Source organism: Rhizobium sp. LjRoot98 (assembly GCF_964252935.1).
Classification (GTDB): Bacteria; Pseudomonadota; Alphaproteobacteria; order Rhizobiales; family Rhizobiaceae; genus Pararhizobium.
Map to the genome: position 1 here is coordinate 622106 of NZ_CAXUPW020000002.1, position 103084 is coordinate 725189.

72 protein-coding genes, 2 pseudogenes and 1 riboswitch (1 of these 75 only partly in view) are annotated in these 103084 nt (G+C 55.9%); of the genes and pseudogenes, 37 read left to right on the forward strand and 37 right to left on the reverse strand.

Annotated elements, in window-relative coordinates; all coding sequences use genetic code 11:
* From ACSQ3J_RS11575 to ACSQ3J_RS11590, 4 genes are all read right to left on the reverse strand, one after another.
* On the reverse strand, positions 1-1400 hold the 5' portion of the coding sequence (locus ACSQ3J_RS11575) for a DEAD/DEAH box helicase (protein WP_060505497.1). Its footprint begins 136 nt before the window's first position; only the first 1400 of its 1536 coding nucleotides appear in the window; its start codon is at positions 1398-1400; its stop codon lies off the left edge, out of view.
* A gap of 210 nt (positions 1401-1610) precedes the next feature.
* The gene (locus tag ACSQ3J_RS11580) at positions 1611-2927 is read right to left on the reverse strand and encodes a M23 family metallopeptidase (protein WP_060505496.1); all 1317 of its coding nucleotides are present in this window, start codon (positions 2925-2927) and stop codon (positions 1611-1613) included.
* Between the two features lie 98 nt (positions 2928-3025).
* On the reverse strand, positions 3026-3853 hold the full coding sequence (locus tag ACSQ3J_RS11585) for a ferritin-like domain-containing protein (RefSeq protein WP_060505495.1): 828 nt from the start codon (positions 3851-3853) through the stop codon (positions 3026-3028).
* Positions 3854-3855: 2 nt separating this feature from the next.
* Positions 3856-4338: a peroxiredoxin gene (locus ACSQ3J_RS11590; RefSeq protein ID WP_060505494.1), complete on the reverse strand. Its 483-nt coding sequence runs from the start codon at positions 4336-4338 to the stop codon at positions 3856-3858.
* A 364-nt stretch (positions 4339-4702) separates the two neighbouring features.
* On the opposite strand from ACSQ3J_RS11590, the gene ACSQ3J_RS11595 reads away from it, so the two are divergent.
* Complete coding sequence (locus tag ACSQ3J_RS11595; protein ID WP_436039128.1) at positions 4703-8101, forward strand: YhdP family protein; 3399 nt, start codon at positions 4703-4705, stop codon at positions 8099-8101.
* Between the two features lie 53 nt (positions 8102-8154).
* Here ACSQ3J_RS11595 and tyrS read toward each other — a convergent pair whose 3' ends face one another.
* Positions 8155-9408 (reverse strand): tyrosine--tRNA ligase, encoded by a 1254-nt coding sequence (gene tyrS, locus ACSQ3J_RS11600; protein WP_060505492.1) that lies wholly within the window; start codon positions 9406-9408, stop codon positions 8155-8157.
* A 131-nt stretch (positions 9409-9539) separates the two neighbouring features.
* Here tyrS and ACSQ3J_RS11605 point away from each other — a divergent pair, with 131 nt between their 5' ends.
* A complete protein-coding gene (locus ACSQ3J_RS11605) occupies positions 9540-10694 on the forward strand; it encodes an anhydro-N-acetylmuramic acid kinase (protein WP_060511020.1) in 1155 nt (384 codons plus the stop codon).
* Between the two features lie 105 nt (positions 10695-10799).
* Complete coding sequence (locus ACSQ3J_RS11610; RefSeq protein ID WP_060505490.1) at positions 10800-11993, forward strand: GGDEF domain-containing protein; 1194 nt, start codon at positions 10800-10802, stop codon at positions 11991-11993.
* Between the two features lie 60 nt (positions 11994-12053).
* Here ACSQ3J_RS11610 and ACSQ3J_RS11615 read toward each other — a convergent pair whose 3' ends face one another.
* Both ACSQ3J_RS11615 and ACSQ3J_RS11620 read right to left on the reverse strand, forming a co-directional pair.
* Entirely contained in the window at positions 12054-12767 is a 714-nt protein-coding gene (locus tag ACSQ3J_RS11615; protein ID WP_060505489.1) for a DNA helicase, read from the reverse strand.
* 301 nt (positions 12768-13068) lie between these two features.
* Complete coding sequence (locus ACSQ3J_RS11620; RefSeq protein WP_037130387.1) at positions 13069-13746, reverse strand: alpha/beta hydrolase; 678 nt, start codon at positions 13744-13746, stop codon at positions 13069-13071.
* Between the two features lie 224 nt (positions 13747-13970).
* On the opposite strand from ACSQ3J_RS11620, the gene ACSQ3J_RS11625 reads away from it, so the two are divergent.
* The 8 genes from ACSQ3J_RS11625 to ACSQ3J_RS11660 all read left to right on the forward strand — a co-directional run bounded on the left by ACSQ3J_RS11625 (position 13971) and on the right by ACSQ3J_RS11660 (position 22995).
* The gene (locus tag ACSQ3J_RS11625) at positions 13971-15137 is read left to right on the forward strand and encodes a cysteine desulfurase family protein (RefSeq protein ID WP_060505488.1); all 1167 of its coding nucleotides are present in this window, start codon (positions 13971-13973) and stop codon (positions 15135-15137) included.
* A 146-nt stretch (positions 15138-15283) separates the two neighbouring features.
* On the forward strand, positions 15284-16753 hold the full coding sequence (gene sufB / locus ACSQ3J_RS11630) for a Fe-S cluster assembly protein SufB (protein WP_060505487.1): 1470 nt from the start codon (positions 15284-15286) through the stop codon (positions 16751-16753).
* Between the two features lie 78 nt (positions 16754-16831).
* Positions 16832-17587 carry a Fe-S cluster assembly ATPase SufC gene (sufC, locus tag ACSQ3J_RS11635; protein WP_060505486.1) on the forward strand — a complete coding sequence of 252 codons (756 nt, stop codon included), beginning with the start codon at positions 16832-16834 and terminating at the stop codon, positions 17585-17587.
* A gap of 11 nt (positions 17588-17598) precedes the next feature.
* Entirely contained in the window at positions 17599-18873 is a 1275-nt protein-coding gene (gene sufD / locus ACSQ3J_RS11640; protein WP_060505485.1) for a Fe-S cluster assembly protein SufD, read from the forward strand.
* A 13-nt stretch (positions 18874-18886) separates the two neighbouring features.
* The gene (locus tag ACSQ3J_RS11645) at positions 18887-20128 is read left to right on the forward strand and encodes a cysteine desulfurase (RefSeq protein ID WP_060505643.1); all 1242 of its coding nucleotides are present in this window, start codon (positions 18887-18889) and stop codon (positions 20126-20128) included.
* Positions 20129-20140: 12 nt separating this feature from the next.
* Entirely contained in the window at positions 20141-20521 is a 381-nt protein-coding gene (locus ACSQ3J_RS11650) for an SUF system Fe-S cluster assembly protein (RefSeq protein ID WP_060505642.1), read from the forward strand.
* A gap of 90 nt (positions 20522-20611) precedes the next feature.
* Positions 20612-21004: a Fe-S cluster assembly scaffold SufA gene (sufA, locus tag ACSQ3J_RS11655; protein ID WP_060505484.1), complete on the forward strand. Its 393-nt coding sequence runs from the start codon at positions 20612-20614 to the stop codon at positions 21002-21004.
* Positions 21005-21120: 116 nt separating this feature from the next.
* On the forward strand, positions 21121-22995 hold the full coding sequence (locus ACSQ3J_RS11660) for a PAS domain S-box protein (RefSeq protein ID WP_060505483.1): 1875 nt from the start codon (positions 21121-21123) through the stop codon (positions 22993-22995).
* A 73-nt stretch (positions 22996-23068) separates the two neighbouring features.
* Here ACSQ3J_RS11660 and gcvP read toward each other — a convergent pair whose 3' ends face one another.
* Genes gcvP through gcvT form a run of 3 tightly spaced genes read right to left on the reverse strand, consistent with a single transcriptional unit; the run spans position 23069 to position 27451 of the window.
* Positions 23069-25933: an aminomethyl-transferring glycine dehydrogenase gene (gene gcvP / locus ACSQ3J_RS11665; RefSeq protein WP_060505482.1), complete on the reverse strand. Its 2865-nt coding sequence runs from the start codon at positions 25931-25933 to the stop codon at positions 23069-23071.
* Entirely contained in the window at positions 25933-26295 is a 363-nt protein-coding gene (gcvH, locus tag ACSQ3J_RS11670; protein WP_060505481.1) for a glycine cleavage system protein GcvH, read from the reverse strand. The genes gcvP and gcvH overlap by 1 nt, the downstream gene beginning before the upstream one ends.
* Before the next feature lie 16 nt (positions 26296-26311).
* Complete coding sequence (gene gcvT / locus ACSQ3J_RS11675) at positions 26312-27451, reverse strand: glycine cleavage system aminomethyltransferase GcvT (protein WP_436039134.1); 1140 nt, start codon at positions 27449-27451, stop codon at positions 26312-26314.
* Positions 27452-27593: 142 nt separating this feature from the next.
* Positions 27594-27681, reverse strand: a riboswitch (glycine riboswitch).
* A gap of 160 nt (positions 27682-27841) precedes the next feature.
* Here gcvT and ACSQ3J_RS11680 point away from each other — a divergent pair.
* Together ACSQ3J_RS11680 and ACSQ3J_RS11685 are read left to right on the forward strand one after the other, a co-directional pair.
* Positions 27842-28237, forward strand: coding sequence for a hypothetical protein (locus ACSQ3J_RS11680; protein ID WP_156393860.1), 396 nt, complete (start codon positions 27842-27844; stop codon positions 28235-28237).
* 102 nt (positions 28238-28339) lie between these two features.
* Complete coding sequence (locus tag ACSQ3J_RS11685) at positions 28340-29326, forward strand: DUF1775 domain-containing protein (protein ID WP_436039137.1); 987 nt, start codon at positions 28340-28342, stop codon at positions 29324-29326.
* A gap of 80 nt (positions 29327-29406) precedes the next feature.
* Here the strand turns inward: ACSQ3J_RS11685 and ACSQ3J_RS11690 are convergent, their stop codons facing one another.
* The 4 genes from ACSQ3J_RS11690 to ACSQ3J_RS11705 all read right to left on the reverse strand — a co-directional run bounded on the left by ACSQ3J_RS11690 (position 29407) and on the right by ACSQ3J_RS11705 (position 31931).
* Positions 29407-29742, reverse strand: coding sequence for a hypothetical protein (locus tag ACSQ3J_RS11690; protein WP_060505477.1), 336 nt, complete (start codon positions 29740-29742; stop codon positions 29407-29409).
* Between the two features lie 764 nt (positions 29743-30506).
* A complete protein-coding gene (locus ACSQ3J_RS11695; RefSeq protein ID WP_436039139.1) occupies positions 30507-31235 on the reverse strand; it encodes a dihydrodipicolinate synthase family protein in 729 nt (242 codons plus the stop codon).
* Positions 31232-31432 carry a dihydrodipicolinate synthase family protein gene (locus ACSQ3J_RS11700; protein WP_436039141.1) on the reverse strand — a complete coding sequence of 67 codons (201 nt, stop codon included), beginning with the start codon at positions 31430-31432 and terminating at the stop codon, positions 31232-31234. Before ACSQ3J_RS11700 ends, ACSQ3J_RS11695 begins: the two co-directional genes overlap by 4 nt.
* Positions 31425-31931 (reverse strand): hypothetical protein, encoded by a 507-nt coding sequence (locus tag ACSQ3J_RS11705; RefSeq protein ID WP_060505474.1) that lies wholly within the window; start codon positions 31929-31931, stop codon positions 31425-31427. The genes ACSQ3J_RS11700 and ACSQ3J_RS11705 overlap by 8 nt, the downstream gene beginning before the upstream one ends.
* A gap of 366 nt (positions 31932-32297) precedes the next feature.
* Between ACSQ3J_RS11705 and ACSQ3J_RS11710 the strand changes: the two genes are divergently transcribed.
* The gene (locus ACSQ3J_RS11710; protein ID WP_162246389.1) at positions 32298-32711 is read left to right on the forward strand and encodes a nuclear transport factor 2 family protein; all 414 of its coding nucleotides are present in this window, start codon (positions 32298-32300) and stop codon (positions 32709-32711) included.
* A gap of 142 nt (positions 32712-32853) precedes the next feature.
* Here the strand turns inward: ACSQ3J_RS11710 and ACSQ3J_RS11715 are convergent, their stop codons facing one another.
* Together ACSQ3J_RS11715 and ACSQ3J_RS11720 are read right to left on the reverse strand one after the other, a co-directional pair.
* Positions 32854-33834: an HAD family hydrolase gene (locus tag ACSQ3J_RS11715; protein WP_060505471.1), complete on the reverse strand. Its 981-nt coding sequence runs from the start codon at positions 33832-33834 to the stop codon at positions 32854-32856.
* A 14-nt stretch (positions 33835-33848) separates the two neighbouring features.
* The gene (locus tag ACSQ3J_RS11720; RefSeq protein ID WP_060505470.1) at positions 33849-34814 is read right to left on the reverse strand and encodes a formylglycine-generating enzyme family protein; all 966 of its coding nucleotides are present in this window, start codon (positions 34812-34814) and stop codon (positions 33849-33851) included.
* Positions 34815-35125: 311 nt separating this feature from the next.
* Between ACSQ3J_RS11720 and ACSQ3J_RS11725 the strand changes: the two genes are divergently transcribed.
* From ACSQ3J_RS11725 to ACSQ3J_RS11745, 5 genes are all read left to right on the forward strand, one after another.
* Positions 35126-35824 carry a L,D-transpeptidase gene (locus ACSQ3J_RS11725; protein ID WP_060505641.1) on the forward strand — a complete coding sequence of 233 codons (699 nt, stop codon included), beginning with the start codon at positions 35126-35128 and terminating at the stop codon, positions 35822-35824.
* A 165-nt stretch (positions 35825-35989) separates the two neighbouring features.
* The gene (locus tag ACSQ3J_RS11730; RefSeq protein ID WP_436039145.1) at positions 35990-37042 is read left to right on the forward strand and encodes a hypothetical protein; all 1053 of its coding nucleotides are present in this window, start codon (positions 35990-35992) and stop codon (positions 37040-37042) included.
* Between the two features lie 175 nt (positions 37043-37217).
* Entirely contained in the window at positions 37218-38123 is a 906-nt protein-coding gene (locus ACSQ3J_RS11735) for a DnaJ C-terminal domain-containing protein (RefSeq protein WP_060505469.1), read from the forward strand.
* Position 38124: 1 nt separating this feature from the next.
* Positions 38125-38442 carry a chaperone modulator CbpM gene (locus tag ACSQ3J_RS11740; protein WP_060505468.1) on the forward strand — a complete coding sequence of 106 codons (318 nt, stop codon included), beginning with the start codon at positions 38125-38127 and terminating at the stop codon, positions 38440-38442.
* Positions 38443-38518: 76 nt separating this feature from the next.
* Positions 38519-38965: a VOC family protein gene (locus ACSQ3J_RS11745; protein ID WP_082512231.1), complete on the forward strand. Its 447-nt coding sequence runs from the start codon at positions 38519-38521 to the stop codon at positions 38963-38965.
* Between the two features lie 560 nt (positions 38966-39525).
* Here ACSQ3J_RS11745 and ACSQ3J_RS11750 read toward each other — a convergent pair.
* Positions 39526-40335 (reverse strand): hypothetical protein, encoded by an 810-nt coding sequence (locus ACSQ3J_RS11750; RefSeq protein WP_436039147.1) that lies wholly within the window; start codon positions 40333-40335, stop codon positions 39526-39528.
* A 1-nt stretch (position 40336) separates the two neighbouring features.
* Between ACSQ3J_RS11750 and ACSQ3J_RS11755 the strand changes: the two genes are divergently transcribed.
* Both ACSQ3J_RS11755 and ACSQ3J_RS11760 read left to right on the forward strand, forming a co-directional pair.
* A protein-coding gene (locus ACSQ3J_RS11755; RefSeq protein ID WP_436039149.1) for an IS3 family transposase occupies positions 40337-41556 on the forward strand; the annotation gives its coding sequence in 2 pieces (ribosomal slippage) (positions 40337-40679 and positions 40679-41556; 1221 coding nt in all).
* Positions 41557-42682: 1126 nt separating this feature from the next.
* Entirely contained in the window at positions 42683-43420 is a 738-nt protein-coding gene (locus ACSQ3J_RS11760; RefSeq protein ID WP_436039151.1) for a hypothetical protein, read from the forward strand.
* A gap of 86 nt (positions 43421-43506) precedes the next feature.
* Here the strand turns inward: ACSQ3J_RS11760 and ACSQ3J_RS11765 are convergent, their stop codons facing one another.
* From ACSQ3J_RS11765 to ACSQ3J_RS11790, 6 genes are all read right to left on the reverse strand, one after another.
* Positions 43507-45402, reverse strand: a complete 1896-nt coding sequence (locus ACSQ3J_RS11765) for a TniQ family protein (protein ID WP_436039153.1) — start codon at positions 45400-45402, stop codon at positions 43507-43509.
* A gap of 9 nt (positions 45403-45411) precedes the next feature.
* On the reverse strand, positions 45412-46455 hold the full coding sequence (locus ACSQ3J_RS11770; RefSeq protein WP_436039155.1) for an ATP-binding protein: 1044 nt from the start codon (positions 46453-46455) through the stop codon (positions 45412-45414).
* 9 nt (positions 46456-46464) lie between these two features.
* Entirely contained in the window at positions 46465-48678 is a 2214-nt protein-coding gene (locus ACSQ3J_RS11775) for a hypothetical protein (protein ID WP_436039157.1), read from the reverse strand.
* Positions 48679-48684: 6 nt separating this feature from the next.
* The gene (locus ACSQ3J_RS11780) at positions 48685-49305 is read right to left on the reverse strand and encodes a hypothetical protein (protein ID WP_436039159.1); all 621 of its coding nucleotides are present in this window, start codon (positions 49303-49305) and stop codon (positions 48685-48687) included.
* A gap of 14 nt (positions 49306-49319) precedes the next feature.
* Positions 49320-49535 carry a hypothetical protein gene (locus ACSQ3J_RS11785; RefSeq protein ID WP_436039161.1) on the reverse strand — a complete coding sequence of 72 codons (216 nt, stop codon included), beginning with the start codon at positions 49533-49535 and terminating at the stop codon, positions 49320-49322.
* Positions 49536-50347: 812 nt separating this feature from the next.
* On the reverse strand, positions 50348-51088 hold the full coding sequence (locus ACSQ3J_RS11790) for a hypothetical protein (protein WP_436039163.1): 741 nt from the start codon (positions 51086-51088) through the stop codon (positions 50348-50350).
* A 21-nt stretch (positions 51089-51109) separates the two neighbouring features.
* On the opposite strand from ACSQ3J_RS11790, the gene ACSQ3J_RS11795 reads away from it, so the two are divergent.
* Entirely contained in the window at positions 51110-51301 is a 192-nt protein-coding gene (locus ACSQ3J_RS11795; protein WP_436039165.1) for a hypothetical protein, read from the forward strand.
* A 149-nt stretch (positions 51302-51450) separates the two neighbouring features.
* Here the strand turns inward: ACSQ3J_RS11795 and ACSQ3J_RS11800 are convergent, their stop codons facing one another.
* The 6 genes from ACSQ3J_RS11800 to ACSQ3J_RS11825 all read right to left on the reverse strand — a co-directional run bounded on the left by ACSQ3J_RS11800 (position 51451) and on the right by ACSQ3J_RS11825 (position 71790).
* A complete protein-coding gene (locus ACSQ3J_RS11800; RefSeq protein ID WP_436039167.1) occupies positions 51451-53610 on the reverse strand; it encodes a DEAD/DEAH box helicase in 2160 nt (719 codons plus the stop codon).
* On the reverse strand, positions 53600-55240 hold the full coding sequence (locus ACSQ3J_RS11805; protein ID WP_436039169.1) for a Hachiman antiphage defense system protein HamA: 1641 nt from the start codon (positions 55238-55240) through the stop codon (positions 53600-53602). The genes ACSQ3J_RS11800 and ACSQ3J_RS11805 overlap by 11 nt, the downstream gene beginning before the upstream one ends.
* 170 nt (positions 55241-55410) lie before the next feature.
* Positions 55411-56778: an AAA family ATPase gene (locus ACSQ3J_RS11810; RefSeq protein ID WP_436039171.1), complete on the reverse strand. Its 1368-nt coding sequence runs from the start codon at positions 56776-56778 to the stop codon at positions 55411-55413.
* A 245-nt stretch (positions 56779-57023) separates the two neighbouring features.
* The gene (locus ACSQ3J_RS11815) at positions 57024-67244 is read right to left on the reverse strand and encodes an RNaseH domain-containing protein (RefSeq protein ID WP_436039173.1); all 10221 of its coding nucleotides are present in this window, start codon (positions 67242-67244) and stop codon (positions 57024-57026) included.
* Positions 67244-70669: a hypothetical protein gene (locus tag ACSQ3J_RS11820; RefSeq protein WP_436039175.1), complete on the reverse strand. Its 3426-nt coding sequence runs from the start codon at positions 70667-70669 to the stop codon at positions 67244-67246. Before ACSQ3J_RS11820 ends, ACSQ3J_RS11815 begins: the two co-directional genes overlap by 1 nt.
* Positions 70666-71790: a hypothetical protein gene (locus ACSQ3J_RS11825; protein WP_436039177.1), complete on the reverse strand. Its 1125-nt coding sequence runs from the start codon at positions 71788-71790 to the stop codon at positions 70666-70668. Before ACSQ3J_RS11825 ends, ACSQ3J_RS11820 begins: the two co-directional genes overlap by 4 nt.
* A gap of 354 nt (positions 71791-72144) precedes the next feature.
* Here ACSQ3J_RS11825 and ACSQ3J_RS11830 point away from each other — a divergent pair, with 354 nt between their 5' ends.
* A complete protein-coding gene (locus tag ACSQ3J_RS11830; RefSeq protein ID WP_436039179.1) occupies positions 72145-72570 on the forward strand; it encodes a DUF2000 domain-containing protein in 426 nt (141 codons plus the stop codon).
* 8 nt (positions 72571-72578) lie between these two features.
* On the opposite strand, the gene ACSQ3J_RS11835 is transcribed toward ACSQ3J_RS11830, so the two are convergent.
* The 4 genes from ACSQ3J_RS11835 to ACSQ3J_RS11850 form a co-directional block, all read right to left on the reverse strand.
* The gene (locus ACSQ3J_RS11835; RefSeq protein ID WP_436039181.1) at positions 72579-73133 is read right to left on the reverse strand and encodes a helix-turn-helix domain-containing protein; all 555 of its coding nucleotides are present in this window, start codon (positions 73131-73133) and stop codon (positions 72579-72581) included.
* 361 nt (positions 73134-73494) lie between these two features.
* On the reverse strand, positions 73495-76059 hold the full coding sequence (locus tag ACSQ3J_RS11840; RefSeq protein ID WP_436039183.1) for a patatin-like phospholipase family protein: 2565 nt from the start codon (positions 76057-76059) through the stop codon (positions 73495-73497).
* 103 nt (positions 76060-76162) lie between these two features.
* On the reverse strand, positions 76163-77845 hold the full coding sequence (locus ACSQ3J_RS11845; protein WP_436039184.1) for a patatin-like phospholipase family protein: 1683 nt from the start codon (positions 77843-77845) through the stop codon (positions 76163-76165).
* Positions 77846-78068: 223 nt separating this feature from the next.
* Positions 78069-79841 carry a patatin-like phospholipase family protein gene (locus ACSQ3J_RS11850; RefSeq protein WP_436039186.1) on the reverse strand — a complete coding sequence of 591 codons (1773 nt, stop codon included), beginning with the start codon at positions 79839-79841 and terminating at the stop codon, positions 78069-78071.
* Between the two features lie 373 nt (positions 79842-80214).
* Between ACSQ3J_RS11850 and ACSQ3J_RS11855 the strand changes: the two are divergent.
* Positions 80215-80663: pseudogene (locus ACSQ3J_RS11855) on the forward strand (nuclear transport factor 2 family protein).
* A 38-nt stretch (positions 80664-80701) separates the two neighbouring features.
* Here the strand turns inward: ACSQ3J_RS11855 and ACSQ3J_RS11860 are convergent.
* Positions 80702-81100 carry a winged helix-turn-helix transcriptional regulator gene (locus ACSQ3J_RS11860; RefSeq protein WP_436039188.1) on the reverse strand — a complete coding sequence of 133 codons (399 nt, stop codon included), beginning with the start codon at positions 81098-81100 and terminating at the stop codon, positions 80702-80704.
* A 122-nt stretch (positions 81101-81222) separates the two neighbouring features.
* Between ACSQ3J_RS11860 and ACSQ3J_RS11865 the strand changes: the two are divergent.
* From ACSQ3J_RS11865 to ACSQ3J_RS11890, 6 genes and pseudogenes are all read left to right on the forward strand, one after another.
* A pseudogene (locus ACSQ3J_RS11865) lies at positions 81223-82247 on the forward strand (aldo/keto reductase).
* Positions 82248-82313: 66 nt separating this feature from the next.
* The gene (locus tag ACSQ3J_RS11870) at positions 82314-82928 is read left to right on the forward strand and encodes an NAD(P)-dependent oxidoreductase (RefSeq protein WP_436039247.1); all 615 of its coding nucleotides are present in this window, start codon (positions 82314-82316) and stop codon (positions 82926-82928) included.
* 352 nt (positions 82929-83280) lie between these two features.
* Positions 83281-84915: an AAA family ATPase gene (locus tag ACSQ3J_RS11875; RefSeq protein ID WP_436039190.1), complete on the forward strand. Its 1635-nt coding sequence runs from the start codon at positions 83281-83283 to the stop codon at positions 84913-84915.
* Entirely contained in the window at positions 84915-85799 is an 885-nt protein-coding gene (locus ACSQ3J_RS11880) for a hypothetical protein (protein ID WP_436039192.1), read from the forward strand. Before ACSQ3J_RS11875 ends, ACSQ3J_RS11880 begins: the two co-directional genes overlap by 1 nt.
* A 138-nt stretch (positions 85800-85937) precedes the next feature.
* Positions 85938-86825 (forward strand): deaminase, encoded by an 888-nt coding sequence (locus tag ACSQ3J_RS11885; protein WP_436039194.1) that lies wholly within the window; start codon positions 85938-85940, stop codon positions 86823-86825.
* Positions 86818-88164 (forward strand): phospholipase D-like domain-containing protein, encoded by a 1347-nt coding sequence (locus tag ACSQ3J_RS11890; RefSeq protein ID WP_436039196.1) that lies wholly within the window; start codon positions 86818-86820, stop codon positions 88162-88164. Before ACSQ3J_RS11885 ends, ACSQ3J_RS11890 begins: the two co-directional genes overlap by 8 nt.
* 11 nt (positions 88165-88175) lie before the next feature.
* Here ACSQ3J_RS11890 and ACSQ3J_RS11895 read toward each other — a convergent pair whose 3' ends face one another.
* A complete protein-coding gene (locus tag ACSQ3J_RS11895) occupies positions 88176-89093 on the reverse strand; it encodes a hypothetical protein (protein ID WP_436039198.1) in 918 nt (305 codons plus the stop codon).
* A gap of 81 nt (positions 89094-89174) precedes the next feature.
* Entirely contained in the window at positions 89175-89840 is a 666-nt protein-coding gene (locus ACSQ3J_RS11900; RefSeq protein ID WP_436039200.1) for a DsbA family protein, read from the reverse strand.
* Between the two features lie 92 nt (positions 89841-89932).
* On the opposite strand from ACSQ3J_RS11900, the gene ACSQ3J_RS11905 reads away from it, so the two are divergent.
* A complete protein-coding gene (locus tag ACSQ3J_RS11905) occupies positions 89933-90805 on the forward strand; it encodes a LysR family transcriptional regulator (RefSeq protein WP_436039202.1) in 873 nt (290 codons plus the stop codon).
* 536 nt (positions 90806-91341) lie between these two features.
* The gene (locus ACSQ3J_RS11910) at positions 91342-94941 is read left to right on the forward strand and encodes a hypothetical protein (protein WP_436039204.1); all 3600 of its coding nucleotides are present in this window, start codon (positions 91342-91344) and stop codon (positions 94939-94941) included.
* A gap of 100 nt (positions 94942-95041) precedes the next feature.
* On the opposite strand, the gene ACSQ3J_RS11915 is transcribed toward ACSQ3J_RS11910, so the two are convergent.
* A complete protein-coding gene (locus ACSQ3J_RS11915) occupies positions 95042-95806 on the reverse strand; it encodes a hypothetical protein (RefSeq protein WP_436039206.1) in 765 nt (254 codons plus the stop codon).
* 471 nt (positions 95807-96277) lie between these two features.
* Here ACSQ3J_RS11915 and ACSQ3J_RS11920 point away from each other — a divergent pair, with 471 nt between their 5' ends.
* The 5 genes from ACSQ3J_RS11920 to ACSQ3J_RS11940 all read left to right on the forward strand — a co-directional run.
* The gene (locus ACSQ3J_RS11920; protein WP_436039208.1) at positions 96278-96778 is read left to right on the forward strand and encodes a hypothetical protein; all 501 of its coding nucleotides are present in this window, start codon (positions 96278-96280) and stop codon (positions 96776-96778) included.
* Between the two features lie 163 nt (positions 96779-96941).
* The gene (locus ACSQ3J_RS11925; protein ID WP_436039210.1) at positions 96942-99443 is read left to right on the forward strand and encodes a hypothetical protein; all 2502 of its coding nucleotides are present in this window, start codon (positions 96942-96944) and stop codon (positions 99441-99443) included.
* Positions 99444-99980: 537 nt separating this feature from the next.
* Entirely contained in the window at positions 99981-100577 is a 597-nt protein-coding gene (locus ACSQ3J_RS11930; RefSeq protein ID WP_436039212.1) for a hypothetical protein, read from the forward strand.
* A 48-nt stretch (positions 100578-100625) separates the two neighbouring features.
* The gene (locus tag ACSQ3J_RS11935; protein WP_436039214.1) at positions 100626-102518 is read left to right on the forward strand and encodes an AAA family ATPase; all 1893 of its coding nucleotides are present in this window, start codon (positions 100626-100628) and stop codon (positions 102516-102518) included.
* Positions 102519-102617: 99 nt separating this feature from the next.
* A partial coding sequence (locus ACSQ3J_RS11940; RefSeq protein ID WP_436039216.1) for a metallophosphoesterase occupies positions 102618-103084 on the forward strand: 467 nt, incomplete at its 3' end.

Here is a 103084-nt window from a genome sequence, read left to right on the forward strand (position 1 = left end):
GCAGGACGGTTGCTGTTACGGCCGGCATTCTGCGGTTTCGTTTCTGCCTTGCGTTCTGATCTCACAGGTTCTGCCTTTGCTACTACCGGTTCGAGAGGGGCTGCTACGACTGCCGGACTATCGTCTGCTTTGATGTCCGATTTGTGACTGGCCACAGACCGGGGCGCGTGATCACGCTCCCTGTCATTGCGGCGTCCGCCGCGCTTGCCATCACGGCCGCCGCGCTCGGATTTTCCACTGTCGTGGCTTTCCATCGGTGCGGGCAGCGCGGAAAGGTCGCCGTTCAGCCACTCGATGTTCTTGTCGATCAGCTTTTCGATTGCATCGACGAATTTCGTGTCGCGCTTTGAAACCAGAGTGAACGCGGCACCCGAGCGGCCAGCGCGGCCGGTGCGGCCGATACGGTGGACATAGTCTTCCGCATGGATCGGCACGTCAAAATTGAACACGTGGCTGACATCCGGAATGTCGAGGCCGCGTGCAGCAACGTCGGACGCAACCAGCAGCGTGATTGCATTGTCCTTGAAACCCGCAAGCATTTTCGTGCGTGAACTCTGATCCATATCGCCGTGCAGAGCGCCGACCGAGAAGCCGTGACGCGAAAGCGAGCGGTACAGGTCGGCAACATCCAGCTTGCGATTACAGAAGATGATGGCGTTCTTCAGGTCTTCCTGCTTCTGGATCAGATCGCGCAGAACGGCGCGCTTTTCGTAATCCTTGCTGTGAGTCGCGACCAAGCGTTGTGTCACGGTCGATGCCGTCGAGGAAGGCTTGGCCACCTCAATGCGCTCCGGATTCTGCAGGAACCGGTCGGCCAGTTTCTGAATTTCCGGCGGCATGGTGGCCGAGAAGAACAGGGTCTGGCGCGTGAACGGGATCAGCTTGGCGATGCGCTCGATGTCGGGAATGAAGCCCATGTCGAGCATGCGGTCGGCTTCATCGATGACCAGGATCTCGACGCCGGTCATCAGAAGCTTGCCGCGTTCGCAATGGTCGAGCAAGCGGCCTGGCGTGCAGATCAGCACGTCGGCGCCACGCTCAAGCTTGCGGTCCTGTTCATCGAAGGACACGCCGCCGATCAGCAAGGCGACATTCAGCTTGTGGTTCTTACCGTATTTCTCAAAGTTTTCAGCGACCTGGGCTGCCAGTTCGCGCGTCGGCTCCAAAATGAGCGTGCGCGGCATACGAGCGCGGGCGCGGCCCTTTTCCAGAAGCGTCAGCATCGGCAGCACGAAGGATGCCGTCTTACCCGTGCCCGTCTGGGCGATACCCAGAATATCACGCCGCTGCAGGGCCGGCGGAATCGCGCCTGCCTGGATCGGTGTGGGGATGGTGTAGCCCGCGTCTGTTACTGCGGTAAGAACTTTTTGGCTTAGGCCAAGGTCTGAAAAAGTGGTCAAAGGGAAATCTGTTTCCGTTCCGGTTCGGTCGAACACTGGTCAATCGGCGCATGCTTTAACTGCCGTCGCTGGGGCTCATAGTCCCATAGCCAAGCAAAGTCAAGAAAACCGGTGGTTTGCGCGATGAAAGAGTCAAAAATGGACTACCAACAACAGGATAGCAGCAAATTGCATCCTGTTGCGTCAAGAGCAGCAGCGCAGCTGCCAAGTTCAATTGATGTAGTGGCTGAGCTTAATGCCTGCCGTCAGGAAGCGCATCGGATCGACGGCCTCGCCATTCAAACGTACCTCGTAATGCAGGTGCGGACCAGTGGAACGGCCGGTGCTGCCGGAACGGGCAATGGCCTCGCCGGTGGTAATCTTGTCGCCGGCATTGACCAAAATGGTCGACAGATGCGCATAGCGGGTGGTGATGCCGTTGCCATGGTCGATTTCAACCATATTGCCGTAACCGCCGGTCTTGCCCGCAGTGATCACCGTGCCGGGAGCCGTTGCAAGGATGCGAGTTCCCGTCGGAGCCCGAAAATCGATGCCGGCATGTAGCGCCAACCGGCCAAGGAAGGGGTCGGGCCGATTGCCAAAGCTGCTGGTAATGTCGCTTGCCGGCGACGGATTGTTGAAAGGTAGCTTCCGTGCCTGGCTGCGAACACTTTCGAGGCGGGCAAGTGCGGTATCGAGCCCGACAAGAGAATCATCGAAGGCTTCGGCCGTTTCCGGCTCGACGAACGGACCGCCGATGGCATCCGCGTCTTCCGTGATGGGCGCGGAAGCTGCAACCTCGTCTGCGGCCACCTTTACACCGGTACGCGCAAGGATGGTCATGATGGCATCGGTGGCTTCCGATGCGCCTGCCGTGAGGTTATCGATACGAGCTTTCTGTTGCTGCTCGATATCCTTGAGCGACAAGGTTACCTTCGAAAACAGACGGTCGGCCCGGTCGGACATGCCTTCCCGTCCTTTCGGGGCGGATTGCGGCGCATAGGCAAGCGCCGTCTTCTGTTCTGCTGCCTTGCCACCCAGGCCCATCAATCGTTCAATAGCCTTGACGCCACCGCTGGCATCGGCCCGCTTTTCGTAGGCGAGGGGTGTTATCTCTGGCGGCTGAACGTCCTTCTCCGCGATCCCGGATTCCTCGGCACGGTCGAGCAATGTTCCAAGGCGGCCGTGGCGCGATGACAGCGCCATTTGTTGCTGCAGCAGCTTTTCGACCTTGTCTTCGACGACTTGCTGATCGAGGAGCTGGCGGCTGGTGACGCGGTCGACCTGCGCCCGCAAGGCGGCGATCCTGTCTTCATATTCGTACTGCATACGCGCCTGGCGCGCCATCGTGCCGCCGATCAGATCATCGCGCAGTACCAGATAGGACGTCGCGGCAAGATAGCCGATCGAAAAAACCGAGATGGCGCAGACCGAAAGTGCGGCCATCCATGGCTGAAAGGTCATGTGGCGAACCTTATCGCCGCTTGCCAGAATGATGATGTGTTTTTGCGCGCGCTTGCCGAAAACCTGGCTTTCCGTAGACACCAACTCACCCCCAACGCGTGCGATTCTGCCTGTCCTGATAGGCGCGATTAGACACTGTTAAGGTTAATAAAGCCTTGCCTGAGGGGTTTTGTGGTGACGTCTCAGGTGTTTACGGAGGCCGTCATCGACCGGTAGAAAGATGGCGTCAGGCCGGCTTCAGCGCGAGCGATGTCGTTGAATGGTGCTTTTAGAGGACCGCGAAAGTTGGCCCTGACCAAAGCCTGAAACGCGGCGGCTGGGTCTTTCTTCTGCCGGGCGCAGAGGAAACGGAACCATTTGGCGCCGACAGCCACATGGCCTTTTTCGTCCTCGTAGATCACGTCGAGCACCGCGGCGCTTTCCAGATCGCCGGCCTCCCGCATCTTCGCCTGCAGGGCCGGTGTCACGTCGAGACCGCGCGCCTCGAGAATCAGCGGCACCACCGCCAGCCGTGCCGTGAGGTCGTTGCGGGTGTCATGGGCTGCCTGCCAGAGCCCGTCATGGGCGGGCAGGTCGCCATAATCGGCGCCGAGCTGGCGCAGACGATCGCGCACCATGCGGAAATGCTTAGCCTCCTCGAAGGCCACCTTCATCCAGCCGTCGAAAAACGAATTCGGAACGGGTTCCGTGGCAAAGCGGGCGACGATATCAAGCGCCAGATCGACGGCATTGAGTTCGATATGGGCGATGGCGTGGAGGAGGGCGATCCGGCCTCGGTCCGTGGTCAGCGCGCGCTTTGGCATTTGTCTTGGCGGTATCAATTCCGGCTTTTCAGGCCGTCCGGGCCGGTCAGGCACGGTCACATCGAGCGGTGAGCGCAGCGACAGGGTTCTCTCACTCCAGCGGCGTGCCGTTTCCTGGGTCAAAAGTGTCTTGATATCCAGATCTGCGGCGCGGATCGCGCGAACTGCCCCATCACGCAGACTTCGGATCGCCGGAAGGCTTGTCATTGTCATGCCGTTTCGTTGGCAAGGTTTTTGGCGGCGGCCAGCACCTCTTCGGCATGACCGGCGACCTTCACCTTCGGCCAGATGCGGCGGATGACCCCATCCGGACCAATCAGCAGGGTTGTCCGCTCAACTCCCATATATTTGCGGCCGTACATGCTTTTTTCGACCCAGACGCCATAGCTGTTCAAGACTGCCAGATCTTCATCCGAGGCGAGGATGACGGAAAGATCATATTTCTTCGCGAATTTGTCGTGCTTCTTCACCGAATCGGGAGACATGCCAATCACCACCGCTCCAGCTGCCGAAAATTCACCCAGAAGCCCGCTAAAGGCGATCGATTCGGTGGTGCAGCCGCTGGTGTCATCCTTCGGGTAGAAGAAAAGTACGACCGATTGTCCCTTGAAATCCTTTAGCGAAACGGTTCCGCCGCCGTCGCGGGGCAGGGTAAAGTCTGGTGCGATTGCGCCTTCGGTCAGGTTCGCCATGGTTATTCCTTTTTTCTGGGGCATGTGCCGCAAAAGTTTGTCGCATGAGGCATATCCAATTGGAGCCCGGCCCGTCCAGCGCCGCAGGGACGGATGGATGTTTCGCGCACAGGGAAGATGCTTGGAACGGCAGACATCGTTTGCCCCGGGATCGTTCTTTAACTACTGTGTCACGGATGCAAAATGCCCAAAGACGCTTCGATACGCCCTTGGCATTCTCGAGCGATAACATGAGATAAATCAACCACGTACGACGTGCGTACGGCGTCATGGCATGGAGTCGCCTAATGCCGCGCGATGGAATCGCAGCAGATGGGAAATACCGCATGATTCTTTTTCACACTTCCGGAGGCCGCCGGCGCTGATGAATGAAATCCGCGGCGAAAAAGTATCGTTTCGCAAGGAAGACATTGTCGTTCTGCATTCCCTGCCATCGGCGCAGGCCCATGACCCATGTATCGTTCACGCACCGAACAAACGTGGGATTTCCCATTTCGTCTTCACCGTAACGTCAGTCGTTGCCGCGATTATTCTTCTGCTTGGTGCAGCGCTTGTGGGGGCCATTGAAGGTGGGTTTCTTGACGAGCCGTTGAATGCGCGGGCGCAGACCGCACTGAACTCAGCGCTCGGCAGCGGTTATCATGCCGAGGTCGGCAGTACGGTGTTGCGGGTGACGTCGAATGGTGCGCTGGCGCTGAAGGCGCGGGACGTGACTCTGGTGGATAACGCCTCCAGCAAGCGCCTGGTCACCACCAATTCCGTCTTTATCGAACTCAACCCACTGGCTTTGGTGACCGGTCGGGTTGCCGTTTCGCGGCTTGAGGCTGAAGGCGCGGTGCTTGACCCGTCGCTGCTGCCGCAGGGCAAGCCGATCGATCTGACGACCATTCGCATTGCCGATGTTGCCGGAGGGCTGGAGGTCGCTTTCGACCAGATAGACCGGATCTCGCAACTGATCGGCCACAGCAATACCGAAACCGTGCGCATCGCTGATTTGCGATTGTCGTTTGCCGGTCCTCGCCAGCGTATCGTCCCCGTCGTGGTGGAGGCCGTGGATTTCAAGCGCACAGCCGATGGCTCGATGCAGATTGACGGCGCCTTCTCTATCGACGGACAGTTATCGGAACTGCATCTTCGCGCCGACCGGCAAAACGGGCGGATCACGACGCTCGACGGTTCCGCCGCCGGTTTGCCCCTGTCGGCCTTCCTGCATCGCAATGATTCTGCGACGGAACTTGCCTTCGGGATCAGCAGCAGCGCCGATTTGACCATCAAGGCAACGCGCGGTGGTGAAAACACAACACCGACACTGCAGTTGAACGGTCGTACCAACGGTGGCGCATTCGATGCAGGCGGGTTCACATCCGAACTCAAGCCTTCCGAACTCAATGTCAGCTATGATTTCGCCCGCGAAAGAATCGAAATTCTGCCCTCGATGGTGCGTGTTGGCCGGTCGACTTTCCCGTTTACCGGCGCGATTGCCGATCTTGATCCGGCAGTTCTTGCCGGGAAAAAGGGCTTTTCAGTCGATCTCCTGTTGCAGGCCGCCAGTTCGTCGCCGGTCGATGTGTCCGAGGCGCCTCTGATATTCGATGCCAAGGCGCAGGGACGTTACCTGTCGGAAAGTCATCAGCTGGTGTTCGACGAACTGACGGTCGCAAGCGGGCTCGGGACGGCTGCGGGTTCGCTATCCATGACCTTCGGGAATGCCTCGCCACAGATCAGCTTTGCCCTCCTGACCAGCAAGATACAGGCTGCGGCCGTGAAACAGCTCTGGCCCTGGTGGGTGGGCAAGACAGCGCGGCGCTGGGTGATCAACAATATCTTCGGCGGCACGGTGACGGACGGCAAGATCGAGGTGTTCCTGCCGATGGGACGCATTACACGTACCGTCGGGCCTATCGACCTGAACGCCGAGGAACTAAGCGTTCAATTCAACATCGCCGATACGCGGGTCAATCTGGCCGGCGATATCCCGCCATTGCGCGATGCTGCCGGTGCCTTCAAGCTGAAGGGCGAGCGTATGGATGTGGAGATCCAGCGCGGAACGGCCTATTTTCCTTCGGGGCGCTCTGCCACGGTGAATGGTGGCAATTTCGTCATCCCCAATACCTACGAAAAACCGCTGATTGCCGAAATGAAACTTGATGTCGGGGGGCAGGCAGATGCAATCGCTGAACTTGTCAGTTACCGGCCGATTCTCGCGCTGCAGCGAACCCCTTTCAAGCCGGAGGATTTTTCCGGCGAGATGACAGCCGAGGTCGGTGCGCGGTTCGGTCTCGTCACCGCCCAGAAACCACCGCCGCCACAATGGCAGGTGCAGATGCAGCTGGATGGCGTGACCGTCAACAAACCGTTTGCCGGACGCGCCATCTCCGACATCAAGGGGACAATGCGGATCGACCCCAACCAGGCGGTGCTGGAGGCAAAAGCCGATATCGATGGCGGAGAGATGGATATTTCCGTCGTCGAGCCTGTCGGGGCTGGCAGCACGGTTTCGCGCAAGCGCGAGATTTCCGGAATGCTCAACGATGGCGAGCTTGCCAAGATGGCCCCCGGACTTGCCGGCATCATCAATGGACCTGTTGCGCTGGATGTCTTGATCAACGACAACGACCGGCACACGGTTTCGGCCGATCTTGGTAATGCCTCCATTTCGCTTCCCTGGATCGGCTGGTCGAAAGGCGCAGGTATCGGCGCCAAGGCGACCTTTTCGGCATCCACAGCTGACGGCATCACGCAGATTGATGATCTGAAGCTGAACGGCGACGGCTTCGGCGCTGCGGGTTCACTCGTTCTCGACAAATCCGGTTTGAATTCCGGAGAGTTTTCCTCGGTTCAACTCTCCAAAGGCGATAACTATGCCGTCAACATCAAGCGCCAGAAAGGTGGCTTTGCCGTTGCCGTCAATGGCATGTCTGCCGATATGCGGCCGGTCATCGAAAGCCTGCGCAGCGGATCAGGCGATGGGGACGGAAATGGTGACAGCAAGCGGATAGCCATTAATGCAAACCTTCAACAGGTGACTGGCTTCCACTCCGAGACATTGTCGAATGTCAATCTGAGCTACGCGGCGAGGGGTAAGCAGATTGATGCCGTCGATCTGACGGCGGTCACCGACAGCGGTCAGGCCGTGGTCGCCAAGTTGACGAAAAATGGTGCTGATAACACGCTGGAACTGACCAGCGGCGATGCGGGCTCTCTGGCGCGGTTTGCCAATATCTACAGCAACATGCGTGGCGGTCTTTTGAACCTCAAGCTGCGAGATCGCGGCGGCAGTTCCTGGCGTGGCAACATCGATATCCGCAAGTTTTCGCTCGTCAACGAAGCACGGCTGCAATCCATCGTCTCCACACCGACCGGCGCTGATGGCAGAAGCCTCAACCAGGCGGTGAAGAAGAATATCGATGTCAGTTCGGCCCGCTTCGAACGCGGCTCCGCCAATGTGGCGCTCGACAACGGAACGATTGCAATCGACAGCGGGGTGGTGCGCGGGGTTGATGTCGGCGCCACGTTCCAGGGCACGGTGCGCGACGCAAATGGCAATATGGACATGACCGGAACATTCATGCCGGCCTACGGGCTCAACCGTTTGTTCGGGGAACTGCCGTTGATCGGCGTGCTCCTCGGCAATGGCAGGGATCGCGGCCTGCTCGGGATCACCTTCAAGCTGGTCGGCCCGTTCGCCAAACCGAACCTGACGATCAACCCCTTGTCGATCATTGCGCCCGGCGTGTTCCGCAGCATCTTCGAATTCCAATAAAAAAACCGGCGGGGTCACCGCCGGTTTGGGTTTCACTCGATGTCGCGCGTATTTCAAGCCGGACGGACGAGGATGTGCTTCTTCTTGCCGAGCGACAGCTTGATGACGCCATCTGCGGTGACGTCACCGGTGCCGATCACCTGGCGATCGTCGCCAACGACGGTATCGTTGAGGCGAACGGCACCGTCCTTGAGGAACTGCCGCACCTTGCCGTTGGACTCTGCCAGCCCGGCGCGCACGAACAGCGCTAGAACGCCGATTCCGGCTTCAAGTTCGGTCGCAGGCACATCGATGGATGGCAGGTTGGCGGCAAGAGCGCCTTCCTCAAAAGTCTTGCGGGCGGTCTCGGCTGCTTCTTCTGCCGCCGCACGTCCGTGCAATGTCGCGGTGATTTCAGTTGCCAGGATCTTCTTCACCTCGTTGATCTCGGTACCGGCCAACTGTGAGAGACGTGCGATTTCGCCCATCGGCAGCGTTGTGTAGAGCTTGAGGAAGCGCGACACGTCGGCGTCTTCGGTATTGCGCCAGTACTGCCAGAAGTCATAGGCCGACATCATGTCCGGGTTGAGCCAGATGGCGCCGTTGACCGATTTGCCCATCTTGGCGCCCGACGATGTGGTCAAAAGCGGCGATGTCAGTGCGTAAAGCTGCGGCGTTCCCATGCGGTGGCCGAGATCGATACCGTTGATGATGTTGCCCCACTGGTCGGAGCCGCCCATCTGCAGGCGGCAACCGGTGCGCTTGTAAAGTTCGACGAAATCGTAGGCCTGCAGGATCATGTAATTGAATTCGAGGAACGAAAGCGATTGCTCGCGGTCGAGCCTGGTCTTGACGCTGTCGAAGGCCAGCATGCGATTGACCGAAAAGTGGCGGCCGACATCGCGCAGGAACTCAAGGTAGTTGATGCCCAGCAGCCAGTCGGCATTGTTGATCATCAGGGCGTCTTTTGGCCCGTCGCCGTAGGTCAGGTAGTTGGAGAACACCGATTTGATACTGGCGATGTTGGAGGCGATGGTTTCTGGCGTCATCAGCTGACGCGCTTCGTCCTTGAAGGACGGGTCTCCGACCATGCCGGTGCCGCCGCCCATCAGCGAGATCGGCTGATGGCCGGTCGCCTGCATCCAGTGCAGCATCATGATCTGGATCAGGCCGCCGGCATGCAGGCTCGGCGCCGTCGGATCAAAGCCGATATAGGCCGTCACGGTTTCCTTGTTGAACAGCGCATCCAGTCCGGCATTGTCGGATGTCTGGTGGATGAAACCGCGTTCATGGAGGGTGTGAAGGAAATCGGACTTGAATTCGGACATGACCTGTCTCTTTCGGTGGGCTGCTTGGAGAAGAATGAGGACTTGCTGGATATTTGCGCGGCGTTTAGCACTGTTTGCTGAAAAGTGCACGTGTTTGCATTGTGAATGTTTTCTTTGGGGCTGAGTGCGGGATGACGCAGATGAAGACGGCGATCGGGCTGATGAGCGGAACCAGCATGGATGGCATCGACATTGCGCTCATTCGAACCGACGGCCGCGACCGGGTCGAGAGTGGTGCTGCCCTCGGGATATCCTATGACGCACAGTTTCGCGATCGCCTGAAACAGGCGCTGGAGGATGCCAAGCCGATACGCCAGCGCGGGGAGCGGCCTGGCACTCTTGCGAATGTCGAGCACGAGTTGACGTTACGTCATGCCGAGGCCGTGCGAATTTTTGTCAAGAAAAACAATCTGAAGCCTGCTGATATTGATGTGATCGGCTTTCATGGCCAGACAGTGCTGCATCGTCCTGACGATGCTTTGACGGTCCAGCTCGGCGACGGCGCGTTGCTGGCGCGCGAAACCGGCATGGCCGTTGTTCATGACATGCGTGCCGACGATATGGTTCATGGCGGACAGGGCGCGCCGCTGATCCCCGTTTATCATGCAGCACTCGCGGCCGGATTGCCGGGAGAATTCCGCTCCGACCGGCCGGTTGTGTTCGTCAATATCGGCGGCATCTCCAACCTGACTTTTGTCGGCACTGATGGGACCCTCGTTGCCTATGATAGCGGCCCGGGCAACACGCTGATCGACCAATGGGTCGAGGCGCATGCCGGAATTCCCTACGATCAGGGGGGCATGATCGCCAGCGAGGGACGTGTTCTGACCGGCCTGGCGGAACGCTACCTGGCAAATCGGTTTTTTTCCGGGACCAAGCGCCGCTCGCTCGATCGTAACGATTTTTCGCCTCCTGCCGGGACTGATGCGAACCTCGAGGACGGCGCCCGCACGCTTGCCTATGTCACGGCTGCCGCCATCCTCAGATCCGCGCAGCACCTGCCGGAACGGCCGGGCACCTATATCATCTGCGGCGGAGGGCGGTTGAACCCGATCATCATGCGCGATCTCGCCGACCTCGCGTTGCGCGATGAAGCGACGGTCGTTTCCGCCGAGGCTGCCGGCCTTGATGGCGATGCCATGGAGGCGGAGGCATGGGCCTATCTTGCCGTGCGCTCACTCAAAGGATTGCCGCTGACGTTTCCCGGTACGACGGGCGTAACTGAGCCGGTCACCGGCGGGGTCTTCAACGCCGCCGTGGGCTCGTCGCCATCGGTTTCCGATTAACGTTTCTTTTGCCCGGCATGGGTACCATTCATACGAATCTGCGATGCCTTTTCGGCATGGTGGAAGAGAACGCGCGGCGGGTGCGGACTCGAAACGGACGTAGAGATGAACGGCGCGCTTTTCCTCCTGACGGTCAACTTCCTGATAGCGCAACTTTTTTGCGTGTTTTTTCTCGTCATCTCCAGACGCAGCCGCATTCCCGCTGCCGGACGCTGGTTTGCGGTCGCCTTTGCTGTTGCATCGCTGTCCGCCGTTTTTGAAGTTGCCATCCGCTATGGTGATTTCGACCGCTTCGCCAGTTTCGGCGCTTTCAGTTCTCTGCTGATCGCACTCGTGATGATCCGCATCGGCATTGGCCGGCTCTACGCGGTTCCGTCAAACATCTGGGCGACAACTACGCTTCTGTGCACTGCACTTCCCCTCAACCTGATGATCTTCGACCTGCCACGAGGCACCTTTGTGCATTCGCTTGGCTACCAGGCGCCGTTTGCCATTGCGGAATTGATGTGCGCCGTTGCGATCTACCGGTCCGGGCGCCGCGAGACGGGCGACCGGATACTTATGGCCCTGCTGCTGATCACGGCCGGGAATTTTGCCAGCAGGGTCTATTTTGCCGTGATCTTCAGCGGCGGAAGCACGGCACAGGCCTATCTTGGCAGCACCTATGCGCTGGTTTCCCAGAGCATCAGTGCCGTTCTGGTCGTCTCCACCGGGCTGACATTGCTGGCCGTCATCGTGCTTGAAATCATGGACGACGCCAAGGCAAACTCGGAAATCGATCCTCTGTCAGGACTTTTGAACCGGCGCGGTTTCGATGGAAGAGTGAACCAGATTCTTGCGCGCCCCGTGTCCGCCTATCCCCATTGCGTGATCGTTTGTGATCTCGACCACTTCAAGTCGGTAAATGATACCTACGGACATGCCGCCGGCGATCAGGTCATCCTTGCCTTTGGCCGCATGCTCGCCGGACACGCTCCGCCGGAGGCGATTTGCGCACGTTTTGGCGGCGAGGAATTTGCCATCTTTTTGCCGTCCACCAGCATGGCCACGGGCTATCTCTTCGCCCAGGGACTGCGCAATACGTTCTCATCAATGGCGATCAGCGGATTGCCGGATACGGTTCGCCTCTCGGCCAGTTTTGGCGTTTGCGCGCTCGCAGCCCCGGGTGATTCGATCGCCGACGCAATCAAGGGGGCTGACGCGGCCCTCTACGATGCCAAGAAGGGCGGACGCAACCGGGTAAACCGTGCAGGCGCGTCCACGGCCAACAGCCCGCAGGAATGGCAGGCACAGGCCTGACTGTTTTATCAGGCAGGTGGGCGAGTCGTCTGCCGGGCGATCACCCGGCAGACTGGACAATCAGGCAATCACTTGAAACCGCGCCTTGCCTTCGTGCAGGAAGCACGCCTTGGAAAAAATTCCCGTGTCGAACCGGTTGGGCAGGCGAATGTCTTGCATGCCTGGCAGCGGCTTTTCGTCAGGCCGATACGCACGATCGATCTGTGATATAAAGGCCAGAATGATCCCGGCCTTTTCTGCGAAAGCCTGAAGTGCCGCGAGTTGCTGCGAAAGCTCGGGCTTGGTTCTGCGCTGATCGAGAATCTGCAGATAGTCGATGACGGCGACCGTTCCGCGGGGGGCATCGTCAAGATGACGGATCATGTAATCGGCGCAGATATCATCATCGGTGACGATTTCCACGAGTTCACCAAGGCCAGGTGTTTCGCCTTGCAGTGACCGGATGCGTTGCCGGGTCTCATGCTCGGTATATTCGAGAGTAAAGAAGATGCCCCTGCGGCCATCACGGATCGCATCGAGCAGGAGCTTTAATCCCAGTAGCGTTTTGCCATGTCCGGGCCGGGCTCCCAGCAGGATGATATCGCCATCGCAAAGCCGGGACAGGATGTTCGTTTCGCCGGAACTTTCTGCAATTTGCGCAGCAAGCAAGCTCCATCCGGCAAAACCCTCCTGGCTTGCAATGCGATCCAAGGCGGCATGCAGGGAAATTTTTTCATCGCGGGCCAAGAGCTTGGCGCGGCGTTTCAACTGGTAGACCGGGGTGGATAGCCTCATCACAAAACCTCCATTGCGAGCAGAAAACGCAATCCCTCCTTATGCGGCGCTCGAACAGATGGCTCGATGATGGAAATACCCCGTATGAACGATACTTCCCCGATTGGAGGGAGGAGGCGCGGGCCAAGCCTGTACCTCAATCAATATCGCGAGTCGGAAATGACAACAAGACGGAAGCGCAGTGTTGCCCGGGCTGAACCGGCGGTTCTGTAATGCAAAAAAAATGGCACCTTGCGACGCTTGAGGACGCAGGGTGCCATTTGAAAAACCTAGAGCCGGGGGATACCAGCTCTTTAAGCCGTTAGCGGATGCGCTTTGCCGCCGGTTCCGGTGTCAGTTCGCCGTTCAGGCGACGGTCGAGGTAGTCCTCGCATTCAGCCATCAGCGTATCGACCTGGCCGTTGAAGAAGTGGTTGGCACCTGGCACCGTCTTGTGGGTGATCAGGATGCCCTTCTGGGCCTTCAGCTTGTCAACGAGATTGTTGACGTCCTTTTCCGGCGCCACCTTGTCGAGATCGCCATTGATGATCAGGCCGGACGAGGGGCAGGGCGCAAGGAAAGAGAAGTCATAGGTGTTCGGCTGCGGCGCAATCGACATGAAGCCTTCGATTTCTGGACGGCGCATCAGAAGCTGCATGCCAATCCAGGCGCCGAAGGAATAGCCTGCGACCCAGCAGCTTTTCGAATCCGGGTGCATGCTTTGTACCCAGTCGAGTGCCGATGCGGCATCCGAGAGCTCGCCGGCGCCGTGGTCAAATTCGCCCTGGCTGCGGCCGATCGAGCGGAAATTGAACCGGAGTGTCGTGAAGCCGCGCTTCTGGAACATATAGAACAGCTGGTAGACGATCTGGTTGTTCATCGTGCCGCCAAACTGCGGATGCGGATGCAGGACGATGGCGATCGGGGCATTCTTCTGCTTGGACGGCTGGTAACGGCCTTCGAGGCGACCGGCCGGTCCGTTGAAGATGATTTCGGGCATTGGCTCTCCGGGCTTGATTCTGGTATTAAAAACCGGCTCAGCGCTGATGCAGTCTTGACGAAAGCAGTCAGCTTTTCTAAAACCAGTTTAGAACCATTCAAAACTTTGACACGGACTTTCCGTGGCGAGTGCTGTCTCTTACGGCAAGCGAAGCGAAAAATTCAAGGAAAATGCACCGGCCGCATGCCTTTACATGGCAGCCAGTTCATCTTTGGCAAGGGAATATGGGACAAGAGCGTATCTATATGGATTGGAATGCCACCGCGCCGCTCTTGCCGGCCGCGCGCGAGGCGTGCCTTGATGCGCTTGATCTGCCTGGAAACCCATCATCGGTGCATGGCGAAGGCCGTAAAATCCGCACATTGATCGAGAATGCCCGCCGTGATGTCGCAGCCCTTTGCGGTGCCGCTGCCGCCAGCGTGACCTTTACCAGTGGTGCTACGGAAGCGGCGAACTGGGTGCTGACGCCGGATTTCCGCATGGGCAAGACGCCGCTAGCGATCGGCCATCTCTACATATCGGCGATCGAGCATCCGGCGGTTCGCGAAGGCGGGTGTTTCGGTAAAGCCAATGTCAGCGAAATTGCGGTGACGCCGGCAGGAACAATCGATCTGGCCGCCCTTGAGGCAGCCCTGGCCGTCCATGACCGGCAGTCCGGCCTGCCGATGGTTGCGGTGATGCTGGCCAACAACGAGACGGGCATTGTCCAGCCGATCGAAGGGGTGTCCCGCCTGGTCAAGACCGCCGGCGGCATCCTTGTCGTTGATGCGGTTCAAGCCGCGGGACGGTTGCCGCTGTCGATTGAGACGCTTGGTGCGGACTTCCTGATCATCTCATCGCATAAGATTGGCGGACCAAAAGGAGCCGGTGCTCTGGTGGCGCGCGGCGAAATCCTGATGCCTGCAGCGCTGATCCGTGGCGGCGGCCAGGAAAAGGGTCATCGTTCCGGAACTGAAAATCCCGCCGCGATTGCCGGGTTTGGTGCGGCAGCGCGGTTGGCGGCTGACAATCTGGAAGGCCGGATGACGGACGTTTCCGTGCTGCGCGACCGGCTGGAAGCCGCGATGATCGCAGCGGCACCCGATGTCATCATTCATGGCCGTGATGGCGTACGCATCGGCAATACCTGCTTCTTCACGTTGCCTGGATTGAAATCCGAGACCGGGCAGATTGCCTTCGATCTGGAGGGGGTGGCACTGTCTGCTGGCTCCGCCTGCTCGTCCGGTAAGGTCGGCCAGAGCTACGTTCTGTCGGCAATGGGGCACGATCCGCGCCATGGCGCGCTGCGGATTTCGATCGGTCCATCAACGACAGAGGTGGACATCGACCGGTGCGTGGAAGTCTTTACCAGGGTCGCATCGCGGCGCAGGCTTTCGGGGGCTGCGGCTTGACTCTGAATTAAATTGCGGAAATTGAATTTTCCGCTTGGCAAACGGGGTGAAAATGCCCCTTTAGCCCACTACATAGGCGATACAACGAACATAGTATCGTGCTGACAAGCTGCCGGACCTTGTATCCGGCGAGATTGGAGAACGACATGGCTGCCGTGCAGGAAACAATCGATCAGGTCGCCCTGATTGATGTGGACCAGTACAAATACGGGTTTGAGACGACGATCGAAATGGACAAGGCGCCCAAAGGCCTGTCCGAAGACATCATCCGCTTCATTTCGGCAAAGAAGAACGAACCGGACTGGATGCTCGAATGGCGTCTGGAGGCGTATCAGCGCTGGCTGACGCTGGAAGAGCCGACATGGGCGCGCGTCAACTATCCGAAGATCGATTTCAACGAGATTTACTTTTACGCCGCGCCGAAGAGCACGCCCGGCCCGACCTCGATCGATGATGTCGATCCCGAGCTTCTGCGGGTCTATGAAAAGCTCGGCATTCCCTTGCGCGAGCAGGAAATCCTCGCAGGCGTGAAGACGCCGCGCATCGCCGTCGATGCCGTGTTCGATTCCGTTTCGGTCGTGACGACCTTCAAGGAGGAGCTGAAGAAGGCCGGCGTGATCTTCATGTCGATCTCGGAAGCCATCCGCGAACATCCGGATCTGGTGAAGAAATATCTCGGTACTGTCGTTCCGACCACCGACAACTATTATGCGACGCTGAACAGCGCCGTCTTCACCGATGGTTCGTTCGTCTACATCCCCAAGGGCGTTCGCTGCCCGATGGAACTGTCGACCTATTTCCGTATCAACGAGAAGGGCACCGGCCAGTTCGAGCGCACGCTGATCATCGCGGAAGAGGGCGCCTATGTGTCCTATCTCGAAGGCTGCACGGCGCCGCAGCGCGACGAAAACCAGCTGCATGCGGCGGTCGTCGAGCTTGTTGCGCTTGACGATGCCGAGATCAAGTATTCCACCGTCCAGAACTGGTATCCGGGCGACAAGGAAGGCAAGGGCGGCATCTACAACTTCGTTACCAAGCGTGGCGATTGCCGCGGCAAGAACTCGAAGATTTCGTGGACGCAGGTCGAAACCGGCTCGGCGATCACCTGGAAGTATCCGTCTTGCATCCTGCGTGGCGATGGTTCTCGTGGCGAGTTCTACTCGATCGCCGTCTCCAACGGTCATCAGCAGATCGACAGCGGCACCAAGATGATCCATCTCGGCAAGAACACGTCGAGCCGCATCGTTTCCAAGGGCATTGCGGCCGGCTTCAGCCAGAACACCTATCGCGGCCAGGTCTCGACCCATCGCAAGGCGGAGAATGCGCGCAACTTCACCCAGTGCGACTCGCTCCTGATCGGCGACAAGTGCGGTGCGCATACCGTGCCCTATATCGAGGCGCGCAACTCCTCGGCTCAGTTCGAGCATGAGGCGACCACCTCGAAAATTTCCGAAGACCAGCTGTTCTACTGCCTGCAGCGGGGCATCCCGACGGAAGCGGCGATCGCACTGATCGTCAACGGCTTCGTCAAGGAAGTCATCCAAGAACTGCCGATGGAATTCGCGGTCGAAGCGCAGAAGCTCATCGGGATTTCGCTGGAAGGCTCGGTCGGTTAATCGCGACCCGCATTTTTGAACGTGGTGCGCCGATAGTCGCGCCAAAAATCTATTCGTTTCCCAAGAGGACGACGTAACATGCTTGAAATCAGAAACCTCCATGCCCGCATTGCCGAAGACGGTACCGAGATCATCCGTGGCCTGAACCTGACCGTGAAGGCCGGCGAAGTCGCTGCCATCATGGGGCCGAACGGCTCCGGAAAGTCGACGCTGTCCTATATCCTGTCGGGCCGCGAAGACTATGAAGTCACCGAAGGCGACATTCTTTACAACGGCGAGAGCATTCTTGAGCTCGACCCATCCGAGCGCGCTGCCAAGGGTATCTTCCTTGCCTTCCAGTATCCGGTCGAAATCCCCGGCGTTGCAACCATGCAGTTTCTCAAGGTCGCGCTCAACGAGCAACGCAAGTATCGCGGCGAAGACGAGCTTTCGACACCGGACTTCATCCGCCGGGTCAAGGATGCTGCGGCCAAGCTGCAGATCAACCCGGATATGCTCAAGCGTCCGCTCAACGTCGGTTTCTCCGGCGGCGAGAAGAAGCGCGCCGAAATCCTGCAGATGGCGCTGCTGGAGCCAAAGCTCTGCGTGCTCGACGAAACCGACAGCGGCCTCGACATCGATGCGCTGAAGATCGTTTCGGATGGTGTCAATGCGCTGCGTTCGCCGGATCGTGCGGTGATCGTCATCACCCACTACCAGCGCCTGCTCGAATACATCGTTCCCGATAGCGTCCACGTTCTCTACAAGGGCCAGATCATCAAGTCCGGCGACAAGTCGCTGGCGCTCGATCTCGAAGCCAATGGTTATGCCGACATCATTGATGCGGCTGCTTGAGGAGTGAGGCGATGAACATGCAAACGGCAATCACGATGACGGCCGCCGAGACGGCCCTCGTCGATGCCTATACGGCCCAGATCGGCGAACTGCCGGGCGAAGGCGCCGTACTGTCTGCCCGCGATAGCCTGCTGGCGAATCTGAGGCAGCAGGGGCTGCCGACGCGCCGCGTCGAATCCTGGCACTATACGGACCTGCGTGCACTTTTGCGTGTCGTTCCGGCGTTTGATCCGACGGCGTTTGCTGAGAAGGTCGACCCGCTGGTTCCGGGCTCGTCGGTGCTTTCGGTCCTGAACGGCAAGGCTGATACGCGAAACCTGCCGGCCGGTATCAATGTGCGCTCCTATGCTGAAAGCCTGATCGACGGCGTTGCCGCTGCCGATCTGGTCGAGCGCGATCAGGACGACGCGATCGGGCGGATCAATGGCAGCTTCGTGCGCGACGGTTTCGAGATCGAAGTGCCCGAGGGGACCGAGCTGGAACAGCCGGTTGAGTTCCAGCTGGTGCAGAGCGCCGGCCAGAGCCATTCGCGCTTTCCGGTGACCTTCGGTGCCAATTCCAAGGCAACGATCATCGAGCGCCATCTCTCGGTCAATGATGCGGCCAGCCTGGTTACGGTTGTCAGCGACCTGATCCTCGATGAAGGTGCTGAGATCACCTGGATTATCCTGCAGCAGCAGGGCGCAAGTGACAGCCATCTCGCCCAGGTGAATTTCGACCTCGGCACCAATGCCAAGCTGCGGCTGTTCATCATCAATGCCGGTGGCAAGCTGGTGCGCCAGGAAGTTCATGGCGTTACGACCGGCGAAGGTGCGGACTTCAAGTTGCGCGGCATCAACCTGCTGGGCGCGGAAACCCATACCGACGTGACCTTCACGCTCGGCCATGACGTGCCGAACACGACATCGACGGAAATCCTCCGCAACGTGCTGTTCGATCGCGCCAAGGGTGTATTCCAGGGCCAGATCCGGGTTGCGCCGGATGCGCAAAAGACCGACGCGAAGATGGCGTGCAACACGCTGCTACTCTCCGACGACGCCGATTTCTCGGCCAAGCCGGAGCTGGAAATCTTTGCCGACGACGTCCAGTGCGGCCATGGTGCCACCGTCATCGACATCAACCCGACGCATCTCTATTACCTGCGTGCACGCGGCATTCCGGAAAACAAGGCCCGGGCCATGCTGGTCAACGCGTTCGTCGACGAGATTGTCGAGGAACTCGAAGACGAGGGACTGATCGAGACGCTGGAAACGATCATCGCCGCCTGGCTCGAAAAGCACGCCTGATTGGATCATGGACATGGAACATGTGGTGCCGGTGCCCGCCTATGACGTCGAAGCGATCCGCAGGGATTTTCCGATCCTTTCGCGAACCGTCTACGGCAAGCCGTTGGTCTATCTCGACAACGGCGCGTCGGCGCAGAAGCCGCAGGCCGTGATCGATGCCGTTGCCCATGCCTACGCCAATGAATATGCCAATGTCCATCGCGGCCTGCATTTCTTGTCGAATGCCGCGACGGACGCCTATGAAGGCGCCCGCGAAAAGGTGCGCCGGTTCCTGAACGCGCCGTCGGTCGACAACATCATCTTCACGAAATCGTCGACCGAGGCGATCAATACGGTTGCCTATGGCTACGGTATGCCGAAGATCGACGATGGCGACGAGATCGTCGTCTCGATCATGGAGCATCATTCCAATATCGTGCCGTGGCATTTCATCCGCGAACGCCAGGGTGCCAAGCTGGTCTGGGTGCCGGTCGATGATCAGGGCGCTTTCCATATCGACGATTTCGTCAAATGCCTGACCGATAAGACCAAGCTGATTGCCATCACCCATATGTCGAATGCGCTCGGCACGGTCGTTCCGATCAAGGAAATCTGCAGGATTGCCCGCGAACGTGGTATTCCCGTGCTGGTCGATGGCAGCCAGGCGGCCGTTCATATGCCGGTCGATGTGCAGGATCTCGACTGCGACTGGTACGTGATGACCGGCCACAAGCTTTACGGTCCTTCGGGCATCGGTGTGCTCTACGGCAAGATGGACCGGTTGAAGCAGATGCAGCCCTTCATGGGCGGTGGCGAGATGATCGTCGAGGTGACCGAAGACGCGGTTACCTACAACGAACCGCCGCATCGTTTTGAAGCCGGCACGCCGCCGATCGTCCAGGCAATCGGTCTCGGCTATGCGCTGGATTACATGGAGAATGTCGGCCGGGCGGCGATTGCTGCGCATGAGGCCGATCTTGCTGCCTATGCGCAGGAGCGTCTGTCGACCGTCAACTCGCTGCGCGTCATCGGAACGGCGCCGGGCAAAGGGGGGATCTTTTCCTTTGAGCTTGAAGGTATCCATGCCCATGACGTGTCGATGGTGATCGACCGGGCAGGAGTTGCTGTGAGGGCAGGCACGCATTGCGCCCAGCCGCTCTTGAAACGCTTCGGCGTGACCTCCACATGCCGTGCATCCTTTGGCCTTTACAATACGCGGGCCGAAGTCGATGTGCTGGTGGATGCGCTTGAGCAAGCCCGCAAATTCTTTGCGTAAGGACATATGCCGATGAGCCTTGATACGACAGAAGACAAGATCGACGTCCGCGACGGGATCGTCCATTCCGCCATTCCGGCGGACGAACTGGCGCGCCTCAGCGACGATGTGATTTCCGCGCTGAAGACCGTTTATGACCCGGAGATTCCGGCCGACATTTTCGAACTCGGTCTGATCTACAAGATCGACATCGAAGACGACCGCATGGTCAAGATCGCCATGACGCTGACAGCACCCGGCTGCCCTGTTGCCGGTGAAATGCCCGGCTGGGTCGAAAACGCCGTCGGCGCGGTCGAAGGCGTGTCTGGCGTCGAAGTCTCGATGACTTTCGATCCGCCGTGGACGCCGGATCGCATGTCGGAAGAGGCTCAGGTTGCGGTCGGCTGGTATTGATCGCGTATTGATCCCTTAACCGCTGCGCATTACATTCTGGACTCGGAAAGCGTCAGGCCTTGAACCTGGTTGCTACAAGGAGAACGGCCCATGGGCTTTGCAGTCATGAGTTTGAGCGATGCGGCGGCAGGCCGCGTCAAGGCGATCGTCGAAAATGCCAGTGGTGATGCCCAGGGCATCCGCGTCGGGATCAAGAAGGGTGGTTGCGCCGGCATGGAATATGCCATCGATCTGGTGACGGCTGCCAACCCCAAGGATGACCTTGTCGAACATCAGGGTGCCAAGGTCTGGGTTGCACCGGAAGCCGTACTTTATCTCCTCGGGACCCGGATGGACTTCGAAGTCACGACATTGCGTTCGGGGTTTACCTTCAATAACCCGAATCAGACATCGGCTTGCGGCTGCGGCGAATCTGTCGAGTTGAAGCCCGCCGATCTGGCGGCACTTGCGGCAAAGGGCGATGCTGTCGTTCGTGCCGGCTAAACATCCTGCCGCTGTTGCGCGGCGCTCTGTCGGAAACTCATAAAGAGACTGGTATGCGCCAGTCTCTTTTTCTGTTCTTATGGGCTGCTCACAGGGTGGGCGGGGTGGAATAGAGAATGCCGGCAGCGCAGACAGATTTCGTTCAAGCATTGTATGATAATTTTCCCGATCCAATCATTTTCGCAGATATCGACCACACGATTCTGTCGGTCAGCGCTTCGGCTCTGAAACAGTTCGGCTACGCGGCGGAAGACGTTGTAGGCGGCCCGGTGCGGGCTCTGTATGCCACAGACAGGGACTTCGAACGGGCACGGCGCCAGAGCCTGGAAGTGCTGGCCGTCAGCCGCTTTGCCGAGGGTATCTACCGTTACCGCCGCGTTGACGAAACTGTTTTCACCGCGCGATTGCGGGTCACGGCGGTCGTCAACGAAGCTGGTGAAAAGATGGGGTTCGTTGCCATTATCCGGGACATTTCGGATTATCTCGAGCTTGATCGGGAACGCAGGAAAACCGGAGAAATCCTTGACACGGCGCTGCAGGCTATTCCGGAAGGATTTGCAATCTTCGACGCGAACGAGCGGATCGTCGTCTACAACGACGCCTATAAGCGGATCTGCGGCGCGGCGGGACCGCATCTGACGATTGGCATGACCGCGGAAGAGATCATGACTGCTGTCCACGAGGCAGGGCATTACCCCAATGCACCTGCCGGATCGCGACAGGCCACGGCTTGGCTGGAAAGCAGGATGCGCGCCTTCCGCAATCCTGACGGCGATAACCAGATCTTCGAATATGGCGACGGCCGGTGGTTGCGTATCGAGGATTCGAAGACGCCTGATGGCAATACCGTGGCGCTTCGCATCGATGTGACAGACTTGAAGCGAGCTCAGATCGCGCTCGATAGGCAACGGCTGGAATACTACACGCTGGTCCAGAATATCCCAGACTTCATCTGCCGCATTTCTCCTGATCTTACGTACACGTTTGTCAACGAGCGCTATGCGCAGTGGATTGGGGTGCTGGCCGATGACCTTGTTGGAAGACCGCTTCTCGATTTCGTTCCGCAAAGAGACCGGGAGACGCTGGTCAACACGCTGAAAAACCTGTCGATCGAGGAGCCACTTGCCGCACGCGAGCAACACCGCAAGTTGCCCGATGGCAGCGATCTATGGCTATTCTGGTCGAATATCGCAGTCTTCGATGGCGGCAAGCTGGCAGAGTACGTCACCGTTGGCCGCGATATCACCGAGTTGAAGCAGCAACAGCAACGTATCGCTCAGCAGACCGTCGAGTTGCAGCGAAAAAATGATGCCCTTCACCAGTTTACCGGAACGGTGTCGCATGATCTGAAAGCGCCGCTGCGCCATATGGCGATGTTTTCGGAAATGATGGTCGAGGATGTGGCCAGCGGAAACCTTGAAGAGCTGCCTGTCTATGCCGGCCATCTACGCCAGAGTGCGCGGCGGATGGGCCAGTTGATTGACAGCCTCCTTGATTATGCCCAGATCGCCGACGAAATTGGCAGTTGGCACATCGTCTCGATGGCCGACGTGATTTCCGACACGATCCTCAACCTCGACAGCTTCATTCAAGAAGCCGGCGCCAGTATCGAGGTTTCAGCTTTGCCACAGCTGAAAGGCGATCCTGAGCTCCTGCAACGCCTTTGCCAGAACCTGATTGGCAATGCCATCAAGTACCGCCGGGAGGACGTGAAACCGGTGGTGCGGATCTACGCCGAAACGGAGGGGGACACCGTGCGAATGTTCTTCGAAGACAATGGCATCGGCGTCGACCCGCGTTTCTCCAGGAAGATATTCGACGTGTTCCAGCGCCTGCACCGGGATGAGACCGTCTACCCGGGAACGGGTATCGGCCTGGCGCTGGCAAAACGGATCGCCGAGAGCCACGGTGGAACGATCGCGCTTGATCCCGCATTCACACGAGGGGCACGTTTCGTCGTGTCGTTTCCACACCAATCTCATGCACCGTAAAACTCGGGCAGGTGTTGGTTGAAGCAGCTTGGATATGAAAAAGGGGCACATCAAGCGCCCCTTTCTGTTTTTGCTATTCTGCCGCCTCGGCGTAGTCTTCCAGGGGCGGGCAGGTGCAGACCAGATTGCGGTCACCAAAGACATTGTCGACGCGGTTGACCGGCGACCAGTATTTGTCGACGCGGAAGGCGCCCGGCGGGTAGCAGGCCTGTTCGCGCGAATAGGGACGGTCCCATTCGCCGACGAGATCTTCAACCGTATGCGGAGCATTCTTCAACGGGTTGTTCGTCCGGTCCATCTTGCCGTCTTCGATCGCCTGCGCTTCGGCACGGATCGCCAGCATGGCGTCGCAGAAGCGGTCGAGCTCGGCCTTGGTTTCCGATTCCGTCGGCTCGATCATCAGCGTGCCGGCCACCGGCCAGCTCATGGTCGGGGCGTGGAAGCCGCAGTCGATCAGGCGCTTGGCCACGTCATCGACGGTGACGCCGGCGCTGTCGACCAGCGGACGGGTATCGATGATGCATTCATGCGCGACACGACCCTTGGCCGACTTGTAGAGCACGTCATAGGCACCCTTCAGCCGGGCTGCGATATAGTTGGCGTTGAGGATCGCCACCTTGGTCGCCTGCGTCAGCCCTTCGCCGCCCATCATCAGGCAATAGCTCCAGGAGATTGGCAGGATGGAGGCGGAGCCGAACGGCGCCGCCGAAACCGCACCTTCGCCGCCATCGGTTTCCGGATGGCCGGGCAGGTAAGGAGCAAGATGCGCCTTGACGCCGATCGGCCCCATGCCTGGACCGCCGCCGCCATGCGGAATGCAGAAGGTCTTGTGCAGGTTGAGGTGACTGACATCGCCGCCGATATCGCCGGGCCGGGCAAGGCCGACCATGGCGTTCATGTTGGCGCCGTCGATATAGACCTGACCGCCATGCTTGTGGACGATGTCGCAGATGTCGCGGACATTTTCCTCGAACACGCCGTGGGTCGACGGGTAGGTGATCATGCAGCAGGACAGGTTCTCGGCATGCTGCTCCGCCTTTGCGCGGAAATCGTCCATGTCGATATCGCCGTTGTCACTGACCTTGATAACGACGACCTTCATGCCGACCATCTGGGCCGAGGCCGGGTTGGTGCCATGCGCCGATGTCGGGATCAGGCAGACATCGCGATGGCCGTTGCCATTGGCGCGGTGATAGGCGCGGATCGTCAGAAGTCCGGCATACTCGCCCTGTGCACCCGAATTCGGCTGCATGGAAACAGCGTCATAACCGGTGATCTGGCAGAGCTTCTGCGACAGATCAGTGATCATGTGACGGTAACCTTCGGCCTGGTCGGCCGGCACGAAGGGGTGGATTTCAGAAAATTCCGGCCAGGTGATCGGCAGCATTTCCGCTGTCGCGTTCAGCTTCATCGTGCAGGAGCCGAGCGGGATCATTGAGCGGTCGAGCGCCAGGTCCCGGTCCGACAGCCGGCGGATATAGCGGGTCATTTCGCTTTCCGCCCGGTTCATGTGGAAGATCGGATGCGTCAGGTATTCACTGGTGCGCAGCAGGGTTTCGGGCAGGCGATAACCCGCGTCGAAATCCTCGACCTTGAAATCACCGCCAAATGCGCGCCAGACGGCTTCCAGCGTGACCGGCCGCGAACGCTCGTCGAGGCTGATGCCAATCTTGGTGGTACCGATGCGGCGAAGGTTGACTTCTTCGGCCACGGCCGTCTTCAGGATGATGCCCTGCAGCTTGCCGACATCGACGGTCACCGTGTCGAAGAACACATCCGGCTCGACCTTGTAGCCAAGCTTTTCGAGGCCAAGCGCCAGAAGAACGGCCTTCTGGTGGACGCTCTGGGCGATGGCTTTGATACCCTTGGGACCGTGGAAGACGGCATACATCGAGGCCATGACGGCAAGCAGGACCTGCGCGGTGCAGATGTTCGACGTCGCCTTTTCGCGGCGGATATGCTGTTCGCGGGTCTGCAGCGACAGGCGATAGGCACGGTTGCCGCGGCTATCCTGCGAGACGCCGACCAGACGGCCGGGCATCGAGCGCTTGTAGGCATCCTTGACTGCCATGTAAGCCGCATGCGGGCCACCGTAACCGACCGGTACGCCAAAGCGCTGGGTGCAGCCGATGGCGATATCGGCGCCCATTTCGCCAGGAGATTTCAGCAGCGCCAGCGCCAGAGGGTCGGCAGCGACCGTGGCGATTGCACCCGTCTGGTGCAGACGTGCAATCAGGCCGGTGAAATCGTGAACATGGCCATAGGTGCCCGGATACTGGAAGATCGCACCGAAGACATCGACCGGATCGAGATCGGTGAACGGGTTGCCGATGACGATCGACCAGCCGAGCGGCTCCGCGCGGGTCTTCAGAAGCGCAATGGTCTGCGGGTGGCAGTTTTCATCGACGAAGAAGGCCTTCGCCTTCGATTTTGCCACACGTTCGGCCATGGCCATGGCTTCGGCGGCAGCCGTTGCCTCATCGAGCAGCGAGGCATTGGCGACATCGAGGCCAGTCAGGTCGCAGACCATCGTCTGGTAGTTGAGCAGAGCCTCAAGGCGGCCCTGGCTGATTTCCGGCTGATACGGCGTGTAGGCCGTGTACCAGGCCGGATTTTCCAGGATGTTGCGCTGGATGACCGGCGGTGTGATCGTGCCGTAATAGCCCTGGCCGATCAGCGACACGAGCTTCTTGTTGAGGTTGGCCGTTTCGCGCATCTTGTCGAGCGCTTCACGCTCGGTCATTGCGGCGCCCCAGGCAAGCGGGGACTTCTGGCGGATCGACGGCGGAACAGTGTCGTCGATCATGGCGTCGAGGCTGGGATAGCCGACGACCTTGAGCATCGCCGTCATTTCATCGGGCGAGGGGCCGATATGACGCCGGTTGGCAAAGTCATACGGCTTGTAGTCGGTAAAGGTGAAATCCTTCGGCATGCTCATCAGGCGATAAGCTCCTTGTAAGCTGCTTCGTCGAGAAGCGCGTTGACGGCCGACGGGTCGGAGAGTTTCAGCTTGAAGAACCAGCCGGCGCCCTGCGGGTCGCTGTTGACCAATGCCGGATCATCGACGATGGCCTGGTTGCTTTCGACGATCTCGCCATCAAGCGGACAATAGACGTCGGAGGCAGCCTTGACGGATTCAACGGTGGCTGCGGTCGCGCCCTTGTCCAGCGCCGTGCCGGATTCCGGCAGTTCCACAAAGACGAGGTCGCCAAGCTGCTCGGCAGCATGGGCGGTAATGCCCACGGTTGCGATATCACCCTCGATTTTCAGCCATTCATGTTCATCGGTAAATTTCAGCATGGGGTTCAGCTCCTGATCAGCGTTTGTAGGTCGGGGTGACGAAGGGAAGGGCGGAGACGGTGATCGGCAAATATTTGCCGCGCACCTCCGCGAAAAGTTGCGTGTTATTGGCGGTGTGAGCCTTATCGACATATCCCATGGCGACGGGATGATCGGCACTTGGCCCAAAGCCACCGGAAGTAACGGTGCCGGCCGGTACCTTGCCTTCGGCATCGGCAAACAGCGGCGCGCCGCCACGAACGGGCGCCTTGCCTTCCGGCTTCAGGCCAACACGGCGGCGGCCGGCACCTTCGGCGAACTGGCGAAGAATGACGTGGGCTCCGGGGAAACCGCCTTCGCGGGCGCCACCAGCGCGACGCGCCTTCTGCATGGCCCATTCAAGACCAGCCTCGACCGGCGTCGTCGTGGTGTCGATATCGTTGCCATAGAGACAAAGGCCAGCCTCGAGGCGCAGGGAATCGCGGGCGCCAAGGCCGATCGGCATGACATCGGGATGTTCGAGGATTCGGCGCGTCACGTCTTCGGCAGAGGCTGCGGGAATCGAGATTTCAAAACCGTCCTCGCCGGTATAGCCGGAACGCGAGATGATGCAGGGTACGTCGTGAAGTGCGGCTTCGGCCACATCCATGAACCGCATGGTGGCGATATCGGCCCAGAGTTCGGCGAGCACGGATTCGGCGCGCGGCCCCTGTAGCGCGATCAGCGCGCGGTCATCCAGAAGCGTCAGTTCGCAGGTGTCGCCGAGATGCTTTTGCAGATGAGCGAAATCGGCTTCCTTGCAGGAGGCATTGACGACGAGGAAGAGGTGATCGCCACGATTGGCGACCATCAGGTCGTCGAGAATATGGCCGTTGTCATCGGTAAACAGCGCATAACGCTGACGGCCTTCGGCAAGACTTAGTATATCGGCGGGTACCAGCTTTTCGAGTGCCAGCGCGGCATCTTCGATCCGGCCGGACTTTGGACGAAGGATCACTTGTCCCATATGCGAGACATCGAAAAGACCGGCGGCGGAGCGGGTGTGAAGGTGCTCCTTCATCACGCCGGCGGGGTATTGCACCGGCATGTCGTAGCCGGCAAACGGCACCATGCGGGCGCCAAGCGACACGTGCAAAGCATGCAGCGGCGTCTGTTTCAAAGGGGAATCTGTGTTCAAGTCCGGCCTCCAGGTCTGGCGTCACACGCCGGCTCATCTCCACGGCGCATTTCGTGCGCCGTATCCTCGAGCCCCCTCTGTCCCTTTGCCTGAGATTGTTATCCCTTCGGCGAGCGAAACCGCTTCTCTCCAGAGTCCTACCGGCACCTTGCTGGTCCTTTGGCCTGAGAGTTTCCGGGGCGGTTGCTCCTTCGGCACCGGTGTTACCCGGATTCTCCCAACAAGATCGAAGCCAGATAACGGCGATGCCGGCGGCTTGGCAAGCGCAAAATGTCGCGCCCAAACAGATTTTTGTCGTGCCTGTTTCCTGGTAGTCATCAGAATAGAAAATCGGCCTTTGCTTTTTTGCCAATGAGGCGATAACGCAATCACTTAAAGCGAGGATGATCGATGGCGGTAGCCGGGCGACAGTGGCAGATGACGGTGCGGGTGCTTTCAGCACTGGCCCTGTTGTTTTTGTCGTTCGCCCATCAGCCCGCCTTTGCCAGCCAAATCACCCCGGCAATGGCTGCGGACTACATGCTGCCGGATGGCACGATCGGCGATATCTGCTTCGGACTTGATGGCATAGAGGGAAAAAGCCACCGCTTTCCGCATGAAACCTTGGCGCCGGTTTGTGATTATTGCCGGCTGGCGGCATCCATCGTCCTGCCATCCCCCTCCGGCGACGGTCATCTGGTCATCCGCGTTGCCGCGCGTTCTGACAGCAAACCGGATTTTCCTGCGGTTTTCGTTGCATATCCACGTCTCCTGCCGCAATCGCACGCGCCTCCGCTGTTGTTCTGACCGTATCGCCCCGGCGATTTCCAATTTTCCAGAGCATTCAGCCGCCTGACGCGGCATTGACCGTCCTGCCATGCGTGCAGGCTCCGGTCCGGAGACAGATCGATGACACAGACCAGAACCACACTTCTCGCAATCGCCCTTTCGCTGGGCGCTGCCGCATCGGCGCATGCCCATGCTTCCTTCGAAACGGATGAAGTGGCATCCGAGAGCAGTTTCAAGGCCGTATTGCAGGTCCCGCATGGTTGCGACGGCAAGGCGACCACCGAAGTGCAAGTCAAGCTGCCGGAGGGTTTCGTCTTCGCCAAGCCACAGCCCAAGGCCGGCTGGGAGCTTGAGATCATCAAGGGTGACTACCAGAAGAGCTATGACAATCACGGAAAGACGGTGACATCAGGCCCGCTGGAAATCCGCTGGAAAAATGGCAACCTGTCCGACGATTATTACGACACGTTCGTGATCAGCGGCAAAATTTCCGGCTTCGACACCGAAACGCAGATCGCCTTTCCGGTGACACAGCTCTGCGGCACGTCTAGCAAGGTTGTCTGGGATGAGATTGCTGCTGAGGGTCAGAGCGCGCATTCGCTGGAACATCCAGCCCCGACAGTGACGGTGACGCCTGCCCAGGCGGGTGGCCATGATCATCACGACATGGCGGCAATGGCTGGCATGGGCAATGCGGATGGCGCCCCCGTCAAGGCCGGATCGCTGGAAATTTCCGGCGGCGCGGTCAAGGCGATGCTGCCTGGCGCCAAGGTCGGCGGCGGCGGCTTCGTCATCAAGAATGAAGGCAGCGAAGACGACACATTGGTTTCGGTCGAGAGCGCGGTTGCAGGCCGTGTCGAACTGCATGAGATGACCATGCAGAACGATGTGATGAAGATGCGCAAGCTGGAGAGCGGCATTGCTCTTCCGGCTGGCGAAACCGTGACGCTTCAAAGCGGTGGGCTGCACCTGATGTTTTTCGATGTGAAAAAGCCGTTTGCCGAGGGCGACAGCATCCCTGTGACGCTGACCTTCGAAAAGGCAGGCAAGGTCGATTATGTGCTTGCGGTGGGCAATGCGGCCGGTGGCGCGCAGAAGCACAAGTAGGACCTGCGAATTTAGAGCGGATAAATAACGGCGCGGGAAACTGCGCCGTTATTGTTTGACAAGCGGGCGACTTGGCCGCGTCAGGCGTTGGTCGTTTCGTCGTCCCGGGTTAAGGCTTCGTCGCTCTCATCGGCCTCTGCGTCATCGGGACCGAACTCCATGTAACGGCGCACCGCTTCGCCGCGCGTACCCTGCGGCTGACGGCCATTGGAACTCATCAGCATCAACGATAACGACGTGGGGCTGCGGAGGGCAGCGACCGAGGCATGGGTGGTTGCCGCATCGTCCTTCGGCCGTGCAGAAAGCAGGGTGATCGCCTCGTCGGCCGGGCCATCGCCGCTCACGCGCGCGGACGGCTTGATGGCCTGCGCCGCGTAAGCCGCCGTATTGGCTGACATGGTAACGACCAAGGTCATGGACGATCTGCCCGTGCCGGGCGCTCCTTCGGAACAATCAATCCTTTTTACCCGACCGCCGTTTCACCACGGTGAAATCGCGAGGTCGCATTTAAGGCAAATCTTATCGATCATCCGAAGGAAAAAGGGGGCGCAGACCACCGGGGAAAGTGCGCGCCCCAAAGGTTCAGGCGGAGCGCCGTGAGAGCGTATTCCGCGTTGTTGATGTCATGCCGCCAAATTCGATGCATTTGCCGGCCGGTGCGCGGCACACCGCGCGCGCGTCGTGATTGCTTTCTTCGCCGGCAAAGTGCAGGGCTGCAGCTTCACTGGCAAACAATCCACCGACCCGGCCAAGCCGGTCCTGCACGACCCACCAGCCGTGGTGATCGCAGCCGACGGTGAAACGTGGCGTTACGGAATGCGTGTTCGCGAGGGGAGATCGACTGCCCATAATCCTTATAGACCTTTGTGTTGTTAATGGTGATGTGCTGCTGGCGTGGGCTGATTGCGCCCTAGCGCGGAAACCAGCCTGCCAGAATCTGAATAATGCCGGCACACACAAAGACTGCGGCCAGACGGATGACTGCGCCAGAAAGGCTGTTGCGATCCGGTATTACCGGCGCCGATACTGGCCTGTTTGATGAACTTTGGCGGGCGTATGATTGCATGACCTGTTCTTTCGGTTGGCCTGTTTGCGATCCGTAAGCCACTGATCGCCATGAGAAAATATGTACTCTGCCATTGCCGTTCCATGCGTGGCCGGCAGTTTTGTTGTGAAAATCTCATAGGAATTGCCGCCGCGCTGGTGCCGGTTTGCACAGCACCGGCGCCAGTGCCATGCGGATCGCGGCTGTGGTTTCCGCGACGATCGGCGTCAGCGGCAGCCGGACATCGTCGCTGATGCCTCTGAGCAGACTGAGGCCGTATTTGATGGCAGGAGGGCTCGGTTCGCGCTCCAGTGCCTGAAATAGTGGGCTGAGCCGCTCCTGCAGGCTTTGCGCCGATTGCTGGTTTCCGGTTGCCAGCGCCTGATGCAATGCGACAGTCAAGCGCGGCACCAGATTTGCGGCAGCCGAGATCACACCGCGGCCGCCCATCAGGGTGAACGGCATGGCCGTCAGATCGTGACCGGAATAGAGCGCGAACCGTTGACGCAAAGCCGACGGCATAGCCACAAGGCGCGCAATGTCTCCCGTTTCATCGGCAATTCCAACGACGGATCGCAGAGACGCCAGCCGCTCCAGCGTACGCGGCAACAGATCGGCCGCCGTCCGTTGTGGAGCGAGACCCACAATGAGTGGCAGGTCTACCCGGTCCGTGATTGCCTGATAGTGGCGGAACAAGCCCTCCTGAGCGGGTTTGCTATAGTAGGGCATCACCACATAGGCAGCGGTAGCGCCCATGTTTTTCGCTTCTGCCGTGCGCGCCACCGTTGTCTCGGTGCAGGATGTGCCGGTGCCGGCAAAAACCGGGACGCGGTTGCCGGCAACCGCGACGGCAAGGCGGATCAATCGCGCCCGTCGTCATCGGCCAGAGCCCAGGGCTCACCGGCCGGCCCCGCAACCAGAAGGCCCGAAATGCCACTATTGATCTGCCATTCGGCAAGTTCGGCGAAGGCTGGTTCGTCCAATTGATCGCCATGAAAGGGCGTGACGAGGTCGCAGATAGCGCCGTGTGGCGTGGGGTCGATCCGGGGGCGTTCACTCATTTCCAAATTCCTTTTGCACGGCTGCATTTGTCCGTCTTCGGCGCACAAACGATCTCGTTTTACGGATGGCGCTGCTCAAAAGTGCAATGAGGATTGCGGCCGGAGGATCGCGATGTTCTGCGCGTATCAGTTTGCGCCGTTGCGGCTGGGAAAGGGCACTGCGGACAGACAGGGTCACGGCCCAACGATCTGCTTGCGGATCAAGTTCGCGAATGTCACGGGCGGGCTGGCAGGATTGCGCCATAAGGCGAAGGGCGGCTGTGAATGCCTCCTTTTCCATCAGCAAGCGAAACTCTGGTAGCTGCTTGATGCCGCCCGGCAGGCCGGCGGCCTCCGGCAGAATACGCACGGCCTCCCAGATATGGTGCTCGCGAAGAATGCGGGCGGCGCAGACCCGGGCAATCAGGCTGGCGAGTTCAGGTCCAACTGCGATGGTATCCGCTGGATGTGTGGCCTTGGTTGACCGCAAAAGCCGTTGCGTTGACGGTGTCGTACCCATGATGGAGCCTCATGCAATCACATAAATAAGGGCGACACCGGCAAGCGAGAGAACAATCGCTGCCGCATTCAATCCCGCCGTGATGCGGGCGCGGCGTTGCCTGCGGGAGCGGCCGCGCTGCTTGATCCTCGGTGTGGAAAGGTGGGAAGGGTGAACGTGGAGCATGGGCATCGCGGCAGTGACCTGTTTCGAATGCCTGGATGCTAGGGCCGCGCAGCATTTGAAATCCATTCCGGGGCAACGGCCAAGAGATAAAGGTTTCATAGGAGAGCAAACCCAGGAATGCGGGCTTGAACCTTGTAACTCTCTTACTTGCAGTCCTCCTTAAATACAGGCACACTTCCTGCAACCAAAGGGAGGGGCATGATGGACAGGCAAACACTGGAAGATGTTGTCAATACATTCTATGCGGCGCGCGCGGTCAGCAATATCGGCGCCATGATGGCATTGGCCGGACCGGGTTTGAGCTTCCGCATCGTCGGTAGCGGCAAACTGGCGCCGATGACGCAGCGCGTCACCGAGCCGGCAGCCGTCGATACGGTGGTGCAGACGCTGGTCGCACACTGGGATATGTCCAGGGTCAAAACCACGCGTCTCTACGTCGATGGCGACACGGTTTTTGCACTTCGCGCCGGCGTGATCCGCTACACGCCGAACGGCAAGGAGGCCGAAACCGAGTATCTTGACCGCTTCACGTTCAAGGATGGAAAGATCATCGACATGACCGAGTTCGTCGATACGCTGATGATCGCCGATACGGTCGGATTGCTCGACGCGTAAATGGCGGCAGCAACGAACAATCACAGGAAGAACTGGGGAGGTGCCAGCCAAATCGGCTTGCGCCGATCACGAAAGCGGCTCCTCATTCATCTCGGAAACGAAAGAGGAGCCGTTGTTCAATGTGGTGAAGACGGTCGTGCGTTCATGGTGTTTCAAACGCGAAGATGTTCTTCCAGTCGTTTTTCATGTCCACGAGCAGCCACTTGCGCTGCTCTGCCTCGTCCATCGCCTTGTTGAGCTTGCCGAAATGCGATTGGCGGTCGTAGGCGTATTCACGCACCGCGTCGGTGTGGTGCACGATCAGCCCGAAGCTATTGGGTCTGCCGCCGGTCACCCAGCGCAGCATCTCATAGTCGCCATCGGAATTTCCCGCGACAAAGATCGGACGGCGGCCGATGAACTTGTTGATGCCGACTGGTTTTCCGGCACCGTCATCGATGAAGTCGATCTTCGGCAAGCGATTGAGCACAGGCTCGCCGTCAACGAGTACATATTCGGTTACAATGGTGCTGCCGATTACCTGTTCGGGTGGGATGCCATAGGCTTTCTCCGTGATCGGCCGCATGAACTCCACACCACCACCGGAGACGATATAGGTCTTGAAGCCGTTTGCCCTCAGATAGTCGAGCAATTCCCGCATCGGCAGGAACGTCATTTCGTTATAGGGCTTACCGGTTTTCGGATGTTTCGCTGCCGCAAACCAGTTCGTGACAACTGTGTTGAACTGGTCTGTGGTCATCCCCGCATGCGTGGCCATGACAAGTTCGATCAAGCCCTTCTCGCCGCTTGCCGCCATCCCCTTGAGGTCGCCGGCCAGCACGGATTTGAAAGGCTCGGTGTCCTTCCATTCCGGATGCTCCGGTGCGAGTGCCTTGACGCGGTCCAGTGCAAAACCGAGCTGGAAATAGAATGGCTGCTCGGACCACAGCGTGCCGTCATTGTCGAACACGGCGATACGGTCTTCCGGCTTGACGAAATCAGCACTCTTCTCGTCGGTAACCTTGGTGACGAAATCGACGATCGCCTGTTTCGATTTGCCGTCGTTCCATGATGGAAGATCATCCGCAAGTGCTGACAGGGGTACGAGGAGCACGACAAGGAAAACACGAACAAAACGCAGCATGGCTCTCTCCAGGATCAGTTTTCAGGTCTTTTCACGCAGCGGAAACCGACATGGCTGGTCGACGTATCCTCCGGCTCGGCATGGCGGGCGGCCGGGCGGTAACGGCGGCAATAGTTCGGTGCACAAAGATGCGAGCCGCCCTTCAGGACGCGCCGGGGAATGCGGATGTCAGGCAAATTCGGATCGTAGCTGGCCTCGACAGCCCCGCCACGCGGGTTTTGCGGGATGCAACATGACTTGTTGGCCGGTTCCGGGTGGTGTGTCGACCAGTAGTCCGTCGTCCATTCCCAGACATTGCCGATCATGTCATAGGCGCCGTACCCGTTTGGCGCGAAGGATTTGACCGGCGTCGTCCGGTCCTTGCCGACGGGCTTGGTGTTGTGGGTCGGAAAAGTGCCTTCCCAGGTGTTTGCCATGGCGACGCCTCCCGGGGTCAGTTCATCACCCCAGGCGAACTCGACATCGTCAAGCCCGCCGCGCCCGGCCAGTTCCCATTCGGCTTCCGTCGGCAAATCGAGACCTGCCCAATCCGCATAGGCCTTGGCATCGCAGAAGGCCACATGCACGACGGGATGATCGAGCTTACCGCGCAGATCACTCATGCCGCCATAGGGGCGGCGCCAGTTCGCACCGAACTTGAAACTCCACCACTGGCTGATGTCCGGCCCGTTGACCGATTTCGGTGGCGTGAAGACCAGCGAACCGGCTCTCAGCATCTTGGGCAACGCACCCGGATAATCCTTCGGGTCCGGCGCCTTCTCCGCAAACGTCACATAACCGGTGGCTTTCACGAATTCCGTGAACTGGCGGTTCGTCACAGGGGTCGCCTCAATCCAGAAGCCATCGACCTTGACAGGGTGAGGGGGAGCCTCTTCCGGATAATGTTTGTCAGACCCCATCGTGAAGGTACATCCAGGGATCCAGAGCATCTCGCTCAACGCCAATGATCTGTCTTTTTCGCTATCCAATGCCAATGTCATGGCAGCCTCCGAATTCCGATGCCGGCACTATCGCAACGGCGATGCGCTTTACGGAAGTACGTTACAGTAACAACGCCTCCCGGACAGCTGCGTCTTTCCAGCAACGTCACATCACGATGTGGTGACCAGACGGTAAACTTGACGCCGGAACCGCAAGGTCCCGTTGGAAAGGCCAGCGATTGGCTGCATAAGGGCTTTGACCCGATTCCTCCGCGATAAGACGCACGGCACAATGCTTGTTTGGCGAGCGTGATGGCTGCTTCATCCAGATGAACGGGACGATATTGCAGACCAGCGAATTGATGGGGCTCATGACGACCGATCACAGTTTTTCCCGCCGCGGTTTTCTCGGCGTTCTTGCGGCGGGCACACTTGCCGGCTGTACCACATCGATGCCGGGTGGCCGTTCTGCGCCGACCCCGGCACGGATAACCCGCCCGATCGGCCCACCATCGGATGCCGAATTGCAGGTGATGTATGGCCCCGTCGAGGATGGCGGCTATCTCATTCCGGCCGTTCCTTACCAGCAGATCGATCCGAAATTTTACCGGCAGCGTGTCTCCGATCCGACTGGCCAGGCGCCGGGAACGGTCGTTGTCGATACGCCATCGCGTCTTCTCTATGTCGTCGAGCCGGGCGGAACCGCAATGCGCTACGGCGTCGGCATCGGCCGTGACGGCTTTGCATGGCAGGGTGACGGCATCATTCACTGGCGCCAGCCCTGGCCGCGCTGGAAGCCACCGAACGAGATGGTGGCGCGCACACCGAGCCTTGCCAAATACTCGATCGCCAATGGTGGCATGGAGCCGGGTCTGAAAAATCCGCTGGGCGCGCGCGCGCTCTATATCTTCCAGAACGGCGAAGATACGCTCTACCGTCTGCACGGCAATCCGGAATGGAAGTCGATCGGCAAGGCCGTTTCGTCCGGCTGCGTACGGCTGATGAACCAGGACGTCATCGATCTCTACAAGCGCGTTCCGGCAAAGGCAAAGATCGTCGTCTGGCAGTAACCTTTGGGAGGCAGGTGCAAACTGCACCTGCCTCCCGCAAGCTGCAGCGCGAATATTAACCGGACGCTAACCTCGATGTCCGATTCTTCGATGATCGGGCAGACATTGTTCTGATTTGATACGCTCGACAAAACTTTGGCACGATTTCCAGCGATAGACGCTTTCATGATTTCTCTGCATGCCCTTCATAACGCCTCGACGCGCATTCGCTCCGCCCGCACGGTTGTGTCGCGGACGCTGGCAGCGCTTGCTCTTGGCGTTGCACTATCGGGTTGCATGGCGCTTGATGATCTCTCCGAGGCACCGCCAAAACTGTCGGGCAAGATGATCGCGGAAATGTCGAAGAAGGGCATGAAGCCGGAAAGCCCGGTTCTGGTGCGCATCTTCAAGCAGGAAAGCGAGCTGGAAGTGTGGAAGGTCAACAAGACGGGCGCCTATGCCCTGTTGAAGACCTACCCAATCTGCCGCTGGTCCGGGGAGCTCGGGCCAAAGACGAAGGTCGGCGACCGCCACGCGCCGGAAGGTTTTTATCATGTCTCGGCAGGCATGCTGAACCCGAACTCGCAGTTCTATGTCTCCTTCAATCTCGGTTATCCCAACAAGCTGGAATCGGCGCTTGGCTATACCGGCGAGGCGCTGATGGTGCACGGCGCCTGCTCGTCGTCCGGCTGCTATGCGATGACCGACCAGGGGGTCGGCGAAATCTATGCGATCGTCCAGAGGGCGCTGGCGGGCGGGCAGGAGAAATTCCAGGTCCAGGCCTATCCTTTCCGCATGACGGCACAGAACATGGCGACGCATCGCGGCGATCCGAACATGCCGTTCTGGCGCACGATCAAGGAAGGCTACGACGCCTTCGAGGTAACGCGCCGCCAGCCGAAGGTGTCGGTCTGCGAGCGCCGCTACGTCTTCAACAAGGAATTCGAAGGCGGCGAGCCGACTGACGCGCTGGCTGCCTGCCCCCCGGTTGTCAACCAGCTCGAGCCGCAGGCCATGGCCCGGATCGAGGCGGAGGAGCGCAAGCTCGATACAGCGATCACCGGCTCCATTCCCACAAGCTCGACCCTCAGCGCCTATTCCGATGGCGGCATGCATCCGAGTTTTCGCGCCTTGTTGAAGGCGCAGGGACCGAAGAAACTGGCAGCCAGCATTTCCGGCACCCAATACCCGATCAGCCGCCCTGATGCTGCCCTCGCGGATCCTTTTGACGGGCGATAACATCTTCGATCTGTAACGCGGCGGGTGGGCGCCCGTGGTCTCGGCGGTTTATCCTGGCCAAGCTGCCCGGTTCTGCTATTCCACTCTCCAGTGCCATTTGGCGCATTCCAAATGCTTGCTCTCGCACGCAGATGGCCTATCTTCACAGTCACGACAATGCTTCGGCGGGAGCCACATGGCCAACGATCCCTACAAAACCCTCGGCGTGGCGAAAACCGCGACGCAGAAAGAAATCCAGAGCGCCTATCGCAAGCTTGCCAAAAAGCTGCACCCGGACCTCAATCCCGGCGACAAAAGCGCCGAAGATCGTTTCAAGACGGTCTCGGAGGCTTATTCGGTGCTGGGCGACGAGGACAAGCGGGCCCGTTTCGACAAGGGCGAGATCGACGGCGCGGGAACCGAACAGGCGCCGCGAAACTATTACCGCGAATATGCCGGCGCTCCGGGCAACGATGCGCGTTACCAGAACAGCAGCGGATTTTCCGACTTTACCGATACCGACGATATTTTCTCCAGCTTCTTTTCACGGCGGGGACCGATGCGCGCCAAGGGCAGGGATCTGCAGTTCTCCATGGAAGTGAACTTCCTCGATGCGGTCAACGGTTCGAAGGAGAAGATCACGCTGCCGGACGGAACCGTGCTCGACCTGCAGGTGCCGCCTGGCACCCAGGAGGGCCAGACGCTCAGGCTGCGCGGCAAGGGCGATCCGGGCTCTGGCGGCGGCCCAGCCGGCGATGCGCTGATCGAAATCCATGTCCGGCCGCATCCGTTCTTCACCCGCGATGGCGACGATATCCGCATCGACATGCCGATTTCGCTGCGCGAGGCAATCCTTGGCGGCAAGGTCAACGTCCCGACGATTTCCGGCAGCGTCGTGCTGACTTTGCCGCCGCATTCCAATAGCGGCAAGACGCTGCGGCTGAAAGGCAAGGGCGTTGCCAAGCGCGGCGGCGGCAACGGCGACCAGTACATTACCCTCAAGATCATGCTGCCGGAGACTGCCGATCCCGAACTGACGGCTTTCGCCTCCAGTTGGGGAGCGGGCCAAGCCCACAATCCTCGAAAAGCCTGGGGAGATTGACATGGACCATCTGGAGTATTGCGAGCGTCTCAGCATCGTTTCCTCCACACTGACATTATGGATCGACCGTCAATGGATCATTCCGGAACTGACCGAGCAGGTCGAGGCGTTTCACGATGCAGACCTGGCGCGGGGGCTGCTGATCCTTGATCTCTCAGAAAGCATGGGCGTCAACCAGGATGGGATCGACGTGATCATGGCGCTGGTCGATCAGGTGCACGGCCTGCGCGCCAAACTGCACGCGTTGACCGATGCAGTTCGCGAGCAGGACGCCGATATTGCCGAGCGCGTGGTAAAGAAGCTCGAGGGCATGCGATAACAGGCGAACGCGTACCTGATCTCCGACTGGCGGGCTTGCCTTGCCACGACACCAATCTGACGGGAGGGTTTTTCCGATGCGGCACACCTATAGCCTCGACCATTTTGCCCTTCTGGTCCGCGACCTTCCTCGCAGTATCGCTTTCTACACCCATATCCTCGGCTTCACCCCGATCGAGCGAGCCGGCAGCGCCAATGTCGCGTGGCTGACCATCGGCGGCCTCGACACGATCCATTTGATTGAGGGCGATTTTGGCGCGACGCATCTCACCAAGGACACGCATTTCGCGCTACGCATCGAAGACTTCGACGCCTTTGTTGCTGATATCACCGCCAAGGGTGTGACATTCTACGACTGGCCCGGAAACACCGGCCAGATCGGCATCCGCCGCGACGGTTTCCGGCAGGCCTATGTGCAAGATCCGGACGGGTACTGGATCGAGATCAATGATCATACGCGGGCGGTTGCGGGTGGGCGGGTTACCTCTTCCTTCGCGGGCGATCGCACAAAATCAACATCTTAGCCATAGGTTAAGTGTTGGATGTTGTTGGCGTGCGGCTTGTTCCTTTCCACGAACCTCCCTTCACCTGCAATTTTTAACACTTACTGACAGCTACGACGCTGTAATTACATTCTCTCTCGCCACGTGGAGAGTGAGGGCCAGAAATCTTGGCCGTCTTCGCGTATCTTCTCTGTCACCACAAAATTATGGCCCGAGAAATCTCCCGGGCCATAGATAATCAATCTGTCGAATCCAAGCAAATAATGGCCTGAACGCCGCTCCGCCCCAGGAAATTCACGCCCTCCAGCGGGCCAGTCCAAACAAGTATAGCCGAGTCCAAACATAAGTTGTCCAGTACCCCATACCTAGGAAATCCAAGGTATACTCGGCATAAAAAAAGCCCGGCGATCAGGCCGGGCGAGGGGTTGGTTTAAGCGACTTAGGTTGGCAGGTCGCTTTTCCTGTAGAAGGTGGCTCCAACTTCGAGCCTTGTGAAAGCAGGCTCGACGTTAGCCAGATCGAGATCACGCTTGATTACCCGGATGGCCTTTAGTTGTTCCGAGGCTAGCTGGTGAAGCGATCTATAGCTTTCTGAAAATGCGTCGAGCGTTGCGGCTGAAGACGCGCTGCCGACACCTCTTTACTGGATTGATTGCCTGTTCCGATCCGATCACGCCGCAGTTTGCTAACCGGGTAAACACCTTAATGTTCAAAACTACATATCTTGCAGCTTCTACGGCAGACAAGCCTGGCATCGGTGGCAGCGTCGTGTGCGATGCGACTTCGGTCGGGTCCAACCTGAAAGCGCTGATGCCCGAGGTGGACGGGTCAAGCTTCACAGTGGTCAGTTTGCCTGCGAACAAGAGATCGAGAATCTCGGAGAATTTGCAGCTAGCCCTGTGTGCCGTTTCCGAGAAAGAACTGAGATGGTCACCGTCTTCGAAGTTCGAGGTGACATGCGCCTGCATGCGGGACAAGAGATCGTCGAGATCAAATTTCGAAAACATGGGGCCGAGGCGAAGCTCTCGGCTGCCTTCGATAGCTCGTTTAACATATCCCCGTCTTGTGATCGTACTCCACAGGGTACGCTCGGCGTTGAGATATGCACGCGCTTCACCGTCGGTGAGGTAGCCTCTTGCTTCCGACATAACCCTGTCGACATCTTCAACGGGCATGACCACTCGCCAATCGCTGATCGAATTTGCTGTTTGATCAATAAGGCCCGCAGCTTCGGCAAATTTGCGGGTTGTAACAGGGTGAAACCCATATTGTTTACTGGCAGACTTGATCGTGTGGAAACGCCGATCAGTTACGGGGGTAAAGATGTAATGGCCCCATAAATATCCGGACACGATCTCCCACTTAACAAGTGTGCGAGGTAATGTGCCCATTATGACCAGTCACAGTCCTAAGATAGAAGTCCTGTCCGGCCCTGAGCGCCGCCGTCGCTGGTCGACGACAGAGAAGCTTGCCATCATCCAGGAGACATATGAGCCGGACGCTACGGTGAGCATTGTTGCTCGCCGCTACGGCATCCAGCCGAACCAGTTATTCACCTGGCGTAAGCTTGCCACCCAAGGGGCTCTGACGGCAACTGCTGCCGAGGAAGATGTCGTTCCGGCGTCCGAATATCGTGCCCTTCAGAACCAGGTCAAAGAGTTGCAGCGCCTGCTCGGCAAGAAGACGATGGAAGGCGAGATTCTCAAAGAGGCGCTTGAGATCGCCACAGGCCCAAAAAAACATCTGTTGCGCTCGCTGTCATTGCCGAAGGGAAGTTCCTGATGACGGCTGTGTGCGAGACTTTTGGTGTTGCCCGGTCAAACATGGCTCAGCGTGTGAAACAGCGTCCCTCCAAAGCCCGTGGTCGGCCGCCGCTCGCCGATGATGATCTCGTCGATGAAATCAAAGCGATCATCTCCGAGATGCCGACCTATGGATATCGCCGGGTTCATGCGATCTTACGCCGTAAAGCCCGCAGCGAAAGCCGCCCATGGCCGAACGCCAAACGCGTTTATCGGGTGATGAAGGTGCACGGCCTGCTTCTCCAACGCCATACTGGAGCCATTGATCACCGCCGCCACGATGGTCGCGTTGCAGTCGCTCAGTCGAATTTTCGTTGGTGCTCGGACGGTTTCGAAATCGGCTGCGATAACAAGGAAAAGGTCCGCGTTGCCTTTGCGCTCGACTGCTGTGACCGCGAGGCCATTGCCCATGTCGCCACAACTGAAGGCATCAAGAGCGAAGATGTTCAGGACCTTGTCATAACGGCGGTCGAAAACCGTTTCGGCCGCATCAATATCCTTCCTAAGCCCATCGAATGGCTGACCGACAATGGATCGTGCTTTATTGCGGCAGACACGAAATCGCTGCTGCTGGATATTGGGATGGAGCCTCGCACGACACCGGTCCGCAGCCCTCAGTCCAACGGAATGGCCGAAGCCTTCGTCAAAACCTTTAAGCGCGATTACATCTCGGTCAACCCCATCCCTGACGCCGAAACGGTCATCGCCCAACTGCCATTGTGGTTTGAGCATTACAACACGCTTCACCCTCACAAGGCTTTGGGATATCGATCTCCGCGCGAGTTCTTAAACCGTCAAACAGAAATCTGATCCTGTCCGGTTTTTATGGGGCAACTCCAAAAGATTACAGTACCAGGATCGAAGGGGATGTGCGACAGCGCGACCTCTCTAACGATTTGGCGAAGCTCGTCAGAGCCGTTGTCGTAGCGTTCCTGCATAAGCCAATCGTAGACTCGGCCGTAAAGTACCCGGCCCCCTGCGGCGGACCGTCCTTCCCAGAAATCTTTATGCAGTTCGACCAAGTGCTGTCTGAGTGCCGCTTCACCACCAAAAGAGAATTTGAAGCCTGCCTCTGCGCACGAGAGTGCTTGTTCCGCGAAGTTGTCACGCTGAGGGGCGTGGTACTTCGAGGAATAGCACTGGTGTGTCGGTAAGTGGTTGTTTGTATAATAATATACTACATGATACTAACTGGACAAATGAGCGTGCGTTGCAACGACTGGCATTGCCCTCGTCTTACACTGACGACCAGCCGGGCGATAATCTTGCAGTCAGCAAGACATCCAGATACGCGGGGAACGTGATCAGCCTTTTCGAACGTGTGCGTACCCGCCGGTGCTCGGACGAAAGCGGTCTCGGACAAGGCGTTTCTGCGGTTTGGGATTGGCATTGATCAATTTTAAGAAGGCGGAAAATCCGAACTTGGGCACTTGGCTCATATTGCTGAATTCCTGTGGTCGATTGATCTGAAGTAGCTCCCTCATCCCTGAATGCTTTTTGTTTTGTATGTTGCCCCGGGCAGGGCCAGCCTGCCTGGGACATCTCTTTGAGTTGGCAACTATGGCAACCTGGGTTTCAGCAATCACCGCATCGAAAGCGCGGAGGCCGGTTTTGCTTCAAGTCTGGCCAATATCGAGCGGACTTGCCAGACTTGGCTTCGGTTGTCAGGCGAACGCAATTTATTCCTCACGCTCACCTGCTTTGGATTCGTCCAATCAAAATTGGCCAGGGCATTTCACCGTTGGATTCGACACAATCATTTTTTGCCCCGTGCCCGCAGAAATGCGTCTGGGCTGACGCGAAACTGGGCAGTTGCGGCGACGGCTGACCGCTAGATTGGCGTCTAAATTCCCTTAGATTTGCGTCTGGATTGTAGGCCGCATTTTTGTAGTTTGCAAACCTCGGGATGAAGCTGGTTTTACTTTGAGGAGTAGAGATGCCAGCGACCGATCATCATCCAATCAGGACCAAGCTCATTCGCCGCGACGTAATTGTCGGGCCAGCGGCGGAGCGCCAGCTATTCTTTCGAGCAAACGCCGCGATGGAACGGTTCCGTGTATTCGAAAATCTCTGCGGATTGCTTGATGCGGACGGTCGCCCAACGATCGACGTGTCGTCCCGAGCCGAAGCTATGGAGGCTCCAGCATTCGGCGAGCAAGCCCAAATTGATCGGGCGTTCGAGGGTACGATTTACATCCATTTCGGTGCGCTGCCCATCTATTGCTTGGACAGCAATGCGATGCCGACAGGAGCATACGTCTCCGCGATCCATACCGATCGTAGTGAGGTTGATGGCCAGATTGTCTTCGTAAGCGCGGACACTCCCTGGCAAAAGACTGTCGGGCTCCAACCGCACGAAATCCTGGCCGCCCATGTCGACATAAGGGTCTATGACTATTTCTATGGTGCAAACGCCAACTACGTTTGGAGCACCGATGGGCAAGCAGGTGCGTTCATGAACGCCGAGCAGACTGAAGACCTGATCCCGGTCGTCAGCATCGGCGTAAAGATTGCTGTTGAGATAGCCGCTCTTTCGTTGTCGAAGGAGGCGTCGGGAAATCGAACACTCGACCCGACGAGAGATCAAGGCATCGGTTCAATCGTCGTTTACCCGAGTCCCAGCGAATATTCAGCAGAGGAACGCCTGCCGGAGTTCGGGACGCCTTCGATTTAGATCGGCAAACTGAAGCGCCCACGGCAGTGTGCACCGCTCGAAATGAAGCCGGTCCGCCGATTTTCGGGTAATTCCCAGGCCTGTGCTCAGGCCGCTCTCGCCCTGAGCACGGAGTTCCGCTTTCTCAGTCCCATCAACAAAACTAGATCGGTCCGTTCGAGAAAGGCATCGACCTTCGCCCGTTCATACAGTCGGACATCCTTTTTTGTCTCGACGGGATAGATAGGATGGATGTTTTCAGCGGCCATCGCCTTGACAAGGTTCATCCCAATGATGCCGGTTTGGGTGGAGATCGCTTGAAGGCTGACATGTCTACCGGCAAAGAGCATTAATTCCTGCCTGTTCACCAATACCTTCTTATTGGGTGTGAACGCATCGTGACGTTGATCGCTGTCAAGAAAGCCGTATTTGACAAGATTTTGAATGGCCCTCATGCCGGTCCCGATTTCGCGAGCCGCATCGCTTACCGCGATGAGGCCGGAATCGGGTTTTTCAACAATCACATCGTCCTCATGGACATAAAGGGAGCGCAACCCTTGTTGGCCCTCTACTCGTTGGCACCTGAGATTTGGATCACCCAGACGTTTGAAAACGTCAGTTGGTGGGACGCCAGCCCAAATCCGGCTGGCCATGAGCGGTCGGAAGTTTTCATCGGGAGACGAGACTTTCGGGGCCGCCTCGATCTTGGACAAGGCTTGTTGGAGATCGTCGCGGCGATACCTTGGATATCGCTTCGAGCTGTCGGAATTAAATTCAGCTCCTCGAACAATGCCAGCCGCGCTGAATACACCCAGCATCGGTGTGGTTAGCCGAAGTGATCTTCGAACTGTTCCGGATGTGACCGAGTTCGTGATTTGCGTGAGAACAGTATCCACACTTTCCGTCGAGAAGAGGAGGGAGGCGTAGCGGGTCCGGCCAATGTTCTTGTCGATTGCCCCGTTCTCCAAGAGAAGCCGAGCGAGGGTTTTGGGGTGTACCCCGCTGTGTTGGGATGCGGAGTGGAGTGAGTGAAATCGTCGTTGATCGACGATACGCCCCAGAAATTCCTCACCCGCAGCTAGAGGGATTGTCCGCAGTGCGTCTTCGGTGATCATTTCGATCAGTGGCCGCCATTCTGGGTCGTCCAGGTGTTGGGAAAGCTTCCCGTAAATATGTGCGTACTTGTATTGTTTACTGCCTTGAGACCTACGATCATCTGGGATCTGGGAGGCCCGGTCTGCCAAGTAATCGAGAAACCCGGACTCGCCAGCCGCAAGAATGGCGAATCCTGCCCTGCGGAGCGCACCGGAATCGACCACATTTTCTCGAATTTTCGCTCCGGTGACCAATCGCCCTACCGAAAGGCAGAAGTCGATAACGACGTGGAGCGAGATATGGTCGAGGAAGCTTGGTTCTCGCGCATTGCCGAGAACACGATCGAGCACATAGATTTCAAAAGGCCGGGCCTCTTCGCGTGTCGCGGCTAAGGCTTCCTTGCGGATGGCCTGCGCGTTTTCGCGGACATATGGCGCGAAGTCAGCGGCGTCTCGCCGCTGTTCGGAGTAATCCGACGTAATCAGAGCGCATCCGTGTTCAGGGCACAGTTCGATTGGCTTAAGAAACCAAAAAAACCTTTGATGTGTTCTTGCCTCCAGGGTGCCAATGTTGGCGTCGAGATCAGCGGAAACGCAACATGGGCAATATCTCGGACGACGACGGCAGAGTTCATCGGTAAAAACCTTTTCGCCGTTTACGAACGCGAATCCTTGTTTAGCTTCACGCCGGAACGAGAACGGCTCGTAAACTTCCCGAGGGACTTCCGCCATTGCAAGCACGCGGTCGAACCGGTCTTGCTTCATCACGCGGTAGGTGTCGAGCTTTGATCCAAGTTGGGTAAAGAGTTCGTCGATGGATAAGGCGCAATTATACGCCGCCAGTCTCGATACGAAGCTTTCAGGCGCCTCGTGAGTACGGTAGTCGGGAATCAGGGTGAATTCGGTCATAGCGAAACCTCAGCGAACCTTGGACGTTTTTTTGCGTTTTTTGGCGATATCGGTGAATGCCGTCCCTTCCACGATGCCGCGCGGGATACGCAGCTCTCGCCAGCCGAGCGAGTTGAACATATTGAAATTTTCGCCACGATCGCCGACGAGCAAATTGTACACCGCAGCGAAGTGGTCGATCGTAACGTTGGTGCCCCCCTCAAGGATCACTTCCTCGCAGGCGAGCCTCGTGAACTGGATAACGCTGCCGAACTGATAGTTGGCGGCCTTGAGGAGCTTGTGGGCGAAATCCTCGTCGATCAGTTCGGAATGCTCGAGGCCCGCGTGCTGAGTGATGATCCCGTCGGCGATCGCCATCACAACAGGGAGGTCGTTCTCAGGAAGCAGGCTTTCGAGATCGAACGGCATGGTTCGCGTTCTCAGTTCGTCGTTGCTCTCCCGGAAGGCCAGAAGGTCTCGGGTACCTGAAAGGATGACCTGTACAGGCCATTTGGCATCGATCTGGATCAGTTCCTTTATCGTATCCTGAATTTCCTTGATCTGTTTTTCCGTCCCGGTGCGCAGTGCGTGCTGGAACTCGTCGACGTGGACAAACAATACCCGGCGCTTTTCGAACCAGCGTGTAAGGTGTTCGATCATTTCCGGCACGTTCCCGGGCTTTTCCATCACTGAACCGCACGCCTTGGCGATTTCCCAAAGAATGTAGTTCGGCGCTGCCTTCGGAGGAGCGTCTACCGAGATGTACGGCAACATCTCAAAATCCGGTTCCTCGGGAACGCGATATGGCTGAAAACCAGGCATGTTCTCCATGCTGCGCACCAAGTGAGTCTTCCCCGAACCTGAACTTCCAAGGATTACCAGTCCGGCAAGCTTGGAGTTTTCGGTTTGGGTATTTCGGATCAGTCGTTGATAATAGGTTTTCAACTGCGCATCTCGGGCAGAAGAGATGTGACGCGAGTTCATCACTTTGATACGCTCGACGCGTTCCAGCTCCAACGGATCCATGAAACTGGCAAAACGGGCTTGGGCTTGTTGGCGGGATTGGATTGTCATGCTGTTTCCTTAGAACTTGAGGCTACTTGCGCTGCCGACTTGACTGCGGCGCGAACTGGGCGAGGGGCTTCCGATTGTTGTTGTGGGCTTTGCGCCAACCTTGGGGAAGGCTTGGGCTCTAGCTGTTTCCTGGGCCTCGGCGTAGGCTGAAATCTCAGCGACTGGGTCGTTGAAACCAGCGGCGTCGTCATCGATAAACGCGCTTGGGCGCACTACCGGCGGATCAAGGCTCGCGACATGCTGCGTCGCCTTGATAAGTTTGATGCCAGATCGGTAGATCAAGGCACGCTCGGCCTCCCGTACTTTTTCCGCGGTTAAGTCGCGTAGGCCAAGCGGGTTTCGATAGGCGGCGGCGTCCCCGCTTTCGCGCAGGTCGCGAAGACCTGCATACATAAGATCGAGGGCAACCTCGGATCCCTTCTTGAAGTCACCTCCGATGCGCCTCCAAACCACCAGCCATTCGGCGACACTAATATCGGGCGCAAGCCCGATCTGGTTGTCGGCGATGTACCATTTCCCGTCTCTCAGATACGAGATCGAGGCCATGTCGCGCTTGTTGACACGGATCGGAACCTCGACTTGGCCATCCTGGGCCATCCACATTCTAAGTTCCGGCGAGCTGTAGGGAACGCCAAGGAAACGAAGACCTTCGCCGTCCAAGGTGCGAGTATCGTCCATGCCGAAGATATGACGCAGGATGTCCGGCCCGATGTGGGGTCGCATCTTGTGGGTCTGGGTCTGCCTGATCAGAGAATTGTGGGGCGTCTCTCCACCAAGTCCTTCGTGCGGAGTGTTGTGGTAGACGTCGAGAATTGCCTTGGTGTATTCCTGCTCGAACAGATCCAACGGCAACGACGCGGTCTTGACGGGGTCGTACCCGGCTTTTTCGAGGACATCCTTGAAAGTTCTACCTTGGTAATGACGGACGATGCGGCGATGTGAGCGAAAGCTTGACTCGATATGTCCACGAGCTTCCGGATGATCGGCATTCGGCCTGATATGGGGAATTTCGCATTCCACCAGGACATCGGCGACCTCTTCATTGACGAGGCCACTCCCGTTATCGGTGCAGATCGTTTCGGGCCTACACCTGCCAAACCATGGCGAAAGCGCACCGACATAGGCCGACGTTTCGCTTTTGTCTTGCATCATCATCTGAATGACGTCGATCGTCGCCTGAGCATTTGGGGACATGCAGAAGCGCATGCCGAAAATGTAGCGGGTGGCGATATCCATAGCGACGATAACCCAGACCCTGACCCGGCGGGCTTTTTCCTTCTCGTCGTCCGACAGTGTTTCCCAGATGTGCGCGTACTGAAGCAAAAGCATCAAATCGACGACCTTTTCGTCGATGTCGACCCGTTCCCCAGGCCGGAAAAGCCCGAAACCGCCGCGATCGAACTTGAATTTCCGATCGGCGACCGCCTTCGAGTATCGCTTGCACACTACGTAGTATGCGCCAAGCTCATTGATCAGGCGTCGGAAGACCTTGTATGAGCAGAGTTCCAGCTTGTTTCTGTCGGGCCGCGCAGCGTTTTCATCCCTGATCCGCGCCACAAGGTCTTCATATTTGTCTTTTTTCTTCGGGCGTTGGCTGTGGGCGTACAGGTCAGCCTCTTCACGCCAAATTTTCAGTGACGCTTCATCGTAGTAGTAGACGCGTTTGTTTCCTTGATCCTTGGAAACCAAGGCGGCGGTCTTCCTGCCAGATTGCTGGTAGTTGGCGTAGATCTTGTTAAAGTGGCCGACAGAAATCAGCTTCTTGAAATGCACGGTCTCTCCGGCCAATGCCTTTCGGGTCACTTCGAGTGCCTCCATGGACAGATTGAGCATCTTGGGGCCCAGTTCGTCCACGGTTCTTGGGAGCGGCCCTTTATCCGCGACATATCGCTCATACGCACGGATCAGGTTTTCGAAATACTGTGCCTTAGCGCGTTTGTGTGGCTTGATGTTCCTCCAGGGAATTTCGCGGATCACCTCCGGAATTTTCTTATGGAGAGAGTGATAGCCCTCGTCGATGATGATCTCTCCGAGAAGGTGCCTGCGGGAGAATTCCTGCTCGGTAAATGTCTCACGTCTCGGATCATCGCCTTCGGTTTCCAAGATGATTTCACCAGGATACTCGCGCACCATCCGATAGCGGACATGACCGATCGTGACACGATCGGACGTTGTCACGCGGACAGGGACATAGCTGAAAGGCTTAGGCTGCGGATCGGGCATGGGCTTTCAGCTCCTCGGCACGGACAGGATGATTGACGATAAGTAGGCTGTAGTCGGAAAGCGGTTCGTGCGGGTTCGCGAGGTACAGGACGCCACTGTCGATGAGTGACACGAGAGCCTCACGGCGGTCGGCGATGTTCCGCGCCCCACGATAAAGGGAATACGGGTGACGCGGCCGTTGATGTCCGCAAGCATTGCCAGCGCCTCGCCATAGTCTGCCTGAACAAAGTTCTGGCGAGCTTTGAGAACGGCAAGAGCGTTCGCGGCACGTCCGTCGCTCGCCTTCCCCTCATGAACATAAAGGAGCGAGTAGGGCAGGTTCAGCACGTTCAAGTGGCGGAACAATGCCTTGACCTCATCGCGCTCTGACCAGTGCTTAACGTTGACTGCCGCCATGCGACCATCGTGATAGAACACGAAGTAGTCGAACCGGTGAGAGCTCCCCACGCCGTCGTCGTTGCGATACTCGACCGTAGGCCATTGGGCGCGAATCTCTTTCACGGTCGGGTCCGCCAGAAGAACGAGTGCTACCTTACCCTCAAGACCGCTCCACATTTGAAGATCGGTCTGCTGGCCGAACGCGATCAGGTTGCCGCGATACGAGCCCTTCGACGCCGTCAGATTCATCTTGACGGGTTCGGTCAGACGAACAGCTCCGACCCATCCTGCCGAGTAGCGGTGCTCGGGAGACGAAGTGAGATCTTCGCTATATGGCAGCCCCCGTCCTGCGTATGGAAGCGACCCACCTCGATCTTGTCCGGGCGGGAACTCGGTTCCTGCGGTTCGGGCAACAGGTTCAGTGGAATGCCCGCGCGGAGTTTCTTGATACATTCGTTTGTCAGCTTCGCTTTGCTCATGTCAGATCCCCGAGCCAAAATCTCATCTGTCGGCCCCGGCTTTTCGCCGAGACCCGTATCAAAACGGCACAGGTCAATCGCTACCCACACGTAAAGTGGCGGCAGTTAACCCAGGGTTCCATCGGGAGGGCCTTCCTCGCCGAAAATCCCTTGGATCATGCTTTCCGAAAGCTGAGGTGAATGATCCGTTAAACGGGCCGACCGCCTAAGACATTGGAATAGCGAGGCATTGGCGCCTCAGTGATCCCACTAACCCATGCCCCGCGAGGAATATTGGTTACGAGTTAGAGGCATATGAAGAGGAGGGCGGTGGGTAAGTTGGGATTGTAACAGGCGGAAGAAACGGCATCCGAGAAGCCGATCAGGCGAGTTTCGGACGGGATATGGTCAATCGGCATGGTAAGCATGGCAGTCCCTTGTGAACAAAAATATGCAGTCAGTTCAATGGAAGGGACGAGCCGTCGACCTCAGTCGCGGATAAGCCGTTACTTGAGGTTACTTACGGTTCGCCCGCGAATGTATCTTCAAGTTTATGTTCTGCACAGCAGACGGCCTTTCGTTTCAACTAATCCGGCTTATAATCGGATTTGTGCCGGATAACTACAGTGTGGGCCACTGAGTGTCCCGAAATGTTCCTTAATGGTTAATGACTCCGTGATGCATGGTTGCCGTATTTGAATGCAGCGGCATCCCATGGGAGGGTCGGTTTCGGATAGGTCTAGACAAAAAGTCGGCTGCAAAACCAATCCGATCGCTGTCCAGATTGTCTTTAGCGCCCTAAACGACGGTTATGCTGTCCGAATGAGCCTGCCTTATGCAAACGGGCTAACACGCTGGCTGGTGATCGGTCGAGGAACTTCTCGGTAGTTCGCGTTGGCGGCAGCTGGCCTGAGGTTGTCAGAGGGTATGACAAGCGGCTCCATTTTGGCGTGCCAGACTCGATCGAGCGGGTTGTAGATGCCCGGAAGAGGGTAGCAGCTGTTTATGAGCATGAAGTCTTTGACGTTGAAAGTTGCGATGGCCGCACGGTGGACGAGCGCTGCGGCCGCTATGTGTAGGTCCTGACCGCATTTGACTTTATTGCCATCATGTCGCCTGCTTGAAAGATTGCGCAGTCTTGGATCCCACTCGAGAATTCCCCATACCTCAAAGATGGGAAGGTCTGTTTCGATGATCGGGATTTCACCGGACGTCAGCTTTTGGTACCAGGCACTGAGTTTCACGGCCTTTATTGGGTCGGTAGCGCAGATCCCTGTTATGCCACACTGCAGCTCCATCAAGGCGGCCCCGGGCAGCAACAGGTTGTCAGCTGTTTCCAGAAATTCGATCACCGACGGATGCGGACGAGCTCGGCTCGTCTCGCTCAGAACGCACGTGTCGAGCATAAAGGCCATTGACATATCGCTGCACTCCTTGGTGGCAAAAGCGTGCAGGGCAAAGGTTAAAAATTCGTATAATCGGATTGGGGTTGGCTGGATACAAAGCGGTCGACAGATTGCATGCAAGGTTTTCTCTCTACAAAACTTTTCGCCGGTGATAATGGACTCTTGCACCAAACGTTTCCGATGAGTCTGATGAAGCCCAAGGAAAATATTGTCATCAACGATGAGAACAAGGATCTAAAAGATTTCCTTGTTAAGCTTTGTGCTGCTCGTTCGCTTTCTGTAGACTTGGACGGCGAAACTTTTGTTGTTGAAATCCGCCGCGAACGAGTTTCTGGTGCCGGACGTGAGTTCCTTACTAAAGGTGGGCCCGACACCGACTAATGGGTCTGTCGGACCAAGTTTCTGCTCGGCCGATTTATCTGCCATATTCAGAATTGAAGGCCGAGCCGTTCAAAGGTCAATCTGTTCCGGAAGCTACGCGAGTCTAAGTTGCCCAGGCCCAGGTCGTTGCACCGACTAGGTGTCATCCGTTAAAAAACGCTCTGTTTGAAAATTGGGAGAGTTGCCGCAACGTCTCTGATTAGCTCGACTTCAAAATCAAAAAGTCCGCCGACATTCAAATCTGGTGATGAAATCAGACGGAGAGCTGATTCCAATGTTGGAAATGCCGCAGATCCTTTGGCAAGCTTACGAGCAGTCTCGGGCGCCACGCCATATTCGTCGAGAGCAAAAAGCCCTGGTTCGATGAACAAACTCTCTGTTCTCGCGGCGAAGAGACTGTAGTCTCCGGGCTTGCGGTCGACCTTCAAAAAGAGGTCAGCTTGAATGGTTGAGATGGCCATCAAATGCCTTGGAAAGGTGTAGCCAAGATATTTTCTCATGAACCTGAGTGCTAGTTCGACTCCGCCGCTGATAGTGACGTCTTCACGTCTGTAGCGAACGAAATTGTCTATGACATCACGAAACCGCTCAGACATTTGAACTCGATTTATCGACGCCTTGAGACCAAGGCCAGAGAATATGCCATATCCCTTCAAAGTATTTTCATCGAAATAGTCATATATGAGGTCGCACACTCCCAGTAATTGGTGCGGTGCCGGCATTCCAGTCCAGCTTAGTACATCCTCATAGTGATGCAGGTCGTTTCGAATAGCGCGATATATCGCGTGTTGTGTATCAAGCGGCACGTGCCGGTTCGCTTTCAGCGTCTCGTGTGACAAGGGACTGTTTGATCGAGCGTCGTTCACTCGCTGAAGGGCTGGTGGGGAGAGATCTGCATCATCCAGATCCAAGAGAAGAGATAGTGGGGTGCTCTCAGATTGTGTGGCGACAGCAACCTCGACCGAGTAGGTCTCGGCTGATGGTTGCTCCTCAAGCACAAAGACTTTCCCGACGAAATATTGCCTCATGCGGCCAGCTCTGCCAGCAATATTTCGAAAGGTGAAATGGTCGATCCCTTTGTTCCGCCCAATTCGCTTGTCAAAGATTATTACGTTTTCCGCAATCGTGTTGACGCCTTCAATCATCGTTGAGGTACATATCAAAAACTTGATGAAACCCAACTCAAAGGCCTTCACCATATACTGTTGAAGAGCGCGAGGCAGGTTGCCGTGATGGATCCCGATCCCTTGCTGAAGTGCTCTCGTTACAATCCATTCGTTGGGATACTCGTATTCCAACCACTCGACGGCTGACGCTGTTTCTGGTGTCTCCTTGAACAGGCTCGAGTTGAGAAGGGCCTCCGCAGCGCCCTGTGCGGCGCCAGGTGATTGACAATAAATAAGTGTCGGCGTGGTCAGCTCGCCACATAATTCGATCAGCTTCCCTTCTCTGATGCTCCGAACCTGTGGGAGGTTGAATTGGATGATGTCGAGGGCGACCGTCGAAAACAAGGAAGGGATGAAGAGGTATTCGTGCTTAGAGGCCAGGCCAACCACGGCATCCACGTGCGGACCGATCAAATAGAATTGTGCCCCGGTTGCTGCCAGCTTATGAAAACATAGATTGAGGTCGACTGCTCGATCATCATCTTCTCCTCTGAGGTCGAGCTTGTAGAATTCGTCGATAACGAAAAAGGTGACATTCATCAGGTCGTCGCGTGAGAGCGCTCGTTCCTGCGTGAGAACGAAAACGGTATTTACGTCGGATGACGAGATTTGGCTCGGATGTGTGACGACCTCGAAACGTTCGCCAAAAGTACCGGCGATACGCCGTCGCGTCTCGTCGATGAGTGCGATCGTGGGAACAATGATTGCAAGGTGTTTATGTCGACCGGACGAGATCACAGCGTCCACAATGGCGCTTTTACCTACGCTGGTGGTGGCGCTAAGAACAACATTTCGTCCGGCGATCAGCTCCCGATAGATCTGAAGTTGAAGTGTGTGAAACACGCCCACCTTGCCGCTTGTAGGAACTCTGTGTGCCTCGAGGAGAAGTTGGTTCTCAAATGTGTTCGTGGACGTCAGGTCAAGGTAGGGAAGCAGACCAACTGCACGGATCAGCGCTTCGAGAAGCGGAAAATAACCCGGCGGAATGGAAGTCTTAACGGCCAGACACCGAATTACCATTTCGCGACCGACATCATGGAGCGCCGCGGAGTTGACCAGAGCCGCCACCGCCGCGAAAATTGGTGCGGCATTATCTGAAGAAATACCAGCCTTTAGGGCTTCCCTAAGTTCATCAATTTCCATGGCATGCATCCAACGCTTTTTTGAAGACTGACGCGAAATTGGCGGCATCCTGGATTGGTATCAGAAAGACGTGAATCCGAATGTCGATCAGCTTGTTCGAGAGACTCGCCTTCAGGTTTTCGTAGCTGGCTATCGCTTCTTTTTTAAGTTCATCAACGTAGTTGTCCTGAAAGCCGGCTGCCAACACTCCGCTATCGTAGGCAACTAAGATCGGCAGGTTGAGGATTTTAACCAGATCATCGAGCTTTGCATGACGGGTGAGCGCCTTCTCTAGCGTTGTCGCCAACATATGCTGAGGTTCGCGCAGCTGTAATATCAGGTCACGTTCCTTTCGAAGGAAATCTCGGTCAACGAGCGCCTCGAGGTCGGCGGAGGTTGCCGCTAAAACTTCATTCCAGGTCCGTGTCGAGGTTACGTGGGCTTGACCAAGCCAGAGCTCGTCACCCTCTGGCCGGTACACAATGTGCGCGTTGACTGAACTTGAGCTGCTGCTGGATACACTGAAGAGCTTGCATGCAATCGGCTCGCTAGCATGGTAGTGGCGAAGAAGAGCGTGCAGCAGAAGCTGCGAAAGGAGCTCGTCATAATTTATGCCGTATTGGCCAATTGCCTCAACCGCCTTACCAATGAGCTCTCTCGCCTCGAAGATCGTGTGCTTGGCCAAAACACGCGCGGGTAGGGAAACCTCGGGAATCCAGTTGATCAAGTATTCGGCGAGTTCACGGCCCCGCCAAATACGATTGTCAAATTCGGCATCGTATGATGCCATTGATCGTGACGACGGGCTTTCATCGATGCGATGCAGCTCTGCAAAAAACTCTGTAGTGGCAAATTGATAGACCTTAAATGCCGACCGATTTTTCTCCCGTATTTCGGCAACCTTCCGCTTCCACCACGCCTGAATTGCTGTTTTTGTAATCGCTTTGGCGGTTGGGTTAGACACGCGGGAGGCGTCTCCCGCATCAATCGCAATATTCAGGAGCTCAGCATAGATTGCTTCAGCAACGCTTATGTAGATGCATTCCCCTTTTGCTTCAGCGAGCCGGAGAATCCGATTGATGTTATCCTGCTTAACAGCATCGAACTCTCCGACGTGCTCCCATAGAAGAGCGTGGGTCCAAACTGGCACCGTCGTACCCTGAGGCGACACGACTCCCCTTAGTCTCTTCTCAAGTCTGGTTCCGAGATCCGTGAGGTCCTGTACCACAGATGTAGAAGCTCGATTACCTCGCTCAACTTTTAAAGGTTGCAGATCTTTTCGAACGTCACGCCGGCTTATGATACGAAACTGAGCCACGCCAGGGAACGCGTCACAGGCAAGAGATTTCTCTATGAGTGACGTGCCTACTATTGTTTTAGGACTGCGATCACAGATTTCTCCGAGCGACCATTTCGCGTCTCCATCAGTGATTTTGACCTGAACGTACTCGTTCACCGTCGAGGAATCATATCTCCAGCGAAGCGCGATATCGTCGCCGGTTTCACATTCAACTTGTTGTAGTGCCGGGTTATCGAGCAACTGTAACAGGAATCGCGCTGCTATGTGGTCTTGGAACTTGAAGCCTCTGCGACCAGCGACGCCGCCCGCATCAGACGCGCCAGAGGGATGTATCAAGGGGGTGAGCGACATTAATTATCTTCAATTCAATGCACGAGTAAGATGTACAACTTTACGAGGGTTGAGAGAATATTGTGTAAATGGCTGCCCATACGCCCGGATTGGGATCATGGCGCGTCTTTAAATAGAGGCCTGTCCTCTCGGCTCTTGCCAAGCGTTTTGAGGACACAAGGATTGGTGATCTACGCCTCCCTGACATCGCTTACCACCACATTCGTGCGACCGTCTCCAGCTAGTATCATATCAATTTCCGATTGAAATATTTCCGCATGTCCGTCGAGCAGACCTGCGCGTTCGGTGCGCCATTCCCCATCGATGCGCTTCTTTTCCATCGGGCGGTCAACTATGACGTAGTGAACCTCGAAGTCTGGTGGCACGAGATCGACCACGCGAAGCCTGTCCCGTTTGCGCAGGTTGGTGGCGTCTAGGACAACGTTGTCTCCACGAGAAAGGCGGTCGACGATGCGAGTTTCTGCCAGTGAGAAAACTTCGGTCTGAGTGCCGGGTTTCACAAGCGAACCGTATAGCTCCAGCCGAATTTGATCAGTCGAAACGATTTCATCAAATGCAAAGTTCGACTTAGCGTAAGTCGATTTCCCCGCCCCGCTTGGCCCCACCATCAGGGTGAGGCGCTGCCCACACCGTGGCCAATACCACCCTCGGGCCTCAGCCGGGACCTTGGTTGTATAGGCCAACCATGCATCCGATAGCATCTCGATAAGGGAATGCTCCGGTACATTATTGTGAGCGACTTCGTTTCGTGCCTTGGCGGCAGCACGCATGAATTTTTCGTCGTCGTTTTCGAGAGTACCGACGAGCAGGTCGCGCAGATGTTTACTTTCGAGGCCATAGCGGTGGTCTATGGTCTTGTTCCCCCAAGGAGTTTGTACGACGTGGGGCAGTTGTTTTTCGAGGATTTCGCTGTAGCTGTCCGCAAAATGCCTGCAGACCATCGCATTGAAGTCGAGGATCGGGCCACTTACCGCTTTCCACCTTCTGATATCAAATGATCGCCTGTCCCCAGCCGCTATGAGCGCTGCGGTATGAACGAAGACGTTTCCGTCGACATAATCAACAAGCCCATTAGCCCAATGCGGGTGCGTGTCAGCGTGAACGCCGTAGGCCTTCCTTAGGAAATTCCATGGGTCAATCGCGTCAGATGGTGGCATATCCAAAAGCGCGTGAGCCAGAACTGGATCGTAACCCGCCAGCCCTATCGTGATTTCGGTAGCTGCGCTCTCGAAGAGATCACTGCGGCCTCTGCCGCTTTTCTTGCTGACATAGGTCCTTATGTCGAACGACGAAACGCGCTCGCGCCAAGAAACAATGGCGCCTGGAAAGAGCCGTTCGACATCGCCACGGGGGGTGTTGGGGTGGATCACGGCTACGAGGGTAGGAAGGAGAAGACCATCTTTTCGCCGGCGACGCTCTGAGATGAAGGAACGGAAGAAGGGCGCCCAAATCGCCCAATCACCTCGCTCGACGCCATCGACCATGAACATCGAGCCTCGCAAGGTGGGCAAATCGAAAAACCCGCCGACCGACCTCATTCCGGCTCCCGATATACCGGCTGCGGACGCCATCTGGTGGACCGCTGATCCACGTGCTTGTGCCCTCACGTTGTGGACGGGAGAAATACCGACTTCTTCGAAGCCAGAGCAAACCGCCTCAAGTAGCCCGGGTGGGTGATAGCTCGGAACCTGTAACGCGACAAACCCGTGCCGATTGGCGGTTTCTACGACCTGACGCACAAACGCAGCGGGGCCGCCCAAGGACCAAAAAAGCGCTTTGTCCATCACTCCGCCGCCGTCGCCATCTGTGGGTCAAGGGCTCGGTTGGCCAAAGGCGAGAGGATATATCTGTTTCGTCGTTCCTCCCCAGGCGGTCGTCCCGGAGCCGCAACGAGCAGTCCCATAAGCGTCCCGTATTCGACGAGGGATGTCCCGGAGACACCCACCTTACGGAAGGGATCGTCGAGATCGGCATACACATCGACGTCCATTGCCGTGAATGGAGCCATCCCATGAACTGCAACCAGCATCCGAAATGCGTCACCAAAACGTCCAGTTAGCCCTATTGCGTCGGGATCAATCTTGTCTGGCAAACCCTTATCAGCTTTAGGCGACTTTATGAGTTGCCACATCGGATCGTTCCACCCGCCGTTCAACTCAACGACAGCATCAAACTTTTTCGAAAGAGAGATTGAATTGTTTGTGTTCACCATATCCTGGAAGAATGCCGTGGACCAAGGCTCGAGAGGAACCTGTGATACGTGTGCCGTCAGCATCGCAAGCTGTTCATCTCCAACGACTGAGCCGGTATGTTCAGGACCACCGACAAAGACAACTCGTGCATCTCCTGCGATTACGGGCTTCGAAATGATTGCCGTGCGCACCCATTCGGAGTTCCAAGGAGAACTAGAAGGAACAATTGCGATCACCTTGCGCCCCGCTTCGACCTTCAGGGCCAGAAGATTCGCAAGAAAGTCGGGAGCCCCAGCCGGGCGCAGAAACCGGATGTCGTAGGTCCCGCCATCCGAAAATGAATCCGGAACGGTGTTTAATGCTGCGGGAGCCAGTGCGTAGTCAGCGAGTTTATTTCCCAGAATGAGGGTCACACGCGTTTTAGAGAGCAGAATGTCTCTCTCCTGACCAAGCGTCAGTGGAGAGGCCTTCTTTTCGGTAAGAAAGCCCTTGGTAGGCGGCAACAGGCGACGGTGGGACTTCGGGTCGAAGCCGACTGGTGCTTCCATGTCGATGAAGTCAGCAATCGCATCATCAACCTCGTCTCTATTACCAAGCAGGCGGACCACAGCGCTGGAGCGCAGGGTCCATAGATCATTATTGATCCGCCGGACGATGCCCAAGCCTTCCATTTCATCCAAAAGATCGTCGAAAAGGGAAAACCGGTTCTTGTCCTGGAAGCCCGCATCCCAATAGTTGACGGCTAGGTCGCGGATTTCGCGGACCCGGAAACCATCGGAGATGATGCCCTCTGCTTCTGCCTTGAACACCAAGCTCGCAACCACGTATGCGATCAGTCGGTATCTTGGGTCGATCCCGAGCGTGAACTGGAAGATACCCTTAATTTCCTCACGGACCTTATGATCTTCCATGACCTCCGCCACCAGGTCAGAGCCGATCTCTCGAATCGGCTTCTGCGACTGGCGCACCCGATCTGAGATGAGTTGGAGCAATCGTTCGGAATATGTTTGGATTAGGACTGGATAATAGTTTGCGTGGGAAAGAATCCGCCACACGTCAGTGCGTTGTATGCTGATCCCAATGGCTGCAAATGGCCGCAGGACGAGATCTTCGGCGTCCTTTCGCTCGCTCCCGGTTAACGAGCCGATACGTCTGGGGTTGGCGGAAATCTGCTTGAGCGGCGGATTGCCAGTCTGAACAAGACGGGTAACATCGGACAAACCCGACAGTACAAATTTGAACCGACGTTTGGTTTCGGTCATCAACTGCTGGAGCGCCAGGAACTCGATATAGTTCTGTGATGCATCGGCGACGACAAATTGGTCGGCTTCATCAATAAGCATCAGGACACGCCGCCGCGTATCATCTTCAAGCCAGCGTTTGATTTCCAGACGAATCTTCTTCGCATCCGTCATCGAACCGGTTTTGCCGAAAATCTCCGGAAGAGACGCTACGATTTCAACCCAAATCCGATTGGTGGGTGTCGGCCCTTTGCCGATTTCCTGCGCGTCAACAAACGCGACCAGTGTGCCGGCCTTTTCATCGTGCCTCGTCGCCCTGAGGTGCCTGAGAATCGCCGTTTTTCCCATGCGTCGGCCGCCGTAAACGACACAACTGCCTTCAGTATCGAAAATATGCCCGATATCCTCGCGGCGACCCACGAACATTTCTGGCGGAACAGCGTCTCTGCCCCAGTCATGGTATGGTGCCACGTAACTGTAGGGTTGGGCGAGCTCAAGCAAGGTAAGGGGGCGTAGGGTCTCTTCTCCGAGAAAGTAGAAGATGCTTGCGGAGTCGATGAGAAGTATTCGGCGTTTACCTTCGAGGTTTCGAAGATAGAACTGTCGGCGCTGGTCCTGCGACACTGTATCCCCCACGAAGAGAAGGACGCCATGCTTTGCCGCAGAGCAAAGGGTCCCGACAGCAGAATCGTTGGGCAAATTCTGCATTACCGCGATCCGATACCATCCTTCGGTGCGTGATCCGAAGTCTGGCAGGAGTAAGCTGTCCTGGTCAGTTTCGATCTCAGCTTTGAAGTCGCCGACAAAGATCTTGCGCTGGTTGGAGGCCCTCTCCACCACGTCCTTCATTTCAGTCCGAATGCCGATCTTCTCCAGAAAGGTAGAAAAGTGTGCGGCGAACGTGGTGTGATCGTGGAACCGGCGAAATAGCTCACGCCAAATCGAAACGATTTCCTCGGCTACCGCGCGTCGCGCTTCCGGTAGTGCGCTATATCGAATTGCCTCAAAATCGACCCCGGCCACAAGTGCGTCCGTTATCTCTTTGCCCAGATCACGCCTGTGGTGGGCCAGCTTTGGAAGTACAACTTGGGAGAACTCCGCGAACCGCCAGTTTGCACTCCGGCTCTCGGGAAGGCGGCCGGTCTTTTTCGCCTCTTCGATGTATTCCTCGGCAGTCAGAAGATCGTCCGACTGGCACAACGCCCGCAGCCTGTCTAACAGAATGGTGTCGGTCCCAATCGTGGCCATTTCATCGACTTGGCCGAGAAGGCGAAGGCGCGGTTCATCAAGAAGTGCCTGTGCTTCGGCCTTCACATCTTCGAGTACGTCGATGGCGACGCTGACGTCGAAAATCCCTTGGGTGTCTTCATCCTCGGTGCGCTCTTCAGGCGAAACAATTATCGGGACTTCCACGGCCTCGATCGTATCAACCCTGTCAAGCAAAGCTGTTGCGCTCTCAGCACCTCCGCCTTGGCGAAGAGAACCGAAGCGTATAACCCGTTCGACAGTTTTCCTTACCGCTGCGCAGTCTTCGCGTAAACCATGCCGAGCCGCGGTGAGGTTGACATCCAGCTCACCGCTGAGCGATGTTCTTAGATCTTCTGGAATATCGAAGAAGTTTGCGGCGTCCAGGAGCACCCGAGCGCCGACGTACGAACCGCGCACGATCCGATCGTGGACCACCCGTTCAAAGAACGCGTTTCGCGCCTCGCCAACCGGAGGAAGGAGCGGTGGTTTAATTTCGCAGATTAGGTCGATAATGGCGCCCGGATTATAGGGCGAAGGAAGCCAGGAGCGACCGAAATCCAGATCCGATAAGAAAGCCATTTCTGCGTGATACGAATGGTAGGTGTCCGCCATTCGCGAGATGGGTAAGCCAGCCTCTCCTGCAAGTATGCTTGCCACCTTCCGGAGGCGGAGGGATGCATGGCCCGCGGCAATGCCCAACTGATCATGCGTTTTGGCTGCTGTTTCGACAGCAGACACCATGCCGCCAAGGGCTTTTGCAATTTCCTTGGCGAATTCCCGAGCTTTCGGTCGTTCAGTTTGCTTCGCCGTTTGCACTTCGGCCAGTAGCTCAAGGTAGTTGTTGGCCTCGTCGCGGAAATCGCTGAAGAAGCCGACGAAGCGATCACGGGCAGCGCCATCGATACCTTTTGACTTGGAGTTGATCTTATCCTCCACGTCGTCCAGCAATTGAACGACGCGCAGGCGATCTGGAAGTTTACTCACGAAGTCTCGAAGTAGCTCGGCGGTTTTCTCATCATCGACCGCCTTCGCAAGCTGCAGGCGCAGCCTACCCATGAGTCCATCGCTCTTGTTGAGCTCATTTCGTAGTTTCATGCCGAGTTGAAAATCGAATTTCATAATTCCGAACTGTTCAGTTTTCGCGAACAGGATCGACCTGACCTTTGTCATCGCGTCGAACCGATCTAGCTCGTTGGCAACGTTTGCGAGCATCGCACGCGTAAAGGTAACGTTGGTATGGCGGATGCGCGAGACGCTCTCGAACACATCGTTTGCCCTTGCCCCCAGTTCGTTTGGAAGGGCCACAAATGATCGCAGCAGTTCACCAGCGCCGGATGATGGGAAAAATATCCCAAGCTCCACAATTAGCGGCATCACGGCCATAAGCCGGGCAGAAGCCCGTTCCTGGTTAAGATCGGCCTCAATTGTCGATATCACGCGAAAACCCGCCTGAACCCATTCTCCCACAAGATCTAGCCTGCTTTGAAGGGCTGTCTGGTTGAGGTGCCCGGCAATTGCTGCAATCTTAGCCTCATCGGAGGTCGTGGCGAGGGAAGCTCCCCGTCCTTCCGTCTCTGCTGCACGGGCGAGGTGGTAGGCCAGCCCATAACTTCCAGCAGCCATCAGTGCAGCCAATGCGTCGTCGATACGCGTGTTTTCAGGATCGTCGAAAACACTTTCGAGATCTGGATCGGCGGGCGGCATGTCAGCTACGTGGTCCAGTTCTCTGGTCGAGGCCAAACGATGGAGAGCGTCCAGGTCTATCCAGTCGTCCTCTACATCCTCGGCAACGAGTTCGCTGGCGTGACCGACTTGGATCTCCGATACCGAATAGTCAGCCGGGAGCGAACTTTCATCCATGGTTGGCGCGTTGGAACGATCCTCGGACGTCGAGGCACTCAGCTTTGCATCGTTATCGTCGTTGACAACGTCTTCATCGCTGTGAAGTTGATCCTCGTCGACTTCGTCCCATTCGATCGCTGCGGGCGTTTCAATTGGAGGGACTCGGTCGGCTGTTGTCGGGTTTTGGACGTCGGACTCGGCTTCACGATCGCTACGGATCTGGGCGACTGGAACAGGGGCGGGGGGCGCCGACACAACTACATCGGGCCTGGTGCCAGATGTTCTTTCTAGATGAGGGATGGCCGTCGTCAGAGCGTTTAGAACATCAGCAAGCTTGACTGAGACATCCGAAACGCGGGAGGCGACCTGGCTGTTGATCGCTCCGATCTCGTTCAGTCGTGCGGTGCGGGCCCGTTCATTCAACGCTGCCACGTCCTCAATGGCTTTTTCCGCCTCATCGGCAGCGGATTCTCCAGATTGCAATGCACGCGCAGCAGCCGACGCAGCAGTGGCGTCAATCAGGCCTTTCGACGGCAGAGACGGAAGATGGACATCTTCTCCAAGGGCATCAGCGATAGTGGTCGCTTTGCCCCCGAGCGCCGTGGTGCGCTCTATTAATGGTTCGTTCGAAACTCCTCGTGGGATTTCGGCGATGCTGGCGAGTGCAATCTCCATCAATGATCGGATTGTTTCGATCGTGCTGTCTAGTGCCGCAAAATCGCTAGTACCGGCGGCGGCTGCTCCGTTAGTTGCCGCCTCGGCAAGCTTGGAAAGAGTTTCAGCCAGCGAAGCGCTGGATGGGACTTCAGTCTCTCCCAACCGTACGTTTTCGCCCAGTTCCGCAGGTGTTGGTTTGGTTTCTCTCATTGGTCCCCCGACCTCCCAGACTTCATCGTTCTTTTCTTCTGGATCTGTTGTCCAGGTGCCATTGGCTGCGTAGTTAGTTTCAGTTGTCTCCGCCGACACTTCCATAACTGACGTTTCAAGCACGGTTTGAGCGGAAGCTTCCAAGGAGACAGGCGCCTTTATCGGGTCTCGCTCTCCCGCTCCGAAGGCATCGAAGTATCTTTGAAACTCACCAAGCTCCGCGCTTTCGTCGTTTCGCTGAAACCACAGCGAGGCCCGCCGCCTAGACCGGACAAATGCCGCGATTTCGGCAAACTCAGGCCCGGCCGATGTCACTACCTGCTCCAAAGGAAGCGACGGGTTTTCGATTGCCCGAAGGATCGCCATGTCTGCGGCGAAGTTTCGATACCCAGATTTGATCAGGTGCTGGACGATCGCTGGTGCGTACCCATTGGGTTCCCAATCCGACGGGATTTTCGTCCGGGACTCAGTGGAGCCGACGTTTTGGCTGGACTTCACGATTCCTTCGATTTTTCTGTAAAACGATCGGAAAAGGCTCTCATCTCCGCGATGGGTAACTGCTCCCAGAACCGGCTCCGGCACGGAAAACATCTCCAGAACCTTGCTGGTAAGAGCCTCAGAGGTGGGTTTTTCGTCCGGCCAAAACTTGGGTTCCCTGAGTACGTTTGAGAAAAATTCGCGATTGTTGTGGAGGTGGCTTCGGAACGCCCCATTCAAAGCGATTTTGTCGCGGATCCACAATGCGTCGACAACTGGCGGCACAATGATGGAGGGAATGCCTGCGAGTTGGGCTGCATCTTCCCTATCCGCCATTGCCGATGTTGGCACCCATTCGTAAGAGAGACGAGCTGACTCTCTATCAAGATACTCGGCAGTTTTCGCGAATATCGTGTCGCGGTTTTCCACATATCGCGCGACTCGAGCGCAGAAAGCAGCGATCTCTGTGTAGTCATCGGGAAATTCTTCCGCCAATGAAGCGGCGTCGTTGTGAATGTTATTATAGTTTGCGGTGAAAACGACTTCGATCAGGAAGTAGCTACGAACGAGATCGGCGTTGCCGCTGAGGTGAAGTTTACGTCCTATGAAGCGGGGCGTTTTTCGAAGGGAGGTAAAAAGCGCCTCAGATTCCGTCTTTTGAACTACCTTTGCGCGGTGCATCACGGTGTCGTAGAAGTTGTTGAAAATCCATCTTCCCGCTTTTGAAGCGGATTTAGGCAAGACGTCGTAAAGGAAAACGAAGCCTTCGGCGAGACACATGAGCCCAAGCATAAATTCGGCAAAGGATTTATCGGATCTTGGGTCAAGGTCAGGAAGGAAACGCTTCAACGGCATAGGACTGGCTGTAACCGCTGCAACGACAGCCTGCTTGGTACGGATCGATGAGTGGCCAGCTGCCACGGATTGAAACCAGGAAACTGTCGCAAACCCAGGTAGTGGCCCAATCCAATGACTTGAAACCATGGCTTCCAGCAGGGGGTCGCCACCAGCCTTTTCCAGAACGTCTTCAGGGACTTGGATAGTCGGGGAAGGAGCGGGTGGTTTCGCGATAAACGGAAGGGTGGAAGAGGGGGGCACGATCGGCTGCAGTGTCATTTTTTCCTCCCTCAACTTGATTGGTGCAGCGGCGCGGGCCGCGAGAAACAGCAACGGTTCGGAGATGGCCGAAGGTTCTGCCTTGCTGAATAAGCCTTGAGGAGGCACCACTTGCTGCGTGGTTGGGCCGCCTTCCAAGTCGCCATCGAGATCTTGTTCGATGACCGATAGGACGTCCTCAGGCGCTGTATCCGGATCGTCAGCAACAGTGCTAGCTAGCATGTATGCCGGGATATACTCCGCAACTTTTTGAGCTTGGAAGAGCGGCGCTGGCATCTTTGCCGGTGACCTGGTGTGGCCGAACCCGGTCCGGAGACCGTGACAAAGGGCAGCTATCCTGTCCGGATCGTCGTCTCCTACCGTGTGTAAAACCAGAATGCCGATCGCGCCTGGAAGCTTGTAAGGCTCCAGCGTCAAGTCACGTGTCCCCGGTTTAAATAGTTTCTGCCCGGCTAGATTGGCAGGTATCTCATCAGCTGCGAGAGACTTGAACTGAGTTGGAAGTCGATAGACTGAAAGGCCTTTTGCAATCTTCTGCTGGCCATCGAGGTCACCGCTAGAGATGTAATTGGCGGCTGATCCCGGAATTCTTACCAATCGCCCCGGGTCCGTCAAGGTTGGAACGCGCTGAGTAATCGTTTCCATAATTTGGCCAGTCTCGGGGACGATTTCCTGCCAAACCTTCTCTTTCCGCGTTACGACGTTTGGTTCGACGGTGTCTTGAATACGTACCACTCGGGCACCTGGCCAGTCCGTGGTCATATCCAAAATTTGTCCGCTCAGGGTATGCGGACCTGCGTATCCCTTGTTTGAGAGGGATGGCCAAAAGTTTCGAGCGTGTGCCCCATCAAATAAAATAAGTGGTCGTTCTCCGCGCTCACATGCGGGGCCGACGACCTCATTGACGAAATCCTGAAAGTCGGCCTTTGCGGCTTCGTTATTGTCAGCAGACACGCCATCCCATGAAGCGACAGATTTCAACACGTCAAAAAATGGTGCTGGTCCCGCGTAATCGGGAGCACCATTCTTGGAACGGCTTGCCAATGCGGTTGTTTTACCGCTCGCAACATCGATCGAGACCGCAAGGAAGAACGACGACTGCGCCTTAGAGCGAGTTTTTGCCTGGGCAACGACCGAGACGCCGATGACTGATTTTGGTCTAGTCGTGGATTTTGGGAAAGCTTCAGCGATATGTGTTACGATGGGCGAAACCAAACCGGAATGCCCGAACATCAAGTCCAGGACAGCTGCCTGGATGCGGAAAAACCATTCGTCAGCTTTGCGTCCCCGAGCGTCTAGATATTGGACGTTGCAATCGCCATAGCGAGCAAGAGCAATTCTACCAGCGATTTTATTGATACTGTCGTCGCGCCACTTCGCAGCATGAACAATCACTCGGCAGGGTCCGTACTCCGCAGCCAAATCTTGGGCGAGGGGGCGCCAGGCTGCCAGACGCGCTTCATAGCGTTCACGGGCTGGACGATCTGCTTTGTCCAGCTCGGCTCGCGGGCCATGTACCCCGACGGGAAGCAATCTGTTTTCAACACGAACCGCGTTCGCGAAAAGTGTGCGTATGACCTCTGCGATTGCAGCGCCTTCGTCCGCTCTTGCGGAAAGAACGACGATCGTTGGGATGGATGCGCCAAACAGATCACGCGCACGCGCAGTGTTGCCTTCCCTTAAGTCATAAAATCGGCGAGCGGCTTCGGCTGACTTAGGTGAAATGGCCACACCGCGCGGCGTCTCATCCCCATGAAGCATGTGCCAAGCGTCTGCTATGGCCGCGTCATCAATGTCGTTGTACCCGAGCGTTCTTGCAACATCTTCCAATATCGTGACCGCTTTCACGGCTGGAATGTCCTCATTGGTACGGGAAACACGCTTGTCAGCGCCGACATCAATTGTCGGGAGGGGCTCGAAGATGTCTGACATGGCGGTCGTGATGGCGTCGTAGCAGTCGAGCCAATCAAGTTCCGTTGCCCCTGTGGCTACTGTGGGGACGGGCTCGTAGGACGGTGCGTAGGGAATACCGACAAAACTGCCGTTTCGCGGGCCAGCTTGGATATGCGCTGCAAAGCTTTCACCTGGATCAATTCCGGAGCGCAGGGCGGCCATGACATAGCTTGGATCTTCAGGTGACAAGACCCTACCGCTGACAACGGGAACACTGAATAGGACAGCCCTCCGCTCGTCTGGTCCGAATACAGTGGCCGATATGGTTCGCTGAGTCGGAAGCATGCCAGTCGGGATTTCCGGGCACCAACGGATCCGGGACACAGTCAGGCGGACAAACGGTTGCGCATGTCCTGGCAATGTCTCAACGGTCAGTTGTGCTCGCATTGACCACGAACCCCGATCCGCCGATTTGGGGAAGGTCAGGAAAATGACCGAATTGTCCCTTGCTCGGGATCGAATTTGGGTTCTGACAGGTCCCAGACCTGGAAATAATTCGGTGCCGGCGATCCGCCGGATTGCGGCTGCATGGATTGCGTCACGGGCGTCAGTGAAATTGATTCCATCCGCATCGTTTGATAGAAGGTTGACCAGTTTGCGGACAGTTGTGACTAGTCCGGCTTTCCTGGCAAGCGTGGTCAGCTCTGATATCAGCTCTTGATTTAGCCCGCGACGTTCGGCCCATTGCCTCAATGGGCCTGCGCACCAGGCTCGGACGGCAGTGGATGCAGCCGAGACGCACTCGGCTTCGGGGGCATCGCATTGCGCAAAAGGGTTCCGGTCCCCCAAAGAGCTCTCACTCTTCGAAACAAGAATGTCACTTCGTACGTAGAGCGGCGAGGGTAGGTGCGACGACAACAATGCTCTCAATGAGGCGTAGGGAAGGTTGTCTTCTGACGCGCCGGTGCTCGCCTTCGCTACTGCAGAAAGCCTGGAAAATGCTTCCTCAGCAGCATCAGACCAAAAGATGCGAACGCATTCGGCTTCTTCACTAGCTTGTTCAGCCAGCATGTAACCAAGGGCTTGCGTGTTATCTGCAGAAGCTCCTGTCTTACGAACGTACAGCATCAATATTCCTCGCCGGAGGCACTAGAATGGGAAATGAGGCCCGCGCACTGTGCAAGCGGATCCACGTATGGTCGGAAAAGAGCATTGTAGATTTCCCGATGCACTGGATCGGCTGAGTTGAGCAAACGGTTTAGGATTGCATTCATTGCGACGAGATAGCTGGTGCGTGCTGTGTCAGATCTCGGCGATCTTGGATTCATCGAACCTGGTGCCCACGCCGCATCGACAAACATTACCCGCGTCTTACAGCCGTTTCGAAGCGATCGGCCAATCGTCTGGATTACATCGATCATCACATCAGCAACAAACGCGTCCGTGAGTGTTCCAAGGGTGCCTACCCTGACGGAATGCCGAAGCAGGCGGCGAACATCATTCATTGCTGTCCGACGCGCTTGCCGCAACCCAAGCGCCAACTCGCCCACGTTAGCAGACGCTGGAAACGCCCTGGCGTCGAAGTCCATCGAGGCTTTACCAACGATCCCGGCGACGAAATCGAAGCTCTCCTGTGCGGGATGCGGACGGGTGAGAAAGGCGACCGTACCGATGGCAGCTTTGTCAAACAATGGCGTGCCGGAGAAAAGTGGACCGCCAAAAACAATGTTTACCCCGCGAGAGAGGGCCTTCATCGGAAACACGACGGCGTCCCAGTCATCGCGCTCACCAAGCCGTTCGACCTGTGCGGCGGTGATATAATCACCCTGACTCTTATCGGGGATGGAATCGACCACAGCCATTATGCGGCGGCCGGCCCTTTCGTTGACCGCCATCGCATGATCCTTGACCAATCTCACCTGCTCATAGCCGTTCACTACGAGCGCGACCTTGCGTCCGGGGTCAAATCGATCGCGCGTAAGTTCCGCAATGAGAGGCACGTCACCTTTCACAAAGTGATCTGTCATCGCTCTAAGTATTCGATCGCGGTCTTCGTACACTGCTCCGGAGAATCGAAGGGCTTTCGCGGGATCTTGCGGATCGGGAATTGGCCTCAACATGTAACGCGACCCACGCCACGCGTCGTCTGTAACCTGTCGCCGAAGCACATAGTGGGGGCCGACTGGAACATGAAATGCAGGACTGTCGGCGAGAAATGATGTTGCGCTGGTGAGGAGTACGTTTGGCCCCCGTCCCGGGATGTCATGGCGCAGTATCTCGTGAAGACGATACAGGAAGAGCCGGGGGGCGCCTTCGAATGTTACATAATGCAGGGACAGGCTCTTTCGGCGTCCGCGCTGCTGAAAAATGAAGCGCACGCCGGCCAGACGGCCTGTCACTGCGTCGGGAACCAGGCGGGCAAAGTCGGAAGACACGCCGTCGGTAAAAATTGGCGATCGATGAATGCCCTCGGCCATCATCGCGTGCTGTGCAGGCAGAAGGGACAGAAACTGCATGATCACAGACGAAACGTTCGCCAAAAACGAGAAAAGCGCCAAGACCCGGGGAATTTCCAGTTTTGGGTTTGGTTGTACGAGGTCAAACAACGCCTGTCGGGCAGCCTCAATCGCTTCGGCCTTCTGGACGTTCGACGAGAACGATATCCAATCAGTAAGAGCATCCACACAGGCTCGGAACGTCGTGTCTACTTCTAGGGCGCTGCGACCCACAGCCAATGCAGTGCGATCCACGTCATAGTCGCGTTCCCCGGTGCCGGCAGCTTCCTGTGTCCGGAAGAGAGCTTGACGGACACAGGCGTCCCAAAAGCTCATTATTGTCCCGATCCGGTCATCCTCATCAGCCCGCGCCGCATCACTCATCGTGTCGCGGTCCCCCCGGCCAAACAGGTCGGCGATGAGACGGTTGCCGGTCACGAATGCATCATCGTATTCGGCAAGAAACCTTGAGCCGCTTGTGGCCCGGTCGTTCTGCAATTGTCGAACCAGCGACCTGTTAAGGTCCATAAATCTCGTGGCCTTGCTGGCATAGTCGCTTACATTTGTCCCGGTGCGATCGTTCTCGCCGAGGGCGAACGGTTTCAGAAGGTCGTCGAGCAATCGGTTTTCGTAAGAGGCCTTTCCTCCGGAGATGCTGATCTCGCCCACAGCTTGTCTGTCCAGCACGGCTTGAATTCCGTCGACTTCGTCAGCGATCACGACGTCGGCGGTTCGGGCGACAGCTTCAAGGTACCGGACATGTTCCGTAGAGAAATGGGGCGGCAAGCGGGTGTCCAGAGACATGACATGTCCCAGCCATATCTTGCGCTCGGTCAGTTGTCGGGAAGCCTTCATTCGGCCACACCACGAAGAGACTGGGCATAAACATACACTTTCTGTGGCCCGAGGCTCACCGCTGGCCTTTAGTCGTGGCTGGAGCACCTGAACACACGGCGCTTCAATATGCGGGAACGGGTATTCAGGGTCAAAGGCGTCGTCGAAACCCGCCAAAGCGCAGTTTACAGACATGAGATCTGCAAACGGCACAGTACGACCAAAGCCGAGCGCATTATCGGTGGAGCCGATCCTTTCCGCCAGTTTCTGCGAATGGCGCAAGCGAGTGTCGGGTGACTGCCCCATAAGGAGTCCGACATTCACCCCGTAGGCCGAGAGCTCCGACATCAGGTTGAAAGACACTTCGATAGAGGGTAGCAGTGCGACAGTACGGATGTCTCGTTCGTAAAGCCACGCGAGTAGAAGCGTGACCAACGTCGTCTTTCCTGTTCCAGGAAGACCAATCAGGTGGCGAAGGCCATCGAGCGTCAGCTCGTTGACTGGTTCGAGTTTTGAGCGGTCGTGGGCCGGTCGCAGCACTTCGACTTTCGGATTTCCCGCAGCATCCTCAAGTCGGCGTGCCCAACCTTTCGATGTCCGGTTTGGATCGTCCGAGTCCATTCGGTCAAACCGCACGGCAATTGCCTGCAGTTCAGCAATGGGTACAGTGATTGGCCCTCTTAGCCTCTCCGAGAGGTCGTGAATTGGTCGCTCGGGCAGGTTTTTTCCGGCACCTCCGAGATTGATTGTGTGGCGTCTCGAGTCCGCTCCCGAGGGCACAATGGCAAACGGTCTGGTCGCATCAGCCACTGAGGCGCCGTGCTGACGTAGTTCGAGCCCCAAGTCCAATGCCGTCGCCCATTCGGAAATACGCGGGTCGTTCCCAGCAGTACGACGGAATGCAATCCTTCGGGAGCGTGGATCGATCAGGTAGGGCTGATCGACATATCCGTTATCATCGTCTCTTCGAGCTTCATCCCAAGTCATGAAATCGTAGACCGCCTGGCGGAGGTCACTTTCCGACGTATAGCTCACCCCGAGTTGGCGCAGGGAGAACGCGGCACGTGAGAAGGCGGCAACGTTTGGATGGTCGGTTACTGAACCAAAGCCAGTGAGTAGGGGTGGTATGTCCACCAAGTCGGTTACGCCGAGAAACGTCTCCGCAGCTGCGCAGAGCCATTGCACCGCTAGAACATGAGCAAATCCGTCCGGAAGCACTCTCACCTTGAGAATTCCTTGGCAACGTCGGAAACGGACATGAACTCCAGGCCGTCCTTACTACCAGCGATATCCCTCGCGGTACGGCAGTAGTTCCGATCTATCCGGATCCAGAAGTCAGGTATCGCAACGATGCGGCGGCGAAAAGCTCGCAGACCGCCGATGTTTCCTGCAAATCGCTGGCCGATTACGACAGCGCTTGAGTACGATTTTACATCAATCCCGATTTCCAGACCGCCCAGGCCGATGTCCGCTGCATCGCACATCGGATAGAGTTCCACATCCGATCTCACCGAGGTCAACATATCGTACAGCCAAATTTCCGGCAGACCAGGGCCAACCCAGTAAGTCATCAGTGACGGATCTGCTACGCGCCACTCATCTGGATTGGAAACCTCGTGAACCTCACCCACCGACGCCTCGGAATGTGTCATCCGACATTCTCTGACAGCACAACGGCCCATTGGATAGGTGACGCGATCGCGGTCCACGAATAGAGGTGACGAGCAATGCCGACAGAGACGTAACGTCCGCCCATCAAGCGCGGATGCTGGTAGCTTACGAAAGAATTCGGGAATTTCGCCGGCCATTTCGGGCACACTGAAGGCAAAACTGAGCACATCGGATCGCTTCAGGCAGGGACGGCGGACAATAGCTTCCCGGACTTCTCGATAGAGATCATTTGCACCGGTGCCGGCGGCTGCCAATGCGGTTCTGAGCCTCTCGTGGAATATGTCCTCGATAATCGAGCTTTCGTTGCCGGTGGACGCCAGTTCAAGGCAGTCGGATGTTGGAGCGCCAAACCCTGCATCAAGAAGAATTGCGCCACTTTCCTCAGCTTCTGCGAAGGGGCGTGGTCCCCATTCGCCGACAGGACGACAGGCTAGGGCCGTAAATGCATTTGCTTGACTGGCTATATCTTCGCTGTAGCCAGAGCGGAGTGCGATGGCCGAGACAAGTGACATGCCCCTGCGTAGTGATAAGGGCATAGTCGCATCTTGCCGGAGAATTTGGCGGTTTCGATCAGCGGCACGATGGGCCTCCACCAAGCCTCCCGCTACCACTCTAACCGCTACGCTCGCCTCACTTATCAAAGTAAAACCCCAAAGTGCAAAGCGACCTAACATGCTTCAAAGGTTGAAGTTATCCAAACTACTTAGGGTGTCAATACGCTACGAAGTGTCATCAACACCTACGATGGGTTGCGAGATTGGACCAAGAAAGTGGACTGCTTCTACAGTGAGTTATCGCATCAACGTTGAATGCTCCCGCGTTCGACCGGCATCTACGATTTGCAACAGAATACAAGACCGCGCCGATCGATAGGTCCATCCTCCAAATATGACGGTTCAGAAGTCGCAAATCTTGGGTTGTGACGTGGAGCCTCCAAGCCAGTCGTCGCCCCCGCAGATGTGTTTGCACTGGATGCATTACGAAAGACCGAGGCTGTCCCACCTAAATTGAAGAAGATGGAAACACGTATGATTGACGAAACTGAAATCGAGTCCGGCCGATGCGTTATTGTCGTTGACCGGAACCTTCCGGTCGGGCGAGCCGCAAATGCGGCGGCGGTGATTGCCTTAACGATTGGAAAGCTTCACCCCGAACTTGCTGGTGCCAATCTCGTGGATAAGACCGGGTTTGCTCATCCGGGACTCATCCCCATTGGAATTTCCATTCTGGGCGCGGATGCAAGCGATCTAGGGAAGCTGCGAAGCAAGGCACTCACCCGGGATATTACCGTCGTCGACTTTCCAATCCAAGGCCAGCAGACAAACGACTATATGGCTTTTGGGGCCGCGGTTGCAGAGACCATAACCGATGACCTGCAGTATGTCGGGGTAGGGGTGTTCGGCCCGCGCAAGTCGATTGGAAAAATCGTCGGAAAATTCGGACTGCTGGGATAGTTGACGAGTTATACCTTGGTCTGCTGGGCGTTTCGGTAAGCGCCCGGCGTCACTGCAAGGCGTTTGTAGAAGCTTCGGGTAAAATGAGCTTGATCCGTGAATCCCGTTGCTGCCGCGATTTCGGCCAGTGGCTGGGATTTTCGGATCATTTCAATCGAAAGTCTGATCCTTGCCAGCCGTTGGAACTCGTGTGGTGTCATCCCAACTTCGCGCTCGAAGGCTCGATAGAAGCGGTAAGGCGAAAGCGCGACCGCGTGAGCGATTTCGGAAAGGCCGAGTTTACGGTCGAGACGCTCGACGATGAATTCCTTTGCTCTGGAAACCGCCTTGGATTCGGAGCCAGTACGGTACGCAGAAACAGCACCACCTACATGCCGCGCAAACAGGCGGTCAGCGAAAGAGATCCTAAGTTCGTCTTGCAGTAGGCGCGGTTCTGCCCGCTCCGATGAATGATGCAGCGTCTCGAAAAGGTCAGATAGACGCTCATCGCGGATGATAGGGCCGCGAATTGAATAGGACGAGGGTGGATTGCGCTGGTCAGCATTATGCTTGGTCGAGATCATCCGGTCTTCGCCGCAATAGCGTGTCTGTTCTTTGGATTCACGGATGCTGTCGGCGTGCGATTGGCAATGTGGGGGCTGCCCAACCAGCTATCTAGCATTGTCCCTTATGTCATGACTTTGTCGGCACTCGTGGCCTTTGCGACTTACAAGCGATTGAGGAACGCTTAGAGCTAGATTGTCTGGCATTCGAACTGTCCTCAAGGATTTTGCAGTCAACGCGGTGGGGATACTGGGTTGCAGTCTCCCCGACATGGTCGAGGGTTATTTCGATAGGATTAGATGGGCCCATAGACCGGTCTATGAGCCTTTTCGATTATCTAAGGATTTGTCCTGTCGTCGAAACCGCACTAGCGAGCTCGTTTTACGGCTTCAATGACGCAGGAAACCAATGATTGTCGGTTGTTTGCGATGGCGTCGCGAACAACCGTTCGGTCCAATATTCTCCCAGCCTGCGATAGGCTTCCCACTGCTCTTCGTCAAAAAATTGGTCACCAGTTGTCTGCTGCGGGAAGTCCTTGCCGCCGGGCTTGCGGCGATAGGCAAGCAGCTCCGGCGGTTCGGTGAAAGTCAACCGCGGTTTGATCAGGAGCAATGTGCCTTTCTTTCCGCTCTCATAAGCGATCTCCGCGATGGTGGCGACGGGGCCTCCCGCCTGAGACTGGTTGGCTAGCTTCGCTAGGTCAGCAAAGGTTCCTATGACGCCCGCCAATGCCGACCCCGATCCCAGTTTGATATCGAGAGCTTCCTTATCGAGGAAGGTGATGTTTGCTCTCAAGTCAATTCGGCTCCGCTGCACAAGCCGGAGGATATCGACCATGTCATAAGTCGGGTCCGCGCCATTATCGCAGGCGACAATGTAATCTACCTCACGCTGCAGAAGGCTGTAGATACCAGTGTTCTCGAAATGACCTCCATCAGTTAGGTACCAGCGGTCACGCCTCGTTCCGTCAAAGGCCCCACGGAGTTCCAAAAACAGATAGTTTTGGACATTGTCTTTCGGATTTGCCCATAAGAAATCTCTTGGGTCCTCAGCATGCCGAGCCTTCCACCAGTATCCAAGACGGACATTGGCCATCGTCGCCAGAATGGATGTGCCCAGGGAAGTCCCTGAACCGATAGCCGCGGACACAGCAGCGCCCGATATGGCGATCCAGTTGGCAAGTGGCAATTCTTCACAGTCATTCATGCGGCCAGCGCAAAAGGTTCCTGGCTCGTCACCCTCGTAGATTATGCCACCTGGAGACAGGTGCATCGGCTTACCCTTGCGATCGCGTGCAACGAGGTTGGATGTCCCCGCGATGGTTTCGGCAATCGTCAGGTTGATCAGATGGAGGGGTGCGCCATTCTCCACGATACCATAGTAATAATCCTCAACCCTGATCGTGTCTTCGGGATCGTCCTGCCTGACATTCGTAAACTTGTTACCGTAACTCGATGCGCCCAGATACGCCCGTCGGAGCCGAGCGGCATAGAAGGTCGACAGCGAAGAGAGGTTGATGAACGAAAAGCAGAGCGACTGGCCAATGTTTACTGCGGCCAGCGCGATCAACACGGCAAACGCAACGAAACCGAATGGCTCGACTTTGGGAAAAAGCCAATGGGTGCCGGCACTCCAAAGAATGACCCAGGAGCCGACTACGATGCTACCGGCTAAAACAAAAACCGTGGAGTTCCGACCCTCAAGCTTCGTCCCGTTCGCGTCGGCAAGCTTCTCGGCCTCGTGACGGCGCAATTGGCGCCTTGCGATATAGCTGAATAGCGGTGGAACCGCAGCGACCAATACTGGCCAAGCCGAACCAATAAGGCTCGCAACACTAGCAAACGACACGTGCCCCGCCGCAACGTCGCTCAATGCAGTCCAGAATGCGCTCACCCCAATCATGACGGCGTAGCCAAGCACATCAAGCGCTGACAGCACTACAAGCGAGAGGAATATGATCAGGCTAGTCGATAGCCAGTCGCTCAATTTCGACCTTACTCGATCTTCAGCCGCAATCAAAAACTGGTAGTCGTTGGCAGCGGCGCCGGTTTTCAGAACCTTGGGGCGGCCGACCCTTAACTCCGCATAGAAAAACGCCAAAAGGCTAATTGTGAGAAATACCGATACATGAACGCAGAGGGCGGATAACGCGATCGGTTGACTGACTTGCGGGTTTGTAGCCGCTCCGTAAACGAGGTAACCGCAGAAGCCATTTAAGATCAGTGCCATCCAGAAATAAAGGTTGCTGATCACACGAAGGAGGCGCGACCCAGGAATCCAGTCACGCCGGGTAAGCCAATAGGACGAACCAAATCCCATCAGGAATGCAAGACTAAGCCATGATACGAATAGCAGTGCCGGGCTGTACCAGAACCCCGTCATGTCTGGTGAATGTCCAAAAGCCGTTAGCACCGCGCCGTCAGCCATCCGGACAGCCCAAAGGAACATCAGAAGTGTGATGCCGATCACTGTTTGAACCGCCGCCCAATTTCTCATGACGACCGCCGCGCCATAGAAAGCGTCGCTAGTTCCAGACGGGGTCAGATAACGGCCGGAATCCCGTAGCCTGCGCACTGCCTCCAGGCCCAAGGCACTCTGAAGCGGTTTCTTTTTATCGAACACTTTGCGCGGCACTTCCGACGTGGCTGTCGCGCGATAGGTCTCTGGCACAAACAGCGCACCGAAGAAACCGCCGATGTAGCTGCCACCTGAGACCGTCGATAGATAGTCAAAACGTGGCATCAGTCCGCGTTCACTCAGTGCCTGCAGAACACCCAAGCAGAAAGTGGCACTTCTGATGCCACCTCCGGAAAGGGCGAGGCCAGTCGTCACTTCAGAGTTCTCAACCCCCGCAGCAACCCTTCTCTTTGCGATCAAATCCCGCTCTTCCTTCAGCAACGTATGGAAAAGACCACCGCTGGCACCGGTCTTAAAAGACTTGCTCACCCATCCCTCCAAGCTCTCGAGCGCGATCGCAAGAGGATCATAAAGTATGTTGCATTTCAATTATGGGTTTAGCCACGGTAACAACTTCTAACTGCTTAAATTGTTACGAGCGTACGGCCAGCCCAACAAATCGCCTATTTGGCGGGAGCTTTTCAGTTTGTAGCCCAATGATATTCAATTCTGGAGAGAGGTTGCGAAGCTCTCCGTCATCAAAAACGATCGGCGTGACATAACTGTCGCCCAGAGAGTCGTCTTCGATCATATTAATCATTCGGTAGTTTCCCAATCTTTTCGGATACGTGATTACCAACTCGACTTTGCCGACAGAAATATCATGGGAGTTCATAATGCCGATCGAGTCGTTGCGCCTTTTGTTCATGTCCAGCATGCCATCCCTGGCATAAGAGCTGTCGACAATCTCAATCTCGTCGCCCACCTCTATCGTAGTTTCGGCTTTTTTGAACATAACCACGCACGCCGGGCCTGATCCCGGGGGCGCCCCTTTGCTTCGATTAAGCGCGAGGACCGTTATGTCCAACTCAATCTTCTTGGTTAGGTTTCTTGCGGTCCATATAGCAGGACGAGCGGTATTGCTTTGTGTATCCGCCCCCAAGAATGATCGAAAGTAATGAAATCCGGCCTTTTTAACTTCGAACCGTGCGGTTTTCACTATATTGTCTGCAGGCCGGTGAAAACTGATGTCGTCATCCATAATAAACCGGTCACAATTCACGACGACATGGAATCGCGTGTATTTGTAGTCGACGTAATCGAGGTAGTTGTCCGTAAGGGCCTGTACAGCGTCGATGTACTCACGTTTGGAGTCGATATCTGAAAAGCGGAAATGGCTTTGCGACTGAAGCGTTCCGTAATTTCGAGCAAAATCCCGGATCTGGGCTTCATACTCCATGAACGACCGGATGTACCAGTTTTCATCCTTTAGGGTTCGTAGGGCCTCAGCAAAATCGAATGTATTGTAGTTACATGGAACCCCTATAGAGAAAGCTTTTGAAATTTGATCGCGTGATCGCTGCACGTTGTGTGTGATGGATGCCGAGAACAACGCAAAGCAATACTGAAGGATATTACTGATTTCGCGGCGTTCATCGGCAATTTCAGGAAAAACTGCGAAGATTGGCTGATCTGCAGTTTCAGAATCCTTTAACAGAATATCGGCCGGTAGGTTTTGACATAAGCCACCATCGACCACGTGGGTGCGGCTCAAAGCACGAAACGACCGAAACGCGAGGGGTATTGACGCTGAGTCAATGACAGCGTCATGGATATATCCCTTTTCGATGTATCGGTTTTCCTGCTGAACAATATCAGACGCGTTTATAAAGAGCTTAATCTTTGTGTCTTCAACTTTCTTATAGCGAGCACTCTCGAATAAGCCCTTGATAAATTTAGCGAACTCGCGCTCATCAAGGATGGGATGTCCGCCTAGCAGAACGCGATAAATAAAGGGCAAGTTTGCTGCAATTTGCTTTGTTTTCCCCCACCAGCTCTCGTTGACTATCTCTGACAGGCGCTTTGCATCTTGAGAGACAATCCGATCAATGCTTCCAAGGCCAGTCAGTCGCAAGAAGTTGATAACATGATTGAAGTTGATCTCGCTTGCTATCAAGGCGGCGCATATGGAGCCCGCGGAGGCGCCGGAAACCGTAGAAATACATATCGTACCGTCGTCATGGCACTTTTTGAATGCCGCCGCTGCTGGTAACATGGCTATCAGTTTGGCCCCGCCACCTTGAAATGCAATTTTAATTGTCGGTACACTAGACACGCTGACCTCAACTTATTGACTTTAGGGAAGGGGATAACTATTTTGATATTCAGGCGCTATGCTGCACGTTTAACGATAGCACGACGGTGGAAGAAATGAATAGAATTAGTATTGAGGGTGTTATCCTCTGCAATTGAGATCGATGGGCCGCCCATCGATCCTTTATTTGCGTATGAGCAGCAGGCTAAATGCCCACGCTGCCTTTTTGCGTTGGCGCTAGGTCCTAGAAATCTGTACCGATCTTGAGGACGCCGGATCGCTTCGGCAACTTTTCTTCCCGGTCTGGAATGATAAAACTCTTGCTTCGCGCAGCCGAGACAATTGCTTCCATTTCGTGGAGCATTGTGGCTCGGTCCGTCTTGGTAAGGCGCTTGTACGTCTTGGCGTTATTGGCATAGGCCGAATACCATTTTTGGAAGTTCTCGGTCCAAATCTTTTCTGTTGCATCCAGGTAACCCTCCAACCGTCCGTACATCGCGAGGAAGCGGCGCCACTTATGCTCCTCGAAGTCAAATTCCCCATCTGTAAATTTGCGGCCGGCTTCATAGCCCCAGGCCATCAATTGGCGCGAAACCGAAGGCGTCATTGACAAATTTAATCCTCCCTCCTTTTTTGTCAGAAATATCCGGGCGACCCGTTCACGCTGACCGGTGATCTCAGAGAGAAGCTGATCCTGCCAATCCTTGGCAGAATTCAGCACCTGCCAAGCAAAATCACCGAACGATTGGATTACCTTGATTTGAACACCCATTCCTTCGCTCGCAGTGCGTGGGAGTGCGACGCGCGTCGTGAGCTCATTCTCATTCCATAAAATTTCTTCAAGGCTAAACGCAAACGTCGGTCGAGTTGGAAGAGGGGCGTCGAACATGTGAATGGGAAAGTTGCTGCTGATGCCACCATCGGAGAAGAGGGCAGTCCTAATTCGCTTGTACGGTTTGCCGCCTAGCGACTTTACAATGGAGGGCAATTCCTGATCTTCGACCTGAAGGGGTACGGTCGCGAAAAGCACTGGAAAGCTAAGCGACATTCGCACGGCAACGACGACGGGCAAATCGTTCTCCGAAGGGAACACCCATGCATTTTTATGCCGTCTCCATGGCCGTGAGCCGCCTCCGTACAGGTATCGCATCACTGGCTCCGGAAAGAGCTTATCCCACTTGGCTGGGAAGAAGCCTGCCCGCACACCCAGCTTAGGTAGCGTATGGGGGCGGCGCATCGATAGATTTGTAGTCACAACCCGCAAGTTGATGATCGGGCTACGCGGATCAGGCCCTCTTAGATCCCCGAATGTGAGTGGCTTCTTATGGTCAGGATCACCGAAGGCGATATCCTGGATTGCTCGATGCATCCAATCGGTAAGGGCCGGCTCCTCGTGCCCTGGCTGCTTAAGGCCGGTGCAAAAACCATAGTCGTTGCTCGGGAGGCCGCGCCAAGCTTTAAGGAGAGGGCGAACGACCGTCTGATGAGCTTTATATGCGACGCCTGCTAAACCGCCCACGAGAATTCCCAGCACGCCAGCAATGGATGAAGCGTATGTGTCCGGTTTCAACCAAAAAGAAAGCGCAGCCAAGATCAATGCCCCTGCGACCGCACCGCAAACGGCAGAGGTAGCAATCGGTCGTGTTAGTGCAGGGATTCCATTCGTAGAAACCTTCTCAACCAGTGACATCGTTTCAGAGAGCTGAGGTGACGCCTGAAACAAAGTTCTAAGGCGATCAGGCAGCTCATCACAGTATGACTTGAGAACAAGAAACGCTTGTGGGCGCCTGTTCTGGCGCCCGTACTCTGCAGCAGCGGCAAACGCCGCCGCTATCGCGCCCGCCGATGTGCCACCCAGCGAACGAAGTCTAAATTTGGTAGCGATCTGCAAGACGGCGTACGGATATACGATCCCAGACGTAATACCGCCTTTCATGATCATATCGCATTCCGGCGGCGACGCCTGAAGGCGAAATTGTTCGGCACTGAAGTCAGGCAGCTTGATTTCGTTGCTCATATGCTTCCCCCAGGTATCGCGTCGCCGGATGATAGCGGCAATTTTGAACCTGTCTTCCCTTAAAACGTGCATAGTTTGCTGTTTGATAGAAAAATTCGGAAGGATACTGCTTAGAACCAATACTTTGGGAAGAGCGCTCGCATACCCAATAATCCCAACTTCTGTTTCCGAAATATGCTCAGCCCCAGGGGTATGCTGTATCGCTAAGACCGAGCAGCTCGCAAAAATCTCAACTCGTATCGGCACCCAATGATGTTAGACCGTCTCCGGCGATCGCACCGATGACGGTTCGTTCACGAAGAGAGCTGAAATGCGCCGTGGTCAGAGGTTTGGCTGAGCTCGGCATCGCTATCATGGTGCCAAAAGCGGAGGTATGACGTTGACAACCGACCAAGACACGATTGACGCGATTGCGATTGCTGAACTGCGATCTCTATTCTGCCACCTTGTCGATGATCAAAAATGGGAAGAGGCAAGCAATCTGTACACGGAAGACGCGCGGTTCAAGGGTTCTCAGAGGTTGTGGGGAGGCAAGAGATAAAAGCGCTCATGATCGAAACGACAGCGAAAGTAGCCGGCCTTTCTTGGCACATTTGTTATAATGGCACCATCACCGTAGACGGCGATAGGGCTTCCGGCAGAGTCGGGCTGGACTACCGATACGTTATGAACGGAACACTCCATCTCTGCTCTGGACACTATCTCGATCACCTTGAGCGAACAGACGATGGATGGAAATTTTCTTCCCGCGAATTGGTTGTCTACTTCAATGAACCGCTCAAAGAAAATTTTGGAGGCGGGACAGCCAATCTCTCGCTTTAGCTGCGTCTGCCGAATTCGTGCGACAAGCGCAGGAGCGCTCATATCTCACCATTGTCAAAAGCCTGCCGCGCATTCTCGATCGAAGCCAAACAATCGTCAGCCCATCGCACCAAGCCCCGCATTGGCTCCTGGAGTGAGCGCCCCATGTCAGTGAGGGAATAGCCTACGCTGAGCGGCATTGTGGAATGAACCGTTCGATCGACTAGACCGTCTCGCTGCAAACTTCGCAAGGTTTCGGTGAGCATCCGTTGGGAGATGTCTTCAATTTCCTTCCGCAGTTCTCCAAATCTGTGTGGGCGATCAGCCAGCTTTAGGATGATGAGGTAGCTCCATTTGTCGCCTATGCGGTCCAAAACATCCCGGATTGCGCAATCAGCCTTTTTCCTTGGCTTGATAGACCGCTTTTCGGCGCGGGTCAGTTCTCTAGAAGTAACCACGTGAGTTTAACCTGCCTAATTTACTATACAAATCCACTCTCTTATCTAGAGCTGGTTCTAAATGGTAACTACCACTTTGAACGTCAGCTTGCTAGGCCTTGTTCAAGGGAGATTGGCTTATGATGGAATATCGACGGCTTGGTGCTTCAGGATTGAAGGTGCCAGCGTTAAGTTTCGGTACCGGAACGTTCGGTGGTGGAAATGAAATGTTCAAGGCCTGGGGAACGACTGACGCCGAGGGTGCGAGGCGTCTCGTCGACATTTGCCTTGAAGCGGGCGTGACGATGTTTGACGCTGCGGATGTTTATTCCGATGGTCTTAGAGAGGAAATCCTTGGCCAGGCCGTAAAAGGCCGTCGTGATCAAGTCATTATTTCGACGAAGGCGACTTTTCGGAGTGGGACGGGCGCGAATGACGTAGGCTCGTCAAGGCACCATCTTCTTGACGCTGTCGACAAAGCGCTCAGACGACTCGGCTCTGATCACATCGACCTATTTCAGCTCCATGGGTTTGACGCATTAGCGCCCATTGAGGACGTCTTGCAGACCCTTGATGATCTGGTTCGCGTGGGGAAGGTGCGGTACGTTGGTGTATCGAACTTTTCAGGGTGGCACCTAGCAAAGTCGCTTGCTGTGTCTGAAAAGTACGGTCTCCCGCGTTATGTAGCCCACCAAGCCTACTACTCCCTAATCGGTCGCGACTACGAGTGGGAACTGATGCCCCTTGGCATCGACCAGAATGTCTCAGCTATTGTCTGGAGCCCTCTGGGGTGGGGACGATTAACGGGAAAGTTGCGCCGCGGCGCTCCGGTCCCAGAAATCAGCAGACTACATAAAACCGCGGATTACGGCCCCCAGTTGAGAATGAGCGCCTTTTTAAGGTCGTTGACGCAATCGAGGAAATTGCTGAAGAAACGGGGAAGACCGTTCCACAAATCTCACTAGACTGGTTGCTTCAGCGCCCTACGGTAGCAAGTGTCCTGATTGGCGCAAGGAATGAGGCTCAATTGCGCGAGAACCTTGGTGCCCTCGACTGGTCCCTTACAACCGACCAGATAAGAAGGTTGGACGAGGCAACCGCAACACCGGCGCCCTATCCATACTGGCATCAACGGGGGTTCGCTGAACGCAATCCGCAATCCGTTTAAGATGAAAACCCTAAGATCAACGTCGAATCTCACGCCGCGGACGGAGCGTCTCCGGGAAAAGGAACAATCATGAAAATCGCAATAATTGGCGCCAGCGGTAACGTTGGCTCACGCTTGGTGGACGAAGCACTAAGCCGTGGACACATCGTTACAGCTATCGCTCGGGACACATCCAAAGTCTTAGCCCGGGATAACCTCAGCGCTGTAGTCGGAGATGCGAACACAGTCGGCGACCTTGCTCCGAAGCTAAACGGGCACGACGCGGTGATCAGTTCCGTTGGTTTCCGGGCGAGCAATCCTGATATGTTGATCGATGCCGTGTTGCAATCAGGTGTGGAGCGCTACCTAGTGGTCGGTGGCGCCGGTAGCCTCTACGCAGAGCCGGGAAAATTACATATCGACACGCCCCATTTCCCGGAGTTCGCACGCGAGGAGGCATTGAAGGGGAAGGTGTTACTCGAAAAGTTGAAAGAGACGCCAAGGTTGAACTGGACGATGTTGAGCCCGTCGGCGTTGTTCACCGCTGGCGAGCGAACTGGGAAGTTCCGTTTAGGTCAAGACATGCTTTTGACGAGCGACAAAGGCAAGAGCTGGATCTCATACGAGGACTACGCCGTCGCACTCTTGGACGAGATCGAAAACCCAAGGAATGTCCGACAACGCTTCACGGTCGGTTACTAATAGACCCGTGGCGAGGTAGGGTCCGGCTTGGATCCGACCGTTCGTAGGCGCCACTGGGCAGCGGGAAAGCCGAGTTGCATGACTGCGAAGGCCATTCGGGTCTTGTTGGTGCGTGATGCGTTCCTGACAGACCTGATCTGGCACATCTGCCGGTCGGCGGCGTGCTACTTGCGCCGCCAATGCTGGTCTCTTCCTAAAGTCATTCAGCGCTCACGAGGCATGGGGGGTGACAGATCAATTGCATGACAAATTCGTAGTAACCCATTCAATTGATGGGTGGATATCTGTAATTGCGCCGAAAGGTTGTAATCGTTATAGCCTTCTTGAAAAATGATTCATATCGAGTGGGATAATGACGGACGAGCCAAATACCGACAACCGCAGTGGCGGCTTTACCATCGTTTTTCAGGCTAAGGCTCCACAAGATGCACATGAAATACCGGACAATACGATACTAATCGCTCCGTCGGGAGATCGGTTCGACGATTTCCGGTTCAAGACACGCGTTAAAGTTTTTGTCCGACGAAGCGATTGGTTTTGCGCGATTGATTTCAACTCAATGATTGGGTTCGTTCAACCTACTGAAAGTGAGTTTAACGGCGCTGATCTAATCGAGCGAAAAGCATCGAAGGACATCTTTGCAACCGACTTTCCGCCGTTCTTCACTCTGGCGCCGGAACTCGAAATCTACCGGTATCTGGTCAAAAATCTAGGAATTGAGAATGCACGCGACATCCTGTTGAGCATAGGCGATCTCGTATCGTTGCGTGAATTTCAACCTCAATCGCCTGTCCTCAAATCGGCGCCTCAGACCCAAGTGTTCCGGATGTCGCTCACCAGAACGGCCGAGGCGTTTTTTGCTTATCACAATGCGGGCTCGATCCTGCGAGGGTTGGAGTATGAAGAGAAGGGCAGGATGTCTTCGGCCATTGCGCTCGATTTCAAATTGGACGCTTTCGCTAACAGGCACGAACTGCAGTTTAATTTCGATCAGACGGGCTATTTACCAAAGCATCTCGCGGTTCTGATCGGGAAGAACGGTGTAGGCAAGAGCCAAACTCTAACAAAAATTGCTGAATATGCGTTGCGTGGCGAGGGTCTCCAAGACCCTGCCACAGGCGAACGTGCCCAGTTTAATCGGTTGCTGGCCTTTGCACCAACAAAGGAATCTCTATCCGTATTTCCAACTACGGCACGCAAGAGGCAATATGTTCGCTATTCGCGGTTTGCACTTGCCCGCTCGTCTGGCACCCGGCGTGTCCCCTCTGTAGTTGATGCAATCATTCAGGTAGCTCGTCGTGACGATGAGATTGTCGGTCGATCCAGATGGGATATCTTCCGCACAGCAGTCGAGGGGCTGAATTCATCAGGCCCAATATCCCTGTTGATGCAAGATGGCACTCCGGTCCCCATTAGCGGGCTCAACCGTGGCAGCGAGGAGCGACGACTCGAGCGTTACGGAAAGCTCAGCACCAGACGGGACCCAGTTCGCATCGCCAACGGTAAGGCGCTTCGGCTGAGTAGCGGGGAAATCTCGTTCTTGCGCTTCGCCGCGTTCGTAAGCCTTGAGATCGAAAACGGCTCTCTCTTACTTTTCGATGAACCGGAAACCCATCTCCACCCAAATTTCATTTCACAGTTTGTCCAAATATTGAACCGGTTGCTATCAGAAACGGGCTCATCGGCAATTATTGCCACACACTCGGTATACTTCCTCCGCGAGGTCTTTCGAGAGCAGATATCGATCTTGAGGGACGACGGCGAGGGCGGTATCGACATCCAGCGGCCGAGGCTTGCCACTTTCGGTGCAAATATTGGCGAGATTTCGCATTTTGTGTTTGGCGAGGATGAGCCCTCCTACCTTGCACAGGAGCTCGAAGCAAAAATACGAAGTGACGGGCTTCCTTGGGAGGAAGTGCTGGAGAGCTACCAAAGCGAACTTTCGCTCGAATTTCTCAACCGTTTACGTGCGAAGATCGGCCGATAATGCGCAAACTCCCACTACCAATCTTTGATGACGTTGCGGCTATTGAGGCTGCAGCGCAGCAACGGCGGCTTGGAAGCTTTCCACTTCTCAGAGGGCACGTCGCTGCGATCAGGTCCGGCTATACACAATACGAGGGCGCGGGTGGAAATGCCGAAGCGGTTGCTCATGTGGCGATACCAGATGCATTGGCGTCGTGGCTCAGAAAACACTACAAGAAACCGCCTAAGGTGCTCGATGAGATCACGAAGATGCGCGAGCGGTATATCGCCCTTCCATGCTCTATGTGCGGGTCATTCCATTCCAGCTCACTTGATCACGTCTTCCCGAAAGAGAACCATCCAGCGTTTGCGGTGTTCACCCGCAATTTGGTGCCGGCGTGCGACTGTAATCTCAAGAAGGGGGTAACTTTGCGGGGCAATACCGCAGGGGCTCGGATTCTCCATCCGTATTATGATGCATGCCTAGACGAGCGATTGTTTTCGGCGAAAATTCGGGACCCCGGTCCAACGATCGACCTCGACATCGAAATTATTCTAGATGTCGGTCACGAGCATTTTTTGCCTGTAGAGTTTCATCTCAATGCTATTGTCAAAAAGACGGGAATCTTGAATTGGATGGGTGATCAATGGACGAAGCTCCTCCGGCATCCACCGTCTATAATTGGCACCTTCAATTTCATACCGGCGACCGAGCAGAGCTTGGTGGACGCTCTGAATGTTCAACTAGGCTATCGTGATCGAGCACACAGTTCTCCAAACAATTGGGAGTCGATGTTCGTACATGGTCTCCTGGATCCCGTTGTCACAGCATGGCTCTTTGCAAGGGCCACCGAAGCCGGTCGCACCGATCCAGAAGCGCCACTTATCCAACTCGCGGTGGCGTAGGGCAGCAGGGACAGACGGATAACGTCGGATGGGGAGGATCGACGCTCAGGAGCCGGAGTGGTTGGTACTCGAAACACAAAGTTGCAGTCATTTATCTGAAGTTGTATAGAAAGCGATCACCTCATCGGATCTTCACGCATGTGGTCTCGACGGCAGTTTCTTGGGAAAACACTTCTATCGAGTGTCGCCGCTTGCGGCTGTGCTGGCCGTGGGTTCGCAGCAACCGAAATCCCAGCGAATATCGAAGCCCCGATATTTCAACTCACTGACGTTGAGAAAGAGCGCCATTCATTTTTCTTGGGCGGCCTATGTGCGCTGGTCTACGAACGCTGGGCTATCGATCGATCGAGGAAGGAAACGCGAGCGGCTTACGCCGAGGCTTTCCCTGGCCATGACTTCTGTGAGTACGGCGGCCACAACATCGGTGCGTTTGTCGTCAATGGACGAAACGAGATTGTATGCTTTGCACTTAACCAAAATCGTCGTGAGAACAATCCACTGGCCCATGCCGAAACCCGCGCGATCGCCAGAACCGTCGAAATCCGGAATTCCGAGCAATATCGCGCAGGTACCACTCGAGCGAACTACGACGATCTGCTTGTCGGGTTCAAGGTGTACACAACCTTGGAGTCCTGCACGCTATGTAGCGGCGTTATGGACCTGGCAAATATCGGAGAGGTTGTGTTCGCCCAAGAGGATCCAGGGCAACATGGTATCGGAAACCTCCTTTATGAGTGGGGCCGGCGACAAGGTGCGCACGGCGCCTCTCGACCCATTAAAGCTGATTTCTTCGACGGGTATAAACATCTCAGCGATGCTCGTGATATTTTTTCCAAAGGTGATGGCCCAAAGGGTGCGACAGCTTTCTTGCAGTCGATCGAGGCATACAAGGCTTTTGGCACCATAGCCGGCACGTTCAGGCAAACTAAATCGACCGTGTTTCAAGAGAATGCTTGGGTCCTTGAGCATGTTCAACAACAAGTATCGTGGCGTTTAGCTCAGCAATGCGGGAACGATGATGCATAAACTCAGCCTACTTGGGTTCCTGTGGCTGGCCTTCTTCGGGATTTCATATGCCGCAGACAGCGCTTTCATATCAATTCCGACTTGCCAGACACGTCAGCTCATTACGCCCACGACCTCCGACTCTGGTTTGAACATTACATCCACAAGGGGGGAGGTGTTCTGCACAGCTAAAGATTTCAAGGCAGATGCAGCCGAGAGCTCACGGCTGATCAGCGAGCTCAAGGCTCGTCTCTCCGGCAGGACCATTCAAGACCTGCGCCTTTCGGCATTCTATTTCTCTTCTCCTGAAGTCGCCCGCTGGATCTGCGTCCAGCATTACACTTCCGACGCAAAGCTGACGATCTTCAATCAGACAAGCACGGGTCGCGAACACTTGTCTCCGGAGTTTACTGCGGCAATGGAAAGTTGCCCCATCATTCCTCGGTTTCTGGAGGTAGGATGCAACGTTTTTGGTGGTGATGAAGCCAATGACGCTGCTGCCAACGACAGCGAAACCGCCGTTTGCAGACGTGGCCGGGTCAACATCCTTCACACCAAGCTCGTGTGGATGAGGCTCGATAATAACCAGGTCGTTATGGCCGCCGGTAGCGGCAACTTCAGCCGTTCACTTTACGCTAACATCGAAGACTGGATCGTATTTCAACGTCCCATAGGCAGTTCGTTGGAACGACAGCTCTACTGCATCTTCGATACGCTCTACGAAAACGCTGGCGTGCCGGAATTGGCGGTGTCCTATGTGGCGAGCCTCTATCGTGGGTGTGTTTCGAGCTGGGGAGCTTCAGCAGGCGAAGAAAATATTCGCTTCTCGATGCTGCCATCGGATGATGACAGCTATCGAGATACCATCGTCAAAACAATTACAAGTGCCAGCGAACTTACCATTGTCCCACAGCTCCTCACAGAACCAGCAATCATCAACGCATTGAACCAAACAAGCGCTAAGGTCAGGATCATTCTCGACGATGATTATTATTGGGCGCTGAAAAAGCAGGAACGCGTTGGGGTTATAAGTTATCAAGAGGCGCTGCCGCTCGCCACCCTACTGGCCAAACCAGGCGTCGAAGTACGCTACCTGCAAACAAATCATAAGGGCGATGACGCCTTCACCAACACATTGCACACGAGGCTTATCTTCGCGAAGTCGCAGGAAAAGGCCGTCGTAATAACTGGCTCGCCCCACCTCAAGGCAGGTAGTTTCAGACTGAACTTCGAGAACGTCGCCGTCCTTTCGGATGTTGCAATGACGAACTCGTATCAGAGCGATCTGGATCAGCTTTGGAGTAGAGGCATTCCTGAGCCCGATATGCCAACGCAAGATATTCCGGTGGTCAGGCAATAGTCAAATCGCACTCAGTTTGAGCCGTCCTCGTTAAGACGTCGCTCCAGTTCTTCTGAAGAGGGGCCTTGCCATCCCTTGAAGTCGACGTCTGGCTCCTCACGGTCGTCTCTCTCCCAAAAAGGCCAATCATAATCGTCGTAATCCGGCGGTTCGCGTGGTTCGGGATCGTCCCGCGGTGGGCGAGACTCATCAGAGTCAAATCTGTTCTGGGGATTCGTAATCGGCTGCTCCGGCTTAATCCAACCTCCATTAAATGCGTTCGCGGTTGCTCTCATGGCCTGAGCGAGTGTGGCTTGGATTTGAAGCTCATCGGCCTGGTTCTGGACCAGGTAGCCCACGACCGCCCCAACAACCAAGCCCGCACCGACCGCGGGCAATGCCATACCCATGAACGTGCCCATCGCCCCGGCGAACAGAAGGTTTGTTACCAGCGTGCCTGCATAACCGGCGATAGCCGTGGTGGCGCCTTGAACGACAAGGTCTGACGCTAAGTAATCCAGCGTATAGTCGTCATCATAACAGAATTTGATCACGTCCTCAGCCGCATATACAGTAGTCGCGATTATGAAATTTGATCTAAGAGCTGCGTAGCTGCCGATTGGCCCGATCCCTACTCTGAGAACCTTCGGATTTTCCGTTAGGTACCTGGTACCTTTCAGATACGGGCGCAGGCTGGCATGACCCTTGATAATCACGTACTTCGTCCCGTTGGCGGCTTCCTTAATGTAGTAGCCGCCAGTCATGCCTAAGTGCTGGATCAATAGAAGTCCGCTACCAACGTCGGTTATGGTGTTGATAATTTCAGCCAAGCTTAGATTTGCAATCCCGGCTTTTTCTTTTGTCTCGGCATCCATATCGAGCAACGCAATCCCAAACTCTTGGGTTGGGATTGCTACTGCGAGGATCGGTTCAACAGGGATTGTCGCCATAACTCACCTCCAGCCGAGATGAGCATATTAAAGTTGAATATTTGCTTCTCCGTCAAGCGAATAAATTGTCTTCCTCGACCTCTAATTGTATCCCGGTAGCTTCTGTAGTGCCAAGGAAAGCTGGGCCCAACCCTGATACAGAGAGCCTCCGTCAATCGTATGCGACGCTCCAGCTATAACAACGACTAACTGGGGAACTCCGCGGATGCCCAAATCTGTCATCCGTTTCACCGACGACATAATGCGCTCTTGGACCGTTGAATGAAGGTCGCTATCGTTCTTTAACCGGTCCAACAACGTCGCCACATCCAAAGCGAAACCAGCTTGAACCGCTACCTCGCTAGCCAGGACCGACACCTCTGCTTCCTTGGAGGTATCTATGCCTCTAACGTATCTTTCCGTTTGGGCGACGTGAAGGAATTGCGGTTCAAGCGCTGGATCGATCTGGCCCAATGCGACCATTGCCTTCGTGGCTGGACCTGAGTCAAAAATGCCATTTGGAGCCAGCAGCACATTGTTATGATACGTGGCAGTAAAGGGCTGGCCGGTCAGCTGGGCAATGCGCTGATCATTGCGCCACGCGTGTTCCGCAATCGAAGAAACTGGCCGAGGACCTACAAACAATCCTGAAGGCATCATTCGTAATCTGTCGCCGTGGACCCTCGTCAAACCGTCCAGCGCCTGAGCGCTCGCATAGCACCAACCACAAAACGGATCGAAGAAATATTGAAACTCGATATCTGGCATTACCAAGGATCTCCTTTTCATGCCATGTTAATGTTGCAAAACTCAAAAATAAACGGGGCGTTCTGGACCTTAATGTTGCATGGATCGAGCAAATGGACCGAGTGACCGCCGCCACGGTGTTGATTGAGGCCGTAGCGCGGGGGAGTGCTTCGGCGGCCGCCGCCGAGCTTGGAATGTCCAGAGCAATGGCGACAAGATATATCGCCGAAATAGAGAAATGGACCGGGACCCGACTTCTCCATCGGACAACTCGCCGACTTAGTCTAACATCCGGGGGCGAGCGCGTGCTGGGGCTCTGTCAGCAACTGGTAGCGATTAGCGATGCTATCGCAGCGAAGGCCGTCGATGCGGACGGTCCTCACGGAACATTGCGCGTCGCCGCACCTGCGATTTTCGTGGAGACTCGTCTTATCGCTCTGCTGGGTGAGTTCACCGACCGATTTCCACGCATCAAAATCGATATGCAGATCGGCGATCGTACAATTGATATGGTCCAGGATCGTATCGATATCGCTATCAGGGTTACCGCTACGCCAGATCCTGCGTTAATTGGTCGAAAACTGGCAGCATGTCCCTCAGGACTTTATGCGTCACCTAGCTATCTACAGGCGCGAACCAAGCCGGAATCGCCAGCAGACCTCGCCGACCATCGGTGCCTTACGTACCCACATATGGGGGGCGACGAGTGGTCATTGGCTACGTCGAATAAGAAAGCCGTGGTCAACGTTGGAGGCGGAATCCAAGCGAATGATGCCGCAGTGCTGCGACGTGCCGCTATCGCTGGTCTCGGTATAGCAATTCTACCTCATTTCGCAGCAGATACCGATGTCGATAATGGCGACCTGGAACTCGTGCTGCCTGAATGGCAACCAGAGGTTTTAGATATTTATGCGCTCTACGTTTCAAGACGCTATCTTCCACAGGCCTCCAGGGCATTTATCGATTTTCTTGCAGATCACCTTTAGCGGTCAAACCGCAGAAGCGGGAACTGGAGGATCCCGGCGTAAGTTTACTAGGGCAAAAGGTCCGACAGTTGAATATCCGGGTCCTTGGCTACACTGAATCTCTACGGACTAGCCTCACAAATGCCCAAAGAAAATCCGGCTTCGTTATTTTTTCCGTCTGAATTGCAGAACAGGACCCGTATCGCAGGGCGATATCCAAGCGCGAAAGCATTAGCGTTCTTGACCCGATGCCGTGGAAGGTTTGAAAGGCGGCTCGCATCTTTGAGCCCAAACTACCGTCGCCAGTACCGTCCGGCAGCCCGACATCCCCAGACAGTTGACAGTTGAGCTAGCCACGGCTTCAGGTGCGTTGTGCGGCTGAGTAGGAATGAGCCGTGACAGCTAAGTCGACGAGAGGCATCGGGACTCCTCATCTGGAAAGCCTGCGATTCCTGTTAACACTGCAAATCAGCAGCGCCGATGAGATTATCTCCGGGCAACGGGTAGCCTAATATGATTTCCTTACGCCCCGAGTCGCCAAGAGGTTGAAATTTCTAATGCTGGGCGATAGCCACCAAAGGCTCGAAGCCATCAGTGATCCGGCAGTGTTCGAGCGGTTGGCCACAGCCGTACTTCGCCGGCACTGCAGGCTTTCGGGAACCATCATCCATGTAGGTGTCAATTCCGATGGTAAAACCGTGCGGGCGCCAGTCGATGGCATAGCCGTTGCTTCGGCGAACGGCGGTCATCTCGTTGTCCACCAGCACAGCATTACAGACCGATCTTCATTGCGCGATAAATGGCTTGGCCCGGACGGGGATGTCGAAAAGGCTTGGGGGATACTTCTGGAAGAACGCCTGAAGAACCCTGGCATTGGTATGAGCCTTTATTTGACGACAAACCGGATCCCTCGCCAGGACCTGGTTAGAGAAGTTCATGCGCTGGCGAAACGACGCGGATTTACGGTTCGTATTCTCGAACAATCAGAGATTGCTGATTTTCTGGACATCGATGAGGACGGACAGTGGATCAGATTCCATCATTTGGGCGTGAACCAAGTTCGGCTTTCCCTCGATCGGTTGAATGAGATTTCAGCTGAAAGTTCACGTTCTTACGACGCACATATATCTAATGATCCGAAAAGCCGGGTGGGACGTGTTTTTCAAGAACAAGTTCAAGCGCGTGTTTCAAAACCGGGCTTCACATTTTTGTCGATGCCATCTGGTTCTGGGAAATCGACCTTCTGCGCTGATCTCCTTTCTCTCTGGGTCGGCCTCGGTAACCAAGGCCTCTGGTTACACCAGGACGGGGTTCAAGCAACGACGGCTTCTTCTGCAATCGCAAACTACCTTCAGGCGATGTCTCCGGGGCTCTCTCCCCACTGCGGCAACGAAGCCTTAGCAACAGCAAGGAATGCTCCACTACTTGTGATAATCGACGACATCAATCATTTGCCTAACCGCACGGAGCTGGTGAAAAAGGTTTGCGGGTGGGGTACGGACCCGAGGGGCAAGCTATCAAATTTTCATTTGATCGTTCCCGTTTGGCCCGAGACTTTGGAGCGGGTTGATCAAGCACTACTCCATATTCTGCAAGGAAATATCATATCAGCAGGTGGATTTATCAAAAGCGAGGCAGTGACTGCTGCACTACGACTTGCCGAGCGGGCCGGAATCGAACTCACCAAGTTGTCTGCAGGTGAGGTGACAAAGTCACTCGGCTATGACCCACTGTTGATCGGGCTTTGGGATCCAGCAGAAAACTTCGGCCAGTCGCCTGAAGGGATATTGGCATCATTCATGTCGAAGGCATGCAGCGAGGCTACAGATGCCGCTGCGACATCGTGGGACTTGAGCGTCGCGCTTGAAGCGCTTGCATATCATATGCTCGAGAACCGCAATCTGGACCCCACCTGGCGAGACGTAGTCGATTGGTTCGCGAATTCGGCGGACAGTCTCAGCGCGTTGCGTCGTCTGACCAACCAGAAACGGATCCTTAGCGTTTCGGAAGAACGATTGGGGTTCAGACTTCAGTTCCGACATGATCGGGTCCGGGCGGCTTTACTTTCGAAGGCTCTCCGAACGAAAATGAATACAGGGGAACTTCCCCGCGAGATCTGGCGTGAGCCATATTATGCGGATTTTTTGGGTGAGGCCCTGGTTCTGCCCGTTATCTCAAAAGACCTATTGCTGCTTGCCGATCAACTAAATCCACTGGCGCTTGCATTCGCACTGGGAGCCGCAATTGGCGGGGACGAACGCCAATGCCTGATGGTGGTGGAGGCTCTTCGCAACTGGTTGTCGAGCCCGATTGGGAGATCAAGCGCGTCCGAAAGTCTACGTTGGGAAATTCAGCTCGTTCTAAGCCGTATCGAGTCGTCCCATATCTTAGGACTGTGCAAATTGTTTCCTAAGAGAACCTGGGCCTTGAGCGCCGCAGGGCTCAGGAACGGAGATGCCATTTCAGGTGCATCATTTTGCTTCAGCAACAAACCTTCGTTGCACTACACGTATCGCGATGACTTAGTCGCCCACGCACGGGTCCGCCACCCCGATGTGTTGATTGGAGCGATCACCAACGCACTGTCAGTGGAAACCGACCGTGACAGGATCACCGGCTATCTGAATTTTTCTGGCGAACTGGGCTTACCGGAGCTCGCGGATCCTATGCTGGATTCGTGGCATAGGGTGGGTAGCTCTGACGTATCAAGGTATTTCTGGCCGTTGGCGCAATGTGGCTATCGAGATCCTTCTCGTTATCTCGATTCGGTCCTCGATGCATGGGAGAGCCATGAGGCTGCCCGAGCGGAAGGCGAGGGTGATGGGCTACTAGCGGACAGCTCCATCGTTCACGCTTTTAAAAGACGCATGCCTAAACCCATTATTGGATACCTGATTGAACGGGCGAAGAAGGGCGGTAAAATTGCCGATCTCATTAAATCTCAATTATTTGCCAGCATCGATGACCCCAATGCGCTGTTGAGCTACGCAAACTGGCGTGCCGATATTTCGAGAGAGCGAGAGGCGAAAGGCGAGGAGACATTCTTTTTCTCTGACATGACCCGGCGAATGAGCTCGAAACATTCTCCATATAGTGTGGAAACCCGCAATGCTTTGATGGCCAGTTGGAAAAACCCGCTCGAAGATTGGCTGGTTCGAAAGCAAACTTTCGCGGTATGGTATGACATAGCAACTGCCGAAGATGTCCCTGCTCTTCAGGACGTAGCTCGAACAGACCCTCTCTACGACGGGGCACTCCGCCGCCGCGCCGAACTGGGCGACAGGACTTCACTTACCGAGATTGGTGAACGGCTAGACGCTCTAGATTTGAATCACAGCTGGTGGGCGTGCTTGCGCAATTCGTGGGATGGCGCCGAGTTCGAGATTTTGGACGCTGAATTTTCCAGGTGGGCTAATGGAGCTACCAGGGTCGATTGGGCCTCGAACCATTTCATCCCAGAGGTAGTCCTGAAAATGCGCCCGACCGAGGCAGAAAAACTCCTCACCAAACATTGGGATATATTGAGTAAAATCCGCCAGTTCGTGCACGTCGCCTTGTATGTCGCTCGCGCTGAGTTGTTGTCGCGTGTCCATAGGCAATTGGCCGAAAGCGGAAATATCGCGGAAATTCTTAAGTTTTTGACATCCACGTGGCAAGTCGGAGGCACCGAGTCGCTTGGCGAAGTCACTGTTTCGCGCCTTGAGGCAATCAAGCCCTACCTCTCGCATCTAGACGAAATGGAAATTGAACACATTTGGACGGCCTGCAATCGCGCTGGCCTCTTCAGCTGGCGGCGAGAGTTTCTCGATCAATTTTTGTCCCCAAAGTTTGCTACGGCGGGTGAAGTGGATGACGAGGCCCTTATTGAAAAGCTCCGCTCTTTCGTGGGCAAGGATTATCATCTCGGTGATGCACATTACATGGTCGAGCGATCAATTCGGAGGGGCGATCCGCCGGAGCGCCTTCCAAGTATCCTAAAGCGCTGGCTAATAGCAGAAAACTCAATTGCGGCTCTTAAGATCGTCGGCGATTTCCTCGCCGCAATCAATCTCCGCCGTCATTTGGATATCCTCACTGCAATCGAACTGAATTCAGACGAAGCCGCAACCGTTCGAGAAAACACTCGGTATGCGGTAATGCGCAATAATCTGTCGTGATCCAGAGCGCCATCGGGGGCCGTCAAATCGACGACCCCGATCGCGCGGTTCGTTAGATCGCCATTGTAACGATACAGCGTGCCGGCGCGTAGCCTGTCGATTACGCTGCTAGGCAATCCGCTTCCAGCCTGTCGCTGAAGCTGTAGTCATCCGGATGTTCTCGCTTAGCCATCAAGTAGAATAGGTGCTGTTCCAAAGAAACCCGGTGATCATAGATCGCGCGGATGACATCCTCGATCTTGCAGTCGTGGCCTAGCTCGATGTGATGGAAACAGTCATGCCGAATATTTAAACGCCCTGATATTTCAATACCATCTTCCGACAAACGCAAAGCCCATCCCCTGATATCGATGTGTCGGTTCTCCTCAAGCCAAAGGAGAAAATCTTCAATCGCAGCGCTGACGTTGATCATAGCATTTGAGCGATGAGCCTGTTCGTCGTGAATGCTGTGGCTCATCGCCAGGTGCAACGATGTCTGAATTTCAACGAAGGATTGTTTGAGAGTTTGTACTCTTCCACCACGTCCCTCAATCTTTTCCCGACCGCTTATCAGCGTGGCCGTGAATGCGGGAAGCTGCCTTAGTGAACAGACGAAGAGAGAATCCCAAATTTCATCCCAAAGACACCCTTCCGGCAAAGGCACGACAATTAGGTGGTCGCCCGTCAACTCTGACTCTCGAAGAGAGCGGACCTCTTGGCTAGTAAAATAAAGATATTGCTTGGCTTCAGTTCTCCCAAAGGTGGGAAGGTTTATGTCAGTTCGCAAAGCGCCGAATTCGACCCACCCTGGATGTCCACCCAGAGGGCGGCGGCATGTAGCGTCTACGTAATTTATTCCAGTTATCCCGGCGCCATCAGTCGTCATAACGAGCTCGTCTTGTTTCGCTATTAGAAAGCGTGACCGCGAACAAGGCCGAGGGCAATCGGCAATCTCTGGCCAAAACGTTCCTCTTCGCCCGACGATTTATAACTCGCAGTAAAGAAACGCTTTTCTTGGGAGAGAAAATTTTTGGCCGGCGCCACACTGACATTTTTGATAACGGCGTGTGAGAACGAATCTCACAACCTTGCAATCGGCGCCTGTGTCATGGTCGGCTTGCCGTCGTGAAATTGGGCTGAAACGGTTCAAAGCAAACTTGGCAACTGAGGTGCCCGCTTTTTTCATCTTACAGCCCCCAGTAGGTTTTCCTTGGTAACCAAGACTGTTTGAAGTTGCCAAATGCTCAGCTCTAAAGTTGGAAGATCATTGCAACCAGAGGATAGTCTGAGAAACGACTCGCATTCTCGTGGCGATGTGCTTTTTATGTCGATGCGATCAGGCTCTGGGGAGAAAAAAATGACAAGCATCTGGGTCTATAAGGCGGACGGCACAATTCAGTGTGAACCGCCCCAAGCTCATGAGATAACCTTGTCAAAGATGCGTACGGAACTCGAAACCTTGATAGGATCGGGAAACGTGCTTTCAGAGCAAAAACGTCCCTCTAAAAGGGCGGGCATGACGGTCTGCGGTTCACCGACAGGCCAAACGAATGCTTACAAAATTTCTCCTGAAGGGTTAAATCGTCTGTTCTCGGGCATAGCGGGGCCGTCGGGTTTCGAAGTAGATCCTGATAGCAAGATCCAAATCGACCCGAATGATGCAGTGACCCCTTGGCCATTAACGGGTAGTGGGGACGACCCAGTGTTTCCTTGGCCGACGAAATTACTCATTGAATTGGCTGGCGGGGATCGATGGGTGCCGTGGCCGTGGATAGCACTTGCTGCTCGGGATGAAGAAAGCGCAGCTCGGACACTCGCGAATGTAGTGGCATACCTGCTCATGTTGGAGCGTCGGTAACAATCACCGGGAGAACAGGTTCAACCGAGCAACTAAGGTTTCCATATCCTTGCCACCCGCGGTCTTGCTCCTTCGAAACACCCAGAAGTTGTCGCTGAAGTGATGGCCGGCGTCCCAAATAGGGAAGGCCACCAAGGCAACATTAGTATGCGGTCCTCGACCCATGATGTTTGCCTTGTTCAGTTTGCGAAGGTTGCTACATAAGTGCGTGATAGGACGGGGAGTGAATATGGACGCGGTAACGAAAACAGATAAAGAAGTGTTGAGCCCATCACCCCCACCAGAGGCCCACCTTGAGGCGATGTTCTCGGCGGCGTTGACCAAAGTCTTCCCCCAAATTTCTAGCAGCGATTTCAGCCACCAGGAACGTTTTACCATTGCCTTGGGTCATGGCGATCACGAGGTTGATGGTACGCGAAATTGGACGGCCGCAGGCCGTGCGGACATCATTTTGCGATACGGAGGACAACCGCTCGCTGTCGTCGAATTGAAACGACAGGGGCTTCTGTTGACGGAAGAGGATCGTCGACAAGGCCAAAGTTATGCGAACCAACTTACGCCCCGGCCGCCGTTGGTTATTGTCACCAATGGAGACGAGTGTCGCGTTTTCGACAGCGCAACTGGCACTGGGCTGACTTTAGACAACCCAGACAAGCAAGCCGTAACAAAGCTCTTCGCCAATGCTGCCCAAATAGCGGCCCAGAATCTTGATTGGGCCATCGATGTGTTGATGGGGCCGGACGCGGGGGTGTGGCCAAGTGCCGTGAGAGCCCGGACGCGGCAATTGATAGATCAGCAATCCGGCATGGCGTGGGACCAGTCAAAGCCCTTTGTTACAGACTTCTTGATACCCCGAAATGGGACGGTCCAGGCGGCGGAGGCATTTGCGGCCGGTCGTCAGTTCGTTCTCGTAACTGGACCGCCGCTAAGCGGAAAAAGCAACATCCTCCGAGAATTTGCGGAGGAGACGGAAAACTCACACGATTTTGCAGTTTTTATGGTCCGCGGTGGCGCAGGGAATGCCGGACTTTTCCAGCGACTTGCGAATACCGTTTCTGCCGCGCTCGAATGGGCCGCGACCGCCGATGATATACGTCAGTGGCTTCGACGACTATCTCATACCAAGGGCGGGCCTACTTTGGTGTTGGCGATAGACGGGATCGTCCCGATGTCGCCAATCGCAGCAGAAATTGAAGAAATGGCAGAGGCCGGATATGGCCCACGGCTAAGAATCTTAGGCACAACTGATGATGTCCAGGGACTCTTGATAGGACAGAACGGTCGTGATCGGACGGCACTGGCCGAGCAGGCCTTATTGATCGATCTGCAGCCGCTTAAACAAGCCGAATTTGAAAAGGCGCGGGCGGTCTTCCGAGGAAAGAATATTGGGTTCGTCAAAGGTGCCGATTTCGCAGATGAATACCGCGTACCATGGCTTCTGCGCTTGATGCTCGCGGACATAGTCGCAAACTCGAAAGGTGCTGACTACTCCTCAGTCTTTCCGTCTTCTCTCGGACTGGGTTTGGTAGATGCCATTCGATCCAGATTCTCTAGCTTCGCAGAGGTATCTTACGGCTACAGGCTGTTAGCTCGTGACTTCGTGGCGGATGTGAGTGACTTCTCCACAGGACTAGCTTTAGAGATGTCTCACGGCTTTGTGGTTCGACGCGATGCCCTTCAGCCGCAGACGAGGGACGCGGTTCGTTCTTTGCTTTCTCAAGGCTGGATAAGAAGCTTTCGGCACGCTGGTGGTGAAGACATTCATGTACCTCTCGCGCCAGATTTGTTTCTGAGTGAACTCGCGTATGCGGTTTGCGCCGAACTCGAGAAGCGAATCGCAGCCGACGTGTTCGAGGCAGGGTGCTGGCTTGCGGACCGGATGGACGGTGTCTTTTTGGGCGACATCATCGGAGCCCAGGCAATTCGTGATCTTGCGGCAAAGCAGGGTAGCTTCTCCAGCGGGATTCTCTCAGGTCTTCATGAGAGAGAGCCAATAAAAGAACTCCTCCCACAGGGTGTCGTCGCAATTCAGATGGCTGATTCTCGTCTGCGGGAACTTCGGTTCAATGGTGATGGCACCGCGGAGTTACTGAATGAGAATGGTTGTCCAGTCGGACACGCCGTTCATCTCGATGACGATGATCGCGAAATCTATGGCCAGATGGCTGGGTGGATGATACTTGCCCAACTTGCCCGAATTCGCGCCGCCGTTGGCGACAGCGATCGACCGGTGATGGCAGCGTCTATTCTGTTGCAAATTGGTATATGCTCCTTTCCCCTTCTTAGAGCAGCTCGCGACCCTGTGGGACACTTAGTCCACGATATCGCCGGGCACGGATCCGTTCTATGTGCGGATAATGGCGTGGTAGAAACCACTACTGCTGCCATGCAGCAACTCTTTTACGAACACTGGGAAGATCTAGATGGATGGTTTGAGCAGGCACTTTCAAAAAACTCGCTGCCCCTGCTGAATCGGATTATGATTGCATTGAGAGCCGTTCGGCAAATTCCCAGTTTGCGGTCGGAATGGGCGAACTCAAAGCTCGTTGATCTCGTGGAGCCAGCAATTTCGAACATTTTACGGCCGGAACCGACGGCAAAGCCGTCTGTCCGCCCCACTAGCAAGCGAAAAGCGAGACGTGGGAAGAAGCGGCCTCAACGATAAACCAGCAAACGCAAGTCGCGGCGTCCTTTCGCAAGTGGCGGTGAGCAACCTCACCAGAGTAGCAGAGAAAGTCATCGATGCAGGGAGGATTGCGGTCGTGGATTTAACGGGCTTTCCCAAGCGCGTTCGGGCAAAATATCTAAAATTTCAAACGCCAGCCCACAAGTTGCAAAATCATCTATAGATTGTATCTATTATGCTCTTGCAGCCGCATTAAACAGGCCGGGGGCCTTGGCGTGCGCATTTTTGTCATTTCTTCAATGATCTTGCTTGCTTCGTACTCGACTGCTTCAGCTTGGGGGCAGGAGGGACACTCCGAGTTTTGTCCAAATCGAATTTGAGTTGTTTTGTGCGAGCCCCATCGTCAATTCCGATCGGTGGGCCATTTTGAGAAATCAATCAAGCGAGTTGACTCAAGTTGTTTTGTTCTGTATCTGTTCACACATGACCTACATCGCTCGCGCCCTAATACGAATAGCCCGCTAAACCGCCCCGCATCTGCGGAAACGCTGTTTCGTGTGTTAGCGAGGGTTCATAATGAGCATCTCAGCATCTTCCGGCCGTGTAGCTTCAACTGTGCCGACCCATATTTTTTATCCCCTTCACACCGTTCGCTGCTCAGGCCCTGGTATCTTTAGGAGCCAGTTGTCACGAGATATCGCTTGCATCCTCGACGTCGATGAAGCCGTGGTGTCGTGGTCATGCTTGGCGGTTGTTCTCACCCATGAGGATCAAATCTATCGGCCGGACTTCTTGGTCGAACGCGCCGATGGTCTAGTCCTGGTGGATGGTCGTGATGCCGAAGACAAACCTTCGTGGGTAGGGCAAAACGCGCAAGACGCGGGCTATCGGTATGAAACGATGGAACCGTCGGCGCTTTCGGCAATCCGTCTAAAGAACGCGAAGGACTTACTTCGATATGCGAGGTACGAGGTCCCGCTTTCTGATCGTGTACGGTTACTTGCCGCACTCGACGAGCATGGGACTTTGTCAGTGGCCGACGCACTAGCCGCCTTCGCGGAGACGAAACCAATCGCTGGTATCGCATCGCTCTTCCTTCAGAGGCTCATCAGCATGGACTTGGACGAGGGTCTGATTGGGCCTGAGACCATAATCAGTCGCAAGCGCGACTGAACCGTTCCCCATTAACTATCTCGCTGCCAAGCGCAGCTTTGGTGTCCCATGGCAACTCGTATTCTCAACGAGCAACTTTGCTCGTCCGTAAAAAACTATGCATTTCACTGCACGGTGATGAGAGCGCTTGAGGCAGTGCCCGCATTCCTGGATGGCGGTCCAGGCGTACTTGTACTGGTGGCGCCGGATGGCACCGATTTACACGATTACAGCGTCGCGGCTGCCGCTATTCTGTACGATAACCGTAGTCGCGAAGAGTGCCGCGAGGCGGGGTACACCTGTATCCGAACCAAAGGCAATCCTGCGAAAGCGACGTGGGAACTCGACAAGGATTGCCTGACGAAATCTCGGGCGATTTTCTTCTCAGATACGAAAACTCTTCCAGCGAGTGTCATGCTCGCTGCCGACATGGTGCTAGATCTGGACCCCGTGAACGCCGCTGACCTGCAGGCAGCATGTCGGATGGTCCTCAAGCTTAAGGTGGGTGTGAGGCAAGCGCGAGAGCTACTCAAATACCCCATCGACAAGCTCGCAATTGCGCTGCGGCCCAACCGTCCAGCGAGTGAGGCAATTCGACGGCTGCGATCCATGCCGGACGAGCCGGACGACCACAAACCCGCACCGATCGTATTCAAGCATCCGCGGCTTGAAGAACTCCATGGTTATGGGATTGCAAAGGAATGGGGTCTCCAACTTGCAGCCGATCTTGAGGAATGGCGCCAAGGAAGGTTGAGCTGGTCGGAGGTCCATAGCGGCTTGCTCCTGAGTGGTCCACCAGGTGTCGGCAAGACCATCTACGCTCGAGCGCTGGCGGAAAGCTGTTCAGTCAACTTCGTACCGGCCTCCTTGGCTCAATGGCAGGCGAAGGGACATCTTGGCGATCTCTTGAAGGCGATGCGAGCGGATTTCAAAAAAGCGAAGGACGACACGCCCAGTATTATCTTCATCGATGAAATTGATAGCGTGGGAGATCGAAGCACGTTCGGTTCTGACCACGCATCCTATTCGATTCAAGTCGTTAACGGACTTCTTGAAAGTATTGATGGAAGCGCGGGCAGGGAAGGCGTGGTCGTCATCGGCGCCACCAATCACCCTGACAAAATCGACCCGGCATTGGTGCGACCGGGTCGTTTGGACAGACACGTCAAGATCGAGATGCCGGACGAGGAAGATCGTGTTGCAATCCTCAGGCAACTCCTTGGATCCGACGCATCCCCCGGGCTGGATCTCACTGTCCTGGGGCCGCTCACCGAAGCAATGGCAGGAGCAGATCTTGCCCAACTGGTCAGGACCGCCAAAGGCATTGCGAGGCGTCAGGACCGAGAAGTTCAGATGAATGACCTCACCAGCCAGCTGCCGAAGTTGGTCCCGGTTGTCGGAGAGTATCGCCGCTCAATCGCCATCCATGAGGCAGGTCACACCATCGTCGGTGTCAAACTTGCCTTTGGGGTCTTTTTGGGTGTCGGCATTTCCAACCAGATCAACCCGCGCTTCCACATGCAAAACACTGGCGGCGCCGGTTTTCGCAGAGACCCCTTTTCCTTCCGGGACCGGCAGGCCTACCGCGACGATATTTGCGTTTACCTCGCTGGAATTGCCGCCGAGCAATTGAAGATGGGCAGTCATGGCGACGGGGCTGGCGCCGGTCCCGGCAGCGACTTGGAACGCGCAACCGAGGCTGCCGTGCAGATGGAAACAAAGTTTGGAATGGGCCAGCGTTTGACCAGAACAGGGCGCGGCACGATTTGGGACCAGCACGGCAACCAGTCCGCTCCGTGCTTGATGGAAGCCGTCGACCAAATACTCGCCGAAGAGCTGACACGGGCGAAAACCATGCTGCTCGAAGAGATGACGCTTTTTGACATTTTGGCGGCAGAGATCGAAGCAACTGGGTTTGTTTCCCCCGAACGCCTCAACGAACTTGGCCACGCAACCCGTTGAACCGGACCTGGCTAAAAGGCTGCGCACGGCCTTCAGACCAAGTCAAAATGTGACGTGACCGTCTTTGCCCCATTTTTTCACCGCCAAAAGGATTTTGACATGAAGGCGTGGATTATCAGCGACATTCATTCAGTGCCCCTGGAAGCATATTGGAACCAGCCGTTGCTGGTTCCTGAAGCGGATATTTGCATCTGCGCAGGCGACGTGTCCGGTCTCATCGACAGGTCGATCGGCTTTCCCAATTCGGTGATCGCCCCTCACATGCCCGTAGTCGCAACACTCGGTAATCACGACTACTATGGTAGGAGCATCGAGTGGGCCTTGGATTTCGTCAAAAAACACACGGCCGGGACCAATATTCACATCCTTGAAAACAATACATTCGAGATGGATGGCCTGCGCGTCATCGGAGCCACTTTATGGACAGACTACGAGATCCCTTTTGGTGTGCCTGATGGCGAAGAGGAATTGCCGTTGGACGTCCGGCGGGACCTTGCATTTCATGTCTGCACCTTGGCACTGGCAGACTACACCGAAATTTATCGGTCCGATGCGCGAAGGGATAA

What these genes read in the sequence shown, in the direction of transcription:
- ACSQ3J_RS11585 (WP_060505495.1), bottom strand. Translation starts at nt 3,853, where the DNA reads ATGACAAGCCTTCCGGCGATCCGAAGTCTGCGTGATGGGGCAGTTCGC.
- ACSQ3J_RS11590 (WP_060505494.1), bottom strand. Translation starts at nt 4,338, where the DNA reads ATGGCGAACCTGACCGAAGGCGCAATCGCACCAGACTTTACCCTGCCC.
- ACSQ3J_RS11595 (WP_436039128.1), top strand. Translation starts at nt 4,703, where the DNA reads ATGAATGAAATCCGCGGCGAAAAAGTATCGTTTCGCAAGGAAGACATT.
- tyrS (WP_060505492.1), bottom strand. Translation starts at nt 9,408, where the DNA reads ATGTCCGAATTCAAGTCCGATTTCCTTCACACCCTCCATGAACGCGGT.
- ACSQ3J_RS11605 (WP_060511020.1), top strand. Translation starts at nt 9,540, where the DNA reads ATGACGCAGATGAAGACGGCGATCGGGCTGATGAGCGGAACCAGCATG.
- ACSQ3J_RS11610 (WP_060505490.1), top strand. Translation starts at nt 10,800, where the DNA reads ATGAACGGCGCGCTTTTCCTCCTGACGGTCAACTTCCTGATAGCGCAA.
- ACSQ3J_RS11615 (WP_060505489.1), bottom strand. Translation starts at nt 12,767, where the DNA reads ATGAGGCTATCCACCCCGGTCTACCAGTTGAAACGCCGCGCCAAGCTC.
- ACSQ3J_RS11620 (WP_037130387.1), bottom strand. Translation starts at nt 13,746, where the DNA reads ATGCCCGAAATCATCTTCAACGGACCGGCCGGTCGCCTCGAAGGCCGT.
- ACSQ3J_RS11625 (WP_060505488.1), top strand. Translation starts at nt 13,971, where the DNA reads ATGGGACAAGAGCGTATCTATATGGATTGGAATGCCACCGCGCCGCTC.
- sufB (WP_060505487.1), top strand. Translation starts at nt 15,284, where the DNA reads ATGGCTGCCGTGCAGGAAACAATCGATCAGGTCGCCCTGATTGATGTG.
- sufC (WP_060505486.1), top strand. Translation starts at nt 16,832, where the DNA reads ATGCTTGAAATCAGAAACCTCCATGCCCGCATTGCCGAAGACGGTACC.
- sufD (WP_060505485.1), top strand. Translation starts at nt 17,599, where the DNA reads ATGAACATGCAAACGGCAATCACGATGACGGCCGCCGAGACGGCCCTC.
- ACSQ3J_RS11645 (WP_060505643.1), top strand. Translation starts at nt 18,887, where the DNA reads ATGGAACATGTGGTGCCGGTGCCCGCCTATGACGTCGAAGCGATCCGC.
- ACSQ3J_RS11650 (WP_060505642.1), top strand. Translation starts at nt 20,141, where the DNA reads ATGAGCCTTGATACGACAGAAGACAAGATCGACGTCCGCGACGGGATC.
- sufA (WP_060505484.1), top strand. Translation starts at nt 20,612, where the DNA reads ATGGGCTTTGCAGTCATGAGTTTGAGCGATGCGGCGGCAGGCCGCGTC.
- ACSQ3J_RS11660 (WP_060505483.1), top strand. Translation starts at nt 21,121, where the DNA reads ATGCCGGCAGCGCAGACAGATTTCGTTCAAGCATTGTATGATAATTTT.
- gcvP (WP_060505482.1), bottom strand. Translation starts at nt 25,933, where the DNA reads ATGAGCATGCCGAAGGATTTCACCTTTACCGACTACAAGCCGTATGAC.
- gcvH (WP_060505481.1), bottom strand. Translation starts at nt 26,295, where the DNA reads ATGCTGAAATTTACCGATGAACATGAATGGCTGAAAATCGAGGGTGAT.
- ACSQ3J_RS11680 (WP_156393860.1), top strand. Translation starts at nt 27,842, where the DNA reads ATGGCGGTAGCCGGGCGACAGTGGCAGATGACGGTGCGGGTGCTTTCA.
- ACSQ3J_RS11685 (WP_436039137.1), top strand. Translation starts at nt 28,340, where the DNA reads ATGACACAGACCAGAACCACACTTCTCGCAATCGCCCTTTCGCTGGGC.
- ACSQ3J_RS11690 (WP_060505477.1), bottom strand. Translation starts at nt 29,742, where the DNA reads ATGACCTTGGTCGTTACCATGTCAGCCAATACGGCGGCTTACGCGGCG.
- ACSQ3J_RS11700 (WP_436039141.1), bottom strand. Translation starts at nt 31,432, where the DNA reads ATGAGTGAACGCCCCCGGATCGACCCCACGCCACACGGCGCTATCTGC.
- ACSQ3J_RS11705 (WP_060505474.1), bottom strand. Translation starts at nt 31,931, where the DNA reads ATGGGTACGACACCGTCAACGCAACGGCTTTTGCGGTCAACCAAGGCC.
- ACSQ3J_RS11710 (WP_162246389.1), top strand. Translation starts at nt 32,298, where the DNA reads ATGGACAGGCAAACACTGGAAGATGTTGTCAATACATTCTATGCGGCG.
- ACSQ3J_RS11715 (WP_060505471.1), bottom strand. Translation starts at nt 33,834, where the DNA reads ATGCTGCGTTTTGTTCGTGTTTTCCTTGTCGTGCTCCTCGTACCCCTG.
- ACSQ3J_RS11720 (WP_060505470.1), bottom strand. Translation starts at nt 34,814, where the DNA reads ATGACATTGGCATTGGATAGCGAAAAAGACAGATCATTGGCGTTGAGC.
- ACSQ3J_RS11725 (WP_060505641.1), top strand. Translation starts at nt 35,126, where the DNA reads ATGACGACCGATCACAGTTTTTCCCGCCGCGGTTTTCTCGGCGTTCTT.
- ACSQ3J_RS11730 (WP_436039145.1), top strand. Translation starts at nt 35,990, where the DNA reads ATGATTTCTCTGCATGCCCTTCATAACGCCTCGACGCGCATTCGCTCC.
- ACSQ3J_RS11735 (WP_060505469.1), top strand. Translation starts at nt 37,218, where the DNA reads ATGGCCAACGATCCCTACAAAACCCTCGGCGTGGCGAAAACCGCGACG.
- ACSQ3J_RS11740 (WP_060505468.1), top strand. Translation starts at nt 38,125, where the DNA reads ATGGACCATCTGGAGTATTGCGAGCGTCTCAGCATCGTTTCCTCCACA.
- ACSQ3J_RS11745 (WP_082512231.1), top strand. Translation starts at nt 38,519, where the DNA reads ATGCGGCACACCTATAGCCTCGACCATTTTGCCCTTCTGGTCCGCGAC.
- ACSQ3J_RS11750 (WP_436039147.1), bottom strand. Translation starts at nt 40,335, where the DNA reads ATGGGCACATTACCTCGCACACTTGTTAAGTGGGAGATCGTGTCCGGA.
- ACSQ3J_RS11760 (WP_436039151.1), top strand. Translation starts at nt 42,683, where the DNA reads ATGCCAGCGACCGATCATCATCCAATCAGGACCAAGCTCATTCGCCGC.
- ACSQ3J_RS11765 (WP_436039153.1), bottom strand. Translation starts at nt 45,402, where the DNA reads ATGACCGAATTCACCCTGATTCCCGACTACCGTACTCACGAGGCGCCT.
- ACSQ3J_RS11770 (WP_436039155.1), bottom strand. Translation starts at nt 46,455, where the DNA reads ATGACAATCCAATCCCGCCAACAAGCCCAAGCCCGTTTTGCCAGTTTC.
- ACSQ3J_RS11775 (WP_436039157.1), bottom strand. Translation starts at nt 48,678, where the DNA reads ATGCCCGATCCGCAGCCTAAGCCTTTCAGCTATGTCCCTGTCCGCGTG.
- ACSQ3J_RS11780 (WP_436039159.1), bottom strand. Translation starts at nt 49,305, where the DNA reads ATGAATCTGACGGCGTCGAAGGGCTCGTATCGCGGCAACCTGATCGCG.
- ACSQ3J_RS11785 (WP_436039161.1), bottom strand. Translation starts at nt 49,535, where the DNA reads ATGAGCAAAGCGAAGCTGACAAACGAATGTATCAAGAAACTCCGCGCG.
- ACSQ3J_RS11795 (WP_436039165.1), top strand. Translation starts at nt 51,110, where the DNA reads ATGAAGCCCAAGGAAAATATTGTCATCAACGATGAGAACAAGGATCTA.
- ACSQ3J_RS11800 (WP_436039167.1), bottom strand. Translation starts at nt 53,610, where the DNA reads ATGGAAATTGATGAACTTAGGGAAGCCCTAAAGGCTGGTATTTCTTCA.
- ACSQ3J_RS11805 (WP_436039169.1), bottom strand. Translation starts at nt 55,240, where the DNA reads ATGTCGCTCACCCCCTTGATACATCCCTCTGGCGCGTCTGATGCGGGC.
- ACSQ3J_RS11810 (WP_436039171.1), bottom strand. Translation starts at nt 56,778, where the DNA reads ATGAGGTCGGTCGGCGGGTTTTTCGATTTGCCCACCTTGCGAGGCTCG.
- ACSQ3J_RS11815 (WP_436039173.1), bottom strand. Translation starts at nt 67,244, where the DNA reads ATGCTGTACGTTCGTAAGACAGGAGCTTCTGCAGATAACACGCAAGCC.
- ACSQ3J_RS11825 (WP_436039177.1), bottom strand. Translation starts at nt 71,790, where the DNA reads ATGTTAGGTCGCTTTGCACTTTGGGGTTTTACTTTGATAAGTGAGGCG.
- ACSQ3J_RS11830 (WP_436039179.1), top strand. Translation starts at nt 72,145, where the DNA reads ATGATTGACGAAACTGAAATCGAGTCCGGCCGATGCGTTATTGTCGTT.
- ACSQ3J_RS11835 (WP_436039181.1), bottom strand. Translation starts at nt 73,133, where the DNA reads ATGATCTCGACCAAGCATAATGCTGACCAGCGCAATCCACCCTCGTCC.
- ACSQ3J_RS11850 (WP_436039186.1), bottom strand. Translation starts at nt 79,841, where the DNA reads ATGAGCAACGAAATCAAGCTGCCTGACTTCAGTGCCGAACAATTTCGC.
- ACSQ3J_RS11875 (WP_436039190.1), top strand. Translation starts at nt 83,281, where the DNA reads ATGACGGACGAGCCAAATACCGACAACCGCAGTGGCGGCTTTACCATC.
- ACSQ3J_RS11880 (WP_436039192.1), top strand. Translation starts at nt 84,915, where the DNA reads ATGCGCAAACTCCCACTACCAATCTTTGATGACGTTGCGGCTATTGAG.
- ACSQ3J_RS11885 (WP_436039194.1), top strand. Translation starts at nt 85,938, where the DNA reads ATGTGGTCTCGACGGCAGTTTCTTGGGAAAACACTTCTATCGAGTGTC.
- ACSQ3J_RS11890 (WP_436039196.1), top strand. Translation starts at nt 86,818, where the DNA reads ATGCATAAACTCAGCCTACTTGGGTTCCTGTGGCTGGCCTTCTTCGGG.
- ACSQ3J_RS11895 (WP_436039198.1), bottom strand. Translation starts at nt 89,093, where the DNA reads ATGGCGACAATCCCTGTTGAACCGATCCTCGCAGTAGCAATCCCAACC.
- ACSQ3J_RS11900 (WP_436039200.1), bottom strand. Translation starts at nt 89,840, where the DNA reads ATGCCAGATATCGAGTTTCAATATTTCTTCGATCCGTTTTGTGGTTGG.
- ACSQ3J_RS11905 (WP_436039202.1), top strand. Translation starts at nt 89,933, where the DNA reads ATGGACCGAGTGACCGCCGCCACGGTGTTGATTGAGGCCGTAGCGCGG.
- ACSQ3J_RS11910 (WP_436039204.1), top strand. Translation starts at nt 91,342, where the DNA reads ATGCTGGGCGATAGCCACCAAAGGCTCGAAGCCATCAGTGATCCGGCA.
- ACSQ3J_RS11915 (WP_436039206.1), bottom strand. Translation starts at nt 95,806, where the DNA reads ATGACGACTGATGGCGCCGGGATAACTGGAATAAATTACGTAGACGCT.
- ACSQ3J_RS11920 (WP_436039208.1), top strand. Translation starts at nt 96,278, where the DNA reads ATGACAAGCATCTGGGTCTATAAGGCGGACGGCACAATTCAGTGTGAA.
- ACSQ3J_RS11925 (WP_436039210.1), top strand. Translation starts at nt 96,942, where the DNA reads ATGATGTTTGCCTTGTTCAGTTTGCGAAGGTTGCTACATAAGTGCGTG.
- ACSQ3J_RS11930 (WP_436039212.1), top strand. Translation starts at nt 99,981, where the DNA reads ATGAGCATCTCAGCATCTTCCGGCCGTGTAGCTTCAACTGTGCCGACC.
- ACSQ3J_RS11935 (WP_436039214.1), top strand. Translation starts at nt 100,626, where the DNA reads ATGGCAACTCGTATTCTCAACGAGCAACTTTGCTCGTCCGTAAAAAAC.